This window comes from Streptomyces sp. NBC_01471 (genome assembly GCF_041438865.1).
Lineage (GTDB): Bacteria > Actinomycetota > Actinomycetes > Streptomycetales > Streptomycetaceae > Streptomyces.
In genome coordinates this window covers 3,272,501-3,385,292 of sequence record NZ_CP109450.1, presented here as the reverse complement: position 1 = coordinate 3,385,292, position 112,792 = coordinate 3,272,501, and the positions used below count along the sequence as shown (strand labels likewise).

108 protein-coding genes and 1 pseudogene (1 of these 109 only partly in view) are annotated in these 112,792 nt (G+C 71.0%); 59 read left to right on the top strand and 50 right to left on the bottom strand.

Annotated elements, in window-relative coordinates:
• The 3 genes from OG285_RS14810 to OG285_RS14800 all read right to left on the bottom strand — a co-directional run.
• On the bottom strand, window positions 1-155 hold the start of the coding sequence (locus OG285_RS14810; RefSeq protein WP_371791186.1) for a hypothetical protein. It extends 1,129 nt beyond the left edge of the window; 155 of the gene's 1,284 nt are visible here — the first part of the coding sequence; its start codon is at window positions 153-155; its stop codon lies off the left edge, out of view.
• Window positions 152-1,345, bottom strand: a complete 1,194-nt coding sequence (locus OG285_RS14805; protein WP_371791185.1) for a phage tail protein — start codon at window positions 1,343-1,345, stop codon at window positions 152-154. Before OG285_RS14805 ends, OG285_RS14810 begins: the two co-directional genes overlap by 4 nt.
• 77 nt (window positions 1,346-1,422) lie before the next feature.
• The gene (locus OG285_RS14800) at window positions 1,423-1,929 is read right to left on the bottom strand and encodes a hypothetical protein (protein ID WP_356826101.1); all 507 of its coding nucleotides are present in this window, start codon (window positions 1,927-1,929) and stop codon (window positions 1,423-1,425) included.
• Window positions 1,930-2,068: 139 nt separating this feature from the next.
• Between OG285_RS14800 and OG285_RS14795 the strand changes: the two genes are divergently transcribed.
• The 3 genes from OG285_RS14795 (at window position 2,069) to OG285_RS14785 (ending at window position 3,881) form a co-directional block, all read left to right on the top strand.
• The gene (locus tag OG285_RS14795; RefSeq protein ID WP_356826099.1) at window positions 2,069-2,458 is read left to right on the top strand and encodes a DUF3592 domain-containing protein; all 390 of its coding nucleotides are present in this window, start codon (window positions 2,069-2,071) and stop codon (window positions 2,456-2,458) included.
• Window positions 2,459-2,793: 335 nt separating this feature from the next.
• Window positions 2,794-3,189 (top strand): hypothetical protein, encoded by a 396-nt coding sequence (locus tag OG285_RS14790; protein ID WP_371791184.1) that lies wholly within the window; start codon window positions 2,794-2,796, stop codon window positions 3,187-3,189.
• 299 nt (window positions 3,190-3,488) lie between these two features.
• Window positions 3,489-3,881, top strand: a complete 393-nt coding sequence (locus OG285_RS14785) for a hypothetical protein (RefSeq protein WP_371791183.1) — start codon at window positions 3,489-3,491, stop codon at window positions 3,879-3,881.
• A gap of 253 nt (window positions 3,882-4,134) precedes the next feature.
• Here the strand turns inward: OG285_RS14785 and OG285_RS14780 are convergent, their stop codons facing one another.
• From OG285_RS14780 to OG285_RS14765, 4 genes are all read right to left on the bottom strand, one after another.
• The gene (locus tag OG285_RS14780) at window positions 4,135-4,482 is read right to left on the bottom strand and encodes a hypothetical protein (RefSeq protein ID WP_371791182.1); all 348 of its coding nucleotides are present in this window, start codon (window positions 4,480-4,482) and stop codon (window positions 4,135-4,137) included.
• Window positions 4,483-4,547: 65 nt separating this feature from the next.
• Entirely contained in the window at window positions 4,548-4,838 is a 291-nt protein-coding gene (locus tag OG285_RS14775) for a hypothetical protein (RefSeq protein WP_371791181.1), read from the bottom strand.
• 221 nt (window positions 4,839-5,059) lie between these two features.
• Window positions 5,060-5,656 carry a phage tail protein gene (locus OG285_RS14770; protein WP_356826089.1) on the bottom strand — a complete coding sequence of 199 codons (597 nt, stop codon included), beginning with the start codon at window positions 5,654-5,656 and terminating at the stop codon, window positions 5,060-5,062.
• 347 nt (window positions 5,657-6,003) lie between these two features.
• The gene (locus OG285_RS14765; RefSeq protein ID WP_356826087.1) at window positions 6,004-6,414 is read right to left on the bottom strand and encodes a hypothetical protein; all 411 of its coding nucleotides are present in this window, start codon (window positions 6,412-6,414) and stop codon (window positions 6,004-6,006) included.
• Between the two features lie 376 nt (window positions 6,415-6,790).
• On the opposite strand from OG285_RS14765, the gene OG285_RS14760 reads away from it, so the two are divergent.
• Window positions 6,791-7,039, top strand: a complete 249-nt coding sequence (locus OG285_RS14760) for a hypothetical protein (RefSeq protein WP_356826085.1) — start codon at window positions 6,791-6,793, stop codon at window positions 7,037-7,039.
• A gap of 260 nt (window positions 7,040-7,299) precedes the next feature.
• Here OG285_RS14760 and OG285_RS14755 read toward each other — a convergent pair whose 3' ends face one another.
• The 3 genes from OG285_RS14755 to OG285_RS14745 all read right to left on the bottom strand — a co-directional run bounded on the left by OG285_RS14755 (window position 7,300) and on the right by OG285_RS14745 (window position 8,767).
• Window positions 7,300-7,569 carry a hypothetical protein gene (locus OG285_RS14755; protein WP_371791180.1) on the bottom strand — a complete coding sequence of 90 codons (270 nt, stop codon included), beginning with the start codon at window positions 7,567-7,569 and terminating at the stop codon, window positions 7,300-7,302.
• A complete protein-coding gene (locus tag OG285_RS14750) occupies window positions 7,566-8,375 on the bottom strand; it encodes a hypothetical protein (protein ID WP_356826081.1) in 810 nt (269 codons plus the stop codon). Before OG285_RS14750 ends, OG285_RS14755 begins: the two co-directional genes overlap by 4 nt.
• A gap of 122 nt (window positions 8,376-8,497) precedes the next feature.
• The gene (locus tag OG285_RS14745; protein ID WP_356826079.1) at window positions 8,498-8,767 is read right to left on the bottom strand and encodes a WhiB family transcriptional regulator; all 270 of its coding nucleotides are present in this window, start codon (window positions 8,765-8,767) and stop codon (window positions 8,498-8,500) included.
• A 280-nt stretch (window positions 8,768-9,047) separates the two neighbouring features.
• Here OG285_RS14745 and OG285_RS14740 point away from each other — a divergent pair, with 280 nt between their 5' ends.
• Window positions 9,048-9,500 carry a helix-turn-helix transcriptional regulator gene (locus OG285_RS14740; RefSeq protein WP_356826077.1) on the top strand — a complete coding sequence of 151 codons (453 nt, stop codon included), beginning with the start codon at window positions 9,048-9,050 and terminating at the stop codon, window positions 9,498-9,500.
• Window positions 9,501-9,850: 350 nt separating this feature from the next.
• On the top strand, window positions 9,851-10,756 hold the full coding sequence (locus tag OG285_RS14735; protein ID WP_371791179.1) for a hypothetical protein: 906 nt from the start codon (window positions 9,851-9,853) through the stop codon (window positions 10,754-10,756).
• Between the two features lie 139 nt (window positions 10,757-10,895).
• On the opposite strand, the gene OG285_RS14730 is transcribed toward OG285_RS14735, so the two are convergent.
• Entirely contained in the window at window positions 10,896-11,522 is a 627-nt protein-coding gene (locus OG285_RS14730) for a TetR/AcrR family transcriptional regulator (RefSeq protein ID WP_371791178.1), read from the bottom strand.
• Between the two features lie 82 nt (window positions 11,523-11,604).
• Here OG285_RS14730 and OG285_RS14725 point away from each other — a divergent pair, with 82 nt between their 5' ends.
• Entirely contained in the window at window positions 11,605-12,579 is a 975-nt protein-coding gene (locus OG285_RS14725) for an aldo/keto reductase (RefSeq protein ID WP_371791177.1), read from the top strand.
• A 116-nt stretch (window positions 12,580-12,695) separates the two neighbouring features.
• Here the strand turns inward: OG285_RS14725 and OG285_RS14720 are convergent, their stop codons facing one another.
• The 4 genes from OG285_RS14720 to OG285_RS14705 form a co-directional block, all read right to left on the bottom strand.
• Entirely contained in the window at window positions 12,696-13,586 is an 891-nt protein-coding gene (locus OG285_RS14720; protein WP_371791176.1) for a carbohydrate ABC transporter permease, read from the bottom strand.
• 12 nt (window positions 13,587-13,598) lie between these two features.
• On the bottom strand, window positions 13,599-14,558 hold the full coding sequence (locus OG285_RS14715; protein ID WP_371791175.1) for a carbohydrate ABC transporter permease: 960 nt from the start codon (window positions 14,556-14,558) through the stop codon (window positions 13,599-13,601).
• An 11-nt stretch (window positions 14,559-14,569) separates the two neighbouring features.
• Complete coding sequence (locus OG285_RS14710; protein WP_356826065.1) at window positions 14,570-15,910, bottom strand: extracellular solute-binding protein; 1,341 nt, start codon at window positions 15,908-15,910, stop codon at window positions 14,570-14,572.
• A gap of 119 nt (window positions 15,911-16,029) precedes the next feature.
• Window positions 16,030-17,049: a LacI family DNA-binding transcriptional regulator gene (locus tag OG285_RS14705; protein WP_371793532.1), complete on the bottom strand. Its 1,020-nt coding sequence runs from the start codon at window positions 17,047-17,049 to the stop codon at window positions 16,030-16,032.
• Between the two features lie 265 nt (window positions 17,050-17,314).
• On the opposite strand from OG285_RS14705, the gene OG285_RS14700 reads away from it, so the two are divergent.
• The 3 genes from OG285_RS14700 to OG285_RS14690 all read left to right on the top strand — a co-directional run bounded on the left by OG285_RS14700 (window position 17,315) and on the right by OG285_RS14690 (window position 21,154).
• Window positions 17,315-19,153, top strand: a complete 1,839-nt coding sequence (locus OG285_RS14700) for a glycoside hydrolase family 2 protein (RefSeq protein ID WP_371791174.1) — start codon at window positions 17,315-17,317, stop codon at window positions 19,151-19,153.
• Between the two features lie 130 nt (window positions 19,154-19,283).
• Window positions 19,284-20,540 (top strand): hypothetical protein, encoded by a 1,257-nt coding sequence (locus OG285_RS14695; RefSeq protein WP_371791173.1) that lies wholly within the window; start codon window positions 19,284-19,286, stop codon window positions 20,538-20,540.
• A 149-nt stretch (window positions 20,541-20,689) separates the two neighbouring features.
• Window positions 20,690-21,154 carry a hypothetical protein gene (locus OG285_RS14690; RefSeq protein ID WP_356826059.1) on the top strand — a complete coding sequence of 155 codons (465 nt, stop codon included), beginning with the start codon at window positions 20,690-20,692 and terminating at the stop codon, window positions 21,152-21,154.
• A gap of 82 nt (window positions 21,155-21,236) precedes the next feature.
• On the opposite strand, the gene OG285_RS14685 is transcribed toward OG285_RS14690, so the two are convergent.
• Window positions 21,237-23,753, bottom strand: coding sequence for a tetratricopeptide repeat protein (locus tag OG285_RS14685; RefSeq protein WP_371791172.1), 2,517 nt, complete (start codon window positions 23,751-23,753; stop codon window positions 21,237-21,239).
• A 249-nt stretch (window positions 23,754-24,002) separates the two neighbouring features.
• Here OG285_RS14685 and OG285_RS14680 point away from each other — a divergent pair, with 249 nt between their 5' ends.
• Entirely contained in the window at window positions 24,003-27,146 is a 3,144-nt protein-coding gene (locus OG285_RS14680) for a tetratricopeptide repeat protein (RefSeq protein WP_356826055.1), read from the top strand.
• 467 nt (window positions 27,147-27,613) lie between these two features.
• On the opposite strand, the gene OG285_RS14675 is transcribed toward OG285_RS14680, so the two are convergent.
• Together OG285_RS14675 and OG285_RS14670 are read right to left on the bottom strand one after the other, a co-directional pair.
• A complete protein-coding gene (locus OG285_RS14675; protein ID WP_371793691.1) occupies window positions 27,614-27,799 on the bottom strand; it encodes a hypothetical protein in 186 nt (61 codons plus the stop codon).
• Window positions 27,800-27,899: 100 nt separating this feature from the next.
• Window positions 27,900-28,145, bottom strand: a pseudogene (locus tag OG285_RS14670) (hypothetical protein); the annotation flags it as partial.
• A gap of 92 nt (window positions 28,146-28,237) precedes the next feature.
• Here OG285_RS14670 and OG285_RS14665 point away from each other — a divergent pair.
• On the top strand, window positions 28,238-29,953 hold the full coding sequence (locus OG285_RS14665; protein WP_371791171.1) for a SpoIIE family protein phosphatase: 1,716 nt from the start codon (window positions 28,238-28,240) through the stop codon (window positions 29,951-29,953).
• A 173-nt stretch (window positions 29,954-30,126) separates the two neighbouring features.
• Here OG285_RS14665 and OG285_RS14660 read toward each other — a convergent pair whose 3' ends face one another.
• Both OG285_RS14660 and OG285_RS14655 read right to left on the bottom strand, forming a co-directional pair.
• Window positions 30,127-30,600 (bottom strand): DNA starvation/stationary phase protection protein, encoded by a 474-nt coding sequence (locus OG285_RS14660; protein ID WP_371791170.1) that lies wholly within the window; start codon window positions 30,598-30,600, stop codon window positions 30,127-30,129.
• 165 nt (window positions 30,601-30,765) lie between these two features.
• The gene (locus OG285_RS14655; RefSeq protein ID WP_371791169.1) at window positions 30,766-32,460 is read right to left on the bottom strand and encodes a bifunctional 3'-5' exonuclease/DNA polymerase; all 1,695 of its coding nucleotides are present in this window, start codon (window positions 32,458-32,460) and stop codon (window positions 30,766-30,768) included.
• 297 nt (window positions 32,461-32,757) lie between these two features.
• On the opposite strand from OG285_RS14655, the gene OG285_RS14650 reads away from it, so the two are divergent.
• Complete coding sequence (locus OG285_RS14650; RefSeq protein WP_356826047.1) at window positions 32,758-33,669, top strand: NADP-dependent oxidoreductase; 912 nt, start codon at window positions 32,758-32,760, stop codon at window positions 33,667-33,669.
• Window positions 33,670-33,809: 140 nt separating this feature from the next.
• On the opposite strand, the gene OG285_RS14645 is transcribed toward OG285_RS14650, so the two are convergent.
• Window positions 33,810-34,610, bottom strand: coding sequence for a hypothetical protein (locus OG285_RS14645; protein ID WP_371791168.1), 801 nt, complete (start codon window positions 34,608-34,610; stop codon window positions 33,810-33,812).
• A 176-nt stretch (window positions 34,611-34,786) separates the two neighbouring features.
• Here OG285_RS14645 and OG285_RS14640 point away from each other — a divergent pair, with 176 nt between their 5' ends.
• Both OG285_RS14640 and OG285_RS14635 read left to right on the top strand, forming a co-directional pair.
• The gene (locus OG285_RS14640) at window positions 34,787-35,899 is read left to right on the top strand and encodes a DUF2786 domain-containing protein (protein ID WP_356826041.1); all 1,113 of its coding nucleotides are present in this window, start codon (window positions 34,787-34,789) and stop codon (window positions 35,897-35,899) included.
• Between the two features lie 155 nt (window positions 35,900-36,054).
• Entirely contained in the window at window positions 36,055-38,139 is a 2,085-nt protein-coding gene (locus tag OG285_RS14635; RefSeq protein WP_371791167.1) for an FUSC family protein, read from the top strand.
• On the opposite strand, the gene OG285_RS14630 is transcribed toward OG285_RS14635, so the two are convergent.
• Window positions 38,136-38,621, bottom strand: coding sequence for a hypothetical protein (locus OG285_RS14630; protein ID WP_371791166.1), 486 nt, complete (start codon window positions 38,619-38,621; stop codon window positions 38,136-38,138). The two genes, OG285_RS14635 and OG285_RS14630, sit on opposite strands and share 4 nt — an antisense overlap.
• Window positions 38,622-38,878: 257 nt before the next feature.
• Between OG285_RS14630 and OG285_RS14625 the strand changes: the two genes are divergently transcribed.
• Window positions 38,879-39,124: a DUF397 domain-containing protein gene (locus OG285_RS14625; RefSeq protein WP_371791165.1), complete on the top strand. Its 246-nt coding sequence runs from the start codon at window positions 38,879-38,881 to the stop codon at window positions 39,122-39,124.
• 181 nt (window positions 39,125-39,305) lie between these two features.
• On the opposite strand, the gene OG285_RS14620 is transcribed toward OG285_RS14625, so the two are convergent.
• Entirely contained in the window at window positions 39,306-39,794 is a 489-nt protein-coding gene (locus OG285_RS14620) for an ATP-binding protein (protein WP_356826033.1), read from the bottom strand.
• A 301-nt stretch (window positions 39,795-40,095) separates the two neighbouring features.
• Here OG285_RS14620 and OG285_RS14615 point away from each other — a divergent pair, with 301 nt between their 5' ends.
• From OG285_RS14615 to OG285_RS14605, 3 genes are all read left to right on the top strand, one after another.
• Window positions 40,096-40,989: a helix-turn-helix transcriptional regulator gene (locus OG285_RS14615; protein WP_356826031.1), complete on the top strand. Its 894-nt coding sequence runs from the start codon at window positions 40,096-40,098 to the stop codon at window positions 40,987-40,989.
• A 79-nt stretch (window positions 40,990-41,068) separates the two neighbouring features.
• Window positions 41,069-42,526 (top strand): aldehyde dehydrogenase family protein, encoded by a 1,458-nt coding sequence (locus OG285_RS14610; RefSeq protein WP_371791164.1) that lies wholly within the window; start codon window positions 41,069-41,071, stop codon window positions 42,524-42,526.
• 75 nt (window positions 42,527-42,601) lie between these two features.
• Window positions 42,602-43,243 carry a PadR family transcriptional regulator gene (locus OG285_RS14605; RefSeq protein WP_356826027.1) on the top strand — a complete coding sequence of 214 codons (642 nt, stop codon included), beginning with the start codon at window positions 42,602-42,604 and terminating at the stop codon, window positions 43,241-43,243.
• A 27-nt stretch (window positions 43,244-43,270) separates the two neighbouring features.
• Here OG285_RS14605 and OG285_RS14600 read toward each other — a convergent pair whose 3' ends face one another.
• Both OG285_RS14600 and OG285_RS14595 read right to left on the bottom strand, forming a co-directional pair.
• Entirely contained in the window at window positions 43,271-44,692 is a 1,422-nt protein-coding gene (locus OG285_RS14600; RefSeq protein WP_371791163.1) for a glutamate decarboxylase, read from the bottom strand.
• Between the two features lie 197 nt (window positions 44,693-44,889).
• Complete coding sequence (locus OG285_RS14595) at window positions 44,890-45,255, bottom strand: YbjQ family protein (RefSeq protein WP_371791162.1); 366 nt, start codon at window positions 45,253-45,255, stop codon at window positions 44,890-44,892.
• A gap of 156 nt (window positions 45,256-45,411) precedes the next feature.
• On the opposite strand from OG285_RS14595, the gene OG285_RS14590 reads away from it, so the two are divergent.
• Entirely contained in the window at window positions 45,412-46,104 is a 693-nt protein-coding gene (locus OG285_RS14590) for a DedA family protein (protein ID WP_371791161.1), read from the top strand.
• A 55-nt stretch (window positions 46,105-46,159) separates the two neighbouring features.
• Here OG285_RS14590 and OG285_RS14585 read toward each other — a convergent pair whose 3' ends face one another.
• Window positions 46,160-47,812: a threonine/serine exporter family protein gene (locus OG285_RS14585; RefSeq protein ID WP_356835511.1), complete on the bottom strand. Its 1,653-nt coding sequence runs from the start codon at window positions 47,810-47,812 to the stop codon at window positions 46,160-46,162.
• A gap of 170 nt (window positions 47,813-47,982) precedes the next feature.
• Window positions 47,983-48,477 (bottom strand): inorganic diphosphatase, encoded by a 495-nt coding sequence (locus OG285_RS14580; RefSeq protein ID WP_356835618.1) that lies wholly within the window; start codon window positions 48,475-48,477, stop codon window positions 47,983-47,985.
• A gap of 108 nt (window positions 48,478-48,585) precedes the next feature.
• Here OG285_RS14580 and dacB point away from each other — a divergent pair, with 108 nt between their 5' ends.
• The 6 genes from dacB (at window position 48,586) to folE (ending at window position 56,201) form a co-directional block, all read left to right on the top strand.
• Window positions 48,586-50,064, top strand: a complete 1,479-nt coding sequence (dacB, locus tag OG285_RS14575; RefSeq protein WP_371791160.1) for a D-alanyl-D-alanine carboxypeptidase/D-alanyl-D-alanine-endopeptidase — start codon at window positions 48,586-48,588, stop codon at window positions 50,062-50,064.
• 123 nt (window positions 50,065-50,187) lie between these two features.
• Entirely contained in the window at window positions 50,188-51,333 is a 1,146-nt protein-coding gene (locus OG285_RS14570) for a zinc-dependent metalloprotease (RefSeq protein WP_356835515.1), read from the top strand.
• A gap of 172 nt (window positions 51,334-51,505) precedes the next feature.
• Complete coding sequence (gene tilS / locus OG285_RS14565) at window positions 51,506-52,618, top strand: tRNA lysidine(34) synthetase TilS (protein ID WP_356835517.1); 1,113 nt, start codon at window positions 51,506-51,508, stop codon at window positions 52,616-52,618.
• 64 nt (window positions 52,619-52,682) lie between these two features.
• Entirely contained in the window at window positions 52,683-53,222 is a 540-nt protein-coding gene (gene hpt, locus OG285_RS14560) for a hypoxanthine phosphoribosyltransferase (RefSeq protein WP_328322017.1), read from the top strand.
• A gap of 219 nt (window positions 53,223-53,441) precedes the next feature.
• Complete coding sequence (ftsH, locus tag OG285_RS14555; RefSeq protein WP_356835519.1) at window positions 53,442-55,484, top strand: ATP-dependent zinc metalloprotease FtsH; 2,043 nt, start codon at window positions 53,442-53,444, stop codon at window positions 55,482-55,484.
• A gap of 111 nt (window positions 55,485-55,595) precedes the next feature.
• Window positions 55,596-56,201 carry a GTP cyclohydrolase I FolE gene (folE, locus tag OG285_RS14550; RefSeq protein WP_356835521.1) on the top strand — a complete coding sequence of 202 codons (606 nt, stop codon included), beginning with the start codon at window positions 55,596-55,598 and terminating at the stop codon, window positions 56,199-56,201.
• A 100-nt stretch (window positions 56,202-56,301) separates the two neighbouring features.
• On the opposite strand, the gene OG285_RS14545 is transcribed toward folE, so the two are convergent.
• From OG285_RS14545 to OG285_RS14520, 6 genes are all read right to left on the bottom strand, one after another.
• On the bottom strand, window positions 56,302-56,784 hold the full coding sequence (locus tag OG285_RS14545) for a DUF3180 domain-containing protein (protein ID WP_356835523.1): 483 nt from the start codon (window positions 56,782-56,784) through the stop codon (window positions 56,302-56,304).
• 44 nt (window positions 56,785-56,828) lie between these two features.
• Window positions 56,829-57,440 (bottom strand): 2-amino-4-hydroxy-6-hydroxymethyldihydropteridine diphosphokinase, encoded by a 612-nt coding sequence (folK, locus tag OG285_RS14540; protein ID WP_266854702.1) that lies wholly within the window; start codon window positions 57,438-57,440, stop codon window positions 56,829-56,831.
• The gene (gene folB / locus OG285_RS14535) at window positions 57,437-57,796 is read right to left on the bottom strand and encodes a dihydroneopterin aldolase (RefSeq protein ID WP_164264883.1); all 360 of its coding nucleotides are present in this window, start codon (window positions 57,794-57,796) and stop codon (window positions 57,437-57,439) included. The genes folK and folB overlap by 4 nt, the downstream gene beginning before the upstream one ends.
• Window positions 57,797-57,998: 202 nt before the next feature.
• Window positions 57,999-58,469, bottom strand: coding sequence for a nuclear transport factor 2 family protein (locus tag OG285_RS14530; protein WP_356835528.1), 471 nt, complete (start codon window positions 58,467-58,469; stop codon window positions 57,999-58,001).
• Window positions 58,466-59,326 carry a dihydropteroate synthase gene (folP, locus tag OG285_RS14525; RefSeq protein WP_371791159.1) on the bottom strand — a complete coding sequence of 287 codons (861 nt, stop codon included), beginning with the start codon at window positions 59,324-59,326 and terminating at the stop codon, window positions 58,466-58,468. Before folP ends, OG285_RS14530 begins: the two co-directional genes overlap by 4 nt.
• A 125-nt stretch (window positions 59,327-59,451) precedes the next feature.
• Entirely contained in the window at window positions 59,452-61,284 is a 1,833-nt protein-coding gene (locus tag OG285_RS14520; protein ID WP_371791158.1) for a phosphatidylglycerol lysyltransferase domain-containing protein, read from the bottom strand.
• Between the two features lie 150 nt (window positions 61,285-61,434).
• On the opposite strand from OG285_RS14520, the gene OG285_RS14515 reads away from it, so the two are divergent.
• On the top strand, window positions 61,435-62,547 hold the full coding sequence (locus tag OG285_RS14515) for an alpha/beta hydrolase (RefSeq protein WP_371791157.1): 1,113 nt from the start codon (window positions 61,435-61,437) through the stop codon (window positions 62,545-62,547).
• Here OG285_RS14515 and OG285_RS14510 read toward each other — a convergent pair.
• Complete coding sequence (locus OG285_RS14510; protein WP_371791156.1) at window positions 62,534-63,679, bottom strand: ABC transporter ATP-binding protein; 1,146 nt, start codon at window positions 63,677-63,679, stop codon at window positions 62,534-62,536. The two genes, OG285_RS14515 and OG285_RS14510, sit on opposite strands and share 14 nt — an antisense overlap.
• 194 nt (window positions 63,680-63,873) lie before the next feature.
• Here OG285_RS14510 and OG285_RS14505 point away from each other — a divergent pair, with 194 nt between their 5' ends.
• The 4 genes from OG285_RS14505 to OG285_RS14490 all read left to right on the top strand — a co-directional run bounded on the left by OG285_RS14505 (window position 63,874) and on the right by OG285_RS14490 (window position 67,499).
• The gene (locus OG285_RS14505; protein WP_356835538.1) at window positions 63,874-64,575 is read left to right on the top strand and encodes an ABC transporter permease; all 702 of its coding nucleotides are present in this window, start codon (window positions 63,874-63,876) and stop codon (window positions 64,573-64,575) included.
• 2 nt (window positions 64,576-64,577) lie between these two features.
• Entirely contained in the window at window positions 64,578-65,246 is a 669-nt protein-coding gene (locus tag OG285_RS14500) for an ABC transporter permease (RefSeq protein ID WP_356835540.1), read from the top strand.
• 58 nt (window positions 65,247-65,304) lie between these two features.
• Entirely contained in the window at window positions 65,305-66,285 is a 981-nt protein-coding gene (locus OG285_RS14495) for an ABC transporter substrate-binding protein (RefSeq protein WP_356835542.1), read from the top strand.
• 125 nt (window positions 66,286-66,410) lie between these two features.
• Window positions 66,411-67,499 (top strand): hypothetical protein, encoded by a 1,089-nt coding sequence (locus tag OG285_RS14490; RefSeq protein ID WP_356835544.1) that lies wholly within the window; start codon window positions 66,411-66,413, stop codon window positions 67,497-67,499.
• A 119-nt stretch (window positions 67,500-67,618) separates the two neighbouring features.
• Here the strand turns inward: OG285_RS14490 and OG285_RS14485 are convergent, their stop codons facing one another.
• Together OG285_RS14485 and OG285_RS14480 are read right to left on the bottom strand one after the other, a co-directional pair.
• Entirely contained in the window at window positions 67,619-68,761 is a 1,143-nt protein-coding gene (locus tag OG285_RS14485) for an NADH-quinone oxidoreductase subunit D (protein WP_356835546.1), read from the bottom strand.
• 154 nt (window positions 68,762-68,915) lie between these two features.
• On the bottom strand, window positions 68,916-69,878 hold the full coding sequence (locus tag OG285_RS14480; protein ID WP_356835548.1) for an SAM-dependent methyltransferase: 963 nt from the start codon (window positions 69,876-69,878) through the stop codon (window positions 68,916-68,918).
• 96 nt (window positions 69,879-69,974) lie between these two features.
• Between OG285_RS14480 and OG285_RS14475 the strand changes: the two genes are divergently transcribed.
• Entirely contained in the window at window positions 69,975-71,174 is a 1,200-nt protein-coding gene (locus tag OG285_RS14475) for a sensor histidine kinase (protein WP_356835550.1), read from the top strand.
• Between the two features lie 60 nt (window positions 71,175-71,234).
• A complete protein-coding gene (locus tag OG285_RS14470; RefSeq protein WP_356835552.1) occupies window positions 71,235-71,912 on the top strand; it encodes a response regulator transcription factor in 678 nt (225 codons plus the stop codon).
• Window positions 71,913-71,940: 28 nt separating this feature from the next.
• Here the strand turns inward: OG285_RS14470 and OG285_RS14465 are convergent, their stop codons facing one another.
• Entirely contained in the window at window positions 71,941-73,053 is a 1,113-nt protein-coding gene (locus OG285_RS14465; protein WP_371793531.1) for a DUF5937 family protein, read from the bottom strand.
• A 105-nt stretch (window positions 73,054-73,158) separates the two neighbouring features.
• Between OG285_RS14465 and OG285_RS14460 the strand changes: the two genes are divergently transcribed.
• A complete protein-coding gene (locus OG285_RS14460) occupies window positions 73,159-73,359 on the top strand; it encodes a hypothetical protein (protein ID WP_371791155.1) in 201 nt (66 codons plus the stop codon).
• A gap of 63 nt (window positions 73,360-73,422) precedes the next feature.
• Here OG285_RS14460 and OG285_RS14455 read toward each other — a convergent pair whose 3' ends face one another.
• Entirely contained in the window at window positions 73,423-74,691 is a 1,269-nt protein-coding gene (locus OG285_RS14455; protein WP_371791154.1) for a low specificity L-threonine aldolase, read from the bottom strand.
• A 118-nt stretch (window positions 74,692-74,809) separates the two neighbouring features.
• Between OG285_RS14455 and OG285_RS14450 the strand changes: the two genes are divergently transcribed.
• From OG285_RS14450 to OG285_RS14405, 10 genes are all read left to right on the top strand, one after another.
• Window positions 74,810-75,709: a DUF2520 domain-containing protein gene (locus tag OG285_RS14450; protein WP_356835556.1), complete on the top strand. Its 900-nt coding sequence runs from the start codon at window positions 74,810-74,812 to the stop codon at window positions 75,707-75,709.
• On the top strand, window positions 75,706-76,593 hold the full coding sequence (gene panC, locus OG285_RS14445) for a pantoate--beta-alanine ligase (RefSeq protein WP_371791153.1): 888 nt from the start codon (window positions 75,706-75,708) through the stop codon (window positions 76,591-76,593). The genes OG285_RS14450 and panC overlap by 4 nt, the downstream gene beginning before the upstream one ends.
• Window positions 76,590-78,374: an L-aspartate oxidase gene (locus OG285_RS14440; protein ID WP_371791152.1), complete on the top strand. Its 1,785-nt coding sequence runs from the start codon at window positions 76,590-76,592 to the stop codon at window positions 78,372-78,374. The genes panC and OG285_RS14440 overlap by 4 nt, the downstream gene beginning before the upstream one ends.
• On the top strand, window positions 78,371-79,381 hold the full coding sequence (gene nadC, locus OG285_RS14435) for a carboxylating nicotinate-nucleotide diphosphorylase (RefSeq protein WP_371791151.1): 1,011 nt from the start codon (window positions 78,371-78,373) through the stop codon (window positions 79,379-79,381). The genes OG285_RS14440 and nadC overlap by 4 nt, the downstream gene beginning before the upstream one ends.
• Window positions 79,382-79,384: 3 nt before the next feature.
• A complete protein-coding gene (locus tag OG285_RS14430) occupies window positions 79,385-80,182 on the top strand; it encodes a type III pantothenate kinase (protein ID WP_164267894.1) in 798 nt (265 codons plus the stop codon).
• Window positions 80,183-80,362: 180 nt separating this feature from the next.
• Window positions 80,363-80,929 (top strand): hypothetical protein, encoded by a 567-nt coding sequence (locus tag OG285_RS14425; RefSeq protein ID WP_356835624.1) that lies wholly within the window; start codon window positions 80,363-80,365, stop codon window positions 80,927-80,929.
• A 13-nt stretch (window positions 80,930-80,942) separates the two neighbouring features.
• Window positions 80,943-81,122 (top strand): hypothetical protein, encoded by a 180-nt coding sequence (locus tag OG285_RS14420; RefSeq protein WP_356835565.1) that lies wholly within the window; start codon window positions 80,943-80,945, stop codon window positions 81,120-81,122.
• Window positions 81,123-81,229: 107 nt separating this feature from the next.
• The gene (locus tag OG285_RS14415) at window positions 81,230-81,628 is read left to right on the top strand and encodes a BlaI/MecI/CopY family transcriptional regulator (protein ID WP_356835567.1); all 399 of its coding nucleotides are present in this window, start codon (window positions 81,230-81,232) and stop codon (window positions 81,626-81,628) included.
• Window positions 81,629-81,638: 10 nt separating this feature from the next.
• The gene (locus OG285_RS14410) at window positions 81,639-82,160 is read left to right on the top strand and encodes an amino-acid N-acetyltransferase (protein ID WP_327296071.1); all 522 of its coding nucleotides are present in this window, start codon (window positions 81,639-81,641) and stop codon (window positions 82,158-82,160) included.
• 145 nt (window positions 82,161-82,305) lie between these two features.
• Window positions 82,306-82,641 carry an Lsr2 family protein gene (locus OG285_RS14405; protein ID WP_164264099.1) on the top strand — a complete coding sequence of 112 codons (336 nt, stop codon included), beginning with the start codon at window positions 82,306-82,308 and terminating at the stop codon, window positions 82,639-82,641.
• On the opposite strand, the gene OG285_RS14400 is transcribed toward OG285_RS14405, so the two are convergent.
• Window positions 82,620-83,273, bottom strand: a complete 654-nt coding sequence (locus tag OG285_RS14400) for an SCO3374 family protein (RefSeq protein ID WP_356835569.1) — start codon at window positions 83,271-83,273, stop codon at window positions 82,620-82,622. The genes OG285_RS14405 and OG285_RS14400 overlap by 22 nt on opposite strands.
• A gap of 429 nt (window positions 83,274-83,702) precedes the next feature.
• On the opposite strand from OG285_RS14400, the gene OG285_RS14395 reads away from it, so the two are divergent.
• The gene (locus OG285_RS14395) at window positions 83,703-86,228 is read left to right on the top strand and encodes an ATP-dependent Clp protease ATP-binding subunit (protein WP_356835627.1); all 2,526 of its coding nucleotides are present in this window, start codon (window positions 83,703-83,705) and stop codon (window positions 86,226-86,228) included.
• Between the two features lie 599 nt (window positions 86,229-86,827).
• On the top strand, window positions 86,828-87,520 hold the full coding sequence (locus tag OG285_RS14390) for a M23 family metallopeptidase (RefSeq protein ID WP_356835571.1): 693 nt from the start codon (window positions 86,828-86,830) through the stop codon (window positions 87,518-87,520).
• Between the two features lie 16 nt (window positions 87,521-87,536).
• On the opposite strand, the gene OG285_RS14385 is transcribed toward OG285_RS14390, so the two are convergent.
• Complete coding sequence (locus OG285_RS14385) at window positions 87,537-88,109, bottom strand: TetR/AcrR family transcriptional regulator (RefSeq protein ID WP_371791150.1); 573 nt, start codon at window positions 88,107-88,109, stop codon at window positions 87,537-87,539.
• A gap of 129 nt (window positions 88,110-88,238) precedes the next feature.
• Here OG285_RS14385 and OG285_RS14380 point away from each other — a divergent pair, with 129 nt between their 5' ends.
• Complete coding sequence (locus tag OG285_RS14380) at window positions 88,239-89,789, top strand: MDR family MFS transporter (RefSeq protein WP_356835575.1); 1,551 nt, start codon at window positions 88,239-88,241, stop codon at window positions 89,787-89,789.
• Window positions 89,790-89,870: 81 nt separating this feature from the next.
• Here the strand turns inward: OG285_RS14380 and cseC are convergent, their stop codons facing one another.
• From cseC to OG285_RS14350, 6 genes are all read right to left on the bottom strand, one after another.
• Window positions 89,871-91,184: a two-component system sensor histidine kinase CseC gene (cseC, locus tag OG285_RS14375; RefSeq protein WP_356835577.1), complete on the bottom strand. Its 1,314-nt coding sequence runs from the start codon at window positions 91,182-91,184 to the stop codon at window positions 89,871-89,873.
• 112 nt (window positions 91,185-91,296) lie between these two features.
• Complete coding sequence (cseB, locus tag OG285_RS14370; protein ID WP_356835579.1) at window positions 91,297-91,995, bottom strand: two-component system response regulator CseB; 699 nt, start codon at window positions 91,993-91,995, stop codon at window positions 91,297-91,299.
• Window positions 91,996-92,007: 12 nt separating this feature from the next.
• Complete coding sequence (locus tag OG285_RS14365; RefSeq protein ID WP_356835581.1) at window positions 92,008-92,763, bottom strand: hypothetical protein; 756 nt, start codon at window positions 92,761-92,763, stop codon at window positions 92,008-92,010.
• Window positions 92,751-93,302: a SigE family RNA polymerase sigma factor gene (locus OG285_RS14360; protein ID WP_266854649.1), complete on the bottom strand. Its 552-nt coding sequence runs from the start codon at window positions 93,300-93,302 to the stop codon at window positions 92,751-92,753. The genes OG285_RS14365 and OG285_RS14360 overlap by 13 nt, the downstream gene beginning before the upstream one ends.
• 186 nt (window positions 93,303-93,488) lie before the next feature.
• Complete coding sequence (locus OG285_RS14355; RefSeq protein WP_356835583.1) at window positions 93,489-94,478, bottom strand: A/G-specific adenine glycosylase; 990 nt, start codon at window positions 94,476-94,478, stop codon at window positions 93,489-93,491.
• A gap of 16 nt (window positions 94,479-94,494) precedes the next feature.
• Entirely contained in the window at window positions 94,495-95,103 is a 609-nt protein-coding gene (locus tag OG285_RS14350; protein WP_356835585.1) for a phosphatase PAP2 family protein, read from the bottom strand.
• Between the two features lie 183 nt (window positions 95,104-95,286).
• Here OG285_RS14350 and OG285_RS14345 point away from each other — a divergent pair, with 183 nt between their 5' ends.
• Window positions 95,287-96,126, top strand: a complete 840-nt coding sequence (locus OG285_RS14345) for a hypothetical protein (RefSeq protein WP_371793530.1) — start codon at window positions 95,287-95,289, stop codon at window positions 96,124-96,126.
• A 129-nt stretch (window positions 96,127-96,255) separates the two neighbouring features.
• Here OG285_RS14345 and disA read toward each other — a convergent pair whose 3' ends face one another.
• Together disA and radA are read right to left on the bottom strand one after the other, a co-directional pair.
• Entirely contained in the window at window positions 96,256-97,380 is a 1,125-nt protein-coding gene (gene disA, locus OG285_RS14340; protein WP_356835589.1) for a DNA integrity scanning diadenylate cyclase DisA, read from the bottom strand.
• Between the two features lie 56 nt (window positions 97,381-97,436).
• A complete protein-coding gene (radA, locus tag OG285_RS14335; RefSeq protein WP_356835591.1) occupies window positions 97,437-98,834 on the bottom strand; it encodes a DNA repair protein RadA in 1,398 nt (465 codons plus the stop codon).
• 184 nt (window positions 98,835-99,018) lie between these two features.
• Between radA and OG285_RS14330 the strand changes: the two genes are divergently transcribed.
• The gene (locus OG285_RS14330; RefSeq protein ID WP_371791149.1) at window positions 99,019-100,737 is read left to right on the top strand and encodes a hypothetical protein; all 1,719 of its coding nucleotides are present in this window, start codon (window positions 99,019-99,021) and stop codon (window positions 100,735-100,737) included.
• A gap of 207 nt (window positions 100,738-100,944) precedes the next feature.
• Here OG285_RS14330 and OG285_RS14325 read toward each other — a convergent pair whose 3' ends face one another.
• Window positions 100,945-101,745 carry a hypothetical protein gene (locus OG285_RS14325; protein ID WP_371791148.1) on the bottom strand — a complete coding sequence of 267 codons (801 nt, stop codon included), beginning with the start codon at window positions 101,743-101,745 and terminating at the stop codon, window positions 100,945-100,947.
• A gap of 77 nt (window positions 101,746-101,822) precedes the next feature.
• Between OG285_RS14325 and OG285_RS14320 the strand changes: the two genes are divergently transcribed.
• From OG285_RS14320 to proC, 10 genes are all read left to right on the top strand, one after another.
• On the top strand, window positions 101,823-102,755 hold the full coding sequence (locus tag OG285_RS14320; RefSeq protein ID WP_356835598.1) for a Ppx/GppA phosphatase family protein: 933 nt from the start codon (window positions 101,823-101,825) through the stop codon (window positions 102,753-102,755).
• A gap of 88 nt (window positions 102,756-102,843) precedes the next feature.
• Window positions 102,844-103,662: a sugar phosphate isomerase/epimerase family protein gene (locus OG285_RS14315; RefSeq protein ID WP_371791147.1), complete on the top strand. Its 819-nt coding sequence runs from the start codon at window positions 102,844-102,846 to the stop codon at window positions 103,660-103,662.
• Window positions 103,659-104,348: a TetR family transcriptional regulator gene (locus tag OG285_RS14310; protein WP_356835602.1), complete on the top strand. Its 690-nt coding sequence runs from the start codon at window positions 103,659-103,661 to the stop codon at window positions 104,346-104,348. The genes OG285_RS14315 and OG285_RS14310 overlap by 4 nt, the downstream gene beginning before the upstream one ends.
• Window positions 104,349-104,465: 117 nt before the next feature.
• The gene (gene ilvD / locus OG285_RS14305) at window positions 104,466-106,316 is read left to right on the top strand and encodes a dihydroxy-acid dehydratase (RefSeq protein ID WP_371791146.1); all 1,851 of its coding nucleotides are present in this window, start codon (window positions 104,466-104,468) and stop codon (window positions 106,314-106,316) included.
• Window positions 106,317-106,428: 112 nt separating this feature from the next.
• Window positions 106,429-106,968 carry a hypothetical protein gene (locus OG285_RS14300; RefSeq protein WP_371791145.1) on the top strand — a complete coding sequence of 180 codons (540 nt, stop codon included), beginning with the start codon at window positions 106,429-106,431 and terminating at the stop codon, window positions 106,966-106,968.
• A 98-nt stretch (window positions 106,969-107,066) separates the two neighbouring features.
• A complete protein-coding gene (locus OG285_RS14295) occupies window positions 107,067-107,642 on the top strand; it encodes a hypothetical protein (protein WP_371791144.1) in 576 nt (191 codons plus the stop codon).
• Between the two features lie 320 nt (window positions 107,643-107,962).
• The gene (locus OG285_RS14290) at window positions 107,963-108,715 is read left to right on the top strand and encodes a class I SAM-dependent methyltransferase (RefSeq protein WP_356835608.1); all 753 of its coding nucleotides are present in this window, start codon (window positions 107,963-107,965) and stop codon (window positions 108,713-108,715) included.
• A gap of 79 nt (window positions 108,716-108,794) precedes the next feature.
• Window positions 108,795-109,661 carry an ABC transporter ATP-binding protein gene (locus tag OG285_RS14285; RefSeq protein WP_371791143.1) on the top strand — a complete coding sequence of 289 codons (867 nt, stop codon included), beginning with the start codon at window positions 108,795-108,797 and terminating at the stop codon, window positions 109,659-109,661.
• The gene (locus OG285_RS14280; protein ID WP_356835612.1) at window positions 109,658-110,395 is read left to right on the top strand and encodes an ABC transporter permease; all 738 of its coding nucleotides are present in this window, start codon (window positions 109,658-109,660) and stop codon (window positions 110,393-110,395) included. The genes OG285_RS14285 and OG285_RS14280 overlap by 4 nt, the downstream gene beginning before the upstream one ends.
• A gap of 213 nt (window positions 110,396-110,608) precedes the next feature.
• On the top strand, window positions 110,609-111,418 hold the full coding sequence (gene proC, locus OG285_RS14275) for a pyrroline-5-carboxylate reductase (protein ID WP_371791142.1): 810 nt from the start codon (window positions 110,609-110,611) through the stop codon (window positions 111,416-111,418).
• A gap of 27 nt (window positions 111,419-111,445) precedes the next feature.
• On the opposite strand, the gene trpS is transcribed toward proC, so the two are convergent.
• Entirely contained in the window at window positions 111,446-112,441 is a 996-nt protein-coding gene (trpS, locus tag OG285_RS14270; protein WP_371791141.1) for a tryptophan--tRNA ligase, read from the bottom strand.
• Window positions 112,442-112,792: the final 351 nt, after the last annotated feature.

The window sequence follows — 112,792 nt, the reverse complement described above, 5'->3', positions numbered from 1 at the left end:
GTGGCCATCGTGCGGACGGGGGCCTGGACCCCGACGAGCCCGCGCCGCATGGTCTGGACGGCGGTGCCTGTCTGGAGGGCCACGGTCCTGAAGGTGTTCAGGGAGGCGGCGGGGCGGGCCCCGCCGGACGTGGGGTCCCGCCGGGAACGGGTCATCCCCGGGCCTTGGACAGGAACAGCAGGGCGGAGGCGGTGTCCTGGAGGTTGCTGCTGGTCGCCTCGTAGTACTGCTCGATGTAGAAACCGCCGTCGGTGGCGGTGGCCCCGGTGCCGGTCTGGCCGGCGCGCGTGGTGTGACCGAGCAGTCGGCTCAGCTTGGAGAGCGGCAGGACGGCTTCGGCCTCACCGGCCTCGGCGACGATGGTGTGCACCCCGCCGTTCCGCGGCTGAACGATGCCGCCCTGGGCGAGCCGGGGGATGGTCGGCAGATGGATGCCGAAGGATTTTCCGCCGACGAGCGGCACCCAGCCCGGTACGGAGACCCGGATGCCGTTGAGTTTGCCGATCGCCGAGTTGATCAGACCGATGACGGCGTTGATCGGGCCGGTGACGGCTCCCTTGATGGCGCCGAACGCGTTGCCGGCGATGGACTTCAGGCCGTTCCAGGCGCTGGACAGCTTGCTCCTGACGGTGGTGAAGGCTGCCGGCACGACGCCCTTGATCCAGTTGACCACCGGCGAGATGACGGACTTGATGCCGTTCCAAACGGTGGTGACGACCTTCTTCACGGCGTTCATGGCCGTGGTGATGATGGACTTCCAGAGGTTGAAATAGGTCTTGATGACCGTTGCGACGGCCTTGACGACCACGGAGACGGCCGTCTTGATCCCGTTCCACACCTTCTTCATCAGCGCACCGGCGGCCTGCATGATCGGGCCGACGGCCTTCATTACGCTGGTGATGACGCTTTTGATGACGCTGAAGGCGGTGTTGAGGATCTTCTGCATGGTCTTGGACTGCATCGCCATGTCCACGACCTTGGCGATGAGCGGCGCCAGCAGCGCCATGAGGACGCCGATGAGGTTTCCCTTCATCGACTTGTTGAGCCCCTGCATGCCCTTGTCGGCCTTGGCCGCGCCGGTCTGGAACTTGCCGATGCCGGTCCCGCCGGTCTGCCCGGACTTGCCGGCCTTGGTGACGGACTTCTCCGCCTTGTCGGCGGCCAGTTGAAGCGACTTCAGCTCCTTGGCGGACTGCTGGGATGAGGACTTGATGCTGGTGATACCGCTGTTGCTGCTCTGCGCGCTCTGCTTCAGGCCGCTTGCCGACCGGCTGGCCTGATCGAGGTTGGTCTTGAAGCCGCGGAGACTGTCGGATGCCTTCTTGAGTGTGGCTGTGAACGCCATTCCATGTCCGATCGTTCATCGGCCTGTTCAGCCGACCGGCTGGCGGCCGGAGGGTGGAGGAGGGGTGTACGGAACGGTCAGGCGAACTCGGCGAGAAGCCCGTCGACCTTGGTGTGCAGGCTGCCGATCGCGGTGTCGAGCTTCCGGGTTGCCGTTTCGATTTTCGAAATTGATGAACGAGCTGCGTCGGCGTTGATCTGTTCGGTCAACTGAGCGCGAGCCGCCGGATTGTTGTTGACCTGCGACAGAGACACGAACGGAGGGTCCGGGTCCTGCTTTTTAACGATCTTGGAAAATCCCATTTTATTTTTCTTGACTTCGAGATTCGCCTTGTCCAGCAACCCCGCGATGAATGACTTGAAGTCGAAGATTTGCAGCCCCAATAGTCCTGCGGCGGCAATGATAAATCCGGTCGTCCCCTTTATGGAGATAGCGGAGGGCTTCATTTCTTTGAGAGCGTCCGTGAAGTCCTTGCTCGTGAATTGCGTCACCAGGGACTTCAGGGTCTCTACTACGTCCTCAGCGCCCCCGCGTGACGAAGAGGATCCTTCGGTTCCTCCGCTGGAGGAGGGGTCTGCGCCCATGTTGAGACTTCCTTTCGGCTGATATGAGGCCTTTGCCCTCTTTGAAATGTGAACTTACTGTGCTGCCACTGGAGGCGGTGTGTTGCTACAGTTGGTGTTTTGTGCGCGCCTCATCGCGCGAGGCGAAAATGGAGGCCCCGTGTTTATTGTTGTCGGCGTAATATTCTTCATTTCTCTTGTGGTGCTTCTGGGTTCTGGAATTCCTTTTCTTGCGCAGGCTCCTCTGCGGAAAAGAGGAGTGGTTGTTGATTCGACGGTGGTACGCCGATCCGTTCCACGAGACGGAAAGATCGACGTGGAATACATGTACATCACCCAGGAGCGGGAGCGGCACACTATTTGGCAGCGCGGCTGCTCTCAGTACCCGCAGGGGGGTGAGCGAGTCATTTACGATCCGCAGAATCCCAAGCGAGCCGATTTTGCGATCTTCATGTCCCGGAACCCCAGGAAAAAGATTGTTTTCCTGGCGATTATGGCGTCGGTGACGGTTGTCGCGCTCGTGCTGCTCTGTATTGGCTTGGTGATCTGACCGGCTTCAGTTGGGGTGAGGGCGGGTGTGACGGCATGGAGCCGGAACGCAAGTACTGCGAGGCGTGGACGTGTTTTTCATGGTTCTCGCGGCAGCGGTAACGGCTGTGGTGTGGGCGGCGGCGCTTCTGACGGCGGACTCGTTCGCCGACGATCACGATCGCCCTCAGCACCGCAGGGACGCCCGCCCGGCGTCTGTGGGGTGTTGTCGGCATTTCTGGGGCCGGCGGTAGCGCACGGGTGAAGTAAGTGCGGGTAACTTATTTCCCTGCGGTGGTATTTTCAGTCCTCGGTAGAATTTCTCTTCCCTGGCGGGAGCACTGGGAGGGAATTGTTGTGTTTATTTTCTTGCTTTATGTACTGCCGCTGGTGTTTTTAGGGCTAGGGCTTTACGGTGTGCGCGACCGGTGGATCCTCAGGAGAAGAGGAGTCCGGACCGAGGGCAGCTGTGGCGGTACGAGCTGGAACGCGAATATCATGTCGATTGATGTCTTTTATCGCGATGAAAAGCGAGAAAAGCACTATTTCACGATAGCGCCGGAGGATCTCGGACCTACGAGCGACAAGTCCGTAGTGGGCGTCGTGTACGACCCGCATCACCCAAGCAGGGCGACGACGGAAACGGCCTTGAGCAAACCGCTATGGAGCGTTGCTGAGGGGCCCTTGGTTATTGTCGGTGTGTCTCTGGCGGTGATGTTTACCGGGGTGATCTGGTGGGCTTTCCATTCCTGACGCACCGGATTCCGACGGTGTTGTTGATGGCGATAATCGCCAGTGAGCCGGCGCGTCGCGGATGCCGTCTGGGGAACTGCGATGTGCGCCCGTTGGAGCTTCACGAGAAGAGCATTCCGGATCGAGGGCCAGGCGCGGAGTGCGCATTCATGCGGATCTGATGCGCATTCATGCGGATCAGACCGGGGCGAGCCTGGTGGTAGTACCGTCTGGCGAGGCGGCTTCGGGATGTGGCGGGCCCGGGGGAGAGTGCGGGCATATGCGGCGGTACTCGCCTGAATACAAATAACCCGTGAGGGGTGGGCGTGTTTTTCCTAGTTCTTGCCGCAGCGGTAATGGCTGTGGTGGGGGCGGTCGCGTTGCTGATAGCGGATTCGTCCGGATGGCGTCGGCGGGTGCAGCTGGAAGTGCCGTGTTCGGGTTATGGGATGGGCCGGTTCTCCAAGGGCGAGACGCGCTACGACCTGGGTCCTGTCGTGTACGAAGGCAGGGTCCTGCGGGGTGCGTTGTATGGGCGGGGTTTGGGGATATCGGTGGGTCAGATGGTCGAAGTCGATCTCGATCCGATCGCACCGGCCCGTATGTATCCGCGTGGCGGGATGCCGCGCTTTCCGCACTGGGTCGCATCTCTCGTGTACGGCGGCTGCGGGGTACTGCTGGCGGGGCTGGGGCTGGCCATTGCGGCGGTATGAAATCCAGCACCCACCGACGTGTTGGGCTTGTCGCGCACAGCTCCGAGGATTGCGGAATTTCTCTTCACCGACAAAGCGACGTTGAAGTTCCCATGTCAGTGCTCGGCGGAGCCTGGTGCCCTGATCTTGGCGATGGCGGCCCGCGCGATCTTCCGTGTCCGGCGCCACCTTGACGTCTCGTTGGCAGAACTCGCCCTGATCCGCCGGCTGTTCCCCCTGCTTCAGAGGAACGGCCAGCGGGATCCCTGTTCCGTCAGCTGAAGAAGTGCGCCAGTTCCGACGGGCTCGGTTGGGCCGGTGGTGGGATGGCGCCGGACGCGGTCTCGTCCATCGGTTCCCGCTCGGCCGGGTCGCCCGGGCGTGGTACCGGTACTGGCTGTTCCGGCGGATCGGACTCCCCGTCGCCGTTGACGACGGAGAACATCCAGTTGGCCGCGGCGAGATGGTCCACGACCGCGGCCAGCAGGTAGTCGGTGACTCCCCAGTCCGCTGTCTCGCCGTCCGTGTCGCGGATGGTGGCGCTGTCCCGCGGCAGATGCTTGATCAGGATCGCCAGCCGGCGGGAGGAGAGCCCGCCGCGGTGCCAGTCGAGCAGGTCCACCCCGTAGTGACGGAGCAGGTCGGCTTCCAGAGCCTCGGCGTGTTCTTCGGCGAACGCGACGAGGCTCAGTCTTCCCCCAGGCCGAGCCCGGTCTCCTTGCCGTACGCCTCCAGGATGGCGGCGATGTCCTGCATGGTGACGTCGAGCTGGGCGAAGCGGGCGAACTGCTTCTTGCCGAGGAGGAGTTCGAGCAGGCCGTCGACGTCGTTGTCGTCCAGGCCGCGCAGCGCCCCGGCCGTGGCGCGGGTCAGCTCGGTCGGCAGCTCGTAGGTGTCGCCGTCGAGTTCGAACGACCAGGTACGGCCGAGCGCCTCCATCCGCTGGGCGCGGGCGGTGTTCACGTCGAAGGGGGCCATGGGGTCTCCGTTTCGGAAAGGGGCCGCGCCCGCCCGTCCCGGCGGGACGGGCGGGCGCCGCGGTGAAGTCTGAGCGGGTGGAGCGAGCCGTACGTACCGCGCGATCCGGTCACGTACGGAGAAACTGAGTTATGGAGTTACGGAGTGGAGCCGGGGTGCCGGGGCCGGGCGGACCGGTTCCGGCACCCCGTGGAGCGCCCCCGGAGCCCGGGGGAGCGGGGTCACACCAGGGCGTACGACGGGTCCTTCATGACGAAGGTCGCCAGCGGCTGGGTCTCGCCGGAGGACAGCGCCGTGAAGGTCACGCCGAGGGAGGCCGCGGCCTTGCGGGCCAGCTTGATGTCGTCCGACGCGGTGACCTGGCCACGCGGGATGACGAAGCGGTAGGTGACGTCCGCGCCGTCGTGGAACTCCAGGCCGAGTGCGCGCTCGTCGAACTGCGGGCCGTCCGGCACGTTGTACGTGTAGACGCCCGGGTTGGTGGTGGCGTTCACCGCGGTCACGGTGTCACCGCCCATGAAGAACGGCAGGGTGTCCTCGTTGAACTGGAGCATGGCGAACTTCAGCGTCAGATCACGGTCCGCGTAGATGAAACGGGCCGGGCTGACCGCCTGCCACGTCTCCACCGGGTCGAGCTTGTCCTTCTTGGAGAAGGTCACGCCGTCGGTGGAGGTGTATCCGAGGTCCCGCCACACCGCGCTGTCCCAGTCGGCCGACGGGTCGGCCGAGAACGCGGTCGGCGCGGGAGTGCCGGCCGGGGCCACGAGGATGCGGCCCGTACCGGCGATGCGGATCTCGGACGAGTTGTTACCAGCCATGAAGGTGGCTTCCTTTCCAGGGAGTTGCCCCGTGTGGGGCCGCCGTGTCCGGGGCGGATACGGCGAAGGCCCCGCCGTTCGGTTCGGCGGGGCCCGGTTCAGGGGGAGGCGTGACGCGGCCCGGTGGGCCTGTGCGTACGCGGGATGGGGTCCGTACGGCGGAGGCGGTCCGTATCGCGGAGCGACCGGCCCGGCTGGTGCGACCAGCTGGTGTTGGTGCTGCCGGACGGACGGTGGGCTGTGGTGCCGTGCCGTGCCGTATGGGCGGCGAGCTGTAGTGCCGTGCCGTGCGGGGGGTGGCGCTGCGACGTGTCAGCCGGGCGGACGCTGAGGCGCGCGGTGTCGTGTCAGTCCGTGCGGACGGTGAAGCGGAGGATGCAGACGTAGCGGTTGGCGCCCGCGTAGATGTAGTCGGGCAGCCAGCGCGGCCCGTCCTCCTCGGTCACATCGCTGACGAACGAGGTGCCGAAGACGGTCCCGGTCGCGGCCAGCAGGGTGGCGCGGGCGGCGTTGGCCAGAGTGTGGGCCACCGACTTCTGCGGCCCGTAGACCTCCAGTTGAATCAGCGGCTGGTCCACGTGCAGGTCGTCGATCCAGGCCCCGCCCATCCGGGAGATCAGCACGGCCTGCTGCGTCCCGTCGAAGCCGGCCGGCGGCGCGTCGTCGACGTACGCGCCGGCCAGCTCCGGACGGGTCTTGAGCAGGTCCCGGACGATGGCCTGTACGTCCGGGAACGTGCCCGGCGCGGATGAGGGCATGGTGGTCACTCCTTTGTACGGGTCGGGGTGGACGTCCGTACGTACGACCCGTACGCACGCCGGACACGAGAGCGGCGGAGCCGTGCCACCCGGAGGGAAGGGGGCACAGCTCCGCCGCTGCAGCCATAGTGATCGATAGATTGCGTGCGCGCAACCAACTGGGGTTCGGTGGGCCGGGTCTGAGGGTGTGGGGCCCGAGGGTGGGGGGCGGAGTGTCGGGCTGTCATATCCGGGGCGCCCGGGTGGGCGCTGCGTTACCCTGAGGCCCGATTCGAACGCTAATTCGAGCAAGGCCGAACGTGGCTATGCGTAAGGACGGTGGGTTCGTGACGACGAACAGCGAATGGAGGCCGGTCTCCGGCGGTGAGCAGTCGTGGTGACCGGAGGGCCGAAGGAGCGGCTGGCCGATGTGATGGCTGCCGCGGTCGAGGTGGCCGTGGATTCGGCGCAGGCCGGCCGCTACACCGGAGAGGTGGGCCGCACCCTGGCTGCGGTCGTGGGTGAGGTGGGGGCCCGGATTGCCCGGGACGCCGAACTCCGCGGCTTCTCCAGCGGCTGGCAGGAAGCGATGGCGGCGGGGCCCGCCGCGGTACGACCTCGCCGACCCGTCGAAGCTCCCGTCTGACGGACGACGGCGCCCTCTCGCCCTCTCGCCCTCCCGCCTTCTCGCGGTCCGCGCATCGAGGCCTCTGCGGTATGCCGCGCGCCCCGCGGTGCGCCCGGGACGCCCTGTGCGTGCGCCGTGCGGCGGGCTGTCGACCTCTGCCCGGGTGGCCGGCGCCCACCGGCGGCGGGTACGCGAACGCCCCCGGTTCCCTGCGCGGGACCGGGGGCGGTGCTCTGTGCTCTGTGCTCTGTGCGGAGGGGCTTCGTCCGTCTCGGCTGTCAGCCCCGTCGCGCGGGCTCGGGCTGCGGGGCGGGGGAGGTGGTCGCCGAACGGCGTCCGGGCGGGCGCCGGGTGGCGCGTTCGGCGGCGAACACGTGCTCAAGACGGTAGAGATGGCGCCTGCCCTGCTGCCCCGATGGCCGCAGATGGCCGAGCTGCACCCACTTCCTGATGGTCGCCGGCACCACCCCGGCCTCCTGGGCGGCAAGGGTGCTGGTCACCAGGGTGACGTCGGCGAGAGAGGCGCACGGGCGCGGTCGCGGGCTCATCGGTGACCGCCTCCCGCCGGAACGGCGGAGTCCTCGACGCCGGTACGGGCTGCCTCGACGGCCGCCCAGGCGTCCCGCTCCCAGAGGTGGCGGAAGGCCGGGTCGGTGGCGCAGTCGCACTCCGCGTCGCCGCAACGGCAGCCCGGGTTCACGCACAGCACGGCGTCCCGGTCGGGGAAGGCGCGCAGCGAGACGGAGTCGCACCACGGGCAGCGCCCGGACAGCCGGGCCATCGTCTCGGTCTCGCCCAGCGCCCGGGAGCAGCGCCGGGCCATGCGGCGCAGCTCGTCGCGGGCGTGTCCGGCCAGGCTGGGGTCGGTGGCGGTGCGGCCGAGGAGCGCGGCGACCCGGGCGAGACGTTCGGGTACGGGGGCGCGGCGCGGGCGGCCCATTCCGAGCCGGTCGAACAGCGCTTCCTCCAGTTCGACCACGCCGTCGGTGATGTCCCGCAGAGCGTCCGAGATGTGCAGCCGTACGGGGGCGGCGGTGTGGCCGGGGACGGTGAGTCCGTGCTGCTGCTCGTTGCGCAGGGCCTCGGCGCGTTCGGCGGCCGTTGCCGCGGCCCGTGCCGCGCGTTCGGCGGGCCCGGGGACGTGTCGTACGGCGGTCGGCCGGCTGCCTGCCGAGGGTGCCAACTCGTCCAGCAGATCGGGGAACTGGCGGATCAGCAGGTCGGCCCAGAGCCCGGCGTCGCGGGCGGCGTCCTCGCCGTTGCCGCTGGTCCGCCCGCCGCCGGACTCCCCGCCCCGGGTTCGCGGGGGGTCGGCGTGCGGTGCGGCGGCTCCGGAAGCCTTCTTCTCACTCATCGCGGGCCTTTCTGCTCCGTGTTTCTGGGGTCTGGGGTTCTGCGGGCGTGGTGGGTTCTGCGAGTGCGGTGGGTTCTGCGGGTGGTGCGGACGGCACGGTCCGTACACGGCCGGGTGCCGGTTCAGGCGGGGGCGCGTCGTCGCGGGCGGGGTGTCAGGGCGACGGTCCGGCCGTTGCGCCAGAGGCGCCCCGCGCACACCCCGTCGAACCAGCTGGACGCCGGTGCCACCGTCTCCTCACACTGCTGGGCGACCGGGCAGCGGGCACAGGCCGTGAGGGCGGCCGCCGCCTCGACCGGACGCCGGGCGAAGACCGCCTCCGGGGGTAGCCCCAGGCAGGCGGCCGATCTGGTCCAGGTGTCCGAGGGGAGGGTGAGCAGGGACGGATCCATGAATGCTCCTGATGCGCGAACGGTGGTACGGGACAGAGGCGGTGGGGACGTACGGGAGGGAACCGGCGTCGCCGCAGACTGGCAGATTGCGCGCGAGCGCGCAACGAAGAAATGCGGAGAGATGCCTCCCGGGTGACTGCGGAGGGTGGATCCAAGATCGCTGAGCGTGTGAAAGGTGCTCCATCTCGACAGAACATCCACATTGCGCACGCAAAAGCTCATAATTCCGCGCGCGCAAGCGCGGTAACGTGGGACTCGCTTCGGAGGGAGGCGAGGGCCCGTGACCGCCAATGAACTGGACCAGTTCACGGCCTGGATCGAGGATGTGATCCGTCGGCGTGGATACGACATCGACAGTCCGCGTGGCGGTGGTAAATCACGCCTGGCCGACGAGGCGGGCGTGCACCGTGCCGCCATCACACGGCTGTTGCAACGGCAGAGCATGCCTGATCTGGAGACGATGCGCCGGCTCGCGCACGCTCTGGACATTCCTGTGCGGGAGATGCTGATCCGCTCCGGGCGGCTCACGGAGGACGAGTTGCCGCTGCCGCCGGTCCACGACGATCTGGAGCGCCGGTCCGCCGGCGCCAAGCGGCTCACCCTGGAGGAAGCCGCAGCCGCTCTCGGGGTTCCGCCCGAGCAGCGCGAGATGTTCCTGCGGGTGGCGGGGCAGTTCCTGCCCGGCGAACCGGTGGAGCGGGACCTTCCCGCCCGGCGGGCCCGGAGGGGCTGAGGCGCCGCCGCGCCCTGCCCCCGCTCGATCCCGCGCCGGCCCGCTCAACCCCGCCCGGCCCGGCCCCGTCCAGCCCTACCGCCTGCTCCGTCCCGTACGCGGGCCGCGACTTCGTGCCGCGCCGGTACGGTCCGACGCACCGCAGCCGTCGCCGTGCCCCCTCATGCCTCCGGACGATGGGGGTGCAGGGGCGGAGGGCTAAGCTGTCTCCGGTCCGCTCCTTGGGGGAGTTGCCGGTAATCATCGGAAGTAAGCGCCGGTGGTGGGCGTGGCGGTCGCCGGAAGGGGGCGGGGCGTCGGGCCGCCGTTCATGGGGGCGGTAACGAAGGGGACGTCAGGAAGAGCCACGCATGGTCGAGGGCGAGAAGGGCTCCCGGCAGGCGAACGGCTCATCCGGGGGTGCGCCGCGTCAGCGGCGACCGGCAGCACCGGACGCGGGAGGGGGCACGGGCCAGCCTCCCGGCGATCTTGCGCAACTGCTCGCCACCGTCGGCGCGCTGCTGGAGGGTCACGCGGCGGACGACCTGGTGGTCATGGTGCGCGAGGAGCTGGAGCGGCGCGAGTTCACCGCGTACGGGCGGGGATGGCGCGATGCGGCAGCCCAGTACCACCAGCTCGCCGAGTGGGTCGGCTTCGTCCAGGCGGGCGAGACCGGCGACCGTGTCCCAGGGCAGGCCGCTGTCATCCCCTTTCGCCGCAGGGAGCGGTACGACCGGCCGGATTATCCCCAACTGCGGCCACGCGCCGGGGGTTCGGTCCCTGCCGACCCGTATCGCGACACCTACGGTGACCACGCCGGAACCCGGCGCGACGACCACGTCCCCGAAGCGCGGACGACCCCGACCGCGATGGACCAACCGAGACAGGACCAACCGAGACAGGACCAGGCGAGACCGGACCAACTGAGACCGGACCAGGCGAGACCGGACCAACTGGGTCCGGATCAAGCGAGACCTGACCACCCGAGACCGGACGCCCCGCGACCGGAGCCCCAGCGCGCGGGCGTGCACCGTACGCCGTCGCCTCCCGCCGACCCGGTGGAGGCGGGCCCGGCGGTCCCGCTCGGGACGGTGCGGGCAACGCCGCCCGACCCCCGGCCGCCCCGCGGCTCCCGGTTCCGGCCGCCGGTGCCGGACACCGCCGTCACCCCGCCGCCCCGTCCTGCTTTCGCCCCCAAGAACCGCCGTTCCAAGGTTCCCACCATCCCGCGGCTGTCCCGCCCGCGACGCAGGGACCTCCCCGACGCGGAGGGGTGACCGGGGTCGGCTCCGGGTGCCGACCGTCAGCTGTACTGGCCGTCAGCTGGACCGACGTCAGGCGTATTGACCGTCAGGCGCAATGACCGTCAGGTGTACTGGGCGCGTCAGGTGTACTGGGCGTCAGGCGTGCCGGTTGTCAGGCGGGCCGGGCGTCGAGTGGGCGCAGTGCGTCGACGATGAGGTCGAGGAGCCGCCCGATCTGTTCCGGGCTGTTGCTGGCCGTCGTGGAGAGGAAGACGCCGAGGAGCAGGGCGGTGACGTCCTCGGGGTCGACATCCGCGCGGAACGCACCTGTCTGAGCCCCTCCCGCGAGGATCGCCGCGAGGGCGGCCGTGATGCGCTCCCGCGTGGTCGGTGTCGCCATGCTTCCCGACGCCCAGCCGGCGCGGAGCGTGTCGATCATTCCGCGCTTCGTCGCGACGAACGCCGCGTACCGGTCCATCCACGCACGGAGAGCCGCCTCGGGCGGGAGTTCGGTGAGCAGGGCGGCGGCGTCGTCCGTGACGTGGTCGAGTTCGGCGGCGTAAACGGCCTCGACGAGCGCCTCGCGGGTGGGGAAGTGGCGGTAGAGCGTGCCGATGCCGACCCCGGCCTCGCGGGCGATGGCTTCGAGCGCGACCGTGTCGTCGGCGGCCGTGAAGGCGGCCCGTGCGGCCGCGAGGAGTTTTTCACGGTTCCGCCGCGCGTCGGCGCGGGCCGGGCGTGCCGCCCCGGCGGGCGGGGTTGCCTGGGTGCCGGGCGGGGCCGGTTCGGAGGAAGACAAAACGGAGGGACCTCCGGTAGTGCTACAGTGGATTAACGGAGACTCCTCCGCTTTCTCCATCATCGCATGAGGACGGGATTCCATGACCTCCACAGGCAGCTCTTCTCCCAGCACCCCCTCTCCCGGCACCACGGCCACCGGCACCACGGCCACCGGCGTCCCGCGCCCCGGAGGCCCCGGCCTGCTCGCCGGCCGCACCGTCTCACGCATCGGCTATGGCGCGATGCAACTGGAGCGTCTGCGGGGCGATCGCGCCGCAGCTGCCGCCATCCTGCGGCGCGCGGTCGAACTCGGCACCGACCACATCGACACGGCCCAGTTCTACGGAGACGGTTTCGCCAATGAAGCCATCCGTGAGGCGATCCGCCCCGAGGACGGGGTCCTCGTCGTCAGCAAGGTCGGCGCCACCCCTGACTCCGGAGGGCCCGTGCCGCTCCGTCTCGCGCAGCGGCCCGAAGAACTGCGGGCGAGCGTCGAGGACAACCTCACGAGCCTCGGCCTCGACCAGATCCCGCTGGTGAATCTCCGCCGCACCGACTCCGGACCCGGTCTGCGGGCCGAGGGCGACCAGGTGGTCGACCTCGACGACCAGATGGCGGTCATGGTCGCGATGCGCGACGAGGGAAAGATCGGCGCGATCGGACTCAGCAGCGTGAGCCTGGACGTCCTGTGCCGGGGCATCCCGGCGGGCATCGCCTGTGTGCAGAACGCCTACAGCCTGGTGGCACGCGACAACGAGGACATGCTTGACCTCTGTGTCGCCGAGGGCATCGCCTGGGTGCCGTACTTCCCGCTCGGCAGCGCGTTTCCCGGTATGCCGAAGGTGGCCGAGGAGCCGGCTGTCGTGGCCGCGGCGCAGGCCCTGGGCAGTACCCCTTCGCAGGTCGGTCTCTCCTGGCTGCTCCACCACGCCCCGAACGTCCTCCTCATCCCGGGCACCGCGAACGCGGGGCACCTTCAGGCGAACGCCGCCGCAGGGGCGATCGTGCTCGACGAGGCGACGCTCGCCGCCCTGGACGCCGTCCCGCACCGGCCGGGAGACATCGCGCTCGGGTGACGGTGACCCCGGCCGTCACGTGGCCGCCCCTCATACGGCCCCGGCCGTCACGTGGCCCCGCCCCTCATATCTCCCCGCCCCTCAAGTGACCGTGCCCGTGCCCGTGACCGTGCCCGTCACTTGATCCCGGTGGTCGCCACGCCCTGCACGATCCGCCGCTGGAAGACCAGGAACACCGCGATCAGCGGCAGGAATCCGAGCACCGAGGACGCCATGACCTCCGCGTACTGGATGTTGCTGTTGTTCACCAGGGACGCCAGACCCACCGGGATCGTCTGCGACGTGGTCTGGTTCAGCACCAGCAGCGGCCACAGGAACGCGTTCCACGAGTTGATGAACGTCAGGATCGACACCGTCGAGACCGCCGGGCGGCAGATCGGCATGCAGATGGTCCAGTAGACCCGCCACCAGCTCGCCCCGTCGATGCGTGCCGCCTCGATCAGCGGTACCGGAATGCCCTTGAAGAACGCCTGGAAGATGAAGACCGACACCGGCGCGGCCACCGACGGCAGGACCAGCGCCCAGTACGTGCCGAGCAGATGCAGCGACCGGTACTCGATGAACTGCGGCAGGATCAGCGCCTCGGTGGGCAGCATCAGCCCCGCCGTGACCAGCGCCAGGACGGCATTGCGGCCGGGAAAGCGGAGGAAGGCCAGGGCGAAGCCCGCCATCGAGCAGAAGGCCACGGTGAAGACCACCGCGAGGACCCCGATGACCAGGCTGTTGAGGTACCAGGAGCCGATCGGATAGGTGTCCCAGGCGTACGCGTACGCGTGCAGGGACCAGCCGCCGGCGAAGGGCGACGTCGGCTTCGCGGTGATCGAGCCGTCCGGGCGGAGCGAGGTGATGAGCGCCCACGCGAACGGGACCAGCCAGATCAGTGCGAACAGGGTGAGACAGACGGCGCAGAGCCGGTTGAAGAGTTGCGCCCCGTTGACAGTGGGCGCCGCGGACGAGCCCCGCGTGCCGCCCGGCCGCGGCCGGATGATGCTGGTGATGCTGCTCAAGGTGTCCTCCGCTCAGGCCGCGGTGCGGGGCGCGGCCGGGGTCGCGGACCGGCGGCGCAGCGCGTACCAGGCTGTCGAGATCGCGACGATGATGACGAAATAGACCATGGTGGCGGCGGCGCCGTAGCCGCCCCGGTAGGAGGTGAATCCGGTGTCGTAGATGTACTCGATGACCGGCCGAGTCGACTGCGCCGGACCACCGCCGAGCAACAGGTAGATCTGGTCGAACACCTTCAGCGAGGCCAGGATCTGGAGGATCAGGACCAGCCCGGTGGTCGGCCGCAGCAGCGGCACGGTGATCAGCCGGATCTGCTGCCAGGGGCTCGCCCCGTCGATGGCGGCGGCCTCGTACACATCCGGCGGGACGTCCTGGATCGCGGCCGTGTAGAGGACGAAGTTGAAGCCGAACGTCCACCACAGCGTCATCAGGATCACCGCGGTCCAGCCGCCCGACGTGCTGCCGATGAAATCGGGCACCGGCAGGCCGACCGCACCGAACAGCTTGGGAAACAGCCCGACTTCGGGTGTGTACATCCACAGGAAGATCAGGGCGACCACGGACGACGGCACCACGTACGGTGCGAAGAACGCCAGCCGGTAGAAGACCCGGCCGCGCCGTACCCGGGACGCGAGGATGGCGAAGAGCAGCGCGAGGACCACCAGCAGCGGGGTGGTGATCAGGGTGAACAGCACCGAGTGCCACATCGCGTCCCAGAAGAGCGGGTCCCGCAGCACCTTGGTGTAGTTGGACACCCCCACCCAGTCGCCGAGGCCGTCCTTGACCGTGGTCGTGTTGAAGAAGCTCAGCACGATGCCCATCAGCAGCGGACCGGCCAGGAACAGCAGGTAGACGACCAGGAACGGGGTGCTGAGCAGCAGGCCCGCCCGCCGGTCGGAGCGGGGCGACCGGCCGCGCGCCGTCCGTACGGGTGCGGGGCGCCGGGCCGGCCGTGTCGAGGCGACGGTCGTCATGGAACTGCCTCCTACTTCATCGTGACCGGTGGTCGGGCCGTCGTGTACCGCTTCAGATCCGCCCGCATGGCGGAGACGGCCTCCTTCGGCCCGAGCCGCCCCGCCAGGACCTCGATGACGGTCGCGCCCACGGTGTTCTGGAAGTCGGAACCGGCGCCGGTGTACCAGGCGACCGGGTCGTACCGCGCGTTGAACGCCGCCTGTACGTAGTTGCGTTGCGGAGACTGGCCGAGGAACGCCTTGCTGCGCTGACTGGGCAGCCAGGCCGGCACGTGGCCGCCGTGCGCCCAGGTGGCACTGTGGTCGAGCAGGCTCTTGATGAACTGCGCCGCGTGCGCGGTCCGTGCGGAGGAGCGCTTCGGGTTGCGCGGGACGACGAGCGCGTGCGAGTCCGCGTACGCCACCGGCTCGGGGCCGAGCAGCGCGGGGAACGGCACCACGTTGAAGCGGAGGCCCTTGACGAGCCGGTACGAGGGGATCTGCCACTCGCCGTCGAACAGGAAGCCCGCCTTGCCCGTGCTGAACAGGGCGTTCGCCCCCGACCCGTTGAGGCTCCTCGGCATCAGGCCGGGCCCGGTCAGGCTCTGCATGAAGTCGAACGTCTCCTGCATCGCCCCGGCGTCGATGTCGATCGTGGTGCCGGAGCCGGTGACGACGGGGCCCGCGAGCCCGGAGTAGATCATGCTGAACCAGCGCCAGGCGGTGGACGGGTCGGCGGTGATGGACATCGCGGCCCCGTACCGTGCGCCCGCCTCCTTCATCGCCTTCACGGCGTCGGTGAAGGCGGCCCGGCCCTTCATCGGCTTCAGCCCGTCACCGGCGGCGTTGAGCAGGCCGGCCTTCTTCGCCAGGTCGACGTTGTAGAAGAGGACGAACGGGTGGGTGTCCAGCGGCACCGCGTACGCCGTGCCGTTCACGGTCGCCTTCTTCCAGGCCGCCGGAGTGAACCGGTCCGGGGTGACGCCCAGTTCGGTGACGCCCGTCTCGGCCACCGGCTCCAGCAGGCCCGAGGCCGCGAGCAGCGGGAGCCGGGACAGATGGGAGATGCCGACGTCGGGCGGGGTGCCGCTCGCCGTCGCCAGGGCGAGCTTCGTGTAGTACGGGTTCCCCCAGCCCAGGATGGTCGCCTCGACCGTCGTCCCGGGATGCTCCGTGCGGAAGGCGTTCTCCATCAGCGCCATGTTGGCGCCGTCGCCGCCGGTGAACAGGTTCCAGAAGACGACGTCGGCGGGGTCGGGCTGAGAACCCGTCAGGCCGGAGGCCAGCGGGGATGAGCACGCGGACAGCCCGCCGGCCAGGGTCAGGCCGCCGCCGAGAGCCAGGAAGCGCCGGCGCGCCATCGCTCCGCTCATGGGGACATTCACCTCGTCCATTCGATGTGAACTCGATGGCGGAGACCTTGGCACACGATTTGCATCGATGTAAATAGTTCGGTGCGAGGGAGGCGGCCGAGAGGGGGTGGCGGCCCGGGTCAGCCGGTGTGCGGGCGCTGCGAGGACGCGCGGACGACCAGCCGGAAGGGGGTCGACTCGCGCCTGGCCGCTCGCGAACCGGCGTCCTCGCCGCCCGGCTTCCGGTTGGTCTGCTCGTCGAGCAGGGTGAGGGCGCGCTCGGCGATCACGTCCAGGTCGGGGGCGACCGAGGTGAGCGGCGGGTGGGTGTACACCGCCTCCGGGACGTTGTCGATGCTCGCCAGGGCGACGTCGTCGGGCACCCGCACGCCGGAGCTGTTCAGCGCGTGCAGGGCGCCGACGGCCAGAGCGTCGTTGAAGGCGAAGATCCCGTCCGGCAGCGGGCCGCTGCCTTCCAGGAGCTGCCGCACGGCCTCGTACCCCTGGGCCCTGTTCCAGTCCTTCACCGGAGCGACCAGCCAGTTCACCCGGCGCACCCCGGCCGCCGACAGGGCCTGCTGGTAACCCTCGGCGCGCTGGCGGCCGTTCTCGCTGCCGTTGCGGCCGAGCGCGACGATACGGCGGCAGCCCTGCTCCACGAGGTGCTCCACGGCGGTGCGGGCGGCGGCCACGTTGTCGATCCCGACGCGCGGGAAGCGGTCGCCGACATCGTGCTCACCCAGCATGACCAGCGGAAAGTCCGGAGGGCTGGCCGCGACGTCGGCGGCCGGCACGGTCAGGGCGCTGAACAGGACGCCGTCGGCCACATTGGTCAGGCCGCCCGCGAGGATGCGCCGTTCCGTCTCGCTGTCGCCCTCCGTCGACTCGACCAGCACCGTGATCCCCCGCCGGGCCGCGGCCCGGATGACGGCCTGGGCCAGCTCGGCGAAGTAGGGCTCGGCGAGGAAGGGCACGGCCAGCGCGACGAACCCGGTGCGGCCCGAACGCAGGCCGCGGGCCAGGTAGTCCATCTTGTAGCCCAGCGCGTCCAGCGAGTGCTGCACGCGGGCGCGCATCTCCGGGCTGACGTGTGTGTAGCCGCTGACCACATTGGACACGGTCCGCACCGATACACCGGCGTGCTCGGCCACGTCCCGCATCCGTACCCTGCCCACCGGCGTGCCCCTCTCGGTCGGTTCCCGCCGGTGGCGTCCGGCGTCCGTGCATGCGTTTCCGTCGGTCCGTGCACCGGCCCGGGCGCGGGTCCACGCAGGATCCCTACGGCGATCCCTGTAGTGATCCGTGCGTCGATCCGTGCTTCGATCCGAGCTTCGATCATTCCTTGCATCGATGCAAAGCTTCACTCATGATGAGCGGAATTCGATTGTACGAAACCCGATGGCCGGTCAGGCAGAAGGAGGAGCCGTGAGGGCGAGCGAGCAGGAGGGCACGTATCCGAGGCCGCTCATGTGCCGTGAGCAGTGGAACAGCCTGGACGGCACCTGGGACTTCGGATACGACGACGCCGACGCGGGCGAGCGCGAGGCGTGGTTCTCCGGACCCGCCGCCGGCGGATTCGACCGGGAGATCACGGTCCCCTTCCCGCCCGAGGCGCCCGCTTCCGGCGTCGGCGAGACCGCGCCGCACCCGATCGTCTGGTACCGGCGCCGCATCGCGCACGAGACGCTGGTCCCGGACGCTTCATCCGGCGGCCGGACGCTGATCCACTTCGGTGCGGTCGACCACCGCGCCCGGGTCTGGCTGGACGGCCGGCTCGTGGCCGAACACGTCGGCGGGCAGACGCCGTTCACCGCCGACGTGACCGACGCGATGCGGCCGGGCGCCACCGAACACGTACTCGTCGTGCGCGCCGAGGACGACCCGGCCGACCTCTCCGTCCCGCGCGGCAAGCAGGACTGGCAGGAGCGGCCGCACGCCGTCTGGTACGAGCGGACCACCGGCATCTGGCAGCCCGTGTGGACCGAGACCGTCCCTGACCAGCACATCACCGACCTCGCCTGGATCCCCGACCCCCAGCACGGAGTCGTGGCCGAGATCGCGCTCGCCCGGCCGGTGCCCCGGCCCCTCACGGTCGACATCGTGCTCCGGGCCGGTGACCGGGTGCTGGCCGAGACCTCCACCGTGACCACCGGACGCCGCGCCCGGATCGACATCTCGATCGACGCCCTGCGCAACGGCATCGACCGCGAAGCCCTGTGGTGGAGCCCCGAGTCGCCCACGCTGCTGGACGCCCGGGTCACGGTGCGCGACCCGGGGGCGCCCGGATCCGCCGACACCGTGGACAGCTATCTGGGCCTGCGCAGCGCGGGCGTCGGGGGCGGCGCCTTCCTGCTCAACGACCGTCCCTGCTATGTGCGTTCCGTACTCAACCAGGGCTACCGCCCCCGCACCCTGCTCGCCTCCGGCGGCACCGGCGAACTGCGCCGCGAGGTCGAGCTGATCAAGGAGATGGGCTTCAACGCGGTCCGCGTCCACCAGAAGGCCGAGGATCCGAGGTTCCTGTACTGGGCCGACCGGCTCGGCCTGCTCGTCTGGGGCGAGACCGGCGCGGCGTACGAGTTCGGCACGGAGGCCGTCGAGCTGCTCACCCGGGAGTGGCTGGACCTGGTCCGGCGCGACCGCAGCCACCCGTCGGTCGTCACCTGGGTGCCCGTCAACGAGAGCTGGGGCCTCTCGGACATCGCGCGTGACCCGGCGCAGCAGCAGTACTCGGTGGCCCTGGCCGCCCTGACCCGGGCGCTGGACCCGACGCGTCCGGTGATGTCGAACGAGGGCTGGGAGCACACCGACAGCGACATCCTGGGGGTGCACGACTACACCAGCGACGCGGGCCGGCTGAGGGAGCGCTACGGGGACGCGGCCGGCTTCGCGGCGGTGCTGGCGGGCGGGGGCCCGCAGGGCCGCAGGGTCTCCCTCTCCGAGCGGCAGACCGAGCGCTTCGAGGCGGGCGAAGCACCCCTGATGATCACGGAGTTCGGCGGTCTCTCCCTGGCCGGCGGCGAGGACGACTTCTTCTACACGCAGACCAGCTCCGACACGCAGTACGCGGAACTGCTCGGCGCGCTCTTCGGCGAGCTGCGCAGGAGCCCGCTGGTCGCGGGCTTCTGCTACACGCAGTTCATGGACACCGCGCAGGAGACGAACGGCCTCCTCTTCCCGGACGGCACGCCCAAACTTCCGCTGGAGACGATCCGGGGGATCGTCACGGGGGTCGTGGACGGGGGAGGGGACCGGGGGGTCTGAATCAGGGGGTCTGAATCACGGGGGGTGGGGGCGGGGCGGTGTCCGGGCAAGGTTGCTGCAAGGCCGCTGCAAGGAAAGTGTCGTGCGGGGCGGGAACCCCTCTGTCGACTGCTGGACGCAGCCGACGAACATGGGGGGACCGATTGTGTCTGTCAACACCACGAAAACAGCGCTGATCGAGCAAGGCCGGTGGCTGACCGTACAGGACTGCAAACGGGTGCTGGTCGTCGTGCACACCGTGACGTTCGCTCAGCGACTGCAGGAGGTCTTCGGCCTGCTGGAGGCCGACTTCCGTATCCAGGTGGTCTTCACCGCGGCGCCGCACGCCTTCGGCGGCGGCGTCGCGCAGTACCTGCAGAGCCTGGGCATCACCACCGTGCCCTGGGAGGAGGCGCTGCGGACCGAGTTCGACCTGGCGCTGGCCGCCGGGTCACGCGGTGTGCACGCGTTACGGGCGCCGGTCGTGCGGATCTCGCACGGGGCCGGCCACATCAAGCTGCTCACCGACACCTCCGAGCTGGCGCCGGGGGAGAAGCGGGCGCCGGGGATGCTGAGCCGTCAGCATCTGCTGCACGAGGGACGGGTGGGCCCGGCCGCGATCGTCTACGCGCACGAGCGTGACCTGGCGGAGCTGGCGGATTCCTGCCCCGAGGCGCTGCCCGTGGCTCATGTGGTGGGCGACCCCTGCGTGGACCGGATCACGGCCGGGATGTCCCGGCGCGAGCACTATCGCAGGGCGCTCGGCATCGAAGCCCGGCAGCGGCTCGTGATTGTCACCTCGACCTGGGGGCCGACCTCCACCTTCGGGCGGTTCGACACCCTGCTGCCGCAGTTGCTGAGCCAACTCCCCGGCCGCCGCTACCGGGTGGCGCTGCTGCTTCATCCCAATGTGTTCGCCGGGCACGGTGCCTGGCAGGTGCGGAGCTGGCTGGCGGGCTGCCGCAGCCGGGGCATCGCGGTGGTGCCGCCGGAGGCGGACTGGCAGGCGCCGCTGATCGCGGCCGACTGGATCATCGGCGACCATGGTTCCCTTACGGCGTACGGGACTCTGACCGAGGCCGCCATGCTCCTCACCCCAGGACCGAGGCGGGAGATCTCCGCCTCGTCACCGGCAGCGCTGCTGGCCGCTCTCGCACCCGTCGTCTCCCCGGCGCATCCACTCGCCGCACAGCTGCGGTACGCCGCGGAGCAGCACGTTCCGGGTCAGTACGAGCAGGTGGCCCGGCTGCTGTCGTCGGCGCCCGGCCAGTTCCACCGGCGGATGCGGGCGCTCGTCTACCGGCTGCTGCGGCTGGGCGAACCGGCCTGCGCACCGGCCGTCCCACCGCTGCCCACTCCGCCGCCGCTGCACCGCTGGGAGCGTGCCGACTTGGGGATGGCGCTGTGACGGCCCCGTCCGCGGCGGCCGCCCGGGCCGGAGGGGGGACGGCGTACGGGGCGGCCTTGCCGGACGTCTCGTGGTGCGGGGTACGCCTCGGCGCTCCACGTGCCGGTGGAGCGGGTGCCCGGCCCGGGCCGGGGGGCGCTCGGATCACGGTGCCCGTCTCCGTCGGCTGGCGGTCCGCGGCCGGGTACGGCCGGGCCGCCGTGCTGCTCTCCGTGGCCGGAATCTCCGGGAGCCGGCCGCGCCTCTTCGGTCCCGGCGCGGCCGACGTCCACCTGCGGGTGAATCCGGATGCACCGTGCGAAGCGGGGTGCGCCGAGTACGCCGACGTGCTCGTGACGAGGACGCCGCTGCCGTCCGCGCTCGCCCGTCGCCGGGCGGACGTGCTGATGGCGCGGCACCCGGGCTGCCTCGTCGTTGCTGTGCCCGTCGCGGGGAACGCCCTCGTGCTCGGGGTACGCGGGGCCCGGGGCGGTGTGCTGTCGGCCGGGACGGCTCCCGGCCCCGGGGTGGAGCCGCACGTCGTCGCGTCGGTGCTGCACGCCTGGCTTGCGGCCGGGGGCACGCCGGAAGCCCTCCGGTCCGTTCGCCCCGCCGCACCGGGCGGCCGCCGCTGACGCGGACGGCGGCCGGTCCGGGCCGGGGAACACCCGGGCGCCCTTGACGGCCGGGCGGGCATCGCGCCGGCTGCGGCACCTCTCACACGTGACGCAGCCGGTCGTCCATGCGCTGTGCGTCGGCCGGGCTGACCCGGAGGAAGAGATTCCGGGCGGCCTCGTAGCGGCGGACCGCCTCCGCCGGGTCGTCCTGCCGTGCGGCTGCCTCGCCGAGCCACTCCAGGGAGTACCCCTCCCAGTGCTCGGACCGGACGTCGGACGACCGGAAGGTTTCCAGCGCCTCACGCAGCCGCCGGGTGCCGCCCTCATGGTCCCCGCCGCAGGCCAGCGCGCGGCCGAGCAGGGCGAGGGCGCGAGCCGCCTCGTACCCCTCGCCCTGCGACTCCAGTTGCGTGAACGCATCGGTCAGATACCGGGCGGCGGTCCCGTGGTCACCGGCTGCCAGGGCGGTCTCGCCCAGCCGCCGCCGGGAGAGTGCGGCGCCCCGTGCGTACCCCGCCGACTCCCGCAGCCGCAGGGCCTGTTCGAAGTGTGTGCGGGCCTCGTCGTACTGGTGGGTCAGCAGACTGATGTGGCCGAGCCCGTTGATGGCCTGGGCCTGCTGCCGTACGTCGCCGTCAGCCGTGGCGTGTTCCAGTGCCCGGGCGTACCAGTCGGCTGCCTCCGGGTACCGGCCCGCGTCACGCAGCCCGATCGCGCCGGAGGTCAGCATGCGGCCCTCGCCCTCCCTGGAGCCGTCGGACCGTGCGGCGGCGAGGCCGGTGCGGTGCATCTCGATCCACAGCTCCCGGGGGCGCAACCGGACGAAGAGCGGCCAGGCGGCATCGGTCAACTGCCAGCAGGCGGTGTGCCATCCGGCGCGGGCGCTGTGCTGTACCGCTCCCAGCAGGATGGTGCGGTGCGTGTCCAGCCAGGCCAGTGCCTCGGCCGGGGTTTCGAGGGCGGCGGGTGCGACGTCCGGCACCGCGCTGTCACGTGCGGCCATCCGGTGGCCGGGGGTGAGGATGCTCTCCGCGGCGGTCGCGGTGGCCAGGCACCAGTCAACGAAACGGCGGAGGGTCCCTTCGCGCTGTGCGGGGCTCTCCCGCGTCTCACCGAGGCTTCGGGCGTGAGGGCGTACGAGGTCGTGGAAGCGGTAGGTCCCCGGGCCCGTCTCCTCCAGGAGGTTCGCCTCCAGCAGGGCGCCGACGGCCAGGTCGGCGTCGCCCGAGCCGTCCGGGTCGCCCGGCCCGTCCGGGGAGGCGGGACGGCCCTCGTGGGGTGAACCGGGCGGGCCGTCGGTCCGCCCGGGCGTGACGTCACCACTGATAGCGGTCAGCAGGGAGAGGTCGAAGCGGTCCGCGGGCAGCAGTCCCATCCGCCGGTAGAGCGCGGCGCTGCCGGCGGGCAGCAGACGGTAGGACAGGTCCAGAGCCGTGCGTACCACCGCCTCCCCCTCCACGCGGAGCGCGTCCAGCGGGCCCTGCCCGCGGGAGAGGCTGCGGGCCAGGGCCGACAGGGTGTGGTGCGGACGGGCGGCGAGTTGGGCGGACGCGAGGCAGACGGCCAGGGGCAGACAGCCGCAGAGGGTGACCACTTCGCGTGCGGTCTCCGGGTCCTGGGCGACCCGCTGCCCGCCACCGCCCGCCGCGAGGAGCTCGACGGCCGACTCCGGGGCGAGGGTACCGAGCCGGTGCACGGAGGCCCCGTCGACCAGCAGTCCCGTGAGGTGGTTCCTGCTGGTGACGACGGTGATACCGGCCGGCGAACCCAGGAGCAGCGGACGCACCTGAGCGGATGTGTACGCGTCGTCGAGCAGCACCGCGAGTCGCAGCCGCGAGGTCAACGAACGCCAGAGCGCGACGCGTTGTGCGGTGTCCGCCGGTACGGAGTGCGCTCCGAGCGCGAACAGGAACCCTTCGAGTACCGCGGAGGCCCTGACCGGCCCGCCGCCGTCCTCCGTGGCGGCGCTCCGCCCGCCCAGATCGGCGTACAGCTGCCCGTCCGGGAAGCTGCTTGCCAGCTCGTGCAGCCAGTGGGAGACGAGCGTGGTCTTTCCGACCCCCGCGAAGCCGCTGACCACCAGCAGCTGGGGCGACTCGGCGGGGTGGCCGGACCGGAGGCGGTCCAGGGCGCGCACATCGCTCTCCCGGGCGACCAGCGGCCTCCGTTGGGGCGGAAGCTGTCGGGGTACCGGGGGCCGGGGTTTCTCCGGTCCGCTCCGCTGGTGGACGTGGACACTGCCGTGGATGTCGCGGGCCTGCACGCTGGGGCCGTGCAGGACCGCTGCCCCGCCGATGCTGTTCGTGTGCTCCGGGCGGTCCGGCCCGGGCGCGTACCGCCGCAACCAGCCGTCCACCGTGCTCGCTGTGCGCGCGTCGGCACCGGCCGAAGCGGCGAGGGTGGTGGCCAGCCGCGCCAGGTCCTGGAGCGAGCGCGCCGTCGCCGCGTCCGGCTGTGCGTCCGGCGGGGACCACAGCCGCGCCACTGAGGGGTCCTGCCCCGCCGCGGTCCGCACGACCTCGCCCAGCTCTCGCCAGGCGGGAGAACCCCGTTCGGTTCCGCGCGCGACCATGGCGGACAGCAGCGCCGCCGCTCTGCCCGATTCCGGAATGGGCACGTCTCCAAGCCTCCCTGAACACGGTACCCAACTGTGAAGTTGCCAGAAGAATATGCCAATTGAGGCAGCGTCAACAGTCGGCCGCAGGAGGCATTCCCGCTCCGCGGTGCGGATGAACAGAATCGTTCAGTCAGAAGTCGGTTTCGGACTTCAACAGGTCGTATGCCGGGCTCATATAGCCACGGGCGCCGCTCCATGTCACCCTCGAATGCCCGGCCCATAGCGGGCCGGACCGGCGGAAGGACGCTGGTGGAGTTTGAGATTCGACTCTCAGGATCGGTGGAGGTACGGGCCGCCGGCCGGCGCAATGATCTCGGTTCCACCAAAACGCGGCTCGCATTCGCCGCTCTGGCCTGGGACGCGAGCCGTACCGTGAGTGTGGATACGCTGGTCCACCGGATCTGGGACGAGAATCCGCCTGCCAAGGCCAGAGAAGCGCTGCATGTACATATCTCGCGCATCCGGCGGGCCCTGAAGTCCGCCGGGGACGCCGCACCCCAGGTCGTCAGCCGTACGAACGCGTACGTGCTGAACGTCGACCCGGACCGGGTGGACCTGCGCCGTTACACGAGCTGCGTCGACCAGGCGCGCTCCCTGAAGGACAGCGGCGACGGGGACGAGGCACTCCGGCTGCTGGACGTGGCGGCGGGCCTCTGGCGCGGCGAGCCGCTCGCCGGAATAACCGCGGACTGGGCGGCCGGACTGCGCGCCGCAGTCGGTGAGAGCGGTCTCGCGGGCGCCCGGATACGGGCCGAAATCCTGATGGAGGCCGGGAAGTTCGCCGAGGCCGTACCCGTACTGCTGCCCCTGGCCGGGGAGCATCCGGTCGACGAGGCGCTGGTCGAGCAACTCGCCCTCGCCCTCTACGGCAGCAGCCGTGCGGCCGAGGCGACCAGACTGCTGCAGAGGACACGGCAGCGCGTCGTCCGCGACATCGGCCTGGACGCGGGCCGCAGGCTGCGCCGGGTGCACCAGGGCATCCTCTCGGGCGCACCGGCGGCGGCGCTGCTCGTGCGGGCCGGCACCGCCCCGCAGGTGTCCGCCCGTCCCGTGCGCGCAGTCCCGGACAACCTGCCGCGGGACATCCCGTGGGTGGGGCGGCGGGACGAGCTGAGGCAGCTCACCGCCGCGCTCTGTGAGGGCACCGGCACCTCCGCCCCGGTCGTGCGGATCGAGGCGATCGACGGGATGGGCGGTGTGGGGAAGACCTCGATGGCGGTGCACCTCGGACATCACCTGCGGGAACGGTTCCCGGATGGGCGCCTTTACCTCCATTTACGCGGACACGTATCCGGCCGTGCCCCGCTGACAGCGGCCCGCGCGCTCACCGAACTGCTGCGGCTGCTCGACATTCCGGCCGCGGAACTCCCGCACGCGGAGGCGGAATTGATCTCGCTCTGGCGTGCCACCGTGCGGGACCGCCGCATGGTGGTGATCCTGGACGACGCCGCAGGGCCCGGCCAGGTCCGGCCCCTGCTCCCCGGCGCCTCTCCGACAGCGGTCATCGTGACCAGCAGGCAGCGGCTCCCCGGTCTGCCCGGGGTCAGGCCCGTCTCGCTCGACGTTCTGCCGCGTGCGGACGCGATAGCGCTCTTCGAGCAGCGGCTCGGCGGGCGCTGCGGAGCCACCCGGGGGGCGGATATCGAGCAGATTGTCCGCATCTGTGGTCACCTTCCGCTCGCCATCGAGCTGGTGGCGAGCCGGCTGCTGTCCCGGCCGTCGTGGACCACGGCGGACCTTCTGGAGCAGTTGACCGGTGGAAACGGGGAACTCTCCGAAATGCGCGACGGGGAGCGAACGATGTCCCATGTGTTCGCTCTCTCCTACGCTGCGCTGACCCCGGTCCAGCAGTTGGTCTTCCGCCGCATCGGCCTGCACTTCGGGCTGGAATTCGATGCGCATGCGGTGGCTGCGCTTGCCGGACTTCCCGTCGATGCGGCGGCACGCGCCATGGAGGAACTCCTCGCCCACCACCTCATTTCCGAGCCGTCACCGCACCGGTTCACCATTCATGATCTTCTGCGCGCGTACGCCCGTACGCTGGTCGATGACGGGTCCGGTTCTCGTGCCGAACTCGACGGCGGACCCCCCGGCGATTCGGATTCCGGCACGGATTCCGGCACTCGTGCGGTGGGTGTCGACAGTCGGAAAGAATCCCGGCAGGCACTTCACCGGCTGGTCGATCATTACCTGCGTCTTGCGGACCGGGCGGACCGGCTCGCCTATCCATTCCGCTCGCGTATCTCCGTCGCGAGTGGGCTTTCGGGAACGCCCGGACCTGAGATGCCCGACGCGCATGCGGCCGAGCAGTGGCTGATCGCCGAGGGCGCCAATGTGCTGGCAGTGCTGGACCGGATCCGGAGCCAGGGATCGGAGCACCAACTCGCCCTGTGTACGAACATGCTGGCCGGATTTCTGGACGTGGAGGGCCACCTCGGTACGGCCGAACCGCTGCTGCGCCGGGCCGTGGACCACTGGCGCGCCACGGGGGACGACGCGGCGCGGGCGCGGGCCCTGCTCGACCTGAGCGTGGTCTGTGTCCACCGCGGCGAGTACGGGGAGGGGCACGCAACGGCGTCCGAGGCTCTGGGTGTCGCGCGGGCTCTCGGAGACTCGGATCTGGAGAGTGAGTCGATCCATCAGCTGTCGATTCCGCTGTGGCACACCGGGCAGTACGTACTCGCACAGACGCTCCAGGAGCGCTCTCTCGGGCTGCGGATGAAATCCAATGACGCGGTGCAGGTGGGGCGCAGCTGTAACCTGCTCGGAATTACCCACCTTCACCTCGACCGTGACGAGACGGCTCTTGATTACTTCCTGCGCGCCCTTTCCCTGTTCACTGAGGCGGGGGACGACAGAGGGAGATTCCGGACTCTCAACAATGTTGCCGAACTGAGGCAGAAAATTGGCGACCTGGAAGCCTCGGAACGTGCGTACAGAGAAGCCATAGATCTTTCCAGGATGATGGTGGGACGAGGGGACCGTGCCACACTCCAGATGAATCTCGCGAGTGTTCTGACCACCCTCGGAAAGACCGATGAAGCCCTTGTTCTCTATGGAAAGGCATTGCCGGCGCTGCGTGGCGTGGGAGATCTCCGCGGAGAGGGCGTCGCGCTCAACGGCACCGGTCGGGCCTACCGTGCGGCAGGCCTCGCCGAGCAGGCCCTGCCCCAGCACATCGCCGCCCTCGCGGTGATGCGGCGCATCCGTGCCGCAGGTGAAGAGGTCGGTGTCCTCTACGACTTGGCCCAGGTCGAGCAGGACACCGGACGCCTCGGTCAGGCTGCGGCGCATCTGGAGGAGAGCCTGTCGATCAGCCGCCGGATCGGAGCCCGCTCCGACGAGGCCCGCGCTCTGAGGGCGCTGGGCCGACTGGGCCGCCGCAGAGGCTGAACCGGCGCGGCGGCGGATGCCGGGGCGACCCTTCCGGCGCGCTCCCCGTTGAATTCCTGAGGCAATCGGCGCCCATTTGAGCGGTGTGCGGGGTTTGACGTCATTCGGCTGAGTCCGTGCGGGTCATGCGTGCGTCGGCAGAGCGTTAGCATTGGCGTGCGAGGTGGCGAAGACGCCCTGTGCGGAAATTCGTCGCGCCCTCGTACCCCTCTGGATTGATTCGATAAGTCAGGAGCATTCTCGGTGCCGCTCGACCCGCCAAAAGACTCCAATGCTGCTTCCCGTGCCAAGTACCGGTGTGCAAAAGCAGTATTTTTCGGCGCGACCTTTGTCTGCATGACTTACTTCCTTGCGGGGATATCGCAGATGCATCCGTCGGCTGTTTCCTGAAACGCAGGACCGATCCGGGGCCCGGAGCGGGCCGCGCCCTCTCCGGGCCCCGGCGTGCAGGCTCCGGGCCCTGCCCCTCAGAGGACCTCGCCGGTGGAGCGCCGGTAGGTCGAGCGGCGGTCGTCGATCTCCGCCCACCGGCTCTCCTTGGTGGCCGCGACGATGGGGATGACGTTGCCGGGCCTGCTGCGCAGCCAGGCCGGAGCCACCTGGGCCGGGGTCCAGCCGCCCTGTTCGGCCACTTCGAGGACCGCGGTGATCACCGCGGTCCTCGTTCTCGTCCCGGTCGTCCCGGCCGGTGCTGTCCAGACGTCCCGTCTCGCCCCTGCGGTACTTGCCGGTGAGCTTGCCCGCCGCAAGCGGCGCCCAGGCCAGTACGGCCAGGCCGAACGCGCGCGCCTGCGGCAGGGGTTCGCGTTCCGGGGTGCGCTCCAGCAGGTTGTAGCGCAGCCGGGAGCCCGCGAAGGAGGTCCAGCCGCGCAGCTCTGCCAGGCGCACGGTGTTCCCCTTGGCTCGGTTCGGTCGGGCGGTGCGTACGACGCCAGGCGCTGGAGCGCGCTCCAGCGCAAGCCCCGATGCGCTCCGACCGGCAGCCGGCCCGGCGCGCATCCGCCGGGCCCCATGCCCCGGGCGGATGCGCCCGGGGCCGGGGCGGCCGACCATGGAGGTCAGGGCGACCGCCGCCCCGCCCAGGAGGTCCCGTGTGCGCCGAGGCGCCGGATGTTCCGCCCCCCGTGGGCCTGGAATGGCTGGAATCGCTGTTCAGGGGCACCCCGGCGGGCATCTGCGTGCTCGATACGGAGCTGCGCCATCTGTATGTCAACCCGGCGCTCGAACGGATGAACGGCATTCCGGCCGCCGAACATCTCGGCCGTACCGTGGCGGACATCCTTCCGGAGCTGAACGTACCGACGGACATCCTGCGCGGCGTGCTCGCCGACGGCCGGGCCCGCGAAGTGGCGGCCAGCGGCCGCACGCGCTCGTCCGACGATCCCGGGCTGCGGTTCTGGCAGTGTGCATGCCACCGCGTCGAACAGGACGGCCAGGTCCGGGGGCTCGTCGTCGTCATACTGGAGGTCACGGCTCCGCGTCGCAGGAACCTGGAGTACGAACGGGTCAGCCGGCATCTGTCGATGCTGGACACGGCGGCCACCCTGATCGGCACCACGCTGGACATGAACACGACCTGCGGCGAGCTGGCGGAGTTCGTGGTTCCCGAACTCGCCGACGTGGCGAGCGTCGAGGTGTTCGCACCGGAGATCGGCCAGTCGGTGCGCCCGCCGCCCGCCGGGGTGGTGCGGCTGCGCAGAGCGGGCATGGCGGCCGTGCCCGCTCTCGCGGAGGCGGTCCGGCAGTTCGGGGAGCCGGGGCAGTACGCCGACTACCAGGACGGCGGTACGATTCCGCGCTGCCTGGAGACGAACCAGCCGGTCCTGCAGAACCTCTCGACCGACGCGGAGCTGAGCGCGTCCGCCCCCAGCTCCGAGCGGGTCGCCGTCTACCGCGCCCTCGGCTTCCACTCCACGTGCGTCGTGCCGCTCACCTCGCGGGGGCGCCCGCTGGGCTGTCTGGCACTCGTACGGGCCGGTGACTCACCCGCCTTCACCGAGCAGGACGTGGTGGTCGCCCGGGAGCTGGCGGTCCGGGCCGCCGTCGACCTCGACCACGCCCGCCGCTACACGCGTGAGCACGGCATCGCCCTGGAACTCCAGCGCGCCCTGCTCTCCGAGCCGCGCAAACCGCACCCGCACATCGAGGTCGCCACCCGCTATCTGCCGGTCGGCCAGGGGGCGGAGGTCGGCGGCGACTGGTTCGATGTCGTCCCGCTGTCGGACGCCCGCCACCTGAAGGTCATGGGCGATGTGATGGGCCACGGGGTCGACGCCGCCGTGGCGATGAGCCACTACCGCTCGATGGTGCGGCTCCTCGCCCAGGACGACGAACCGCCGCACCGCATCCTGGAGCGGCTCGACCTGATGGTCGAGAAGGCGGGCATCGACCGGGCCGCCACCTGTCTGCTGGCGGTCGTGGACCGCTTCCGGGGGGAGTGTCTGGTGGCCAGCGCCGGTCATCTGCCGCCGGTGTTCATCGACCGCGGAGCGGGCGCCGTCATCGCTGATATCCCGGTCGGGCCCCCGCTCGGCACGGGGCTCGGCGGCTACGAGACCGTGTCGCTGCCCTGCGGTCCGGGAACCGTCCTGTTCATGTACACCGACGGGCTGGTGGAGCGCAGGGGCGAGGACATCGATGTGTCCGTCGGCCGACTGGCAAGCCTGCGGCTGCCGGTCGGCGGGACCCTGGAGGGCCTGCTCGACGAGGTGCTCGACAGGTTCGGCCGGGACGCCACGGACGACATCGCGGTCCTCGCCTCCCGGATCCGCTCGGGGCGGAAGGGGGAGACGGAGACGGGGGAGTAGGCGGTGTTCCCCGTGCTCTCGGTGTCCCCCGGCGCTCTCGGTGTGCGCGGTGCGCGCTGTGTGCCTGATGTGCGCGGTATGCCCGGTATGCCGAGCGTCCGCCCCGGCCGACGAGCACGGCTGGGCGGACGAACCCGGCTGGCGGACGAACGCGGCTGAGCCGACGACCCGGGTCAGACGTTCTCCGCCTGGAACATCCAGCGCTGCTTCTCCAGTTCGGCGGTCAGCCCGATCAGCAGATCCTGGGACACCGGGTCCGCCTGGTCGGTCGCCGCGATCGCGGCGCGCAGCCGGGTGATCACCCCGCCCAGCGCGTCCACCAGCAGCGCTACGACGTCGTCGTCGGGCATCCAGCCGGTGGCGGGCTCCGGCAGCTCACTCGTCTTGGCCAGCGCGGTGATACGTCCGTCGGGCGGTACGCCGATGGCGGAGGACCGTTCGGCGACCGTGTCCGCGTAGTCCCGGGACGTGGTGACCACCTCGTCGAGCTGGAGGTGGATGGAGCGGAAGCGCGGCCCCACCACATTCCAGTGCGCCTGCTTCGCGAGGAGCGAGAGGCCGAGCAGATCGACCAGGGTGCCCTGGAGCGCGTTGCCGGTGGTCTCGCGTGCGGCGTCGGGCAGGGTGCTCTTCACGGTGGCAGTCATGGTGCGTGCACTCCTTTACGTCTTGCGTGCTGTTACGTCTTGCGTGCTGTCATGTCGTGCGGCTTGCATCGGGTCACTTCGGTTCGCTGTGCCGTGTGCCCGTCCCTCCGCGTACCCGAGCATCCGGCGGACAGTCTTCGTGGTGCGAACCGGTCATTTCTCCGGTCACTTCGCGTCGGCGTAGCACTCCACCACCGCCGTCGTGAACGGGAACCGCACCGGTGTCTCCCCGAAGGCGATCCGCCCGGCCAGCTCACCGGCCGCGCGGATCGCCCCGACCACCTGCGGCGCCTCGTCCCGCGGGCAGTGCACGATCACCTCGTCGTGCTGGAAGAAGACCAACTCGGCGCGGAGCCCGGCCGTATGGAGGGCGCGGCGCAGCGCGGCCAGCATCAGCAGCGCCCAGTCGGCCGCGCTGCCCTGGACCACGAAGTTCCGCGTGAAGCGGCCCCAGGCGCGCGCGTCCGACGAGCGGGGTCCGCCCGGCGGCCCGGCCTCCGGAAACTGGCCGCGGGGCGGGTCCTCCTGCGGGATGCCCGCCTCGTCGCCGTCCTCTGCGCCGGCCGCCGGTGGGCTGGTCCGCCCCAGCCAGGTCCGCACGAGGCGTCCTTCCTCGCCCGCCTTCGCCGCGTCGTCGACGTAGGCCACGGCTGCCGGGAACCGGCGCCGCAGCGCCGCCAGGTTCTTCAGGCCGTCCCCTGACGTCTGGCCGTAGACCGCGCCGAGGAGTGCGAGCTTGGCGTGGGCGCGGTCGCCGCTGAACGCCCGGTCCGAGAGGGCCGAGTACAGATCCCCGTCGTGTCCCGCCACCTCCATCAGCCCCCGGTCGCGGGAGACCGCCGCCAGCACTCTGGGCTCCATCTGGTCGGCGTCGGCCACCACCAGACGCCAGCCGTCGTCCGCGACGACCGCCCGCCGGATCACCTTCGGGATCTGAAGCGCCCCGCCGCCATTGGTGGTCCACCGCCCGGAGACCGTCCCGCCCGGCTGGTACTCCGGGCGGAAGCGCCCGTCCCGCACCCAGTCCTGGAGCCATCCCCAGCCGTTGGCCGTCCAGATCCGGTACAGCTTCTTGTACTGGAGGAGGGGCCGCACCGCCGGATGCGTGATCGACTCCAGCTCCCAGCGGCGGGTCGACTTCACCCGGATCCCGGCCTGGCCGAACGCCTTGATGACATCGGCGGGCAGCTCCGGTCTGACCCGGCGTCCGAAGGCCGCCGACACCTCGTCCGCCAGCTCCGCCATCCGGCGCGGCTCACCGCCGCCCGCGTACCGCTCGCCGAGCAGCTCGTCCAGGACGGCCCGGTGCACATCGGACCGCCAGGGCAGCCCGTCCCGGTGCATCTCGGCCGCCACCAGCATCCCCGCCGACTCGGACGCGGTGAGCAGCCGCATCCGGTCCGGGTGGACGGTGGTCCCGTGCCGGACGAGCTGGTCCGCGTACACCTCCAGGAGCGCGCCGAGCTCCATGGGGACGGGGGCGGGCTCGAAGAGGGACGACTGTGCGCCGGGCTCGGCCGACCGGGGACGCGGATCGGGCGGCACGGGCGCCCGGTGCAGCCGGGCCCAGGCCGCCGCGGCCGAGCGGGGCTCGCCGTACCGCCCGTCGTGGCCGAGCAGCAGCAGCTCCGCGTCCTCGATGTCGTAACACCGCTCGACCCGCACTCCGGCGGCGAGCAGCCGCGGATAGATCTCGGCGGTCGAGCGCCACACCCACCGCCCGACCTCAGGGCGGGACCGCACCGCCTCGACCAGATCCGGCTCGTGCACCACGTCCCCGGCGGGCAGCCCGTCGCCGCCGAGTGGCGCGAGGTGCGCCCCGCCGCCCTCCGCCGTCGCCAGAGCCCACCGTTCGGTCATGCGATCGAGTCTTGCAGCCACCACTGACAATCCGCCGGAGGCGGCCCTGTCCGTCCGGACCGGCGGAACCGTACGAAAGGCGGGCGGGGCCGGGAGGGGTCACGATCGATTCTGGGACTCGTCCGGGACGTCGATGCCGGGACATCGGTTCCGGGACATCGATGCCGGGACGGGGAAGCGGTGGCGGTTCCCCCGCGTTCCACCCAGTGGTGGGCTGCTTCCGACTGCGCTGTGCGACCGGCTGTGCCGTGCGGCAGGGGCTCTGCGACTGATTGTGCGACTGATGGAGGAGAAACCATGGAAGCGATCGTGTTCGAGGAGTTCGGCGGCCCCGAGGTGCTCCGGCTCAAGGAGACCCCCGAGCCGCACGCCGGCCCCGGCCAGGTCCGTCTGAAGGTGGCCGCCGCCGGGGTGAACGCGCTGGACCACAAGATCCGCAGTGGCTGGGCGGAGGACATGTTCCCGACCCCGCTGCCCGCGATCCCTGGTGTGGAGGTCGCCGGGACCGTGGACGAGATCGGTGAGGGCGTCACCGGGGTCGCGCTCGGCGACGAGGTGGTGGGCTGGAGCGTCACGGGTGCGTACGCGCCGTACGCCCTCGCCGAGTCCGTCGCGCCCAAGCCCGACGCGCTCCCCTGGGAGTCGGCGGTCGCGCTGCCGGTCGCCGGTGAGACCTCGGAGCGCGTCCTGAAACTGCTGGAGCTGAAGAACGGGGAGACGCTGCTGGTGAACGGCGGCGCGGGTGCGGTCGGTTCGATCGCCGTCCAGCTCGCCGCGGCCCGTGGCGCGACCGTCATCGCCACCGCGTCCGAGGCCAACCACGACTTCCTGCGGGTGCTCGGCGCGACGCCCGTGACGTACGGCGAAGGGCTCGTGGAGCGGGTCCGCGCGGTCGCCCCGCAGGGCGTGGACGCGGTCTTCGACGTTGCGGGGAAGGGGGCGCTCCGGGACTCGATCGAGCTGCGCGGAGGTACGACGGACCGCGTCGTCACGATCGCCGACCCGGCGGCGCCGGAGCTGGGCGTGGTCTTCAGCGGCGGCGCCATGTCCGCCGACGCGGTGACGATCCTGGCGGAGCAGGCCCTGCTGGCGGCGGACGGCACGCTGCGCGTCGAGGTGGCGAAGGTGCTTCCGCTGGAGCAGGCGGAGCAGGCGCAGAGGCTGAGCGAGGAGGGGCATGTACGGGGGAAGCTGGTGCTGAAGGTGTGAGGCGGCGGGGCGCTTCGGCCGCCGGGCAGAGGCAGGAGGGCCAGGCATCCCCCTGGCTCCGGCCCGCCCTTCACGCCCCCGGGACGCCCCTGGTCCCCGCCCCTTCACGCCCCCGCCCGTGCCGTGGGCGCCCCCCGCCATCACCGCGCAGCACCCCAGGCGCCCCCGCCAGTGCCACCCACGGCACCGTCGCTCCCACCGTGTGCTGCTCGTACGAAGACCGCGGTGCTCGCCGATGGGGTGAGCCGGGCGCCGTCGATCCGGCCGGGAACCCTCAAGTGGGCCCCGGTGGCGACCAGTTGGCTCCCCCGGACCTGGGCGCGGGCTTCCGCGTCCCTGGCCTCGGTCACCATCCCCGCCGAGCCGGGCAGCGAACCCGCCGGCCCGACGGTGACCAGGGCCGGGGCCGCCACGGCCGCGGTGCGGCGTACGGACGCGGCCGTGTTCTCCCGTACGAGCATCCCGGTCGGCGACGACGAACACCGAGACGAAGGCGGCCCCCCGCCCGCCGTGCCGGGCAGCGTGTTCACGGTCACCAGCGCCTCGTGGTCCGCGCCGGCGGCCGGGTCGGCGCGGCGCCGGGCGTCCCCGGTCAGGACCTGGGCACGATGGCCGACCACCGCGCGCACCGCGCCGGCCGGGGCGTCCACGCCCAACGCGGTCCCGGACCCGGTCACCGGGCCGAGCACGCGCAGTTCGCACAGCAGTTCTCTGTCCACAGGCTGTGGATAAAGAATCCGCCGAGTCACCGGGCCCGAGGTGATCGTGGACCGGCCCGCCACCACGACCGGCGTCGCGGCGAACCGCGTCGGCGCCCGGTCCTGCGCGCCGGCCATGGACGCGAGCCCGAGCTCCACGACCGTCAGCAGCGCGACTCCGCGTGCCACCGCCGCGAGACTCCCGGCGAACGAGGCCCGCCGGGTGCGGAGCCCGCCCAGCACGATGGTCAGCGCGCCGTCACCCGCCCGTCGGCCACGCGCCCATCGGTCAACCGCTCCGTGCGGCCCGGAGCACGACCACTGGCGGGCGGACGGGGGTGGGGCCAGACCTACCCTGGGCGCATGGAGACTGGGTGCCCGGAGACCGGGCGCATGGAGACCGGGCGCATGGAGAACGTATGGAATCGGTGACCGACCGGGCCTTCGCCGCAGCCCTCTACAGCGAGGGCGACGCTGGCCTGGACACGGGAGCCTCCCTGCTGGCCGCCGACCCGGCGGCCGACGCGGAGCTGGGCCGGCGCGGCGAGGAGTTCCTGCGCCGGGCCTGGCAGCGGGGCTGGCAGCCGGCCGACGTCGTACGGCTCGTCCGGCGCGAGCTGGCCGACCGGCACGTCCGGCTGCTGGCGTCGCTGATCACGGCGGAGGTCCGGGCGTACAAGCGGCTGCCGCCCCGCTGGCGTGCCCAGCTGGACGAGCTGGCCGCACCGCCCTGGGAGGCCGACCGCTTCTCGTACGCGACCGCGCTCCTGGAGCTGTACCGGCTGCTGCTGCGTCTCCCGGCCATCGAACCGGTGGGTCCGGCGCCGGGCACCGATTCGCTCCTGCCGCCGCACCACCACGCCGAGCCGCGGGCGCTCGGCCGGATCCGGGCGCTGCTCGCCAAGGCCGAGGCGACGGACTACGCGGCGGAGGCCGAGGCGCTCAGCGGGAAGGCGCAGGAGCTGATGGCCCGGCACAGCATCGACGAGGCGCGGCTCGCGGCCGACGGGCAGCGCACGGACACCCCGGCGGCCTGCCGTATCGGTGTCGACGCCCCGTACGAGACGGCGAAGGCGGTCCTGCTCGACGCGGTCGCCACCGCGAACCGCTGCCGCGCGGTCTGGAACAGCGCCTTCGGTTTCTCCACGGTCGTCGGCTTCGAACCCGACCTGGAGGTGGCCGAACTGCTCCACACCTCGCTCCTGGTGCAGGGGATGGCCGCGATGACCCGCGCGGAGGCGGCGCAGCGCGCGGGCGGACGGAAGCGGACGAAGACCTTCCGGCAGTCGTTCCTGACCGCGTACGCCAGCAGGCTCGGCCAGCGGCTCGCCCGGACCACGGAAGAGGTGACGGCGGAAGCGGCCGGCTCGCTCCTGCCGGTGCTCGCGGAGCGGGACGTGGCGGTGGTGTCGGAGGCGGACCGGATGTTCCCCGAGACGACCGTGAGCCGGGTGCGGGGCGTCACGGACGAGGCGGGCTGGCTGGACGGCACGGCGGCGGCGGACGCGGCGGGACTGGGGACGGGTGCCTGAACGCGGCGCTCGGCCGGGCGCCGCCGAGGGCTGCACGGGCGCGGTGCCCCCGGCGTGACTCCCTGACTCCCTGCTCCCTCTGACCCCCTGACTCCGGCGGGTGCCGCTGCCTCCATACGCCGGAAATGCCCCGATATCCCGCTACGCTCAGACCCATGAGCTGGCTCCGGGCCCTGAACGCGACCGCCCGCTCCGGGCTGACGATCCAACGGCGGCGCCTGGAACCGCTCATCGCCTTCCGCGGTGCCGCGGGCCTCGCCCTGGTCGTCCTGCTCAGCCTCGACATCTTCGGCCCGGCCGTCGCGGCGAGCTCCGCCTTCGGCGCCTTCCAGGCCGCCATCGCCAGTTTCCAGCGCAGCTGGCGCGCCCGGCCCGTCCTGGCGCTGCTCTCGGGCGGGACGCTGGCCGTCTCGACCTTCCTCGGCTACCTCTCCGGCGCACACATCACGCTCTTCATGGCACTGATCGCGCTCTGGGCGTTCCTGGCAGGGCTGGCCTGGGCCGCCGGGCCCACCGCGGGCGTCATCGCCGCCTCCAACGTCGCGATGATGCTGGTGACCGTCACCCTCCCCACTTCCGTGCCGGCCGCGGCGGGCCACGCCGCGATGATCGCCACCGGCGCGGTCGTCCAGGCCGGGCTGATCGTCCTCTTCCCCATCCGCAGATGGGGAGCCCAGCGCGACGCCCTGGCCGACGCGCTGGCCGCCGAGGCCGACTACGCCCGCCGGCTGCGCCAGGACCCGGTCGCGCACTTCGACCCGGAGCCGTTCGTGACGGCCCGCAGCGCCGCCACCGTCACCCGCCGCGAAGCCCGCAGGCGTCCCGCCGCACTGCACGGCACCCGCGGGATCGCCGAGCGGGTCAGGCCCGTGCTCGCCTCGCTCGCCGACCCGGCCATCGGCGCCGCGGCCGAGGGGCCCGAACGCGACCGGGTGCGGGAACTCCTGGCCGCCGCGGGCTCCGTACTGGACACCGCCGCCCACGCCGTCCGGCACGGCCAACCGGTCGTCATCGCCGCCCCGGCCCTCGCGGTGCTGGAAGCCCCCGACAACTCCGACGTGCTCACCGGACCCGCCCGCCGCGCCGCGGCCCGGCTGGCCACCCTGCTCCGCGACGTCGTCGAGACGGCTCAGGGCGAGGGCACCACGACCGACACCGAACCGCTGGTACGGCCCACGCTGGTGCGGATGGCCCCGGTCGTGCTGCGGGCCGTGGGCAAGGAGCTGCACAGCCACGACTCACCGGTCCTGCGCCACGCGATCCGCATCGCCGTGGTCGCGGCGGTCGGCTACCTCATCGGCTTCGCCCTGCCGTTCGGACACGGCTACTGGGTACCGCTGGCCTCCGTGATGGTGATGCGCCCGGACTTCTCCCAGACGTACGGCCGCGCCGTCGCCCGCTTCGGCGGCACGCTCGTCGGGGTGGCTGTCGCCACCACCGTCGTCCAGCTGGCGCATCCGGGGCCGTACCCGTCCGGCGCGCTCGCGGTGGTCTGCGCGGGGCTGATGTTCCTTCTGATGCGCACGGGTTACGCGGCCGGTTCGGCCTGCGTCTCCGCCTACGTCGTCTTCCTCCTCGGCATGAGCGGACTCGCCGTCGACCAGACCGTCCGGGACCGGGTGCTGCTCACGCTGATCGGCGGCCTGCTCGCGATGGTCGCGTACGCCGTCTACCCGGCCTGGGAGACGCCCAGGCTGCGCAACAGGCTCGCCGACTGGCTGCTCGCCGACGGCCGTTACGCGGCGGCGGTCGTCGCGCACTACGCCGATCCGGCCGGCGCCCGCAGGGACGATGTCCGCGACGCGGTGCTGGCCTCGCGCACCGCCCGGATCGCCTGGCAGGAAGCCCTGGAGCGGGCCGCCCACGAACCGGTGCGCCACCGCGGCCTCTCCAGGTCGGCGGCTGCCGACGCGGAGGAGGCGATGGGGCAGCTGGGTCGGGCCGCCATGCTGATGGAGGCCCATCTGCCCAGTCGCTCAACCACCCCCGTACCGGCGGCGCGCGACGTCGCGGACGCGCTGCTCCACGCGGTCGAGCGGGGCGCCAAGGACATCCGGCAGCGGCGCGTCCCGCACTGGGACGAGGTGCGCGAGAACCTCGCGGCGTGGGACGGCGAAGGCGTACCCGACCAGGTCGTACGCAGCGGGGCCGGGCTGCTCCTCAACACCCTCGACCAGCTCACCGCGGCCCTTGAGGAGGAGGCGCCGCGGCCCCGGCCCCAGCCGGCCGAAAGACCTTAGGACTTCGGCATCTTCAGACCGTCCGGGAGCTTCGCACCGTCGGTCTTCTTGAACGTGTCCTTGATCCCGGCCTCCCACGACACCGTCATGGTCCTACCGTCGGCGGACTCGATCGACCCCATGGTGCGGTCGTTGTTGCCGTCGGGGCACTTGAGGGACAGCATCGGCTTGCCCATGGCGGCGACCGTTCCGGTGCAGACGTGCTGACCCGCGATGGCGGCCTGCTTGCCCTGGATCACCAGCGCGGTGGACTTGCCGCCGGTGACGGCGAGCCAGCTGCCCTCGATGTCCGCGGCCTTCGCACCGGCACCGTCGGCGCCGCTGCCGCCGTCGGACGTGGAGGGCGCCGGGGCCGCGGTGTGCGCGCCCTTGTCCTGGGACGCGTCGGAGCTCCCGCTGTCACTGCTGGAACACCCGCTCACCACGAGCGCCGCCGCGAGCCCGGTGACCGCGAGGCCGGTGGTGCGTAGGAACCTGTTCACTTCTTTCCCCCTGGCGTGGATGACGGAACGCGCCAAGCTACCAGGGAGCCGGATCCGGGCACGGCGCGTCCCCGTGCATGAGGGACGTCTCACCGGCAAAGCTGTAGTGGAGCGACCACCCCGCGTGCACGTGCATATGCTCATGCATCCGCACGTGAACACAGCTATGATCCAGCACAGTTGAGACCTGTAATCCCGTACGTCCGTACTCCTGTGCTGCGTACTTCTGCACTATCTGCACTACCCGGGAGTGACCTGTGCACCACGCGTACAACGGCATGGCGGCAACAGAGCTTCCCGGAGTCACCTGGCAGAAGAGCGAGCTGAGCAACTCGCAGGGATCCTGCGTGGAGTTCGCCAGGCTCCCCGGCGGGGACGTCGCGGTACGCAACTCACGCCACCCCGACGGGCCCGCTCTCGTCTACACCCGGGCCGAGATCGCGGCGATGCTGCACGGCGCGAAGGCGGGGGAGTTCGACCATCTGGGCGCCGAACAGGTCTGATCGGCGGCGTACTTGAGGGCGTGGCGCCCAGGAGCGCCATGGCCGGCCGGCGGGCCGAAGGGGAGGCGGCCCGTCCCCGTATGTCTCCCGTGAGAACGTCCAGGCAGGCGTGCGCGCCCCGGGGTGCGGGGGTCCGCGCCGCCCGCACGCTCCGGGTCGGCTTCGTGGCCGCCGGCGCTCCCTAGTCCCCCTGCAACCGGAACAGCGCCCAGACCACCTTGCCGCGCAGTGTTCCCGCCAGCGGGTGCCAGCCCCAGCTGTCGGCGAAGGAGTCGACCAGGAAGAGGCCCCGCCCCGACTCGGCCGCGAAGTCGTCCGTCGGGCGCGCGGCCGGGGCGCCGTCGCTCGGGTCGCGCACCGCGCACACCAGGCGGGAGGTCCACCGCATCAGGTGCAGCCGCACCGGGGCGTCCTCGTCGCGCGGGGCGTCGGTCGGCAGGGCGTGGCGCAGGGCGTTGGTGACGAGTTCCGAGACGACCAGCGCCACATCGTCGAACCGCTCGCAGAGCCCCCACGACGTGAGCGTGGACTTGGTGAAGTGCCGTGCGCCCCGCACCGCTTCGAACTTCGGCGGCAGTGCGCAGGAGGCCGAACTGGACACGGCCGAGGGGTCGATGGGAGGAAGCCCCTGCCTTAACGGCTCGAGCATGGTCGATCCATTCGTCCCCATGCGAGGCACTCCCCGGTTTCGCGGCCGTAGCCAGCGTGCGGTGGTACGAGAACGCAGGTGCGCGGGGCCCATGGTTCCGAATGCGCACAGCAGATGCAAGGGCAGATGCACGTGCACGCGCCGGACTTGAGCAACCCCGTGCCGGTTCTGATGCATTTCTTCTTGCTCTCTTCTTGCGCTCTCCTGCCGGCCACGTGCCGGGCTTTGCTCTTTCTGTAATCGATCGAGTACAGATCGAGTACAGGGAGACAGGTTTTAGTGGCAGACTGCGCCCCACATCACGACCGGGGAGGGTTGGAAAGTGTCAGCAGGCGAGTCCTGGGGGTCTTCCCAGACGCTGAGCACCGGAGGTGGGTCCGTCGTGCGGCGCATCCTCCTGGGCTCACAGCTCAGACGGCTGCGCGATTCACTCGGGATCACCCGGGAGGCCGCCGGATACTCGATCCGGGCCTCGGAATCCAAGATCAGCCGCATGGAGTTGGGACGGGTGAGCTTCAAGTCCAGGGACGTCGAGGATCTGCTCACGCTCTACGGAGTGCTCGACCCGACCGAGCGCGAGGCGCTGCTCGGCCTCGCCAAGGAGGCCAACCTCGCGGGCTGGTGGCACAGTTACGGCGATGTGCTGCCGGGCTGGTTCCAGACGTACATCGGCCTCGAAGGCGCCGCATCGCTGATCCGCGCGTACGAAGTGCAGTTCGTGCACGGCCTGTTGCAGACGGAGGCGTACGCCCACGCGGTCGTCACCCGGGGCAACCCCGACGCGTCGGCATCCGACATCGACCGCCGGGTCGCCCTGCGGCTGGAGCGCCAGAAGGTGCTGGTCGCCGAGCACGCTCCGCAGTTCCACGCCGTGCTCGACGAGTCCGCCCTGCGCCGACCGTACGGCAAACGGGACGTGATGCGGGGCCAGTTGGAGCACCTCATCGAGATCTCCGAGATGCAGAACGTCACGCTCCAGGTGATGCCGTTCAGCTTCGGCGGCCACGCCGGCGAGAGCGGATCGTTCGCGATGCTGCGGTTCCCCGAGTCCGACCTGTCGGACCTCGTCTACCTGGAGCAGCTGACCGGCTCCCTCTACCTCGACAAGAGGGAGGAAGTCGCCCAGTACGAAAGGGCGATGGGCCAGCTGCAGCAGGACAGCCCGCCGCCGGAAGACACCCGCTCCATCATCAGGGACATCCTCCGCACCACCTGAAACGCACGTACGATGAGATGCCATCAGGCCTTTGGCGTCATGAGCATCTGCGCGCGCGGCAGCGGCAGTTAGGGATTCCATGTCCTTCTTCAGCGAGCTGGCTCTTCAGTACATAGACGGTGAGTGGAAGCCCGGCAGCGGTTCCTGGGACATCATCGACTTCAACCCGTACGACGGGACGAAGCTCGCCTCGGTCACGGTGGCCACGGCCGCCGAGGTCGACCAGGCCTACCGCGCCGCCGAACGTGCCCAGGAGGCCTGGGCCGGGACGAACCCCTACACCCGCCGCGGGGTCTTCGAGCGCGCGCTGCGCATCATCGAGGAGCGCGAGGAGGACATAGCCGAGGCCATCGTCGCCGAACTGGGCGGCACCCGGGTGAAGGCGGCCTTCGAGCTCCACCTCACCAAGGAATTCCTGCGCGAGGCCGTCCAGCTGGCGCTGCGCCCCGAGGGCCGCATCATCGCCTCGCCGGCCGACGGCAAGGAGAACCGCGTCTACCGGGTCCCGGTCGGCGTCGTGGGTGTCATCAGCCCGTTCAACTTCCCCTTCCTGCTCTCCATGAAGTCGGTCGCCCCGGCGCTGGCGCTCGGCAACGCCGTGGTCCTCAAGCCGCACCAGAACACCCCGGTCTGCGGCGGCACCCTGGTGGCGAAGGTCTTCGAGGAGGCGGGACTGCCCGGCGGCCTGCTGAACGTGGTGGTCACCGACATCGCCGAGATCGGCGACGCGCTGCTCACCCACCCGGTGCCCAAGGTCATCTCCTTCACCGGCTCCGACAAGGTCGGCCAGCACGTCGCCACGGTCTGCGCGGCGCACTTCAAGCACTCCGTCCTGGAACTCGGCGGCAACAGCGCGCTGATCGTGCTGGACGACGCCGACATCGACTACGCCGTCGACGCGGCGGTCTTCAGCCGGTACGTGCACCAGGGCCAGGTCTGTATGGCCGCCAACCGCATCCTGGTGGACCGCGGTGTGGAGCAGGAGTTCACCGAGAAGTTCGTCGCCAAGGTCAGGACGCTCAGGACCGGCGACCCGGCCGACCCGGCCACCCACATCGGCCCGCTCATCAACGCCTCCCAGGCCGAGGCCGTGACCTCGGTCGTGGAGCAGGCGGTGGCCGCCGGGGCGACGGCCCTGGTGCACGGGCGGACCGAGGGCAGCCTGGTCGCCCCTTCGGTCCTGACCGGTCTGGCCCCCGACTCGCCGCTGCTCCAGCAGGAGATCTTCGGCCCGGTGGCACTGCTCGTCCCGTTCGACGGGGAGGACGAGGCGGTCCGTATCGCCAACGACACCCCGTACGGCCTGAGCGGCGCGGTGCACACCGGGGACGTGGAGCGCGGTGTCCGCCTCGCCCGGCGGGTGCGTACCGGAATGATCCACATCAACGACGGAACCGTGCACGACGAGCCGATCGTCCCCTTCGGCGGCGAGAAGCGCTCCGGGCTCGGGCGGCTGAACGGCGATTCCATGGTCGACGTGTTCACCACTCAGCAGTGGATCTCGATCCAGCACGGCCGCAGCGGCTTCCCGTTCTGAGGTTCCGGCCGCTGACCGGGCGGGGCCGTCCCGCGAGGACACGCCCTGCGGGACAGCCCCTCTAGGCTGGCTCCCATGTCAGCGATCCGTCTGCTCGTCCTCGGAGCGGTCCGTCAGCACGGGCGCGCCCACGGCTACCAGGTCCGCAACGACCTGGAGTACTGGGGCGCCCACGAGTGGTCCAACGCCAAGCCGGGGTCGATCTACCACGCCCTGAAGCAGCTGGCGAAGCAGGGCATGCTGCTGGCTCACGAGACCGCCCCGAGCACCGCGGGCGGCCCGCCCCGTACCGAGTACGAGATGACGGCGGCGGGCCGGGAGGAGTACCTCAGGCTGCTCCGCGAGGCGCTGGTCACGTACGACCAGAAGACGGACGTCCTGTCGGCCGCGCTCGGCTGCATCGTCGACCTGGAGCGGGCCGAGGCCGTCGAGCTGCTGAAGCGGCGCGTGCAGGCGATGGAGGCCTGGCGGGCCTCGGTCACCGAGCACTACATCCCCGAGGACGGCCCGCAGCAGCTCGGCCACATCGGGGAGATCATGAACCTCTGGGTCCACACGGCGGACGGCGGGGCCGAGTGGACGCGGGGGCTGATCGCGCGCATCGAGGGCGGCGCGTACGTCTTCGCGGGCGAGGGCGAGCCGTTCACGGGCGTCCTCGCCGAGGGGCAGGAGAACCCGTACGCGAGCGGCGAACCGCACCCGGGGGACGACACCTGACGGATGCGGCCCGCTGCGGCGCGCGGTTCAGTGGTGGAACGCCGTGGCCTCCGCCTTGCTCCGCTCCAACGGCCCCGACTGCCGCCGCAGTTCGGGCAGCAGCGACCGCAGGTCGTCCATCAGCAGATCGGACAGGTCCTCGGAGAACCCGTTGCGGCAGACCACCCGCAGCACCGACAGGTCCTGCCGGTTCTCGGGGAAGGTGTACGCGGGCACCAGCCAGCCCCGCTCGCGCAGCCGCCGCGACACGTCGAACACGTCGAAGCTCGTGATGTCCCGCGCGGTCGTGAAGGCGAAGACCGGCAGCTCATTGCCCCGGGTGAGCAGCCGGAAGTCGCCCAGCGCCTCGATCCGGCCGGCAAGTCCCTGTGCCACGTCCCGTGTTGCCTGCTGGACGGCGCGGTACCCCTCCTTGCCCAGCCGCAGGAACGTGTAGTACTGCGCCACCACCTGTGCGCCGGGCCGGGAGAAGTTGAGGGCGAAGGTCGGCATGTCGCCGCCCAGGTAGTTGACCCGGAAGACCAGTTCCTCGGGCAGTTCCTCGGCGGAGCGCCACAGCGCCCAGCCGACGCCCGGGTAGACCAGGCCGTACTTGTGGCCCGACGTGTTGATGGACGAGACCCGGGGCAGCCGGAAGTCCCAGACCAGCTCCTCGTCGAGGAAGGGGGCGACCATCGCGCCCGACGCCCCGTCGACATGGACGGGGATGTCCAGACCGGTGCGCTCCTGGAGGGCGTCCAGGGCCGCGCAGAGCTCGGCGACCGGCTCGTACGACCCGTCGAAGGTGGAGCCGAGCACGGCCACCACCCCGATGGTGTTCTCGTCGCAGAGGTCCGCGGCGGCCTGCGGATCCAGGTGGTAGCGGTCCCCCTCCATGGGGACCTGCCGCGCCTCGACCTCCCAGAAGTTGCAGAACTTCTCCCAGCAGACCTGGACGTTGACCCCCATGACGAGGTTCGGCCGCGCGGTGGCCGGATAGCGGTCCGCGTTCCGCTTCGCCCAGCGCCGCTTGAACGCCATGCCCGCGAGCATGCACGCCTCGCTGGAACCGGTCGTCGAGCAGCCCACGGCGGTCGAGGGGTCCGGCGCGTTCCACAGGTCCGCGAGCATCGCCACGCAGCGCCGCTCCAGCTCGGCGGTGCGCGGGTACTCGTCCTTGTCGATCATGTTCTTGTCACGGCACTCCGCGAGGAGCACCCCCGCCTGCGGCTCCATCCACGTCGTGACGAACGTGGCCAGATTGAGCCGGGAGTTGCCGTCCAGCATCAGCTCGTCGTGGACCAGCTGGTACGCGCTCATCGGCGGCATCGCGCTGTCCGGGAGCCGGTGCTTGGGCGGGGCCGTGTCCATGCCACCGACGGGGTTCGCCTCGCCGAAGAACGGGTTGACGGCGATGGTGGACTGTTTCCCGGAGTCGTCGGACCCGTTCGCGCCTCGGTGCAGTGGCATGGTTCGCGTTCGCCTTCCCTCTCGCCGTGTGGCCGCCGGCCGTGCTCTCCCGCGGCGACGGTCCTGTCGCGACGATACGGACAAATGGTGCGGGCGGCTCGCCGAGCCGTGTCCGTAGGGGCGAGGGAGCGAGGGAGGGGGACGGTACGGGGAGGGGCGGTACGGGTCCGGGCGCCCGGACCCGTACCGCCCCTCCGTCACAGCTTGGCGATCACGACCGCCGTGCCGTACGCGCACACCTCGGTACCGATGTCGGCCGCCTCGGTGACGTCGAACCGCATCGCCAGCACACCGTTGGCCCCCCGCGCGCGGGCCTGCTCGATCAGCCGCTCCATCGCCTGGTTGCGGGTCTCCACCAGGGTCTTGGTCAGCCCCTTGAGCTCGCCGCCGATCATCGACTTCAGACCGGCGCCGATCTGGCTGCCCAGATGGCGGGAGCGGACTGTGAGGCCGAACACCTCGCCGATCACCTGCTGGACCGCGTACCCGGGGACGTCGTTCGTCGTGACGACCAGGACATCGGCCTGGGGCGACTGGCCGCCGCCGTAATCCTCGATGCTCATCCGGCACCACCTCCTGGTGATCACCTTGCCCGAAAATTCGTATATCGCACCCGAGCGGAGGCGATGGAACCAGGAACCCCGCGCGGGCGTTGATAACTTTGGCCAGCCATTACCCGCATGGCACCCATGCCGACTGACCCCAGGAGCCCGGAACCCGTGACTACTCTCGCGCTCGGACCGAGCTGGATGGACCCGGACTATCTGATCAGCACCTTCGGGGTGGCCGGTCTGCTGGTGATCGTCTTCGCCGAGTCCGGGCTGCTGATCGGCTTCTTCCTGCCGGGCGACTCGCTGCTGTTCACCAGCGGTCTGCTCGTCACCACCGGCAAGCTCGGCACACCGCTCTGGCTGCTCTGCGTGCTGGTCGCCGTGGCCGCCGTCGCGGGTGACCAGGTCGGCTATCTGTTCGGCCGCAAGGTCGGGCCCTCGCTCTTCCGGCGCCCGGACTCCAAGCTCTTCAAGCAGGAGAACGTCGAGAAGGCACACGACTTCTTCGAGAAGTACGGCCCGAAGTCGCTGGTGCTGGCCCGCTTCGTGCCCATCGTGCGGACGTTCACGCCGATCATCGCGGGCGTGAGCCGGATGAACTACCGCTCGTTCGTGATCTTCAACGTCATCGGCGGCACGCTCTGGGGCGTGGGCGTGACCCTGCTCGGTGCGGGCCTCGGCAAGATCGCGTTCGTCAACGCGCACATCGAGCTGATCCTCGTAGCGATCGTGCTGGTGTCGGTGGTGCCGATCGCGATCGAGTACCTGCGCTCGCGCGGCAGGGCCGGCCGGGAGGGTGCACAGACCCCCGACGCCCCGGAGGGCCAGGGACCCCGGCGCCGCCGGCACGCCAAGCGGTAGGCGGGCCGGAAGAGCACAGAGAGCCGAAGACCCCCAGGACCCGCGCGTCCGCCTCTCAGAACCCGCGCGTCCGCTTCGCCGCCCGGCGCTGGCCGCCGACCACGCCGGGCGCCCGCATGAAGAGCCGGGAGATCTCGCCCCCGAGGTTCACCCCGACCGCGATGGCCAGTGCCAGCGCGGCGGCCTTGGTCAGCGAGGCCAGCCCCTTGTTCACGTCGCTGTGCGCGATGTACAGCATCCCGAAGTACGTGGCCGAACCGGGCAGCAGCGGCCCGATCGCCGCCGTGACGTACGGCAGCGCCGAGGCGTACCGGTAGCGCGAGAACAACTGCCCGAACAGGCCCACGAGTCCGGCCGCGACGGCGGTGGACGGCACCGGTGAGATGTTTCCCGCGTAGTGCAGCGCCCCGTAGACGATCCAGGCCACCCCGCCGTTCAGCGTCACCATCAGCACCGTCGAGCGGTCCTGCTGGAGCAGGATCGCGAACGCGAAGGTCAGCAGCATCGCGGCGAGGATCTGGATGACGGGCCTGTTGACGCTCGTCAGCGCCGCCTCCGCGTCGAGCTGGTTGGCGCCGAACTGAAGCCCCAGCCAGATCACGATCAGCACACCGATCACGATCGAGATGAAGAAGTAGACGACTTCGAGCAGCCGCGCGGACGCGGTGATGTAGTAGCCGGTCAGACCGTCCTGGACGCCCGCGACCAGCGCCCGTCCCGGCAGCAGGGCGAAGAGCCCACCGGTGATCACCGCTGAGGCCCGCAGATCGGGCACGTGCGCGAGGGTGAGCGCCACCCCCACCGCGGCGGGTGGCATCGCGGCCACCGAGAACTGGTAGAACTCCGGCAGCCCGCGCCCGGCGAGGTACCAGGCCAGCCGGTCGCCCAGCATCGCGCCCACCATCGCCGCGATGAAGACCAGCGCGCCACCGCCGACGAGCACGGATGCCGCCCCGGCGAGCAGCCCGTTCGCGGTCGTCAGCGCCCAGCCCGGATAGGGGTGCCGGTTACGGCGGATCCCGGCGAGGCCGCGGTACGCCTCCTCCAGCGAGACGTCGACGTCCTCGGACGTGATGTCGTCGATGAGGTGGTAGACGGCCGCCAGACGGGTGTAGTCGGTGCCCCGGCGGCGTACGGTACGGCTCGCGGTCACCGGGTCGTCCACCAGTGACGGCTGGTGCGAGATCGACAGCAGGGTGAAGGTGACGGTCGGCTCGCAGCGTTCGAGCCCGTACGCCTGGGTGACGGCGAACATCGCCGCCTCCACGTCCTCGGCGCCCTCGCCGCCCGCGAGCAGCAGCTCGCCGATACGGAGCGTCAGGTCGAGCACGCGAGGTACGGCGGGACCCGACTCGTCGTCCTGCTTCTGCGCCGGTTCCAGCGCCGGCCGCTCGTGGACCGGCATCCGCAGCATGGTGCGCATCCGGTCCTGCCAGGGCGCCTCCTTGGCCAGCTTGATCATGGGGAAGCCATGGGCCGGGGTGAAGGCGGGCGGCGAGTTCTGGGCGCTGTACGTCTGCGGGGTGGTGAAGGCGGAACCCTCGGGTTCGGCGGGCGTCTCCGAGGCGAGTCCGTGCGGCACGGCGAACTCCGACGTGGTGGAGGAGTCCTCGGGGGCCGGGGTCCCCGTGCCCGTCGGCGGTACGAACGCGCTCCGTACCTCGTCCGACTGCGGCTTGCGGTCCTCGGGACCGTCCGTCTCAGCCACTCGCTCCGCTCCCGCCTCGCCCGTACTTGATCAGCGCCTGCCCAGTATGCGCACGGATACCGGCTGTGCCGCCTCCGGACGCATTGCGGGCGGTGCGCCCGGCAGGGACGCACCGCCCGCAGGAGCAGTCGCGGCGGGCGGTCCAGCGGACCGCACCGCTCAGTTCTCGCTCAGTGCGACCCGCCCTGCGCCTGGAGGCGCTTGTACGAGTTCTCGACCTCGGCCTCGGCGTCGGCACGGCCGACCCAGTCGGCGCCCTCGACGGACTTGCCGGGCTCCAGGTCCTTGTAGACCTCGAAGAAGTGCTGGATCTCCAGGCGGTCGAACTCCGACACGTGGTGGATGTCGCGCAGGTGCTCCACCCGGGGGTCGGAGGCCGGGACGCAGAGCAGCTTGTCGTCGCCGCCCGCCTCGTCGGTCATCCGGAACATGCCGATCGTGCGGCACTTGATGACACAGCCGGGGAAGGTCGGCTCGTCCAGCAGGACGAGGGCGTCCAGCGGGTCGCCGTCCTCGCCGAGGGTGTTCTCGACGAATCCGTAGTCCGCGGGGTAGCTGGTCGAGGTGAAGAGGCGACGGTCCAGACGGATCCGGCCGGTCTCGTGGTCCACCTCGTACTTGTTCCGCGAACCCTTCGGAATCTCGATGGTGACGTCGAACTCCACGGGTGGCTCCTCCATGATCAACACGAACTTCGGGTGGTACTGCGTCCTGCCGGACCGGCCGGGTGCCGCGCGCACGGCAAACGCAGTGGTTAAGTGTCCCCCACGACGATGTGTGATCGCGAAAGGGGCTGCTCCGAGGTGCCGGTGCCGAAGGTGACGACATGGCAACTCTCGGCGGGCTCCGCCGTGATCGGTCTCGCGCTCGCGGCCGGGCTGATCGCGGCGTCCGGACCCTGGGACTCAGGCCAGCGTAAGGCCGAGCGGGACTGGGCCGCCGCCAGGGACCGGACAGGTGGCGCAGATCACGGGAGCGCCGCGCACTCCGCCGGCCCGGCGCCCGCGCCCAGCGCGCCCGGCGTACTGGCCGCACTCGGCGGCAGCAGCGCCGTACCGACCGGCACGGGACTCGGGAAGACGCTCGGCCACCTGATGGACGACCCGGCGCTCGGCCGCACCGCGGGCGGAGTGGTGATCGACGCGGCCACCGGCCGAACGCTGTACGGATCGGAGGCCGACCGGCCCCTGACCCCCGCCTCCACGGTGAAGCTCGCGACGATGGCCGCCGGGCTCTCCGCGCTCGGGCCCGACCACCGCATCGCCACCACCGTCACCGCGACCCCGGACGGGAAGCGGCTGACCCTCAGGGGCGGCGGCGACCCGACCCTGGACCGGGACGGCCTGCGCGCGCTCGCCGACGCCACGGTCAAGGTGGAGCGCGACCGGGGCGTCAGCTCCGTCCGTATCGCGTACGACACCTCGCTCTACTCGGGACCCGTGCTGCACCCCATCGGCCCCAACGACAACATCGCCCCGGTCAGCGCCCTCATGACGGACGAGGGGCGGCTGGGCGGCGGCTCCGGAGGATCTGATTCCGAAGCTTCGGCGGAGGAAGGGGACCACGGACCGGCCCCGCGCACCGGTGACCCGGCGGGCGACACCGCCCGTACGTTCGCCTCGATGCTGGCCGACCGGTCCGTGCACAGCACGGGCGCGCCGGCACCCGGGAAGTCCCCCGCGGACGCGAAGCCGGTGGCCAGGACGTACTCCGCGCCGCTCTCGGCGCTGGTCGAGCGGGCACTGACCAACAGCGACAACGACATCGCGGAGGCCGTCGCCCGGCAGACCGCGCTCGCCGCGCACGAACCCGCGAGCTTCGCGGGCGCGGGCCGGGCGGTCCGGGCCCAGTTGAAGAAGCTCGGCCTGCCGCTGGACGGGGCCCGCTTCGCGGACGGCAGCGGGCTGAACCGGCAGGACAAGGTCTCGCCCACCCTGCTCGCCACCCTCCTCACCCGGGCGGGCGACCCGGCCCACCCCGAGCTGCGCCCGATCCTCACCGGACTGCCGATCGCCGGATTCACCGGCACGCTCGACGGGCGCTACACCGACCCGTCCGGCGCGGGCGGTCTGATCCACGCCAAGACGGGCACCCTGACCGGGGTGAACACCCTGGCCGGGACGGTGGTGGACGCCCGGGGCAGGCTGCTGGCCTTCGCGTTCATGGCGTCCGACACCGTGTCCCCGACAGCTGCCCAGTCGGCGCTCGACCGGCTGGGCACGGCCGTGGCGTCCTGCGGCTGCGCGGGCTGACACCTTTCGCGGGGGCCCGGCAGCCCGCCCGCTCGCAGGGGCGCCGCCCGGAACCGCCCGTCAGCCGGGAGCAGCCGGTGCAACACCTCACCGTCCGCCGATCCGAGAACGTACGGTTGACGCATGACGCGCATCGGTGGTCCCGAGATGGTCGACTGGAACCTCGCCACGGCGACTGCGACCCGCTTCGCGAAGCAGGGTCCGGACGTCAGCAGGGACGAGGCCCGGGCGGTGGTGGCGGAGCTGCGCAGGCACGCCAAGTCCGCCGAGGAACATGTCCGTGCCTTCACCCGGATGATTCCCGAGGGCACGGACCTGGAGGACACCCCGGTCCTCGTGGTGGACCGGGCGGGGTGGGTCAAGGCCAACGTCGCCGGGTTCCGCGAAGTCCTCAAGCCGCTGCTGGGGAAGATGCAGGACCGGCGCGGCAGTTCGCCGGGCGGGGCCGTGCTCGGCGCGGTGGGCGGCAAGGTCACCGGCGTCGAGCTGGGCATGCTGCTGTCGTTCCTCTCCTCGCGGGTGCTCGGGCAGTACGAGACGTTCGCCCCCGCGGGACGTGACCTGCCCGCGGCGTCCGGCAGCGGCGGCCGGCTGCTCCTCGTCGCGCCGAACATCGTCCACGTGGAGCGGGAACTGGAGGTCGACCCGCACGACTTCCGGCTCTGGGTCTGTCTGCACGAGGAGACCCACCGCACCCAGTTCACCGCTGTGCCCTGGCTGCGCGACCATCTGGAGGGCGAAATCCAGTCGTTCCTGGAGGAGACCGAAGTCGACCCGATGACCGTCCTGGAGCGGCTGCGCGAGGCCGCCCAGTCGTTCGCGGGAAACCGGCCGGCCGACGGCGACGGTGAGGACGGCGACGGCGGCAGTTCGCTGGTGGAACTGGTGCAGACCCCCGCCCAGCGCGAGATCCTGGGCCGGCTCACCGCGGTGATGTCGCTCCTCGAAGGACACGCGGACTTCGTCATGGACGGCGTCGGGCCGCAGGTGGTGCCGTCGGTCAACGACATCCGCGAGAAGTTCCAGAAGCGCAGGGCACAGGGTGCGGGCCGCCTCGACCAGGCACTTCGCAAGCTGCTCGGCCTGGACGCCAAGCTCCGCCAGTACCGCGACGGCGAGCGCTTCGTGCGGGCCGTGGTCGAGGAGGTCGGCATGGACGGCTTCAACCGCGTCTGGACCTCCCCGAACACGCTGCCCACCAAGGCGGAGATCGCCAAACCGGCGGACTGGATCGCGCGGGTGCACGGTAAGGGCGACACGGCGCTCTGACCCGGCCCACGGCAGAAGTACGCCGTCGTAATCACCCATCCGAGGGACCGTGGGCGAGGAGTTGGCGTGCGATGCTCGGGTATCGGCCCGGTTCTGTCACCATCTATGCACTCTGTGTGACGTAGCCGTCCCCCCGAGGCACCCCCCCCAACTCCACCGAAGGGCACCGGATATGGGTCCCCATCCTGCGGTCGCAGCGATACGCCTGGCGGTCCGCCGCGTACTCCACGACGTACTCAACGAACAGACGGCCATCGACGGAACCCCGGCCCCCGCACCCGGGGAGGGCGGAGCCACCGGCGAACGGCCCGGACACCCGGCGGCTCCGCACTCCCCGGGTGCGCACCCCGGAGGCACCCCGTCCGAGCAGCACCGGCCACTGGTGCTGGTCGCGTGCTCCGGTGGCGCCGACTCCATGGCGCTCGCCTCGGCCCTGGCCTTCGAGGCCCGCAAACTCGACATCCGCGCAGGCGGCGTCACCATCGACCACGGTCTGCAGGACGGCTCGGACTCCCGCGCCGCCGAAGTCGTCGCCCGGCTCACCGGCCTCGGCCTCGGCCCCGTGGACTCCGTGGCCGTGACGGTCGGCAGGGACGGTGGACCCGAGGCCGCGGCCAGGGACGCCCGGTACGCCGCGCTCGACGCCGTGGCGGAGCGCCGCGGCGCCACGGCCGTCCTCCTCGGCCACACCCGGGACGACCAGGCGGAGACCGTCCTCCTCGGCCTCGCCCGCGGCTCCGGCATCCGCTCCCTGTCCGGTATGGCGGCCGTCTCGGGGGCGGCCGGCCGGTACCGCAGGCCCTTCCTCCAGCTCGACCGCCAGACGGCCCGCAAGGCCTGTCTCGTCCAGCACCTCCCGGTCTGGGACGACCCGCACAACGCGGACCCCTCGTACACCCGCTCCCGGCTGCGCCACGAAGGGCTGCCCGCCCTGGAGAAGTCGCTCGGCAAAGGCGTCGTCGAGGCCCTGGCCCGCACGGCCCGCCTCTCCCGCGACGACGCCGACGCGCTGGACGCCTGGGCCGCGAACGCCGAGGAGGCGTCCAGGGACGAGGCCGGGCAGCTGGAGTGCGCCAAGCTCTACGCCCTGCCGCCCGCCGTCCGCAGCCGTGTGCTGCGCCGCTCCGCCATCGCCGCGGGCTCGCCCGCCGGTTCCCTCTTCGCCCGCCACATCGAGGAGATCGACCGGCTGATCACCGGCTGGCGCGGGCAGGGTGCCATCAACCTCCCCGGCCGGGTCGAGGCTCAGCGGCAGGGTGGCAGACTGGTTATCCGGCAAGGCTGACGCAGAGCTGCGCCGCAAGCCGAAGCACAAGCAACTGAAAGTGGCCCGGGTGAACGAGAAAGACATGGGCACCGACCTCGCGTCGGTGCTCATCACCAAGGAAGAGATCGACGCCAAGCTCGCAGAGCTGGCCGCGAAGATCGACGCGGAGTACGCGGGCAAGGATCTGCTGCTCGTCGGTGTTCTCAAGGGCGCCGTGATGGTGATGGCCGACCTGGCCCGTGCGCTGTCCTCGTCGGTCACGATGGACTGGATGGCGGTGTCGTCCTACGGCGCGGGCACCCAGTCCTCGGGTGTCGTCCGGATCCTCAAGGACCTGGACACCGACATCAAGGGCAAGCACGTCCTGATCGTCGAGGACATCATCGACTCGGGTCTGACTCTCTCCTGGCTGCTGTCGAACCTCGGATCCCGCGAGCCCGCCTCGCTGGAGGTCTGCACGCTGCTCCGTAAGCCGGATGCGGCAAAGGTCTCACTCGATGTGAAGTGGGCCGGGTTCGATATTCCGAATGAGTTCGTCGTCGGATACGGACTCGACTACGCGGAGAAGTACCGCAATCTCCCCTTTGTCGGCACACTGGCTCCGCACGTGTACGGCGGCTGACACCCCGTCCGGCTCTGCCGGGCGGGACCGGCATTCAGCCGTGAGCCGAACGGGAACCCTCACCTATTTCCCGCCGTTGGAGCAGGGGAAGGCAGGTTCGTCGGCACTCCCGTGAGGTCGCGGGCGGCAATGCTGGGGTACCGTCCGAAGAACACTCTTTACTCACAGCAGCATTTACCTACGGGCAGGAGGGACGGGGCGTAGTTCCGCCCCGTATGGATGGACGTGAAGCGATACTTCCGTGGGCCGGTCATGTGGATCGTGCTGGCCGTCCTCGCCGTGGTCGTGTTGATGCAGGTCGTCGGCTCGTCGGGCGGCTACAAGTCAGTGGACACCTCCAAGGTCGTCCAGGCGATCGACAAGAACCAGGTCGAGCAGGCCAAGGTCACGACTGGTGACGAGAACGTCATCAAGATCGAGCTGAAGAACGGCCAGAAGCTGGGCGGCGAGTCGGGCGGCAAGTTCCAGGCGAACTACATCGGCGACGCACAGGGCACTGCCCTCGCCGCCAAGCTGCAGAGCAAGGTCGACAGCGGCGACATCGCGAAGGGCTACACGGTCTCGCCGTCGAAGCAGAACCCCTTCGTCGGGATCCTGCTCTCGCTGCTGCCCTTCGTACTCATCGTCGTTGTCTTCCTGTTTCTGATGAATCAGATGCAGGGCGGCGGCTCCAAGGTCATGCAGTTCGGCAAGTCAAAGGCCAAGCTGATCACCAAGGACACCCCCAAGACGACCTTCTCCGATGTGGCGGGGTCCGACGAGGCTGTCGAAGAGCTCCATGAGATCAAGGAGTTCCTGCAGGAGCCGGCGAAGTTCCAGGCCGTCGGCGCCAAGATCCCCAAGGGCGTCCTGCTGTACGGGCCGCCCGGAACGGGCAAGACGCTGCTCGCGCGCGCCGTCGCGGGCGAAGCGGGTGTTCCGTTCTACTCGATCTCCGGTTCCGACTTCGTCGAGATGTTCGTCGGTGTCGGTGCCTCCCGAGTGCGTGACCTCTTCGAGCAGGCCAAGGCGAACGCTCCGGCGATCGTCTTCGTCGACGAGATCGACGCTGTCGGCCGGCACCGCGGTGCGGGCCTCGGCGGTGGCCACGACGAGCGCGAGCAGACGCTGAACCAGCTGCTCGTCGAGATGGACGGCTTCGACGTGAAGGGCGGGGTCATCCTGATCGCCGCCACGAACCGTCCGGACATCCTGGACCCGGCGCTGCTGCGTCCCGGCCGTTTCGACCGGCAGATCGCGGTCGACCGTCCGGACATGCTGGGCCGGCTGGCGATCCTCAAGGTTCACCAGAAGGGCAAGCCGGTCGCCCCGGACGTCGATCTGGGTGCTGTCGCCCGTCGTACGCCGGGCTTCACCGGTGCCGACCTGGCCAACGTGCTGAACGAAGCGGCGCTCCTCACGGCGCGCGGCAACCACAAGCTCGTGGACAACGACGCGCTGGACGAGGCGATCGACCGTGTCGTGGCGGGCCCGCAGAAGCGGACCCGGATCATGTCCGACAAGGAGAAGAAGATCACCGCGTACCACGAGGGCGGACACGCCCTGGTCGCGGCGGCTTCTCCCAACTCGGACCCGGTCCACAAGATCACGATCCTCTCCAGAGGCCGTGCTCTCGGCTACACGATGGTCCTGCCCGACGAGGACAAGTACTCGACCACGCGCAACGAGATGCTCGACCAGCTGGCGTACATGCTGGGCGGGCGCGCGGCCGAGGAGCTCGTTTTCCACGACCCGACCACGGGCGCGGCGAACGACATCGAGAAGGCCACGGCCACCGCTCGCGCGATGGTCACGCAGTACGGCATGACCGAGCGCCTGGGCGCGATCAAGTTCGGTGGCGACAACACCGAGCCGTTCGTCGGCCGGGAGATGGGTCATCAGCGCGACTACTCGGAAGAGGTCGCGGCGCTGGTCGACGAAGAGGTCAAGAAGCTCATCGAGACCGCGCACAACGAGGCCTGGGAGATCCTCGTCGAGAACCGCGACGTTCTCGACAACCTGGTCCTCCAGCTCCTCGAGAAGGAGACGCTGAACAAGGAGCAGATCGCCGAGGTCTTCTCCGGCATTGTGAAGCGTCCGGCCCGTCCGGCGTGGACCGGCTCCAACCGGCGTACGCCTTCGACGCGCCCGCCGGTGCTCTCCCCGAGGGAGCTGGCGCTCACCAACGGCGCCGTCGGTGCGGTCACCGCGGGCACCAATGGCACGACCCCCCCGGAGGGCGGCGGCATCGAAGCCGTTCCCGAGGACCGGCCGGAGAGCTGACCCGAGAGCCGGCCCGGGAGCCCTTCCGTGCCGGCAGCCCCGGAATGCATGCCGCGTCCCCCAGGTTCTAGCCTGGGGGACGCGGCATTTTCTTTGAGGAGCGAGGAACAGATGACCGACCCGATAACGCTGGACGGCGCGAGCCAGATCCGCGAGTTCGACGAGAAGCGGGCCGAGAATGCCGTACGGGAGCTGCTCATCGCCGTGGGGGAGGACCCGGACCGCGAAGGGCTGCTGGAGACGCCGGCCCGGGTGGCCCGCGCGTACAGGGAGATCTTCGCCGGTCTGCGGCAGAAGCCCGAGGACGTGCTGACGACGACGTTCGACCTCGGCCACGACGAGATGGTCCTGGTCAAGGACATCGAGGTGCAGAGCCACTGTGAGCACCACCTGGTGCCGTTCACCGGGGTCGCCCACGTCGGCTACATCCCGTCCTCCGACGGGAAGATCACCGGCCTGTCGAAACTCGCCCGGCTCGTCGACGTCTTCGCCCGGCGCCCCCAGGTCCAGGAGCGGCTGACCACGCAGGTGGCGGAGTCGCTGATGAAGATACTGGAGCCGCGCGGGGTGATCGTGGTCATCGAGTGCGAGCACATGTGCATGACGATGCGCGGTGTCCGGAAGCCGGGGGCCAAGACGATCACGTCGGCGGTCCGCGGCCAGCTGCGCGACCCGGCGACCCGGGCCGAGGCCATGAGCCTGATCATGGCGCGCTGAGCCGGCGCCCGGCCGAGTGGTTCACGGGGTCCCGCCGGAGCGCGGGATCCCGGCCCGGCTGCGCGGGTGCGTCAACCGGACAGCCCGGCAGGGGCGTCCCTCAGACGGACGCTCCCTGGCCGTTGTGGTCCTCGTCGTCCGGGAGCTTGCACACCCGCTCCAGGAAGAACGCGGCCGCGACCACCGCGACCCCCGCCACCAGCGAGAAGCCCGCATAGATCGCCTGGTCCCGGCGGGCCGGGTCGTCGAGGTGGCTGAGCAGATACACGCCGGTGCCGCCGTACATCCCGCAGACCAGCGCCGCCACCAGCGCACTGGCCTGCGCGAAGACCACCGCGCGGGCCGCCATCAGCGGGTCCACGCCCTTCGCGCCGGGGCGACGCTCCCGCTGGGCCCGCAGCCGGGCACGGAGCGAGAGCGCCGTGGCGAGCAGCACGACCGCGATGGCGGCCAGCACGATGGGTGCGGCGAGCGGCACGCTCGGCAGGGTGCCCACCGCGTTCCAGAGCCGGGCGCCCGCCCAGGAGAGCACTCCGGCGACGACGAACAGGCCGGCCAGTACACCGAGCCGTAGTTGCTTCACGTGACCCTGCTCTTCACTCGGCGCTCTTCCTTAGAGCCTAACGGCTACTCGGGCAGGCAGAGTTCCAGATCGGCGCGGGGCAGCACACCTTCGCTGCCGACCGCGGCCAGCAGCTCGGCGACCGGGCCGCGGCCCGGCACCTCGGCCGCCGGGTCCACGTCGTGCCACGGCACCAGGACGAAGGCCCGCTGGTGCGCGCGGGGGTGCGGGAGTGTCAGCACCGGGTCGTCGGAGACGACGTCCGCGTACGACAGGATGTCCACGTCGATGGTGCGCGGGCCCCAGCGCTCGTCGCGCACCCGGTCGAAGGCCTCCTCGATGGCCTGGCCGCGTTCGAGGAGAGAGTCGGGGGGCAGCGTCGTCTTCACGACGACCACCGCGTTGAAGTACGAGGGCTGCGAGCCGGGGTCGACGCCCCAGGGCTCCGTCTCGTACACCGGGGAGACGGCCTTGACCCGCAGGCCGGGGGTGTCCTCCAGGGCGTCGATGGCGCCCTGGAGAGTCTCCAGGCGGTTGCCGAGGTTGGCGCCGAGGGAGATCACGGCCCGTTTCGGATTGGACAGCGTCACGTCGGCCGCGTCGACCTGGGCGACCACGGAGGCCGGTACCGGCTGTACGGTCGGGTCGCTCTGCGGCTCGCTGGGATACACGGTCATACTCGGCTCCGGATGATGGTGATGGTCACGTCGTCGAAGGGGACGGTGATCGGGGCATCCGGCTTGTGCACGACCACCTCGACCTCCTCGACGCCTTCGTGCTTGAGGCACTGCTGGGCGATCCGCTCCGCCAGGGTCTCGATCAGATCGACCGGTTCGCCCCGGACGACGTCGACGACCTCCTCCGCGACCACGCCGTAGTGCACGGTCTTCGTCAGGTCGTCGTCGGCCGCCGCCGGGCGGGTGTCGAGGCCGAGCACCAGATCCACGATGAAGGTCTGGCCCTCCGCGCGTTCCCTCGGGAAGACGCCATGGTTCCCACGGGCCTTGAGGCCGCGCAGCGCGACACGATCCACGCGAATCACTCCTGCTGTTCGTCGGTAGGCGGGCCGGCGCCGAATGCGGTCGGCGTGGCCCACACACATCCGAATCTACCTGCGGCTACCGACAGCACCCGGTCACGGGGGCCGTCGTCATGGTTCTTGGCGGGTGATACTCGCCCCTACCCGTGGCCACCGAAATGAACCCTGTGGACGGTACGGGATGGGGACGACTCACTCAGGCGGGTGCCTCGTCGCCCTCGGCCGCACCTTCGCCGCCTTCGCCCTCGCCCGTCTCGGCGAGCACCGGCGAACCGTGGTGGGACCAGAGCTTCCAGCCGTCGGGCGTCCTGCGGAACGTGTTGGTGGCGACCACGAGCTGCCCGACCAGCGGGCCCAGCTCACCGGCCTCCTCGGCGGGGCCCCCGCTGAGGATGTTCTCGGTGCAGGTGACCAGGGCGGTGTCGTCGGCGATGTTGACCACCACATCGGTCAGGAAGAACTGGATGTACTCGGTGTTCGCCATGATCAGCGCGTACGACCTGAGGACGTCACCGCGCCCGGTGAGCACCGGCCAGCCGGGGTGGACGCAGGAGATCTCGTCGTCCAGCCAGAGCGTGGACAGCACATCGAAGTCGCCCCGCTCCATCGTCTCGTAGAAGGCCGTGTTGGCGAGCTCGACCTCTTCCACGTCGGTGGCCGCCGTCATGCGGCGCCCTCGACGGCGCGGGCCACCCGGACCGCGTCGGCCGTGGCCCGTACCTCGTGGACCCGGACGGCCCAGGCTCCCGCGTGAGCGGCGAGCGCGGACACGGCGGCGGTGGCGGCGTCCCGCTCGCGGGCGGGCGGCGGGGTGGCGCCCTCGCGGGCCAGTACCCGGCCGAGGAAACGTTTGCGGGAGGCGGCGACCAGCAGCGGGTGGCCGAGCGCGCGCAGCTCCGGCAGATGGGCCACGAGCGCCAGGTCGTGCTCGGCGTCCTTGGCGAAGCCGAGGCCGGGGTCGACGACGATCCGCCCGGGCGCGATCCCTCCGGCGACCGCCGCGTCCACCCGGGCGCGCAGCTCGGCGACGACCTCGGCGACCACGTCCCCGTAGACCGCGCGTCCGGCCATCGACTCGCTGAACCCGCGCCAGTGCATCACCACGAACGGGACCCCGGCGGCGGCGACCACCGGGACCATGGCGGGGTCGGCGAGTCCGCCGCTGACGTCGTTGACCAGGACGGCACCGGCCTCGACCGACTGCTCGGCGACGGTGGCGCGCATGGTGTCGACGGAGACGGTGACGCCTTCGGAGACCAGCCCCCGGACGACCGGTACGACCCGGCGCAGCTCCTCGTCGGCGTCGACACGGCTGGCGCCGGGGCGGGTGGACTCACCGCCCACGTCGACCAGGTCGGCGCCCTGCGCCACCAGGTCGAGGCCGTGCTTCACGGCCGCGTTGGTGTCGAACCAGCGACCGCCGTCGGAGAAGGAGTCGGGCGTGACGTTGACGACGCCCATGACCGCGCAGCGGTCCCATTCCGGCAGCCCTGCCACCCGGCCCCGCCCGTGCAACGTACTCATACCCCCAGCCTAGAGCCTTTTTTTCGCCGCAGGCCGGGCCCGGAGGCCGGATGCCGCGCGGGGGCAGCGGCATCCGGCAGGGCGGGGAAGGGGGCCCCGGGCCGCCGCCGGTACCCGGGGGCGCGTTACGCCGCCCGTGCCCCGCTCTCGCTGCTCGCGCCCTTGAGGTGGCTGCACGGGCGCTCCGCCCTCCGCTCGGGCCGAGAGAACGGCCACGGCAGGCCCAGATTGACGAAGCCCTCGGCCTGCATGGCCGCGAAGCCGATGCGCGGCAGGTCGCCGGTGTTGCGGAAGACCACGAAGCGCGGTTCCCAGCGTGGCTGGAACTTCGCGTTGAACTTGTACAGCGACTCGATCTGGAACCAGCGGGAGAGGAAGACCAGCAGCCCCCGCCAGCCCCGCAGGACCGGACCCGCACCGATCTTCTCGCCGCGGGCCAGCGCCGAGCGGAACATCGCGAAGTTGAGGGAGACCCGCTCGACGCCGAGCCCGGGGGACGCCTCCAGCGCGGCCACGATCAGCAGCTCGTTCATGCCGGGGTCGGCGGCGCGGTCGCGGCGCATCAGCTCCAGCGACATGCCGTCCTTGCCCCACGGGACGAAGTGGATGATCGCCTTCAGGTCGCCGAACGGGGACTCGGGTCCTTCGGCCTTGTGGGCGGTGGCGATGACGCAGTCCCCGTCACCCGGGTCGCCGATCCGGCCGAGCGCCATCGAGAAGCCGCGCTCGGTGTCCGTACCGCGCCAGGCCGCCGCGGCCGCTCTGATCCGCTCCAGCTCGGCGTCGCCCACGTCACGGACGCGCCGGACCCGCGTCACGTAGCCACCGCGCTCGATGCGCTTCACCATCTGGCGTACGTTGCGCATCGCCCGTCCGGCGAGGGAGAAATCCACGACGTCCACCACCGCCTCGTCCCCGAGTTCCAGCGCGTCGAGGCCGGTCTCCCGGGTCCAGACCTCACCGCCGGTCTCGCTGCACCCCATGACCGCCGGGGTCCAGGAGTGCAGCTTGGCCTCGTCCATGAAGCGTTCGATCGCACCGGGCCACGCCTCGACGTCACCGATGGGGTCACCGCTGGCGAGCATCACCCCGGACACGACCCGGTAGCAGACGGCCGCCTTGCCGCTCGGCGAGAAGACGACGCCCTTGTCGCGGCGGAGCGCGAAGTGGCCGAGCGAGTCGCGCCCGCCGTGTTTCACCAGCAGGGCCCGCAGCTGCTTCTCGTCCTCGTCGGTGAGGCGCGCCGCCGGGTGTTCGGGCCGGAAGGCCAGATAGATGGTGGTGACGGCGGTGAGCAGCCCCAGGGAACCGAGCGAGTAGGCCACGGTCCAGGAGGTGCTGCCCTGGTACTCGACCGGGCCCTCGAAGCCGAAGAGCCCGAACAGCACGTGCTGGAGGCGGTCGGCGATGCTGGGGCTGCCGACGACCCGGCCGGGGTGGACGCTGACGATGACCAGGCCGAGGCCCAGCGATCCCGCGCCGAGCAGCACGAAGTTGGCGAGCGCCTTCCACCGGCTGCGCGGGTCGGGCAGCGCCTCGAACTCGGTGCGGTGGCGTACGACCAGGGTCAGCAGCACCAGCGAGATCAGCACCCCGACGATCGAGTGCCGGTAGCCGAACTGCGCCACGGCGCCGATGGGAAGCAGGACGACGGCGGCCCGCCAGGCCCTGCGTTTACGGCGTTTGAGGCCATGGGCCAGGAGCAGCAGGAGCACCCCCACACAGAGCGCGAGAGCCGCGGTGAACGGTCCGAGCGCGCCTGGCAGCACCTCGGCGACCGTATGCATCCGGCTGTGCCGGAACCGGGGGAAGGCCCCGCCGGCGATGTCGAGCAGGCCGACGACGGTGCAGGCCGTCCCGACCAGGGAGGGGACGGACTCGGGGCGGGGGCCCCGGAAGATCCGCCGGACACTCTTCGGAACCATTACCGACTTTTCCCCATCTACCGGCACAGACATCGCTTCCCACGGCTCCACAAGAGGTTCTGTGTCCGCCGATCGCCGAAACCGGCGCAGCATCCGGACATTTTGTGTCCTCTAGGACGGCAATTACGGGGGGCGGGTTCATCCGTCACCCGGAAAATCTCTCCGCAGAAAGCTCGGCTTCCCATGGGTCTCACCAGTCACAAGGTTCTGGCGCTCGCCGCGCTGCTGGCCATCGTCCTGTTCGCCGCGACGATCTGGTGCTGGCCGCGGCTCGCACGGCGCAGTGGCCGTGCGGTGGCCGGCCGGATCGGCCTGTTCCTCGCGACCCAGGTGGCGGTCTTCGCCACGGTCGGGCTCATGGCCAACAACTCCTTCCTCTTCTACGGTTCGTGGGCCGACCTGTTCGGCCAGGAGCAGACGCCGGGTGTGGTCGTCGACCACGACGCGGGCAGCCGTGACGTCCGGGTCGTGGCGAGGAAGGGCCTGGACGTCCCCGGCGGCACCAAGCCGGAGGTCGCGGGACAGATCCAGAAGGTCGTGATCCAGGGCCCTTCGTCGAAGATAGCCAGCTCCGCGTACGTCTATCTGCCGCCGCAGTATTTCCAGCGGGCGTACATGAAGCGAACTTTCCCGGCGGCAGTGGTGCTCACCGGTTATCCGGGCACCGCGGAGAACCTGATTCACGGTCTGCACTACCCGAGGACGGAGCTCGACCAGCTGAAGGCCGGGAAGATGCGACCGATGGTGCTGGTGATGCTCCGGCCGACGGTGGCCCCGCCGCGGGACACCGAGTGCGTGGACATACAGGACGGACCCCAGAGCGAGACGTTCTTCGCGAAGGACCTGCCGGGGGCGGTCCGTACCGCGTACCGCGTCGGCCCGGGTCCCGGGAACTGGGGCTCCATAGGTGACTCGACGGGTGGCTACTGCGCGCTGAAACTGGCGGTCCATCACCCGGGCGTGTACGGGGCGGGGGCCGGGCTCTCCGCGTACTACCGCGCGGCCGAGGACCCGACGACGGGCGACCTCTTCCACGGCAACGGGCTGGAGCGGCGGCGCGCGGACCTGATGTGGAGCCTGGACCACCGGCCCGCCCCGGCCACCTCGCTCCTGGTCACCACCAGCAAGAAGGGCGAGGGGAACTACCGCAGCACGAAGCGGTTCATGGACAAGGTGAAGCCGCCCACCCGGCTGTCGTCGATCACGCTGACGAGCGGTGGGCACAACTTCAACACCTGGCGCCGCGAGATCCCCGCGGGCATGGTCTGGCTGAGCCAGCGGCTCACCGGCCGCTGACGGTCTCCAGCTCCACTTCGTCGCGCGGGATGTCCCGGGCGTCGGCAGCCGTGGAACGGCGCAGCGCCTCGTGCAGCCGGGCCGGGGTGAGTACGCCCAGGAAGCGGCCGGCGCTGTCCTCGTCGATCACCGCGATCCACCCCGCGTCGTGCTGGAGCATGGTGGCGAACGCCTGCTTGAGCGAGGCCCCGACGGGCAGCCAGGCCTCCATGCGGCGGGCGTGCTCGCGCACCGTCCCCTTGGCCAGGGCGGCGTGCTCGGCGGAGATCCAGCCGTGCAGATTCTCCTCCCGGTCCAGGACGACCGCCCAGCCCGGCAGCGTGGCGGGCAGCGGGTCGTCGAGGTGCACCACCGGGGGCTGCTCCAGGTCACCGGGCTCGATCGGGGTGACGGAGAGCCGCTTGAGGCCGCGGTCGGCGCCGACGAAGTCCGCCACATAGGGCGTTGCGGGGGCGCCGAGCACCGCGGCCGGGGCGTCGAACTGCTCGATCGTGCCCTGCCCGTAGACCGCGATGCGGTCGCCCAGCCGTACCGCCTCCTCGATGTCGTGGGTGACGAAGAGGACGGTCTTGCGGACGGACTTCTGGAGCGCGAGGAACTCGTTCTGCAGGCGTTCACGTACGACGGGGTCGACCGCGCCGAACGGTTCGTCCATCAGCAGTACGGGCGGGTCGGCCGCCAACGCCCGTGCCACGCCCACCCGCTGGCGCTGCCCGCCGGAGAGCTGCTCGGGGTAGCGGGCGCCGTGCACGGTCGGGTCGAGCCCCACCAGTTCGAGGAGTTCGGCGGCCCTGGCGCGGGCGATGGAGCGCTTGACGCCCAGCAGGTGCGGGACCGTCGCCGTGTTCTCCAGCACCGTCTTGTGCGGGAAGAGGCCGACCTGCTGGATCACATAGCCGATACGGCGCCGGAGCTCGACGGGGTTGGTGGCGGATATGTCGTCCCCGTCGACATATATCCGGCCGCCGGTCGGCTCGATGAGCCGGTTGACCATCTTCATCGTGGTGGTCTTGCCGCAGCCGGACGGGCCGACGAGCGTGACCAGTTCACCTTCGGCGACCTCGAAGGAGAGGTTGTCGACGGCGGTCGTGCCGTCGTCGTACCGCTTGGTGACGTTTTCGAATCGGATCATGATTCCCCATTGTGACGGGCCGGTTGTGAAGGCCATGTTGCTGCAGTGCGACGGATCCCGGCATTGTCAGTGGCCGGGGATAGGGTCGCCACTGAGTTGAGGAAACCGATGGGGACCGGGAAGACCAGAAGGACCGAAGGAACCAGAAGGACCGGAGAGACCGGAGCACGGCGGGGGCCGGGAGGCGGGGTGCGATGAGCGGGCAGAACTGCATGGCGAGGAACGACTGGCTCTGCTGGGACTACGTCACGTCCCGCAGCCAGGAGCTGACCGACGCGACCGTGCAGCACATCTGGATCACCGTGGTGTCGGTGGTGATCGGTCTTGTGGTGGCCTTCCCGCTGGCGCTGCTCGCCCGTCGGGGGCGGGTGTTCGCGGGCCCGGTGCTCGGGCTGACGACCGTGCTCTACACGGTGCCGTCGCTGGCCATGTTCTCGCTGCTGCTGCCGTGGTTCGGCCTGTCGGCCGCCCTGGTGGTCACCGGCCTGGTGCTCTACTCGCTGACCATCCTCGTACGGAACATCATGGCCGGTCTCGCTGCCGTCCCCGAGGACGCCCGGGAGGCGGCGCGGGGCATGGGGTACGGACCGGCCAGGCTGCTCTGGGAGGTCGAGCTGCCGCTCGCGCTGCCCGCGCTGTTCGCCGGGGTGCGGATCGCCACGGTCTCCACGGTCGCGCTGACGACGGTCGGTTCGATCGTCGGCAAGGGCGGGCTCGGCAATCTCATCTCGGACGCGCTGCCGACCCTCTTCAAGGCGCAGGTGCTGACCGCGTCCGTGCTCTGTGTGCTGCTGGCCGTCCTGGCCGATCTGATGCTGCTCGGCGTGCAGCGGCTGCTCACGCCCTGGACCCGGATACGGACGCCGCGAGCGGTCCGGACGGCTGAGGCGGGCTGACCATGGGCGAGTTGACCGATGCCTGGACCTGGCTGACGACGGGGTCCAACTGGTCGGGGGAGAGCGGTGCGGAGCACCGGCTCGCCGAGCATCTGACGGTCAGCGGGATCGCGTTCGCGCTGGCGTGCCTCATCGCGCTGCCGGTCGCGCTCCGGCTGGGCCACATCGGCCGTGGCGGCGCGCTGGCCGTGAACATCTCCAACGCCGGGCGCGCGATACCGACGTTCGCGGTGCTCGCGCTGCTGCTGCTGACCCCGCTGCGTTCGCACGGCGATCTGCCGACCGTGATCGCCCTGGTGCTGTTCGCCGTGCCGCCGCTGCTGACCAACGCGTACACGGGGATGCGCGAGGTCGACCGGTCGGTGGTGGAGGCGGCCCGGGGGATGGGGATGTCGGGGCGTCAGGTGTTCCTGCGGGTCGAGCTTCCGCTCGCCTATCCGCTGATCATGACCGGGCTCAGGTCGGCCGCGGTCCAGGTGATCGCTACGGCGACACTGGCCGCGATGACCGGCGGCGGGGGCCTCGGGCGGATCATCACCGCCGGGTTCAACACGTACGACACCGCGCAGGTGGTGGCGGGCGCGCTGCTCGTCGCCGCGCTGGCTCTCGTCGTGGAGGGCCTGCTGGTGGCGGCGGACCGGTTGCTCGACCCGCGGCGCAAGGCGGCCTGAGGGACGGCCGCGTCTGCCTCGTTCTCATCTCAATCACCTGTCACTTGGAGTGGACCTCATGATCAAAACCTCGCGAATAGCGGGCGCGGTGCTCGGCGTGGTGGCTCTGACGGGCTCCCTCGCGGCGTGCGGCGGCGACAGCCTGGAGAAGGGCAAGGACGGCGGCGGGTCGAGCGCCGCCGCCGGTTCGGGCAAGAAGGGCTCGCTCGTCATCGGCGCGGCCGGCTTCACCGAGTCGAAGGTGCTCGCCGCGCTGTACAGCCAGGTGCTGGCCAACGCCGGATACAAGACCTCGGTCACCTCGGTCAACAACCGCGAACTGTACGAACCCTCGCTGGAGAAGGGCCAGATCGACGTCGTACCGGAATACGCGGCCACCCTCGCCGAATTCCTCAACGCCAAGACGAACGGCGCCAAGGCGGCCGAGAAGAAGCCCGTCGCCTCCGGTGATGTCGGGGCGACCGTGGCGGCGCTGCGGAAGCTCGCCGGGCCGCGCGGGCTGAAGGTGCTTCCGGCGGGCCGGGCGGTCGACCAGAACGCCTTCGCCGTCACCAAGGAATTCGCCGCGAAGAACAAGCTCAAGACCCTTTCGGATCTGGGGAAGTCGAAGGCGAAGGTCAAGATCGCCGCGGGTGACGAATGCACGGTCCGGCCGTTCTGCGCACCGGGCCTGAAGTCGAAGTACGGCATTGACGTCACCGGCATCGACCCCAAGGGCGTCGGCACCCCGCAGGCCAAGCAGGCGGTCAAGGACGGCACCGACCAGCTGGTGCTGACCACCACGACCGACGCGACGCTGGACACCTACGGGCTGGTCCTGCTCCAGGACGACAAGAAGCTCCAGAACGCGGACAATCTGCTGCCGGTCGTGAATGCCAAGGATGCGGGCAGCCCCGAGATCGCGGCCGCTCTCGCCAAGCTCACGTCGGCGCTGACGACCGCCGATCTGGTCCAGCTGAACCGCAAGGTCGACTCCGAGCGCGCGAAGCCCGACGATGTCGCGAAGGACTATCTGAAGTCGAAGAGCTTGATCAACTAGCCGGTTCGCGGGGGAATGGCGGGAAGCGCCGGGGTATCCGACGGGTTACCGTTCGAGGTAACCGCTGGGGAACAAATCCCGGTGCGGTCATCCATTCGGCTCACGCGCACGGTAAATTTCGAGCCATGCCACGTGGACGCCACCGCCATTCCCCACCCCTGCACCGGCTTCTCCAGCCTTCGGCCGTAGCCGGTGCTTCGCTCCTTCTCGCCGCCGGCGCCTGGCTGTTCGCGGATCCCCTGGTGCTCCGCTGCCTGGTCGCGGCCGCGGCGGTCACCGCGGTGACCGGTGCGGTCCTGATGCGCAACTGGGACCGGGTGGCGGGCCGCAGGGTGGCCGAACTGACCCGGTCACGCGCCGCCGAGGAGTGGCGGGCCGAGGAGCGCACCGCCGAGCTGGAAGGCGATCTGGAGGAGTCGCGCGCCCTGCGCGTCAAGCTGGAGACGAAGCTGCGCGCCAAGCGGGCCGAGCTGGCCGGGCTGCGCGGGGAGCACGCCGCGTTGCTGCGCCGGTACGCGACCGCCGAGACCGAGCGGGCCGGCGCCCTGGAGGGCCGCAGGCTCCTGGCGATCGAGGCCGCGGCCCCGGCCGCGGCACGGGCCGCGCTGCCGGCCGCACGCTCCACCCCCACTCCGGCCGCGTACGCGAAGGCCGCCCAGGCGCTCGGTGCGCTGAGCCGTAACGCGGCGGCCCAGCGCGGCCGCCACGAACAGCGCGAGCACCGGGGGCCCCGGCAGCAGCGCGGACAGCGGGAGGCGGCGAAGCCGGAGGGGAAGCCGGAGGCGGCCGCCGCCGAGCACACGCGCCCGCCGTCGGCTCTCCCCGCTCCGCGTCGCGTTCCGGCGTCCGCCGTCGCCCCGTACACCCCGCAGCAGGGCCGCGCGCCCCGGCCTGTGGGCGGTTTCGACTTCTTCGGCATGCAGAGCGCGCAGCACACGCAGAGTGCGCGGCAGGGGAGCGCCGCATCGGCTCTTGAGCCCGCACAGCTGGCCTCGGTGCAGAACGAGGACCTGGCGGACGTGGTCGGTGCGGAGGCCATCGCGGCGCACCGCGCCGAGGCGGCGGTCTCCGCAGTCGGTACTGGACCTGAGGACGGCGTGGACGACAGCCTCGGGAGTGACGCCGAGCGCGGGGTCGGCCAGGTCATCGACCTGACCGAGCACGACGAGACGGAGCAGATCGACGTGGGCGTGCTGCGCACCGCGATCTCGTAGCGGCCGACCGCCCGACCGCTCGACTGCCTGCGGCCCGGACCCCGCCGGGGTCCGGGCCGCCGTGCGTATGGTGCCGTGCGTCCGGAGCCGTGCGACGCGTACCGGCCGGCTGCCGCGGGCTACTTGTCGATGTCGCCGACCACGAAGAAGAGCGAGCCCAGGATCGCCACCATGTCGGCGACCAGGGTGCCGGGCAGCAGCTCGGTCAGCGCCTGGATGTTGTTGAACGACGCCGAGCGGAGTTTCAGGCGGTACGGGGTCTTCTCGCCCTTCGACACCAGGTAGTAGCCGTTGATGCCGAGCGGGTTCTCGGTCCAGGCGTACGTCTCGCCCTCCGGGGCCTTCAGCACCTTGGGGAGCCGCTGGTTCACCGGCCCGGGAGCCAGCCCGGCCAGCCGGTCCAGACAGGCGTCCGCCAGGTCCAGCGCGTTGTGCGTCTGGCCGAGCAGCACCTCGAAGCGCGCCAGGCAGTCTCCCTCCTCGCGGGTGACGACCTTCAGGGTGTCCTGGAGATCGCCGTACGCGAGATACGGCTCGTCGCGGCGCAGATCGAAGTCGACGCCCGAGCCGCGCGCGATCGGGCCGCTCACCCCGTACGCGTGCACGGCGGCGGCGGAGAGGACCCCCACGCCCCGGGTGCGGCCCCGGAAGATCTCGTTGCCGAGTACGAGGTCGTCGTACACGTCCATGCGTGAGCGGACATCGGCCACGGCGTCCCGCGCCCGGCCGAGCCAGCCCGCCGGGAGGTCCTCCTTGAGGCCGCCGACCCGGTTGAACATGTAGTGCATCCGGCCGCCGGAGACCTCCTCCATGACCGCCTGGATCACCTCGCGCTCACGGAAGGCGTGGAACACCGGGGTGATACCGCCCAGTTCGAGCGGGTACGACCCGAGGAACATCAGGTGGTTGAGCACCCGGTTCAGCTCGGCGAGGAGCGTACGGGTCCAGACCGCGCGCTCGGGGACCTCCATGCCGAGCATCCGCTCGACGGCCATCACCACGCCCAGCTCGTTGGAGAAGGCGGAGAGCCAGTCGTGGCGGTTGGCGAGCATGATGATCTGGCGGTAGTCGCGGGCCTCGAAGAGTTTCTCGGCGCCCCGGTGCATATAGCCGATGACCGGCTCCGCCTGCTGGATGCGTTCGCCGTCCAGGACCAGACGGAGGCGGAGCACTCCGTGGGTGGAAGGGTGCTGGGGGCCGATGTTGAGCACCATGTCGGTGCTCTCCGCGGCGCCGCCGATGCCGACCGTCGTCTCCGTCATACGGGCCAGTATCCCCGCCGGTTGACGGTGGCCCCATCCGGGCTCGGCCCCCGGGGCCCGGTCACCTGCCCCGTACTCCATGCCCCGTACCCCATGACCCGTACCCCATGACCAGTCGCCCGGCCCCGTGGCGCAGCCCCCGGCACCCTGCCCCTCACCCCGCCGTGGCCCCCGGCCCCGTGCCCACCCGCTGCGTCAGCCACCCGAAGTCCCCCAGCCCGCCCCGTGCCACCAGCTCCGCCGCCTCGCCCGCCGCGGCCAGGCCCCTGACGTACGCCGCGGGGTCCGCCGAGGCCAGCGCCAGGGGCGGGCGTTCGCCACTGACGCCCAGGGCGCGCAGTGCCTCCCGCTGGGTCCGCAGCTCCGCCCCCGGCAGCGCGCACGCGTCCAGCGCCACATGGGAGGTGATGTCGCAGCTCCCGTCCGGTACCGGCCGCACCTCACGGCCCTCCCGGAAGCCGGTGAGTGTGCCGAAGGGCGGCCGGGCCGTGCGCGGGTGCGCGTAGTCGACGGCCACCGCGATGCCCGCCTCCAGTGTTCCGGCCGCCGCCGCCCACGCCTCGTCGCGCGGGCGGCCGATCTCGGCGCGGGTGCCCGGCCCGGCCGCCGGCCACCAGCGGTCCAGCCACTCCGCGTCCGCCCCGGCCACCGGCCCGCCCAGCCGCTCGGCGCCGTCCTCCGTCCTGACCTGCACATAGCGCCGCGTCCCGGCCGGGTCCGTCTCCGCGACGTCGACCGGAACGTTGTCCAGCCACTCGTTCGCGAAGAGCAGCCCGCGCACCCCGGCCGGCGGCTCGGCGCACCAGACGACGCGCTCGTCGAGCCCGGCCGGACGGGGCGCACGCTCGACGGCGTACGCCCGTACCGGGAAGTCCGCGGGCAGCGCGGCCAGGACACCCGTCACCAGCTCACCGCGGCCCGCCCCCATGTCGACCAGGGCCGGTTCCGCGATGTCCAGCTCCGTCAGCAGCCGGGCCACGGCCGACGCGAACAAGGGGGAGGCGTGCACCGAGGTGCGGAAGTGGCCCGACGGCCCCTCCGGCCGCAGATAGAAGCCGTCCGCCCCGTACAGAGCGGCCTCCGTCGCCTCACGCCACCCGCGCCACTCATCAGTCACGGCGTCAAGTCTCCACCTTGGGGAGTACGCCCGGGGCGACCGGATCGGTCCTTCGGCTGACCCTTACACCTGTTCGGCTTCCCTACGCTGGGTTACGTGCAGCGTCTCTACGCCTTCATCCGCAGACACCCGACTCTGGTCGACGTCTTCTGGGCCGTCATCCTCCTCGGGTTCTCCGCGGTGCAGTGGGAGTCGACCCGGATGGGACACGGGTACGACTACCAGGCCGTCCCGGTCTTCCTGGGCCTCTGCGCGGCCGTGGCCCTGCGCCGCCGGGCGCCCGAGAAGATGCTGCTGCTCGTGACGCTGCTGGGGGTGGCGCAGCTGGTCTTCGACATCAGCCCGGTGCCCGCGGACTTCGCCATGCTGGTGCTGATCTACACCGTCGCGGCCGACGGGGCGCGCTGGGCCTCCCGGTTCGGCCTGGTCGGCGGCCTGTGCGCGGGGGCGCTCGCGGAGCTGCGCTGGCACGAGGAGACGGCCACCAGCTGGGTGCAGGAGGCAGTGCTCACGATGGTGGCGACGGTGCCGTTCATCCTGGCCTGGGTGATGGGCGACTCGGTGCGGACCCGCCGGGCCTACTTCGCGCAGCTGGAGGAGCGGGCCGCCCGGCTGGAGCGGGAGCGCGAGGCGCAGTCGAAGGTGGCGGTCGCCGGGGAACGCGCCCGGATCGCCCGTGAGCTGCACGATGTCGTCGCGCACAACGTGTCGGTGATGGTGGTCCAGGCGGACGGCGCCGCCTATGTCCTGGACGCCTCGCCCGACCAGGCCAGGCAGGCGCTGGAGACGATCTCGTCCACCGGCCGTCAGGCGCTCGCCGAGATGCGCCGGCTGCTGGGGGTGCTGCGGACCGGTGACGCACCGGAGAGCGGTGAGTACGTCCCGCAGCCGGACGTGCAGCAGATCGAGGACCTGGTCGAGCAGGTCAGGGTCGCCGGCCTGACCGTGGACTTCCGTGTCGAGGGGACTCCGAGGCCGCTGCCCAGTGGCGTGGAGCTCACCGCGTACCGCATTGTGCAGGAAGCACTCACCAACACCCGCAAGCACGGCGGGCCGGACGTGGGCGCCAGTGTGCGTCTCGTCTACTTCGACGACGGACTCGGCCTGCTGGTCGAGGACGACGGCCGGGGCGCGGCGCACGAGCTGTACCAGGACGGCGGGGCGGACGGTCAGGGACACGGCCTGATCGGAATGCGGGAGCGCATCGGCATGGTCGGGGGCACGCTGGACGCGGGCCCGCGGCCGGGCGGCGGCTTCCGGATCAGCGCGCTGCTGCCGCTCAAGCCCGCCCACTAGCGCCTCGGGACCAGGTTCTTCCGGCCGGTCCCCGGCCCCATGAGAAGGGATTCTTACGAGATGGCGATCCGCGTGATGCTCGTCGACGACCAGGTGCTGCTGCGCACCGGCTTCCGGATGGTGCTCGCCGCCCAGCCGGACATGGAGGTCGTCGCGGAGGCGGGCGACGGCGCGGAGGCGATCAGTGTTCTCCGGTCGACGGCGGTCGACGTGGTGCTGATGGACGTCCGTATGCCGAAGATGGACGGTGTCGAGGCGACCGGGCAGATCTGTGCGCGGCCCGATGCGCCGAAGGTGCTGATCCTGACCACCTTCGACCTGGACGAGTACGCCTTCTCCGGGCTGAAGGCGGGCGCCAGCGGATTCATGCTCAAGGACGTGCCCCCGGCCGAGCTGCTCGGGGCGATCCGGTCCGTGCACAGCGGCGACGCGGTCGTCGCGCCGTCGACCACGCGGCGGCTGCTCGACCGCTTCTCACCGATGCTGCCCAGCACGGTCGCGGATCCGCAGCACAAGGAGATCGAGCGGCTCACGGACCGGGAGCGCGAGGTGATGCTGCTGGTCGCGCAGGGCCTGTCGAACGGCGAGATCGCGGCGCGGCTGGTGCTGTCGGAGGCCACGGTGAAGACGCATGTGGGCCGCATCCTCACCAAGCTGGGGCTGCGGGACCGGGTGCAGGTGGTCGTGATGGCGTACGAAACGGGTCTGGTACGGGCCGGGGGCTCCGGGGCGCGCTGAGGCCCGCCCCCTCGGCGCAGCACCCCCGTCAGCGCAGCACCCCCTCCAGGAAGTCGCTGCCGAGTCTGGCCACCACGGTCAGGTCCAGCTGGTGCAGGACGTACCGTCCGCGCCGCTTGGTGGTGATCAGGCCGGCCCGCTTCAGGACCGCCAGATGGCGGGAGGCCTCCGGCGCGGATATGCCGTGGGTGTCGGCCAGTTCGCCCGTGGTGTGCGGGGAGCGGGCCAGCCCCCGGCACATCCGCATCCGCATCGGGTGGGCCAGCGCCTCAAGACGCAGCTTCAGCAGATCGACCGAGGCGGGGGACGGCAGCTCGGGGGCGGCCACCGGGTACTGGATCGCCGGGCGCCAGTCCGGGCGGTGCAGCACCAGCAGATGGGGCCAGCCGAAGCTGGTCGGTACGAAGGTGAGCCCGTCCCCGGCGGGTGCGCCCACCGCGGCCGAACGCCCTTCCGCGAGCTTGTCGGCGCTGATCCTGGTGCCCGTACTGTCCAGCGACAGGGCGGCGGAGACCGCGGTCATCGCATCGGCGAGGCCCTTGTGTCGCAGGATCTCGGTCTTGTGCCGGGCGTCGGCGGCCAGCTGGATCCGTACGCGGCGCCAGGTGTCGCCGAAGAACGCCTGCTCGCAGTCCTCGAAGAGCCGCCGGATCCAGGCCCGCACGGTGACCGGGTCGTTCAGCAGATGTCCGGCGAAGTCGAGCTGCCGGGGCCCGCGCGCCGCCGCGAGATCCAGTGCGCGGCTGCGGACCCCCGCGTCGGTGAGCGGTGACGGGCCGCCCAGGTCGTAGGTGACGGAGCAGGTGAACTCCAGGGCGACCGTCACGAACTCGTCGTCGGACAGCAGGTCGAGCAGATCCAGGTCCTCGGCGAGGGTCGCCCCGGGCCTGCCGCCGCCGTGCCGGGCCCCCGCGAACGGCATGAAGATGTCCGAGAACGTGGTGCGCCACAGGAAGTCCGCCTCGTGCAGCCGGTCGGCGAGGTCCGGCTCCAGCGCGGCGGCCGTCGCCGTGGCCCAGCCGTGCAGCCCAGGATGGTGGCCCGGTTCGGACAGCACATGCAGCGCATTGCCGAGCTCCGCCAGGGGTGACGGCTCGAAAGTGATCGCCCCGGGCGGCAGTCCCGTGATGTCGATGTCCACGCTCATGGACCCATCGTGCCTCCCCCCACCGACAGTCCTGCCGTCGATTGACCGCGCTCGTCAAATGGCGGGCCCGGGGCCCCGGCGGGTGCCCAGGCTGGGGCCATGAACACGAACCAGCAGCACCTGTTCGACGCCTACCGTGCGGCCCAGCGGGGCGAGTTGGCGCCGCCCCAGCCGGGCCGGCACGACTGGGAGGCACTCGGCGAGATACGCGACCACCTGCGCACGGGACGGCCGGACGCGAGACGGAGGCGGAAGGGGTGGCTGCGCAGGCTGCTCAGCGCGTCGTGGCCGACGCCTTGACCCCATCCGCCCTCACCCCGTCCGCCGTCACCCCACCCGGCGTTCGAAGGCCCCCGTCCGCCGTCACCCCACCCGGCGTACGAAGTCCTCCACCGCGGCCACCACATCCGCCGCACTCCACGACAGCCCCGGCGCCGCCACCGTCACCTCGGTCAGCGACACCCCCGGTACGGCGCCCGGCGCGGGGTAGAACTGGTGGAACAGCGCCACCCCGGTCTCCTCCGCCTGTCCGACCGCCGCCTCCGACAGCACCTCCGCCCCGTACGGCAGCCACACCTGGAACTGGTGGGTGTGCGGCACCTCGGGGCTGACCCGGAACCAGGGCACACCCGCCGCCCGGAACCCGTCCGCCAGCCCGGCGGCGACCACCTTCGCGTGCTCGACGTACGAGGCCAGCCGGGGAAGCTCCCGCTCCAGGCCCAGCAGGGCCGACAGCGCGGCCGGGTACTGCTGGAAGAGCTGGCCCCCGTACCGGTGGCGCCAGGTCCTGGCCTCCTCGATCAGGGACACCGGCCCCGCGAGCACGGCGCCCGACAGGCCGTCGAGGGACTTGTAGAAGGAGACGTACACACTGTCCGCGAGCCCCGCGATCTCCTCCAGGCCGCGGCCGAAGTGGGGGGCGCACTCCCAGAGCCGCGCGCCGTCGAGGTGCACCACCGCATCCCGTTCCCTGGCGGCCGCGACGACCGCGACCAGCTCGTCCCACGTCGGGAGGACGAAACCGGCATCGCGCAGCGGCAGTTCCAGCATCAGCGTGCCGAAGGGCTCCTCGAAGTCGCGTACCTCCGCGGCGGTGGGGAGCCGGGGCGCCGACGTCGGATGGACGGTACGCAGTCCGCTCACCGCCCCGAAGGCGCCCCGCTCGTGCAGCTCGGGGTGGGCCATGGGGTGCAGCGCGACCACCGGATCGCCGGTACGGCCCGCCCAGCACCGCAGCGCGACCTGCTGCGCCATCGTGCCGGTGGGGAAGAAGGCGGCAGCCGGGAGCCCGAGCAGCCCGGCCACCCGCTGCTCCAGCTCGGCGACTACTCCGCCGCCGTAGATGTCCACCTGCTCGTCCAGGTCGTACACCGCGCCCGCGTCCGCCGCCAGCGCGGTCAGCCGCTCGCCCAGCGTGGCGAGGGCGGACGGGCGCGACAGCACCCGCTTCGCACCGCGCATCGCCGCGGTCCTGCGGCGCGCTCGGTCCTGTCCGGAGGGCTCGGACTGTTCGGGCTGCTTGGCCTGCTCGCGGTGCCCGCCCCCGTCGGCCTGCTCTTTTCCGCTGTCGTGCCCGGTCCCGCTGTCCTGTCCGTCGCCATCGGCCCCGGTCGTGTCTGCCTCGTTCGTCATGCGCCGATCCTCGCCCGCGGCCTGTGGACAGTCCAACGAGTTCCCCCGAATCCTGGGCGTAGCATGACGGGGAAATCGTCCGGTACCCCTCGCGGACTGGAACGGAAGGCCGTCCCACGTGAACGCATCAGCAGAATCCCGCCCCGCGCGGCTCACCGTCGGCGTGGTCGGAGCGGGCCGGGTGGGCCCCGCCCTCGCCGCCGCGCTCCAGCTCGCCGGGCACCGCCCGGTCGCCGCGTCCGGCGTCTCCGACGCATCCGTCCGCAGGGCCGCCGTCCTGCTCCCCGACGTCCCCCTGGTCACCCCGGCCGAGGTGCTGGCCCGCGCCGAGCTGGTCCTGCTGACCGTGCCCGACGACGCGCTGCCCGCGCTGGTGGAGGGCCTGGCCGAGACCGGTGCGGTCCGGCCGGGCCAGCTCCTGGTCCATACGTCGGGCCGGTTCGGCACCGGGGTGCTCGACCCCGCGCTGCGCGCCGGAGCCCTGCCGCTCGCACTGCACCCGGCGATGACCTTCACCGGCACCTCCGTGGACGTCCAGCGGCTGGCCGGCTGCTCCTTCGGCGTGACCGCCCCCGACGAGCTGCGGCTCGCCGCGGAGGCGCTGGTCATCGAGATGGGCGGCGAGCCGGAGTGGATCGCGGAGGAGTCCCGTCCGCTCTACCACGCGGCACTCGCCCTCGGTGCGAACCACCTGGTCACCCTGGTCGCCCAGTCGATGGAGCTGCTGAGCACGGCGGGGGTGGCCGCCCCCGACCGGATGCTGGGACCGCTCCTCGGCGCCGCCCTCGACAACGCCCTCAGGTCCGGCGACGCCGCGCTGACCGGGCCGGTCGCCCGCGGTGACGCGGGCACGGTCGCGGCGCACGTCGAGGAGTTGCGCAAGCACGCACCGCAGGCCGTCGCCGGTTATCTGGCGATGGCCCGTACGACGGCGGACCGCGCCCTCGCCCACGGACTGCTCAAGCCGGAACTGGCCGAGGACCTGCTCGGAGTCCTCGCGGACGGAGAGTCGCGATGACCACCACCGCGCTGCTGCACACGGCCGCCGAACTGCACGCCCTGCCGCCCGCGGGCGGACGGACCGGGACCCGCGCCGTCGTCATGACCATGGGCGCCCTGCACGACGGCCACGCCACCCTCGTACGGGCCGCCAGGGAGCAGGCGGGCGAGGCAGGACAGGTCGTCGTGACCGTCTTCGTCAACCCGTTGCAGTTCGGGGCGGGTGAAGACCTCGACCGCTACCCGCGCACCCTCGAAGCGGACCTCGCCGTCGCCGAACTGGCCGGCGCCGACGCCGTCTTCGCCCCCTCGGCCGACGAGGTCTACCCGGGCGGCGAGCCCCAGGTCCGGATCGCCGGGGGCCCGATGGGGGAGCGTTTCGAGGGCGCGGCGCGGCCCGGCCACTTCGACGGCATGCTCACCGTCGTCGCCAAACTCCTGCACCTCACCCGCCCCGACGTCGCGCTGTTCGGGCAGAAGGACGCCCAACAGCTCGCCCTGGTACGGCGGATGGCGCGCGACCTCAACTTCCCGGTCGGGATCGTCGGCGTACCGACCGTCCGGGAACCGGACGGGCTGGCGATGTCCAGCCGCAACCGCTTCCTCTCCACCGGTGACCGCACCACCGCACTGGCCCTGTCCCGTGCCCTGTTCGCGGGCCGGGACACCCTCGCGGCCGCCACGCCGACCGCCCCCGCCACCCCCGCGGCCGTGCGCGCCGCCGCGCGGGCCGTTCTCGACGGGGCGGCGCTCTCCCTGGACTACCTGTCCCTGATCGACCCGTCCGACTTCACCGAGGCCACCGACGACCACCGGGGCGAAGCCGTCCTCGCGGTCGCCGCCCGGGTCGGTACGACGCGTCTGATCGACAACATCCCGCTGACCTTCGGGGAACCACAGTGACCGGAACCGGAATACGCCTGCACGCCCCCGCCCCCGGCTGGGAGATCGACGCCGACGTCGTGATCGTCGGATCCGGAGTGGCCGGCCTGACCGCCGCGCTGCGCTGCACCTCGGCGGGGCTGCGCACCGTCGTCGTGACCAAGGCCCGCCTCGACGACGGCTCGACCCGCTGGGCCCAGGGCGGCATCGCGGCGGCGCTCGGCGAGGGCGACACCCCCGGGCAGCACCTCGACGACACGCTGGTCGCGGGGGCCGGGCTCTGCGACGAGGAGGCGGTCCGCACCCTGGTCACCGAGGGGCCCGACGCCGTACGCAGGCTCATCGCGACGGGCGCGCGGTTCGACACCGACGAGACCGGCGGCATCGCCCTCACCCGGGAGGGCGGCCACCACCGCCGCCGTATCGCGCACGCGGGCGGCGACGCCACCGGAGCCGAGATCTCCCGCGCCCTGGTCGACGCGGTCCGCGGGGCCGCGCTGCGCACCGTGGAGAACGCCCTGGTCCTCGACCTCCTCACCGACGCCGAAGGCCGTACGGCGGGCGTCACCCTGCACGTCATGGGGGAGGGCCAGCACGACGGCGTCGGCGCGGTCCGCGCGCCGGCGGTCGTGCTCGCCACCGGCGGCATGGGCCAGATCTTCTCGGCGACCACCAACCCCGCCGTCTCCACGGGCGACGGCGTGGCCCTGGCGCTCCGGGCCGGCGCCGAGATCTCCGACCTGGAATTCGTCCAGTTCCATCCCACGGTGCTCTTCCTCGGCGCGGGCGCCGAGGGCCAGCAGCCGCTGGTCTCCGAAGCGGTACGGGGCGAGGGCGCCCACCTCGTCGACGCCGACGGGGTCCGCTTCATGACCGGGCAGCACGAGCTGGCCGAGCTGGCACCCCGCGACATCGTGGCCAAGGCCATCACCCGCCGGATGCAGGAGCACGGCACCGAGCACATGTATCTCGACGCCCGCCACTTCGGCGCCGAGATGTGGGAGCAGCGCTTCCCGACGATCCTCGCCGCCTGTCGCAGCCACGGCATCGACCCGGTGACCGAGCCGGTCCCGGTCGCCCCGGCCGCGCACTACGCGTCGGGCGGTGTCCGCACCGACCTGCACGGCCGCACCACCGTCCCCGGTCTGTACGCCTGCGGTGAGGTCGCCTGCACCGGTGTGCACGGCGCGAACCGGCTCGCGTCCAACTCCCTCCTGGAAGGCCTGGTCTTCGCCGAGCGCATCGCCGACGACATCGTCGCGGCGGGCACCGGCGGGCGCACCGCGGCGGCCGTTCCCCCGGCCGAGCCCGGCACGCTCCCGCTCCTCGCGCCCGAGGCCCGGCTCCGTATCCAGCGCATCATGACGGCGGGCGCCGGAGTGCTCCGCTCCGCGGAGAGCCTCGCCGGGGCGGCGGACGGGCTGGAGGCGATCCGTGCCGAGGCGGAGGCGCAGGCCGCAGCCGAGGCCGTGGCGGAAGCGGCGGCCGGGGCCGCCATGGACGCGGCGGCGGCCGGAGCCCCGGAAGCGCTGCCCGCCGTCGCCCTGAAGCCCGCCGAACCGGGCGTCGAGGCCTGGGAGGCGACCAACCTCCTCTGCGTCGCCCGCGTCCTCACCGCCGCCGCGCAGCGCCGCGAGGAGACCCGCGGCTGCCACTGGCGCGAGGACCGTGCGGACCGCGACGACACCGGCTGGCGCCGCCACCTCGTCGTACGGCTGCGCCCCGACCGTTCGCTCGCCGTGCACACCACGGACAGTGCCGACTTCCCCCCGACCCTCCCTCAGCGCCCTCAGGAGCAGTGACCGTGACCGACCTCCCCCTCCACCAGATCGGCGACGACGCCGTGAGCGCCGAGTCAGCGGGTGGCTGCGGCGACGCGTGCGCCTGCGGCGGCGACGCCTACGACGCCGACCCCATGGAGTGCGGTCTCGACCCCGCTCTCGCCGAGCTCCTGGCCGCGTCGGGGCTCGACCCGGTGCTGGTCGAGGACATCGCGCACCTCGCCATCGACGAGGACCTCGACGGGGGCGTGGACGTGACGAGTGTCGCGACCGTCCCCGCCGACGCCGTCGCCACCGGCGACTTCACCGCGCGCGAGGCCGGTACGGTCGCGGGCCTGCGCGTCGCCGAAGCGGTGCTCTCCCTCGTCTGTACCGAGGCCTTCGAGGTCGAGCGGCACGTCGAGGACGGCGAGCGCGTCGCCGCCGGGCAGAAGCTGCTCTCGGTCACCACCCGCACCCGCGACCTGCTGACCGCCGAGCGCAGCGCGCTCAACCTGCTGTGCCGCCTCTCCGGCATCGCGACCGCCACCCGCGCCTGGGCCGACGTACTCGAAGGCACCGGCGCCAAGGTCCGCGACACCCGCAAGACCACGCCGGGGCTGCGCGCCCTGGAGAAGTACGCGGTGCGCTGCGGGGGCGGCGTCAACCACCGGATGTCGCTCTCCGACGCGGCTCTGGTCAAGGACAACCACGTGGTCGCGGCCGGCGGGGTCGCCGAGGCGTTCAAGCTCGTCCGCGCCGAGTTCCCCGACCTCGCCATCGAGGTCGAGGTGGACACCCTCGCCCAGGTCACCGAGGTCCTGGACGCGGGCGCCGACCTGATCCTGCTGGACAACTTCACCCCGGCGCAGACCGCCGAGGCCGTCGCGCTCGTCGGCGGCCGCGCCCTCCTGGAGTCCTCGGGCCGGCTCACCCTGGACACGGCCCGGGCCTACGCCGAGACGGGCGTCGACCACCTGGCGGTCGGCGGGCTCACGCACTCGTCGCCGATCCTCGACATCGGCCTCGACCTGCGCGAGGCGGAGTAATCCATGCTGCTCACCATCGACGTCGGCAACACCCACACCGTCCTCGGCCTGTTCGACGGCGACGAGATCGTGGAGCACTGGCGCATCTCCACCGACGCCCGCCGCACGGCCGACGAACTCGCCGTACTGCTCCAGGGCCTGATGGGCATGCACCCGCTGCTCGGCCGCGGACTCGGCGACGGCATCGAGGGGATCGCGGTCTGCTCGACCGTCCCCTCCGTCCTGCACGAACTGCGCGAGGTGACCCGCCGCTACTACGGCGACGTCCCCGCCGTCCTGGTCGAGCCCGGCATCAGGACGGGCGTCCCGATCCTGGTGGACAACCCGAAGGAGGTCGGCGCCGACCGCATCATCAACGCGGTCGCCGCGGTCGAGCTGTACGGCGGCCCCGCCGTCGTCGTCGACTTCGGTACGGCGACGACCTTCGACGCGGTGTCGGCGCGCGGCGAGTACACCGGTGGTGTCATCGCCCCCGGCATCGAGATCTCGGTCGAGGCGCTCGGTGTGAAGGGTGCCCAGCTCCGCAAGATCGAACTGGCCCGCCCGCGCAGCGTGATCGGCAAGAACACCGTCGAGGCCATGCAGTCCGGCATCATCTACGGCTTCGCGGGACAGGTCGACGGGGTGGTGAACCGGATGGCCCGCGAGCTCGCCGACGACCCGGCGGACGTCACGGTCATCGCCACCGGCGGTCTCGCCCCGATGGTGCTCAGCGAGGCCACGGTCATCGACGAGCACGAGCCGTGGCTGACGCTGATCGGGCTGCGCCTGGTGTACGAGCGGAACGTGGCCCGGCTGTGAACCGGCCGGGCAGGGCTCAGGCGTATTGACCCGCTGTGCTGTTCACGCGTCTGACGGGCGGGTGCGGCCCGGCGGGGTGGACTCCGTACCCCGCCGCGCCACACCAGTCCATTAAGCGGATATTGTCCCTTTAGTACGTATCGTCGTTCCATGCCCACGCCCTACGGATCCCGAGGCGGCATGGCCTTCAGCGCGGATGAGCTGCGTGTGCTCCGACGCGCCCTTGCCATCGCCCTCAACCCGACCCCCGTCGCAGAAGAGGACGTCCAGGACTGTCTGCGTCTCGCCGAGTCCGTGGACGAGACCATCGCGGAGGCGGGCAGACTGCGTGCCTTCCTCCTCGCCGACCTCGCCCGCTACCGCGACGCCCTCCCCGGCACGTCCGGCAGCTACACGGAACTGCTCCAGGACGCTCTGGCCGCCGGTTACGACCCCCGCCCCGAGGACCTCGCCGCTCTGCGCACCCTCCGCGGCGCGCCGTCCGGCGACGCCCTGCTGAGGCGCTGCCGGGCCCTGGCCGAGCAGTCGGTACGCGCCCGGCTCGCGGGCCGCGCCGTGACCCCGGGCCCGCGCACCCGGCTGCTCGCGCTGCCCGGCGGCCGCACGTCCGGCGACCCGGACCGGCCGAAGCGTCCGGCCCCGGTCAAGGAGCCGGTCCGACCCCGCCCGGCCCCCAAGCCGTCCGAGGTCTTCCCGCCACGCCGAAAGCCTGCGGCGCCCCCCGCTCAGCACTCGCTGACAGGCTAGCTACTCTGTCCGTATGGACTACGTTTCCGCGCTTGTGCCCCCCGTGGTAATGGCCGTGTTCTTCACGATCGTCGTCAGGACGATCGTGAAGACCCAGGGCGGCCCGAACAAGGCCAAGGAAGATGCGGCCGTGGACGCGGCGCTCGCCCGCGCCGAGGCCGCCGTTCAGCCGACGGGTGGCAGCGCGAGCTGACCGCGGCTGTGCCCGGAGGGCGTACGGCATTTCACGCTGTACGCCCTCTTCTGTGTTTTCTGCGCTAATAACCAGCTATTCGTGACATCTCGCACTATGGTTCAGATGTGCCCCGTCAATTGGGAGAGCTGGAAGACGCCGTCATGTCACGCGTCTGGGAGTGGAACCGTCCGGTCACTGTCAGAGAAGTACTGGAAGACCTCGAACGCGACCGGACCATCGCCTACACCACCGTGATGACCGTATTGGACAATCTCCATCAGAAGGGCTGGGTGCGGCGGGAAGTCGACGGCCGCGCCTATCGATATACGGCGGTCTCCACCCGCGCCGCCTACTCGGCCGCACTGATGAACGAAGCCTGGTCCACGAGTGACAACTCCGCGGCCGCCCTTGTCGCCTTCTTCGGCATGATGTCCTCCGAGCAACGCGATGCACTCCGTGATGCTTTGCGCATCGTTCAGGGGGACGCGGACCGCGATGACCGGGACGGGGACGCAGGGCGATAACGTCTTGCGCATGCCAGGTACGCGAGCAAAAGCCCTCACCGTCCGCAGAGCCAGGACCAGCGATGTGCCGGCGGTGCGCGGACTCCTGGACGCGTACGTGCGTGAGCGGATCCTGCTCGACAAAGCGACGGTGACGCTTTACGAGTCCATCCAGGAGTTCTGGGTCGCGGAACGCGACGACGACGCGAAGGTCGTCGGCTGCGGGGCCCTCCATGTGATGTGGGAAGACCTCGCAGAAGTACGCACTCTCGCGGTGGACCGTGAGTTCAAGGGCGCCGGAGTGGGCCACCAGGTCCTCGACAAGCTGTTGCAGACGGCGCGGTGGATCGGGGTGCGCCGGGTATTCTGCCTGACCTTCGAAGTCGACTTCTTCGCGAAGCACGGCTTCACCGAGATCGGTGAGACTCCTGTCGACGGAGATGTCTACAGCGAGCTGCTGCGTTCCTATGACGAGGGAGTCGCCGAGTTCCTCGGTCTCGAACGGGTGAAGCCGAACACCTTGGGCAACAGTCGGATGCTTCTGCACCTGTGACGGCCACTTCGCCCCGGAACCCTATGTCCGAATCGCGCATGTTTCCCGTGTTCTTGCACTCCTGAACCTCTGCCGGGGGTTTGTGTTTTCCAGAGAAAAGCGGTTTCCTTTCCGCGTACTGAATTTTTCGATGAAAGGAAATCCAGTGGCACAGAAGGTTCAGGTCCTTCTTGTCGATGACCTCGACGGCGGCGAGGCGGACGAGACCGTGACGTTCGCTCTGGATGGCAAGACGTACGAGATCGACCTCACCACCGCGAACGCGGACAAGCTCCGCACGCTGCTGGAGCCGTACGCCAAGGGCGGTCGTCGCACCGGTGGCCGTGGCACCAGTGGCCGCGGCAAGGCCCGTATCGCCGTCGGCGGCAACAAGGACACCGCCGAGATTCGCAAGTGGGCCAAGGAGAACGGTTACAACGTGAATGACCGCGGCCGTGTGCCCGCGGACATCCGTGAGGCCTACGAGAAGGCCAACGGCTGATTCCCGGGAGGTCCGGGGTTCGCACCCCGGACAGTCGCAGTCCGGGCTCCGGGGGGCGCCCCCCGGAAAGCCGCAGCGATACGCACCATCCGGGCCCGGTGGCATTCCGTCGCCGCCGCGTCCACGAGCCGCACCAGGTCGGGAGCGCTGCCCCGCTCCCCGAACCGGCTGAACACGGGCAGGGCCGGCTCCACATCGCGCCCCGGCTCGGGGGGTCGCAACCAGCGGGCGGCCCCCTGTGCGCCGCGCGGCCCGGGAGGCTCGGGAGCCCTGATCAGGCCGCCCGTACCGATGGCGGTCAGATCCAGTGCGATCCCGCCCCACTCCAGCCAGTCGAGCAGCCCCGGCACCTCATCGGCGCTGCCCGCCGCCACCAGCAGCCGCATCCGGGAGCCGTCCAGTGCCGCCGGCCCCGTGACGGGCATCCTGCGCAGCAGTGCGAACCCGGCATCGGACGGCAGGTCGAGTACGTCGAAACGCAGCCCGGTCAACAGCCGGACCGGGGGGCCCGCCAGCGCGGCCCAGCCCAGCCGGGACTCGTACCAGCGGAGCGTGCTGTCGGTGCTGCCGCTTCCGGTGCTGCTGCGCGTGCTGTCGGCCGGTTCGCGGGGGGACGGAACGGTGAAGGCCATGACTGAGCAACTCCCGGAATGTGCCGGAGTTACGCAGAGCTTCCGCTTGATTGCTTTCTGTTGATGAACAAGAGGCGTGCGGACGTGTTCGGGGGCGCCAGGATGTTCGCCCGTAGCTGAGGGGAACCGTCGCACGCCGCATGGACTGTCAGTCTCTGCGGGTAAGACATACCTAGTGGGGAGGGGCGACACGCGGTTCAGGCGGTCTCACGTTCGCCATCGGCGTACTGGAGACAGGGGTATCTGCCTGGCCTGCGGGAACATCGTCTCGCACCATCGGGTTGGAGCAGTTGTCGGCTGTTCGGGCCGGAGGCCATGGACGGGTGTCGGCAGTTGGAATGAGCTGTCCCGCCCCGCGGGACTAGCATGCGGAAGGACTGGGAGGGGACCGACCCCTCGCTGCCCGACCGCTCTGAGGAGCGATTAACGATGTTCGAGAGGTTCACCGACCGCGCGCGGCGGGTTGTCGTCCTGGCTCAGGAAGAAGCCCGGATGCTCAACCACAACTACATCGGCACCGAGCACATTCTCCTGGGCCTTATCCATGAGGGTGAGGGTGTCGCCGCTAAGGCCCTGGAGAGCCTCGGGATTTCGCTCGAGGCGGTCCGCCAGCAGGTGGAGGAGATCATCGGTCAGGGGCAGCAGGCCCCGTCCGGCCACATCCCCTTCACCCCTCGTGCCAAGAAGGTCCTGGAGCTGTCGCTCCGGGAGGCTCTTCAGCTCGGCCACAACTACATCGGTACGGAGCACATCCTGCTCGGCCTGATCCGCGAGGGCGAGGGCGTCGCAGCCCAGGTCCTCGTGAAGCTGGGCGCCGATCTGAACCGGGTCCGGCAGCAGGTCATCCAGCTGCTCTCCGGTTACCAGGGCAAGGAGACGGCCGCCGCGGGCGGTCCCGCCGAGGGCACGCCCTCGACCTCGCTCGTCCTGGACCAGTTCGGCCGCAACCTCACCCAGGCGGCCCGCGAATCCAAGCTCGACCCGGTCATCGGGCGCGAGAAGGAGATCGAGCGGGTCATGCAGGTGCTGTCGCGCCGTACCAAGAACAACCCGGTCCTCATCGGCGAGCCCGGCGTCGGAAAGACGGCGGTCGTCGAAGGACTGGCGCAGGCCATCGTCAAGGGCGAGGTGCCCGAGACCCTCAAGGACAAGCACCTCTACACCCTCGACCTCGGCGCGCTCGTCGCCGGATCCCGCTACCGCGGTGACTTCGAGGAGCGCCTGAAGAAGGTCCTCAAGGAGATCCGCACCCGCGGCGACATCATCCTGTTCATCGACGAGCTCCACACCCTGGTGGGTGCGGGCGCCGCCGAGGGCGCGATCGACGCGGCTTCGATCCTGAAGCCGATGCTCGCCCGTGGAGAGCTCCAGACCATCGGTGCCACCACGCTCGACGAGTACCGCAAGCACCTTGAGAAGGACGCGGCCCTCGAGCGCCGCTTCCAGCCGATCCAGGTGGCGGAGCCTTCCCTTCCGCACACCATCGAGATCCTCAAGGGCCTGCGCGACCGGTACGAGGCCCACCACCGTGTCTCCATCACGGACGAGGCCCTGGTGCAGGCCGCCACCCTGGCGGACCGGTACATCTCGGACCGCTTCCTGCCGGACAAGGCGATCGACCTGATCGACGAGGCCGGCTCACGGATGCGCATCCGCCGGATGACCGCGCCGCCGGACCTCCGCGAGTTCGACGAGAAGATCGCGAACGTCCGCCGCGACAAGGAGTCGGCCATCGACTCCCAGGACTTCGAGAAGGCAGCTTCGCTCCGCGACAAGGAGAAGCAGCTGCTGGCCGCGAAGACCAAGCGGGAGAAGGAGTGGAAGGCCGGCGACATGGACGTCGTCGCCGAGGTCGACGGCGAGCTGATCGCCGAGGTGCTGGCCACGGCCACGGGCATCCCGGTCTTCAAGCTCACCGAGGAGGAGTCCTCGCGGCTGCTCCGCATGGAGGACGAGCTGCACAAGCGCGTCATCGGGCAGAAGGACGCCATCAAGGCCCTGTCGCAGGCGATCCGCCGTACGCGAGCGGGCCTGAAGGACCCGAAGCGCCCCGGTGGCTCGTTCATCTTCGCCGGCCCGTCCGGTGTCGGTAAGACCGAGCTCTCCAAGACGCTCGCCGAATTCCTCTTCGGCGACGAGGACGCACTGATCTCCCTCGACATGTCGGAGTTCAGCGAGAAGCACACGGTTTCCCGTCTCTTCGGTTCTCCCCCCGGATACGTGGGTTACGAAGAGGGCGGCCAGCTCACCGAGAAGGTGCGCAGGAAGCCGTTCTCGGTCGTTCTCTTCGACGAGGTCGAGAAGGCCCACCCCGATATCTTCAATTCCCTGCTCCAGATTCTGGAAGACGGTCGTCTGACCGACTCCCAGGGCCGGGTGGTGGACTTCAAGAACACGGTCATCATCATGACGACCAACCTCGGGACCCGGGACATCTCCAAGGGCTTCAACCTGGGCTTCGCCGCCCAGGGCGACGTCAAGACCGGATACGACCGGATGAAGGCCAAGGTCAACGAGGAGCTGAAGCAGCACTTCCGCCCCGAGTTCCTCAACCGTGTCGATGACACGGTGGTCTTCCACCAGCTGACCGAGGAAGACATCATCCAGATCGTCGACCTCATGGTCGAGAAGGTCGACGAGCGGCTGCGCGACCGGGACATGGGCCTTGAGCTCAGCCCGGACGCCAAGTCCCTGCTCGCCAAGCACGGCTACGACCCGGTGATGGGCGCGCGTCCGCTGCGGCGCACGATCCAGCGCGAGATCGAGGACATCCTCTCCGAGAAGATCCTCTTCGGTGAGCTGCGCCCCGGTCACATCGTGGTCGTCGGCGTCGAGGGCGAGGGTGACGACAAGAAGTTCACCTTCCGCGGCGAGGAGAAGTCGGCTCTGCCGGACGCCCCGCCGATCGAGCAGGCGGCCGGTGGCTCCGGCCCGAACATGACGAAGGACGTCTGACGCTGACGCGTCGAGCGGCCTGAGCGACAAGAGGGCGGCCCCGGAACCGGTCATCGGTTCCGGGGCCGCCCTTTGCTGTGCCCCCGCTGCCTGATGCGCGCTCGCCCACCCCTCTCCCCGGCCCCTCCCACCCCTTGCCTGCCCCCTCCCGGCCCTCTTTCCGGTCCCTCTTCGGGGGGCGTCCTGCTGGGAACGGCCGTCCGGGCCGGCCGCCGAAGGTCCCGGAACGGGCAGGCGTTGGTCCCTCGCGGGTGACAAGCGCCACAGGGGGGTTTTGGCCTACTACCCGGAATAGGGGAGGCGGCGCCGGCGGCCGCCGGGCCTTCCGGACCGGGAGGCCCGGGACTTTCGGCCCCCGGGGGGCGCCGCCCGCGCGATGCCGATCCCTGCCCGGGTGGACTGGGCTCAAACGCACCGATTCGGGGCGATCCGGTGGCGCCGGGCGCGCTGTGACCCCGCGATCCGGGGGGACTTTTCCTGCGGTTTCCCTACGACGCAATGTCGTAGATGGGCGTTTTGGGCGCTTCGCGTCATGGGTTACCAATGAGTGGTCCGCCCGACCTGAATGGTTGGGTCCACCGATGTACGGAGTCCCACGTATGCAGAAGCACACCACGTCCCCCGTGTCCCGCCGGTCCCCGCTTCGCACCCGCGCTGCGGTCGTAGCCGCCGGGCTCGGAGTGTCGGTCGCGCTGGGAGCCGGGGTCGCGGTCGCTGCCGACGCACACCCGGCCACCGCACCCGCAGGCACCTCGAACGCCGCGACCGCGCTCGCCCACCAGGCCAGCGCCCAGTCCAAGGCCGCGGAGCACACCGCCAAGACGGCCAAGGCCACGAAGGCCGCCAAGGCCGCCAAGGCGAAGAAGACCGCCGACGCGTGGGTCTCGCCCGTCACGCACCCCGTGATCGGTGAGCCCTTCGGCGAGGCCGGCCACATGTGGTCCCACAAGCACTCGGGCCAGGACTTCGTCGTCCCGACCGGCACGTCGGTCATGGCCGTGCACGGCGGCACCGTCGTGAAGGCCGGCCCCAACGGCGGCGGCGACGGTCCGGCGTACGGCAACGCGATCGAGATCAAGCACAGCGACAACACGTACTCGCAGTACGCGCACCTGTCGCAGATCGACGTCCACATAGGCCAGACCGTGAAGACCGGCCAGGTCATCGCCAAGTCCGGTGCGACCGGCAACGTGACCGGCCCGCACCTGCACTTCGAGATCCGCACGGGCCCGAACTACGGCTCGGGCTACAACCCGATGCCGTTCCTGAAGGCCCACGGCATCAAGTTCTGACCGGCCCGGGCGGAAGCTAACGCCCCACGCCCGCGTCCAGATGGGCCTGGGTCATGAGTTCGATGGCGACCTCGAGGACAGCCTTGCGCTTCTCCTCGGGGTCGCCATCGGCGTCCTTCAGGGCGAACGATCCCGCGTGCATGGTGAAGAGCGCGCTGTAGCAGCGCACCTGGTCGGCCAGTGAGGCGTCGGGTGCTCTGACCAGGTCGAGCAGGAGCAGCATCCGGTCCTTGAAGTTCTCGCCGACACTCAGCTCCCGTACCGTCCCCTGGTTCTCCTGCATGAAGCGGAAGAGCGGGGCCGCGCCGCTGAGCGCTTCGCTGTAGCGGCGCAGGACCTCCTTCTTCGTCTCCAGGCTGCGGGGCTGGGTCTGGCCCCAGGCGATGACCTCGTCGATGGGTGCCGACAGGTCGTGGAAGAGACTGACGAGGATGTCTTCCTTGGTCTTGAAGTGGTAATAGAGCGCCGCCTTGGTGACGTCGAGCTTCTCGGCGATCTCCCGCAGCGAGGTCTTCTCGTACCCCTGCTCGACGAAGAGCCCCAGCGCGACATCCTGGATCCGCTGGCGGGTGTTGCCTCTGCTGCCCATGGTGCTCTCCCGCGATACTTACTTGACGCCCGGCTAGTAGCCGACTACCTTCTCCCAGTGTAGTCAACTAGCCGGGCGTCAAGTAAGTATCGGATCGGGCCCGGCAGGTTCAGGGGAGTGGTGGGGTACGTGTCGGAAACCGCAGAACTGGCGAGACCGGAAGCGGAAGGCAAAGCCGAGCCGCAGCCGCGCAGCGTCCGGGTGGTGCTGTTCGCGCTGATGATCGCGATGTTGCTCGCGATGCTCGACAACATGATCGTGAACACGGCGATGCCGACCATCGTCGGCGAGCTGGGCGGGCTGGCACATCTGTCCTGGGTGGTGACGGCGTACACGCTGGCGACGGCGGCGTCCACGCCCATCTGGGGCAAGGTCGGCGACATGTACGGGCGCAAGGGCGCCTTCCTCGCCTCCATCGTGATCTTCCTGATCGGCTCCGCGGCGAGCGGTATGGCGCAGGACATGAGCCAGCTCATCGGGTTCCGGGCGATCCAGGGCCTCGGGGCCGGCGGTCTGATGGTCGGCGTCATGGCGATCATCGGCGACCTGATTCCGCCGCGTGAGCGCGGCAAGTACCAGGGCATGATGGCCGGCGTCATGGCGGTCGCGATGATCGGCGGGCCGCTCGTCGGCGGTGCCATCACCGACCACCTCGGCTGGCGCTGGACCTTCTACATCAACCTCCCGCTGGGCGCGGTCGCGCTCGCCATGGTCACGACCGTGCTGCACCTGCCCAAGAAGCGGGCCCGGGGCCGGATCGACTACCTGGGTACGGCGCTGCTGACCATCGGCATCGTCTCGATCGTGCTGGTCACCACCTGGGGCGGTTCGGAGTACGCCTGGGGTTCGGCCGTCATCATGGAGCTCATCTTCATCGGCGTCGCCGCACTGATCGGGTTCGTCTTCTGGGAGACCAGGGCCGCCGAGCCGATCGTGCCGCTGCACATCTTCCGCAACCGCAACTTCTCGCTGATGTCGATCATCGGCTTCCTGACCGGTTTCGTGATGTTCGGCGCGATGCTCTTCCTGCCGCTGTTCCAGCAGTCGGTGCAGGGCGCATCCGCGACCAACTCCGGGCTGCTGCTGATGCCCATGCTGCTGGCGATGATGGCGGTCTCGCTCATCGCGGGGCGGGTCACCACCAATACCGGCAAGTACAAGGCCTTCCCGATCGCGGGCGGCGTCCTGATGGTCGCCGGGCTGTACCTGCTGTCCACGATGGACGTCCACACCACCCGCCTGACGACCGGCATCTACATGGCCGTGGTCGGCGCCGGCATGGGCTTCCTGATGCAGATCACCATGCTGGTCGCGCAGAACAGCGTGGAGATGAAGGACATGGGCGTCGCCTCGTCCTCGACCACCCTCTTCCGTACGCTCGGCTCGTCCTTCGGCGTCTCGATCATGGGCGCGCTCTTCACCAACAAGGTGCAGGACGAGATGACCGCGCGGATGGGCAAGGGCGCCTCGCTCCCCTCGGCGCAGCTGGACGCGGCGAGCCTGGCGAAGCTGCCGGACAAGGCCCGGGACGCGTACCAGTTCGCGGTCGCCGCGGGAACCCACGGCGGATTCCTGCTGGGTGCCGTCGCCGGACTCGCGGTCATCGTGGCCGCCGTCTTCGTCAGGGAAGTGGCCCTGCGCGGCGGCCCGGACGCCCCGGCGCCGGTGCAGGAGCTGTAGTTCCCGCACCGCTTTCGCAGCAGGTGTACGAGTGGGCCCCGGACGCGCGACGCGTCCGGGGCCCACTCGGCTGGGTACGCGTTACGAGGGCCGGGTCAGCGTGCGGAAGCTCCCGGTGACGGTCGGCGCGTGTTCCGGGAGCCAGAGCACGGCGATGGCGCCGCCCGTCTCCTTCGCGCCCTCCGGTGCCGCGTTGCGGAACGTCAGCCGTGCCCCGAGCACCTTGGCCTGCCCGGCCGCGATCGTCAGCCCCAGACCGTGCCCGACGCCCGCCCGGTCACTGCTGCCCGTACGGAACCGGCTCGGTCCCTCCCGCAGCAGCGTGTCCGGGAACCCGGGCCCGTGGTCGCGCACCCGCACCACGCGCCCCTCGACCGTGACCTCCACCGGTGTCCCGCCGTGCTTGGCCGCGTTGCCCAGCAGATTGCCGAGGATCCGCTCCAGGCGCCGCGGATCGGTGTTGACCCACGACTCGTGCACCACCCGCACCTGCGCGTCCGGCGCCATGATCGTGACCCGGCGGCTGACGAACTCGCCCAGCGCGATCTCCTGGAGCTCGGCCCGCTCGGACGCGCTGTCCAGCCTGGCCACTTCCAGTACGTCCTCGACCAGGGTCCGCAGCGCCTGCGCCCGGTTGCGTACCAGCTCCGTCGGCCGGCCGGGCGGCAGCAGTTCCGCGGCCGTCAGCAGCCCGGTCACCGGCGTCCGCAGCTCGTGCGCGATGTCGGCGGTGACCCGGCGCTCGGCCTCCACCCGCTCCTGGAGGGTGTCGGTCATCGCGTCCACGGCGCGGGCCAGCTCGTCCGTCTCGTCCCGTACGAAACCGCCGATGGCGGCCCGCACCCGGACGTCGGTGCCGCCGTGCGCGACCTTGGTCGCGGCCGCGGCGGCCTTGCGCAGCCGCCGCGAGAGCTGGCCGCCGATCAGCACGCCCAGCGCGCTGCCCCCGAGCACCACCGAGACCGAGCCGATGATCAGCGCCCGGTCGAGGTCCTGCAGAACGGACGCGCTGCTCCCGTACCGGCTGTGCAGCGAGAGCACATCGCCGTCGGAGAGCGGGGCCGCCGCCCAGACATCGGGGATCCCGTTGGGGTGCTCGACGACCAGGGTGGAGATCCGGTTCTCGGCGGCCCGGCGCCGCAGTTCCCTGGGCAGGCTCGGGTCGTTGACCTTGGAGCCGAGCTGCGGCTGCTGCTGCTGTTGCTTCTTCGACTCGAAGAGCCGCAGGGCGAACTGGAGCCGGACCACCTGGGTGTCTCGCGCGTTGTCGAGCATGGAGACCCGGGCCGCGTTGTGCACCACGAGGCTGAGCGCGACGGCGATGAGCGCGCCGACCCCCGCGATGGCGATACTGATCTTCCACCGGACGCCGGTGCGCAGGGCGAGATGCTTCATGTCGGCGTTCCTGTTCGGCGCGGGCCGAGCGCGGGGCTTGTCCGGCCGGGGGTCCGGGGGTGGCCCCCCGGGGAACACAGCCACCGGACGCCGGTGCGCAGGGCGAGATGCTTCATGCCTTCAGCTTGTATCCGAAGCCGCGGACCGTCTCGATCCTGTCCTGTCCGATCTTTGTCCGCAGCCGCTGCACATGGACGTCGACGACCCGGGTGTCACCGCCCCAGCCGTAGTCCCAGACCCGCTCCAGGAGCTTGTCGCGCGAGAGCACCGTGCCCGGGGCCGAGGAGAACTCGAGAAGCAGCCGCATCTCGGTCGGGGTCAGCGCCACATGGGTGCCGCTCTTGCGCACCTCCATGCCCTCCGTGTCGACCTCGATGTCACCGAAGGCCAGCACTCCGCGCTCGTCCGGCTCGGCTCCACCGTCCGTACCGGCGCCGCTCGCATGCCCGAACCGGCGGAGAACGGCACGGATCCGGGCCACCAGGACCGCACCGTCGAAGGGCTTCGTCACATAGTCGTCGGCCCCGGCCTCAAGCCCCAGCACCACGTCGATCGAGTCGGCGCGCGCCGACAGCATGATCACGGGGACGGTCGACTGGTCACGGATCCGGCGGCACAGGGAGACCCCGTCCAGGCCCGGCAGCATGACGTCGAGCAGGGCGATGTCCGGCTGGTTCGTCCGGAACGCCTCAAGACCGGAGAGCCCGTCGGGCATCGCGGTGACGCGGAAGCCGTCCCGTTCCAGTGCGAGCTGTGTCGCCTCGCGGATCACATCGTCGTCCTCGACGAAGAGGACATGGGTCTCGGCCATCCCGCTGCTTTCTCAGTTGCCCGTGGGGCTGGTGGCGGCGGGGTCCCCGTCGGCGTCCCCGTCGCCGACCGCCCGGCTGAAGTCGGTGTGCACAGCGTCGGTCTGCGCGAACTTGTTGTTCGTCCAGTGGTACGTGATGACGTCCTCGCTCGACGCGTACGACATCGAGTCGCCCTTCGCGTACTGCTGCTTCGTCACGACGAGATCGCCCCGGTCGATCTCGGAGTAGACGGGCGCGGCCTCCGACCCGAAGACGTTCTTGTACGAGCTGCCCTTCGCACGGTAGACGTACGTGGCGACCCCGACCGCACTGCGGCACGTCATCACGTTCACCACGACGTCCGCGACGTCACCGCCGGTCAGCCGCGCGTACGAGACGTCGACCGGGTAGTCGCTGCCCGAGCACGGTTTCAGGTCGCGTTTGACGGACGTGCTGACCGCCGGGTCCTGCTTCAGCAGCTCCACCGCGTTCACGCGCTCGCCGGGCCGGGTGGCCGCGGCCGACCCCGGGTCCTTCGTGGGCGCGACCGCGGGGACCGAGTGGGCCGCTCCCTCGTCGCGGGTCCCCGTACCGCCCGAGTCGCAGCCCGCCACGAACAGGCCGACGACGGCGAGCCCGGCCACCGCCGTGACACTCGCCGTCAGGGTGCCCCTCCGGGTTCTGGCCGCTCTGGTTCCGGCCAGTGAGTCGCTGGCCACCGCGTCCCGGCCGTCGCCGTCCCCGGGGCCGCCCGGACCGTCCTCCGGGCCCTGTGTCAGGCCGCGCACCGCTCCCGCCCCATCTCTTGTTCCCCACGGATCAGCGCACGTGCGTCGATGTCACGACTCTCCAGCTCCTGCCGGAGCCGCGCAAGGGCCCGGTGCAGGGTGCTCTTCACCGTACCGGCAGACATACCGAGTGCGGCAGCCGTCTCCTCGGTGCTCATCTGCTCCCAGTGTCGCAGGACGACGACACTGCGCTGCTTGGGAGCGAGCACCTTCAGGATGTCCATCAGCAGCGCCCGGTCGGCGTGCTGCTCCGTGCCGTCCTCGACGCTCGCGTCGGGCAGCTGCTCGGTGGGGACCTCCTCCAGCCGGCGGGCGCGCCACCACTCCGTACGGGTGTTGATCATGACGCGGCGCAGGTAGGCGTCGGCCAGCGACTTGTCGGCGATGCCCTCCCAGCGGCGGTAGGTGCGCGCCAGGGCGGTCTGCAGCAGATCCTGGGCGTCGACGGGGTCGGGCACCAGCCGGCGGGCGCTCCGCAGCAGGGCGTCCTGCCTGGTGCGTACGTACTCCTCGAATTCGAGCACCTCACCGTGCGCCATACCCAACCGCCTCCGTCGTTCCCCGTGTTCAAGCTGTTGCTCTGTGGTCTGTCCACGAAGCTACGGAGGGGTTGTCACGGAGTCGTGCGTACCAGCCGTCGGCAGGCGCACGGCTGTCCATCGGTTGTGTAACGGCGATCAGGTTTAAAACGGCGACGACCGAATTGCGCTGTTCCGGATGAGGGGTCAGGTCAGCGGGAGCCGGTAGACCCCGTCCGCCAGCGGCTCGACCAACCCGTCGGCGACCAGCCCGTCCAGCGCCCTGGCCCGCTGTACGGGCTCGTGCCACACCGCGTCGAGCTGCGACTGCGGTACGGCACCGGACGCGTCCCGCAGCACCGCGAGCAGCTTGCCGCGCACCTGGCGGTCCGTACCGGCGTACGTCTGTCCGCGCCGCGGCGCCCCCACGTGTGCCGGTTTGCCGGCCAGCCGCCAGGCGCACTGCGCGGCGATGGGGCAGCGCCCGCACTCGGGGCTCTTGGCGGTGCAGACCAGGGCGCCCAGCTCCATGGAGGCCGCGGCCCAGCGGGCCGCCGTGGTCTCGTCGTCGGGGAGCAGGGTGCGGGCCAGCCTGCGTTCGGCGGCCGTGGTGGCGTTCGGCGGGTACTCGACACCGGTGACCGCGCGGGCGAAGACCCGCCGCACGTTGGTGTCCAGGACGGCATGGCGCCGGCCGTACGCGAAGGAGGCGACGGCCGCCGCCGTGTACTCGCCGATACCGGGCAGCGAGATCAGCTGCCCGTGCTCGGACGGCACCTCGCCGCCGTGCCGTTCCGTGATGGCATGGGCCGCTCCGTGCAGGCGCAGCGCGCGGCGCGGATAACCGAGCCTGCCCCAGGCGCGGACCGCCTCACCGGGAGCCTCGGCCGCCAGGTCGGCCGGGCGCGGCCAGCGGGCCAGCCACTGCTCGTACACCGGCAGCACCCGCGCGACGGGGGTCTGCTGGAGCATGAACTCGCTGACCATGACCCCCCAGGCGCCCGCCTCGGGGCGGCGCCAGGGCAGATCACGGGCGTGCGCTCCGAACCAGGTGATGACGGACGAGTGCAGGGCTGCGGCGGCACCGGAGTCCGGCAGACCGGTGGCGTCGGCGTGCGGGGCACTGGCGGGTGCCGGGGAGCCGGAGAAGGAGGCGGCGGAGGTGGCGGGTGTCGAGGTTTCAGTGGTTGCAGTCATGGCACATCCAATCCTCTCAGCTCGGGGCACCCGGCCCCACGAACCAGGCCGCCACGCGGATGTCGCTCGACCGCACCGTCTCCACCAGCGACCGTACGGGCCGGGTCAGGCCCTCGATCACGAGCAGCCCGATCAGCGCGCCGAGGAGCAGTCCGACGATCACGTCGTGCGGATAGTGCACCCCGACGAAGACCCGCGAGAAGGCCATCAGCACCGCGACCGGCACGGTCAGCCAGACCAGCCGCACCATGGCGACGGAGAGACCGACCGCGGCGGCGGCGGCGATGATCGAGTGATTGCTGGGGAAGGACCAGTCGCCGGGTGCCGGACAGTCGATCAGCGGCTTCATCGCCCCGGCGACGGCCCGGCACGGGCGCTCCTCGTGGATCACCGACTTGAGCACTTCGCTGAGGACGTACGCGATGGCGGTCCCCAGCGGGGCGATCAGCGCCAGCGCCATCGCCTGCGTGGACGCCGTACGCGCCCGCCACCACACGACGACGAACAGCACGGCGAAGAGCAGCAGCCCGCCCTCGGTCCACAGCTCCATGAGCTGCTGCACCCAGGAGGGGGTGGAGTGAGCGAATTCGACGATGTTTCGGTAGAGCTCGGAAGAACTGTCCATGGTGACGGACAGTATGGATCATCCCGGAGCGGTGACCGCGAGCGATCTTGACCGCCCCCTGCGGCCCGGGACAGGGGCGCCGGACGCGGTCTGCGGAATGATGATCCGTAAAAGTTGTACGGACGGCGGCGGGTGGGGCCTGAGTTGGGTCTGATCTCTCGTACAGTTTGGGCCGTGGGATCTATGCGCAATCCGGTCGGGCCGCTTCCCTCCTCCATCTACTGGCGACGGAGGGCAGTAGCGGCGACTCTGGTTGCGCTGCTCGCCCTTCTCGTCGTGTGGATGGTCACATCGGGCAGTGGCGGAAAGCACGGCAGTCCGGGCGCCAAGGGGGCCGGTCCCGCGCCCTCCATCACCCCGGGCCCCTCCGGATCGGGTCCCGCGATCAGCCAAGCGCCGGGCGGAAGTGGTGGTTCGGGCGATTCCGGCGGATCGGGTTCGTCCTCCGGTTCGGATGCGGGGCAGGGGTCCGGCTCGGGCGGTTCCGACGGCGACGGCAGTGGATCCGGCGGTACGGGCTCGGGCGGTGGCGGCGCCAACGGCTCGGGCGGAAGCGGTGGTTCGGCCTCCGGTGCCGGAGGGGTCACCGGCGGCCAACGGGTCCCTGCGGGCTCCAAACTCCCCAACTGCACTGCGGGAGCTGTTCAGTTGACGCTGCACAACCCCAAGAACAGCTATCCCCCCGGCGAGAAGCTGAAGTTCGACCTGATCGCCAAGAACACCTCGGGGACGGCCTGCAAGGTCGACTTCGGCCCCAAGGCCACTGTGCTCACGGTCACATCGACCACGGACGACCATGTCGTCTGGTCGTCCAAGGACTGCCCCAAGGACGGCGCTTCCCTGCTGCTCCAGGTCCCGGCCAACAGCACCATCAAGCACACGGTGGAGTGGGACCGCGAGAAGTCGGCACCGAAGTGCACGAAGCCCGGCCCGCAGAAGGCGGGGTCCGGCACCTACCTGGTCGAGGCGAAGGCGCCCGGGATGCCCCTGAAGCAGACATCAGTGGTCCTGACGAAGGACTGACGAACCAGCCGAACCGAGCCGCTCCTCAAGCCCCCTGGGGGCACCTCCCAGCGGCAGCCGGGGGAGACCGAGGAGCGGGGTCCGGGGCGGAGCCCCGAAAGGGGCGGGCCCCACCCGACAGGCCACCGCCTAGACGTACCGCTCCAGGATCGACGACTCCGCGAGCCGCGAAAGCCCTTCCCGGACGCTCCGCGCCCGCGCCTCGCCGACCCCGTCCACCGCCTGCAGATCGTCCACGCTCGCGGCGAGCAGCTTCTGCAGCCCGCCGAAGTGCTCGACCAGCCGCTCGATGATCGCCCCGGGCAGCCGCGGCACCTTGGCCAGCAGCCGGAACCCGCGCGGCGACACCGCCGAGTCGAGCGTCTCCGGAGAGCCGCTGTATCCCAGCGCCCTTGCCACCACGGGCAGTTCGAGCAGCTCCGTGTGGCTGAGCGTGTTCAGGTCGACCAGCGCCTCGGTGACCGTACGCGAACGTTTCGCCGTCGGCTCCGGGACGTAGTCCCTGACCACCAGCTCCCGCTCCGGCTCGACGCCCGCGATCAGCTCGTCCAGCTGGAGGGAGAGCAGCCGGCCGTCGGTGCCCAGCTCCACCACGTACTCGGCGATCTCGGTGGCGATCCGCCGGACCATCTCCAGGCGCTGCGCGACCGCCGTCACGTCCCGGACCGTCACCAGGTCCTCGATCTCCAGTGCGGAGAGCGTGCCCGCGACCTCGTCCAGACGGAGCTTGTACCGCTCCAGCGTGGCCAGGGCCTGGTTGGCGCGGGACAGGATCGCCGCCGACTCCTCCAGGACCCGGCGCTCCCCGTCCACGTACAGCGCGATCAGGTGCATCGACTGGGATACGGAGACGACGGGGAAGCCGCACTGCTTGGACACCCGGTCCGCCGTGCGGTGACGGGTGCCGGTCTCCTCGGTCGGGATCGACGCGTCCGGGACGAGCTGGACACCCGCCCGGAGAATCTTGGTCAGATCCTTGTCGAGGATGAGCGCGCCGTCGAGCTTGCACAGCTCCCGCAGGCGGGTCGCGGCGAACTCGACGTCCATGACGAAACCGCCGGTGCACATCGCTTCGACGCTCTTGTCCATGCCCAGGACGATCAGGCCGCCGGTGTTCCCGCGGAGGATCCGCTCCAGGCCGTCGCGCAGCGCGGTACCGGGCGCGACGGCGCTCAGCGTGGCACGCATCAGCGCTTCATTGCCGGACGAGCTCCCGCCGGATCTCCCGGGTGCTGCTCGGTCATTGGCTGCCACTGCACTCCTCCGGCTCGTACGGACAGGCGAGACCAGGGCAAAGTCTACCGGCGCACTCACTCGTCCTGAGGCGCGCGGGCCCTTGAACGGCGCGGGAGGACCCGCAGCGCGTCCCCCATGTCCGCCACTTCGATGACCTTCATGCCCGCGGGGACCTTCCCGGGATCGGTCGGGACGAGGGCGTGGGTGAAGCCGAGACGGTGCGCCTCGGCGAGCCTGCGCTGGACGCCGGTGACCCTTCTGACCTCGCCCGCGAGGCCCACTTCACCGATGGCCACCAGGTTCTTCGGGAGCGGGACATCGCTGGCGGCGGAGGCCAGGGCCAGCGCGACGGCCAGGTCGGCGGCCGGTTCGGTGAGCTTCACCCCGCCGACCGTCGCCGTGTAGATGTCGCGTTTGCCGAGCGCGCTGATCCTGCCGCGCTGTTCGAGGACGGCGAGCATCATCGAGACCCGGGAGGTCTCCAGGCCGGAAGTGGTGCGCCGGGGAGAAGGAATCTGCGAGTCGACCGTGAGCGCCTGGACCTCGGCGACCAGGGGGCGCTTGCCCTCCAGGGTGACCGTCAGACAGGTCCCGGGCACCGGTTCGTCACGGCGTGTCAGGAACAGCCCACTCGGATCGGCGAGACCGGTGATGCCCTCGTCGTGCAGCTCGAAGCAGCCGACCTCGTCGGTCGCCCCGTATCTGTTCTTGACGCCGCGGACCAGCCGCAGCCGGGCGTGCCGGTCGCCCTCGAAGGACAGCACGACGTCCACCAGGTGCTCCAGGAGCCGGGGCCCGGCAATGGCACCGTCCTTCGTGACGTGCCCGACAAGGAGGGTGGACATCCCGCGCTCCTTGGAGGCGCGGATCAGCGCGCCCGCCACCTCGCGCACCTGCGCCATGCCGCCCGGCGCGCCGTCCAGTTCGGGAGAGGCCACCGTCTGTACGGAGTCCAGCACCAGCAGGGACGGCTTCACCGCGTCGAGATGGCCGAGCACCGCGGCGAGATCCGTCTCGGCGGCCAGGTAGAGGTTGTCGTTGATCGCGTGGATCCGGTCGGCGCGCAGCCTGACCTGGCTCGCGGACTCCTCGGCCGTCACATAGAGCGTGCGGTGGTCGGAGCCCGCCGCCTTCGCCGCGACGTCGAGCAGCAGCGTGGACTTGCCGACGCCCGGCTCACCTGCGAGGAGCACCACAGCGCCGGGCACCAGACCGCCGCCCAGCACCCGGTCCAGCTCGGCGACCCCGGTCGAACGCGCCGTCGCCGTCCGGCTGTCGACCTGGCCGATGGGGACGGCGGCGCTGCTGACCGGCCCGGCGGCGGTCGTCCGCACGGCGGGCCCGCCGCCCTGCTCCTCGACCGTCCCCCACGTCTGGCACTCGGGGCAGCGGCCCAGCCACTTGGCCGTCGTGTACCCGCATTCGGTGCAGCGGTAGGACGGCCGTTCTCTGGTCTTCGCACGGGTGGCCATGGCGCCACCGTAACCGGCCGCACCGACAGCGGACGTACCCCTCATGGGCAGCGGGCCCGCTGCCACTGGGCCACGGCCGGAATGCTGGATTCCTGTCCCCTTTTGAGGGATACGTTCACCCGTAAGGATTAAATGCCCTCAAGAGGTGCTAGGAGGCGGCTATTACCGGCCTACCGTCGGCCGGGTGACGAGCAGCAGGCTGGAGAACCCCACACACACCACCGGCGCACACCGGGCGCACCGGCGCGCCCCCCACCCGGCGGAGCAGCGGCCGCCGGTCCGTTACGAGGCATATCTGGACGGTCTTTTCACCTACTGCCTCTCCGTCCTGTGCGACCACGCGGAGGCCACCGCCGTCCTCGGCGAGGTGCTCGCCGTGTCGGAACGCCAGTTCAGCCGCTGCCCCTCGGGTGAACAGAGCCGCCGGGCCTGGCTCTACGCCCTCGCGCGCTGGGCCTGTCTGCGCACGCTCGCCGAGCGGAAGCGGTTGCGGCCCGGCGCGCACACCGGGCGCACGCCCGAGCCCGAGCCCGCGCCTGCGCCTGCGCCGGTGCAGCCAGGCGCTGCCGAGGCAGCGGAACGGCAGCGCCGCGATCTCGCCACCCTCGCCTGGCCCGAGGCCGCCGGCACCACCCCCGAGCAGCGCGAGGCGCTGGAGCTCGCCGTACGCCACGGGCTCGGTCCGCGCGAAGTCGCCGCCGTACTCGGCCTGGAGCACGCCGCCGCCCGTGAACTGCTGGCCGCCGGAGCCTGTGAGGTCGAGCGGACCCGGGCGGCCCTCGCCGTCGTCGAGACCGGCAACTGCCCGAGCGTCGCCCGGCTCACCGGCGACCACCGGGTCCTGCTCTCCACCGCGCTCCGCCGCGAACTCGTCCGGCACGTGGACGACTGCCCGCGCTGCCGCCGGGTCGCCGAGCGGGCCGGAGCCACGGGGCCCTGGCCCGGCTCCAGCGTCACCCCGGTCACCCCCGCGGCCCTGCCGCTCGTAGTGGCGGAACGATCCGCCGCGTACACGGCGATGCTGCACGCCCCCCGCGGCCACACCCCGCGCTTCGGCCGCACGGGCTTCCCGCTGGACCCGAAGGACCGGGCCGCCCGCCGCGACCGGTTGCGCTCGCGCGCCGTCACGACCACCGTCGTCGCGACGGTCGTCGCCGCTCCGGTGCTGGCCCTGTGGGCGGCGTACCGCCACGCGCCCTCCACCGGCGAGGGGCACGGCGGTTCGGTGACGTCGAGCGAGGCCGACGGGCCGGGCGACAACAGCGCGAACCCGTACGACCACTACGAGAACGCGGGCAACGCCCGCACCCAGCACACCCCGTTCGCCGACGACGGCAGTTCGCCGGACGTGTCCGTCGAGGTCATCAGCCCGGACGCGGGGAACAAGAAGGCGGGCGGCGGCTCGGTGGCCCCCGGCGGCCTCGCCGTCGCGGCCCGTGCGTCCGGCGGCCGCACCTCGATCACCCTGACCAACGGCGGAGACCGCCCGCTCGCCTGGTCGGCCGCCCGGAGCGCGCCTTGGCTCTACCTCAGCAGCGCGTCGGGCGTCCTGTCGCCGGGCGGCTCGATCACGGTCCAGGTGTATGTGGACCACCGCAGCGAACCATCGGGCGCCTGGTCGGCCCGGATCGCCTTCGACCCGTCGGGCGCCGTGGTCTCGATGCACGGGTACGGCCGGGGCGACGGCTCCCACGGACCTGGGCGCGGCCATGGTCATGGCCACGGTCACCACGGCCACGGCAGCCCGACCCCGTCGAACGGCCCGACCACGGGACCGGCCCCGTCGGGCCGCCCGACCCCGACGCCGACCCGGTCGGACCCGACGCCCAGCCCCACCCCGACCCGGTCGGACCCGCCGACGACACCACCGGCGTCGTCCCCGGGCACGCCGTCACCGTCGTAACGAGAGGGCAGTGGCCCCGGCGGCCGGACACGGACAATCCGGCCGTTCAGGGAAGCGAACCGGCTGCTCAGGAAGGCGAACCGGCCGCCCGGGGAAGCGAACCAGCCGCGGAACCAGCCACGACCGGCCGCCGAACCAGCCCCCTGCCGGGCCGGGGGCTCCAGCCCCTGCCGGGCCGGAGGCTCCAGCCCCTGCCGGGCCGGAGCCCTACCGCGGGTCGGCCGGGTGCGGAGCCATCGGCAGCAGCGCGGCGACCCGCTCCTCGCACAGTTCCACCAGCCGCTCGTACGCCGGTGCGCCCATCAGCTCGACCAGCTCGGGCCGGTACGTCACATAGACCGGATCGCCCGCGCCGTGCGCGGACGTCGCCGACGTGCACCACCAGTGCAGGTCGTGGCCGCCGGGACCCCAGCCGCGCCGGTCGTACTCGCCGATCGAGATCTGGAGCACCCGCGACTCGTCCGGCCGCTCGATCCAGTCGTACGTGCGGCGGACCGGCAGCTGCCAGCAGACGTCCGGCTTCGTCTCCAGCGGCTCCTTGCCCTCCCGCAGCGCCAGGATGTGCAGCGAGCACCCGGCGCCGCCCGCGAACCCGGGCCGGTTCTGGAAGATGCAGGAACCCTCCCAGCGGCGGGTCTGGCGCTCCCCGTCCTCGTCGAGCTGGACCCAACCGGTCTCCGTACCGACATCGTGGAACTGCCAGAGGTCCGGCGTGAGCCGTTCCACATGGCCCGCCACCCGCTGCTCGTCGTCCTCGTCCGAGAAGTGCGCCCCCAGCGTGCAGCACCCGTCGTCGGCTCGGCCCGCCTCGATTCCCTGGCAGCCGCTGCCGAAGATGCAGGTCCACCGCGAGGTGAGCCACGTCAGGTCGCAGCGGAAGACCTGTTCGTCGTCGGCGGGATCCGGGAACTCGACCCAGGCGCGGGCGAAATCCAGGCCCTGCTCATCGTCCTTCGGCTTCGGCTGCTTGGCAGCTTTGCCCGGCTTCGCCTTTTTCGTCTTTGGCACGCCCCCAGCGTACGGGGACACCACCCCCATCAGCCCGGACAGCCACCCGCTTGCCCCCGCCCAGTAGCGTTCCGTCCATGAGACTCGGAGTCCTCGACGTCGGTTCGAACACGGTTCACCTGCTGGTGGTCGACGCCCACCCCGGGGCCCGCCCGCTGCCGGCGCACTCGCACAAGGTGGGGCTGCGCCTGGCCGAACTGCTCGACGGCGACGGTGCGATCGGCCCCGAGGGCATAGACCGGCTGGTCGCCACCGTCAACGACGCCCTCCGGGCCGCCGAGGACAAGGGAGCCGAGAGCGTCCTGTCGTTCGCCACCTCCGCCGTACGGGAGGCCACCAACGCCGACCACGTCCTCGCCCGGGTGCGCACCGAGACCGGCGTCGACCTCCAGGTCCTCACCGGCCCCGACGAGGCCCGGCTCACGTTCCTCGCCGCCCGCCGCTGGTTCGGCTGGTCCGCGGGCCGGCTGCTGCTGCTCGACATCGGCGGCGGCTCGCTGGAGATCGCGTACGGCATCGACGAGGACCCGGACGCCGCCGTGTCGCTGCCGCTCGGCGCCGGCCGGCTGACCCACGCCTGGCTGCCGGGCGATCCGCCCGACCCGCAGGACGTCAGGGCGCTGCGCCGTCACGTCCGTGCGGAGATCGCCAGGACCGTCGGGGAGTTCACCCGCTTCGGCAGGCCGGACCGGGTGGTCGCGACCTCCAAGACCTTCAAGCAGCTGTCGCGCATGGCGGGCGCCGCGCGCTCCGGCGACGGCCCGTACGTGCCCCGCGCACTGAGTCGTAAGTCACTTGAGGACTGGGTCCCCAGGCTCGCCGCGATGACCTCGGCGGAGCGCGCCCGGCTCCCCGGGGTCTCCGCCGACCGCGCACCCCAGCTCCTCGCGGGAGCGCTGGTCGCGGAGGGTGCGATGGACCTGCTCGGGGTCGAGGAGCTGGAGGTCTGCCCCTGGGCGCTGCGCGAGGGCGTCATCCTGCGCCGCCTCGACCACCTGCCGGTCAGATAGGGCCTCCCGTCTCCGGACCGGGCCGGGGCGGCGGGGGCCGGCCCGATCCGGACGAGAGAGCCCGGGCGGGGCCCGTACCCTGTCTTCCGTGGCAGAACCAGTGGTGCGCATCCCGGATGCGAAGGTCGCGCTGTCCACGGCGTCCGTGTATCCGGAGTCGACGGCGACGGCCTTCGAGATCGCCGCACGCCTCGGCTACGACGGCGTCGAGGTCATGGTGTGGACGGATCCCGTCAGCCAGGACATCGAGGCGCTGCGCAGACTCTCCGACCACTACCGGATGCCGGTCCTCGCCGTGCATGCCCCGTGTCTGCTCATCACCCAGCGGGTCTGGTCCACCGACCCGTGGACCAAGCTCCAGCGCGCGCGGTCGGCCGCCGAGCGGCTCGGCGCCTCCACCGTCGTCGTCCACCCGCCCTTCCGCTGGCAGCGCACGTACGCGCGTGACTTCGTCGAGGGGATCTGGCGGATGGCGGACGAGACCGATGTGCGGTTCGCCGTGGAGAACATGTACCCGTGGCGCTACCGGGACCGCGAGATGCTCGCGTACGCCCCCGACTGGGACGTCACGAACGACGACTACCGCCACTTCACGGCCGACCTCTCGCACACCGCGACCGCCCGCACCGACGCGATGGCGATGATCGGCCGGATGGGCCCGCGCCTCGCCCACGTGCACCTCGCGGACGGCCGCGGCTCCGGCAAGGACGAGCACCTGGTGCCCGGCCGCGGCACGCAGCCCTGTGCGGAGCTGCTCGAAGGGCTCGCGGGCAGCGGCTTCGACGGCCATGTCGTCATCGAGGTCAACACCCGCCGTGCGATGTCCACGGCGGAACGCGAAGCCGACCTGGCGGAGGCCCTCGCCTTCACCCGCCTCCACCTGGCGACCCGGGTGCGCCACCCATGACCGGCCAGGCCGGCGACGACCGCAGCGGCCCCGCGTCCGGCCCCACAGCCCCCGCGTCCGGTCCCAACGCCCCCGGTACCGGCCCCGCCCCCGTGCGCCGCAGGGGCCGCCCGCCGCGCGACCGGGCGGTCGAGGGCGGCGGTGCGCGGAGCCGCATCCTGGAGTCGGCCCGCAGGGAGTTCTCCGAGCGCGGGTACGACAAGACCTCCGTGCGCGGCATCGCGAAGGCGGCCGGGGTCGACGCGGCGCTCGTCCACCACTACTTCGGTACCAAGGACGAGGTGTTCGAGGCCGCGATCGAGGTCACGATGGAGCCCGCCCAGCTCCTCGCCTCGCTGCTCGACGCGGGCCCCGAGCGCATCGGCGAGCGGCTGGCCCGCCACTTCCTCGGCGTCTGGGAGAACCCGGCGACCCGCACCCCGCTGCTGGCGATCATCCGCTCGGCACTGACGCACGAGGCGGCGGCGAAGGTGCTGCGCGGCTTCGTGTTCCAGCGCGTACTCGAACGGGTGGCGGCGGACCTCGACGTGCCGGACCCGGAGTTCCGGGCGGAGCTGGCGGCCTCGCAGATGATCGGGATCGCGATGATGCGGTACGTGATCAAGGTGGAGCCGGTGGCTTCCGCCGAAGTGGACGACATCGTGGCGATGGTCGCCCCGACGCTGCAGAGGTACCTCACGGAGTGAGGGCGCGGGCGGCCCGTGGCGGGCTCCCCTCATCCCGTCATCCGGACCACGTGTCCGGATCTTGGAGCACAGGCGTACGCTCGACGGCAGTCATATCTGCCTAAGGAGCGAGCCACGATGCCCGAGCTGAGGTCCCGCACAGTCACCCACGGCCGCAACATGGCGGGCGCCCGTGCCCTCATGCGAGCCTCGGGCGTAGCGAGCGAGGACATCGGCAAGCCGATCATCGCGGTCGCCAACTCGTTCACCGAGTTCGTGCCGGGCCACACCCACCTCCAGCCGGTCGGCCGGATCGTCTCCGAGGCGATCAAGGCCGCGGGCGCGGTGCCCCGCGAGTTCAACACCATCGCCGTGGACGACGGCATCGCGATGGGCCACGGCGGGATGCTCTACAGCCTCCCCTCGCGCGACCTGATCGCGGACAGTGTCGAGTACATGGTCGAGGCGCACTGCGCGGACGCCCTGATCTGCATCTCCAACTGCGACAAGATCACCCCGGGCATGCTGATGGCCGCGTTGCGCCTCAACATCCCCACGGTCTTCGTCTCCGGCGGCCCGATGGAGGCCGGCAAGGCGACCCTGGTCGACGGCACGGTCCGCAAGCTCGACCTGGTCAACGCCATCAGCGACGCGGTCGACGAGAGCGTCTCGGACGAGGACATCCTCCGTATCGAGGAGAACGCCTGCCCCACGTGCGGCAGCTGTTCGGGCATGTTCACCGCCAACTCGATGAACTGCCTGACCGAGGCCCTCGGCCTGGCGCTCCCCGGCAACGGCTCGGTGCTCGCCACCCACACCGCCCGCAAGGCGCTGTACGAGAACGCGGGCCGCACGGTCGTCGAGATCACCAAGCGCCACTACGAGCAGGACGACGAGACCGTCCTGCCGCGCGCCATCGCCACCCGGGCCGCGTTCGACAACGCGATGGCGCTGGACATCTCGATGGGTGGCTCGACCAACACGATCCTGCACCTGCTGGCCGCCGCTCAGGAGGCCGAACTGCCCTACGGACTGGCCGACATGGACGAGGTCTCGCGCCGCGTCCCGTGCCTGTCCAAGGTCGCGCCGAACGTCGCACCCGGCGGCACGTACTACATGGAGGACGTGCACCGCGCGGGCGGCATCCCCGCCATCCTCGGTGAGCTGTACCGGGGCGGCATGCTCAACGAGGACGTGCACTCGGTCCACTCGCCGTCGCTCGCCGACTGGCTGAAGACCTGGGACGTGCGCGGCGGCTCCCCGTCGGCCGAGGCGGTCGAGCTGTGGCACGCGGCCCCCGGCTGTGTCCGCTCCGCGGAAGCGTTCTCGCAGTCCGAGCGGTGGGACACCCTCGACACGGACGCGGCGGGCGGCTGCATCCGCGACGTCGAGCACGCGTACTCCGCGGACGGCGGCCTCGCGGTCCTCAAGGGGAACCTGGCGGTGGACGGCTGTGTCGTGAAGACGGCCGGTGTCGACGAGTCGATCTGGACCTTCGAGGGCCCGGCCGTGGTCTGCGAGTCCCAGGAGGAGGCCGTCGACAAGATCCTCCGCAAGGAGATCGCCGCGGGCGACGTCGTCGTGATCCGCTACGAGGGCCCCAAGGGCGGCCCGGGTATGCAGGAGATGCTCTACCCGACGTCCTTCCTCAAGGGCCGCGGCCTCGGCAAGGTCTGCGCCCTGGTCACCGACGGCCGCTTCTCCGGCGGCACATCGGGCCTGTCGATCGGGCACGCCTCGCCCGAGGCGGCGGCGGGCGGCACCATCGCGCTCGTCGAGGACGGCGACCGTATCCGCATCGCCATCCCGGACCGCTCGATCGAGCTCCTGGTCTCCGACGAGGAGCTGGCGACGCGCCGGGCCGCGCTGAACGGCGTGTACGCCCCGAAGAACCGTGAGCGCAAGGTCTCGCAGGCGCTGAAGGCTTACGCGGCCATGGCGACCAGCGCCGACCGCGGCGCGGTCAGGGACATCTCGAAGCTCGGCTGACCCCCGCACCCACGCGCCCGACCGGCCCGGACCCACACCTTTCCTCACTGTGTGTGTCCGGGCCGGTGCGTTACGCTGCCCCCTTCCTGCCATGGTCACATCTGGGGGCACCATGCGTCAGTTCATCCAGCGGCCGGCCGTCGTCGCGGCAGCCGTCGCGGCCTTCGCGGCGATCGGCGTCGTCCCGGCGACCGCCACACCGGCACCGACCGCCACACCGGAACCGACCGCCACACCGGCACCGACCGCCACACCGGCACCGGCTGCGACACCGGCAGCGGCGCCCGCTGCGTCCGCGGCCGCCACACCGGCGGGCATCTGCGGCTCCGGCTACCGGGAGATCGACTCCCACACCTTCACCAACGGGCGGGTCGAATTCGCCCGCGTCCACCTCCTCTACAACGCGGCGACCGGCTACAACTGCGTCGTCACCGACCACAGCCGCGCCACCGCGGGCACGACCCTGACCACCGGGGCCTGGATCGACGTCCAGGACGACGGCAAGGGCCAGGCCAGGAACCAGGGCGCGTTCTCCTCGTACGCGGGCCCGGTGCGGCTCAAGGCCGCCCACTCCTGCGTGCGGTGGGGCGGCATGATCGAGGCCGGTGTCGGCACGTACACGTACACCAGCCCGTGGACCCACTGCGGCTGAACCGCACGACCAGCGCGCCCGCTGAAATCCGCCCGCTGGAATCCACCTGCGGAACCCGGCGGCCGTCCGCCACCCGGCAGCGGGGGATAATCGGGCCCGTGAGCGACAACGGCGAGAACGGCGACAACGGCGACGGCACCGCGAAGACCGCCGTCCCGGGCGGCAGGGCCGACGGGGCCGGCAAGGACCGTACGCCCGGCGGGCCGCAGCCCGAGACCATCCGTTTCTTCGGTACGACCTGGGTCGGCCACGACAGCGGATACGGGGTGCGGCGCGCCGCGGTCGCGGCCGGCGCCCTGGTCACGACGGTCGCCGCCTGCTTCGTGATGCGCCTCGCCTACCAGGGCGTGCAGACCGCCGACATCGGCAGCTTCGCGTCCTTCCTCTTCGTGGCCGTCTTCGCCATCTGCAGCGCGGTCGCCTTCGCCCGCACCTGGGACGGCTTCCGCCGCCGCCCCGCCGACCCGGCCCGCGAGGAATCCCTGCGCAGCCTCAAGGCGATCGGCTTCATCGGCTCGCTCCTGGCGTACTTCATCCGCTCCCTCACCGAGGCGCCCGGCGAGCAACTGCGCCGTACCGAGTACGAGACGGCGGCCGCGGCGTACGAGAAGCGCCGGGGCGCCCGCGCCGGAAACCCGGCAGCCCGCAGGAAGCCGAGGCCCAGGCGCGGCTGAGCGGCGCACGTCTGTCGTCCGGTCGCTCCGCGGAGCACGCCGTCACCCCCGCCGTCCCCCGAACCTTCCGACCGGCCCCATCACGCCACCGAAGACAACCCCGCGCCACACGGTGTCCCCCGAACTGCTGAAAAAGCGCTCCGATCCGAGCAGTTGACGCACCACGAGGTAACTGACAGCCATCAGAGCCGCGGGCACGGCCGCGACCCGCCAGGGGTGCGCTGCGGTCCGCCGCCGACCGGCCGATGGCTATGGGGGGCGCCCCTGGGACACCCCCGAACGGAGGGCGAAAAGCCTGAGACATGGGCAGGATTGCCGGTATGACAACCACCTCACGCGCCCACTCCTTCAACGCCGCCGCAGCCGCCTACGCGGCGAACCGCCCGTCCTATCCGTCCGCCCTTCTCGACGCCGTGGAAGAACTCGCGGGGCGCCCGCTGGCCGGTGCCCGGGTCGCCGACATCGGCGCGGGCACCGGGATAGCCACGGCCCTCCTCCAGGAGCGCGGCGCCCGGATCGTCGCGGTCGAGCCCGGCGACGGCATGACGGAACAGTTCCGCCGGACACTGCCCCGCGTACCGGTCGTACGCGGCGACGGGAACAGCCTCCCGCTCGCCGACGCGTCGGCCGACTTCATCACGTACGCCCAGTCCTGGCACTGGACGGACCCGGCCCGTTCGGCGCCCGAGGCGATGCGCGTCCTGCGCCCCGGCGGCGCGCTGGCCCTCTGGTGGAACGTCTCGGACCAGGAGGTGGAGTGGGTCGCCGAGCAGCAGGCCAGGATCGGGAGCTTCTTCGGCGGCTCCGACATCGTGCTCGGCGCACACGGCACGGCCCAGCGGACGCTGGAGACCGGCGGCCTGGACTTCACCGACCGCACGGTCCACTGGACCCGCGAGGTCTCCACCGACACCCACCTCGCCAATCTGGCCAGCCACTCCGTCTTCCTGGTCGCGGGGGAGGAGGCCACAGCGGAGTTCGTCGCCCAGGAGCGCGCCGTCCTCGCGGACGTCTTCCCGCAGGGCGTGGTCCGTGAGGCGTACGCGGTCGACCTCTGCGTGGCGATCCGCTGACGGCGACAGCGACAGCGGCACTGCACCCGGCAGGTGGCCTTCCTTGACGGAACTGCCTGCCGGGACAATTATTCATCGCGTGATGAATTTTACGAAACGCGCGACGGCACCACCACCCCGCCCTTCGGCCCGCTCCGACGGCACCGCATCCGGAAGGGGCGCGACCCCAGCCGAACAGACCGAACAGACGGCACAGCCCCAACCGCCCGCACAGACCCGCGCCTCCCTCCCGGCAGCCATCCAGGCCCGGAACCTGTCCGTGGTCAGAGGCGCCCGACCCGTCCTGCGCGGCCTGGACTTCACCGTCCCCCGCGGCCGGATCACCGGTCTGCTCGGCCCGTCCGGCTGCGGGAAATCCACCCTGATGCGGGCGGTCGTCGGCACCCAGGCCAAGGTCACCGGTGCCCTCACGGTGCTGGACCACCCGGCGGGCGACGCCCCGCTGCGCCGCCGTATCGGCTACGTGACCCAGGCACCGTCCGTCTACGACGACCTCACCGTCCACCAGAACCTGGACTACTTCGCCTCGATCCTCGCCGCCCCCGCCAACGTCCCGCGCGTCATCGAACAGGTCGGCCTGACCGCGCACGCGACCGCCCTGGCGGGCAACCTCTCCGGCGGACAGCGCAGCCGCGTGTCGCTGGCCGTGGCCCTGCTCGGCACCCCGGAACTCCTGGTCCTGGACGAGCCGACCGTAGGACTGGACCCGGTGCTGCGCAGAGACCTGTGGACCCTGTTCCACACCCTGGCCGACGCCGGCACCACGCTGCTGGTGTCCTCCCACGTCATGGACGAGGCGGAACGCTGCCACCGCCTCCTCCTCATGCGCGAGGGCGAGATCCTGGCCGAAGGCACCCCGGACGAACTGCGCACCCGCACCCAGGCCCCGACCGTCGAGGCGGCCTTCCTCCACCTGGTGGACGCGGCACGGGAGACGGCCCGATGAACCTCACCCACACCCTCGCCACCACCAACCGGGTCCTGCGCCAACTGCGCCACGACCCGCGCACGATCGCGCTCCTGCTACTGATCCCCGCCGTCATGATCACGCTGCTGCGGTACGTGTTCGACGCGTCGCCCCAGACGTTCGACTCGATCGGCGCGTCACTCCTGGGCGTCTTCCCGCTGATCACGATGTTCCTGGTGACCTCGATCGCGACCCTGCGCGAACGCACCTCGGGCACCCTGGAACGTCTGCTGTCCCTCCCCATCGGCAAGGCCGACATCATCGCCGGGTACGCACTGGCCTTCGGCCTCCTGGCGATCGTCCAGTCCGCCCTGGCCACGGCCCTCTCGGTCTGGCTCCTGGACCTGAACGTCACGGGCTCCCCCTGGCTCCTCCTCCTGGTCGCGCTCCTCGACGCCCTGCTGGGCACCGCCCTCGGCCTGTTCGTCTCGGCGTTCGCGGCCTCGGAGTTCCAGGCTGTCCAGTTCATGCCGGCGGTGATCTTCCCCCAGCTGCTGCTCTGCGGCCTGTTCACCCCACGAGGCCGGATGCAGCCCGTCCTGGAGGGCCTCTCCAACGTGCTGCCGATGTCGTACGCGGTGGACGCGATGAACCAGGTGCTGCACCACGACGCCATGACGACCGCCTTCGTACGCGACGCCGGGATCGTCGGAGGCTGCGCGCTCCTGGTCCTGACCCTGGGCGCGGCAACGCTGCGCCGCCGCACGACGTAAGCGGAATCCGGGACGGGGCCACGGTCCGGAGCCCCCGGTTACGGGAAGGGGCGGGGAGGGGAACAGACCCGCCCCCGGGCGCCACCCGCCCGTACCCACCCCGTACCACCCGTCGGACACCCACCCACGCCCCCACCACCCCGATGCGAGGATGACCCCGGGAGCAGAACAGCGGCCCGACAGACAGCCCCGACCGGCGAGGTGAACCAAGCCATGGCCCAGACAGTCGCAGTCCTCGGCACAGGCAAGATCGGCGAAGCCCTCCTGAGCGGAATGCTCCGCGCGGGCTGGCCCCCCGCCAACCTCCTCGTCACCACCCGCCGCCCCGACCGGGCGGAGGAACTCCGCACCCGCTACGGCGTGGAACCGGTCACCAACCAGGATGCGGCCGAGCGCGCCGACATCCTCATCCTCACGGTGAAGCCGCAGGACATGGGCACGCTCCTCGACGAGCTGGCCCCCCACGTCCCCGCGGACCGCCTGATCATCAGCGGCGCCGCCGGTATCCCCACCTCCTTCTTCGAGGAGCGCCTCGCGGCGGGCACACCGGTCGTCCGGGTCATGACGAACACCCCGGCCCTGGTGGACGAGGCGATGTCCGTCATCTCGCCCGGCAGCCACGCCACGGAAGCGCACCTGGTCCACGCCGACGAGATCTTCGGCGGGGTGGGCAAGACCCTCCGTGTCCCGGAGACCCAGCAGGACGCGGCCACCGCACTCTCCGGCTCCGGCCCGGCGTACTTCTACTACCTGGTCGAGGCGATGACCGACGCCGGCATCCTCCTCGGCCTGCCGCGCGCCCAGGCGCACGACCTGATCGTGCAGGCGGCGATCGGCGCGGCCGTGATGCTCAGGGACAGCGGCGAACACCCGGTGAAACTGCGCGAGGCGGTCACCAGCCCTGCGGGCACCACGATCAACGCGATCCGCGAGCTGGAGAGCCACGGCGTACGGGCCGCTCTCATCGCCGCACTGGAGGCAGCCCGCGACCGCAGCCGCGAACTGGCCTCCGGCAACGGCTGACCTACCACGCCCACGGGCGGGCCGCCGCTACGGCTCCAGCAGCCCGACGGCCCGGTACGCGGCATCGACCGTGGGCCGGGCCATCGCCCGTGCCCGCCCGGCGCCCCGCCTGAGGACCTCCTCCACATGACCGGGATCGGCGACCAGCGCCGCATGCCGCTCCTGGACCGGCCGCAGCAACTCCACCACCGCATCGGCCGCGTCCTTCTTCAGCGCCCCGTACGAGGTGTACGTCCCGGCGAGCGCGCCGGGCTCCTGTCCCGTACAGGCCCCGAGAACCTCCAGGAGATTGGCGACCCCGGGACTCGCGGCCCGGTCGTGGACGACCTCCCGACCGCTGTCGGTCACGGCCCGCATGACCTTCTTGTGCACCACACCGGGCTCGTCCAGGAGATAGACGATCCCCGCACCCGACGCGTGCGACTTCCCCATCTTCGACGTGGGGTCCTGAAGGTCCATGACCCGCGCGGCCACCACGGGCTCGGTCGCCTTCGGAACCACAAAGGTGTGCCCGTACCGCTGGTTGAACCGCACGGCCAGATCCCGGGTCAGCTCGACATGCTGGGTCTGGTCCTCACCCACCGGTACCTCGTCGGCCGAGTACGCCAGGATGTCCGCGGCCATGAGCGCCGGATAGGTGAGCAGGGAGAGCCGCACACCGTCCCCGGACGCTTTCGCCTGTGCGCTCTTCTCCTTGTACTGGATCATGCGCCGCATCTCGCCGTCCGTGGCGGTGCACTCCATCAGGTACGAGAGCCGGGCGTGCTCGTCGACATGGCTCTGCACGAACACGGTGCACCGCTCCGGGTCGAGCCCGGCGGCCAGCAACAGCGTCGCCGCCTGCCGGCTCAGTCTCCGTACCCGCGCAGGATCGTGCTCCATGGTCAGCGCGTGCAGGTCCACCACACAGAAGAGCGCCTCGGCCCGGTACTGGTCGTCCTCGGCCCACCGCCGTACGGCACCCAGGTAGTTCCCGAGCGTCAGGTGCCCGGTCGGCTTGACCCCACTGAAGATCCGCGTCATTTCTCCACCTCTCGACAGGGACCGCCGTCACCGACAGCCGGCTCCTGGAGGGAGAAACACGAACGGCCGCCGGATAGGCGGCCGTTGAACGCATACGTACATGCAGGCCGCCGTCAGGCGGCCCGCCACCGAAGGGTGTACGCACGCGTCATCATGGCCCCCACTGTAGCTCCGGGGCTGCCGGAAGCGGGAGAGGCCAGGGACCGGCTTGACACGGGGTTGACAGCTCCGTAATGTTCTCCGAGCTGTCCGACGTGAGCCCCGGCCCCGGTCGGTCCCCGGACAGCCATTCCGCACCAACCATTCGAACGACCGACGACTAGTCGTGTCATTCCCATGCGCTTTTGCTGA

What these genes read in the sequence shown, in the direction of transcription:
- OG285_RS14430 (WP_164267894.1), top strand. Translation starts at nt 79,385, where the DNA reads ATGCTGCTCACCATCGACGTCGGCAACACCCACACCGTCCTCGGCCTG.
- OG285_RS14460 (WP_371791155.1), top strand. Translation starts at nt 73,159, where the DNA reads ATGAACACGAACCAGCAGCACCTGTTCGACGCCTACCGTGCGGCCCAG.
- OG285_RS14470 (WP_356835552.1), top strand. Translation starts at nt 71,235, where the DNA reads ATGGCGATCCGCGTGATGCTCGTCGACGACCAGGTGCTGCTGCGCACC.
- OG285_RS14420 (WP_356835565.1), top strand. Translation starts at nt 80,943, where the DNA reads ATGGACTACGTTTCCGCGCTTGTGCCCCCCGTGGTAATGGCCGTGTTC.
- OG285_RS14755 (WP_371791180.1), bottom strand. Translation starts at nt 7,569, where the DNA reads ATGAGCCCGCGACCGCGCCCGTGCGCCTCTCTCGCCGACGTCACCCTG.
- OG285_RS14390 (WP_356835571.1), top strand. Translation starts at nt 86,828, where the DNA reads ATGCAGAAGCACACCACGTCCCCCGTGTCCCGCCGGTCCCCGCTTCGC.
- OG285_RS14400 (WP_356835569.1), bottom strand. Translation starts at nt 83,273, where the DNA reads ATGGCCTTCACCGTTCCGTCCCCCCGCGAACCGGCCGACAGCACGCGC.
- OG285_RS14725 (WP_371791177.1), top strand. Translation starts at nt 11,605, where the DNA reads ATGACCTCCACAGGCAGCTCTTCTCCCAGCACCCCCTCTCCCGGCACC.
- OG285_RS14495 (WP_356835542.1), top strand. Translation starts at nt 65,305, where the DNA reads ATGATCAAAACCTCGCGAATAGCGGGCGCGGTGCTCGGCGTGGTGGCT.
- dacB (WP_371791160.1), top strand. Translation starts at nt 48,586, where the DNA reads ATGTGTGATCGCGAAAGGGGCTGCTCCGAGGTGCCGGTGCCGAAGGTG.
- OG285_RS14490 (WP_356835544.1), top strand. Translation starts at nt 66,411, where the DNA reads ATGCCACGTGGACGCCACCGCCATTCCCCACCCCTGCACCGGCTTCTC.
- OG285_RS14320 (WP_356835598.1), top strand. Translation starts at nt 101,823, where the DNA reads ATGAGACTCGGAGTCCTCGACGTCGGTTCGAACACGGTTCACCTGCTG.
- folP (WP_371791159.1), bottom strand. Translation starts at nt 59,326, where the DNA reads ATGAGTACGTTGCACGGGCGGGGCCGGGTGGCAGGGCTGCCGGAATGG.
- OG285_RS14660 (WP_371791170.1), bottom strand. Translation starts at nt 30,600, where the DNA reads ATGACTGCCACCGTGAAGAGCACCCTGCCCGACGCCGCACGCGAGACC.
- OG285_RS14355 (WP_356835583.1), bottom strand. Translation starts at nt 94,478, where the DNA reads ATGACTGCAACCACTGAAACCTCGACACCCGCCACCTCCGCCGCCTCC.
- OG285_RS14425 (WP_356835624.1), top strand. Translation starts at nt 80,363, where the DNA reads ATGGCCTTCAGCGCGGATGAGCTGCGTGTGCTCCGACGCGCCCTTGCC.
- ilvD (WP_371791146.1), top strand. Translation starts at nt 104,466, where the DNA reads ATGCCCGAGCTGAGGTCCCGCACAGTCACCCACGGCCGCAACATGGCG.
- OG285_RS14300 (WP_371791145.1), top strand. Translation starts at nt 106,429, where the DNA reads ATGCGTCAGTTCATCCAGCGGCCGGCCGTCGTCGCGGCAGCCGTCGCG.
- OG285_RS14620 (WP_356826033.1), bottom strand. Translation starts at nt 39,794, where the DNA reads ATGGGGACGAATGGATCGACCATGCTCGAGCCGTTAAGGCAGGGGCTT.
- proC (WP_371791142.1), top strand. Translation starts at nt 110,609, where the DNA reads ATGGCCCAGACAGTCGCAGTCCTCGGCACAGGCAAGATCGGCGAAGCC.
- OG285_RS14775 (WP_371791181.1), bottom strand. Translation starts at nt 4,838, where the DNA reads ATGGCCCCCTTCGACGTGAACACCGCCCGCGCCCAGCGGATGGAGGCG.
- radA (WP_356835591.1), bottom strand. Translation starts at nt 98,834, where the DNA reads ATGGCCACCCGTGCGAAGACCAGAGAACGGCCGTCCTACCGCTGCACC.
- OG285_RS14485 (WP_356835546.1), bottom strand. Translation starts at nt 68,761, where the DNA reads ATGACGGAGACGACGGTCGGCATCGGCGGCGCCGCGGAGAGCACCGAC.
- OG285_RS14610 (WP_371791164.1), top strand. Translation starts at nt 41,069, where the DNA reads ATGTCCTTCTTCAGCGAGCTGGCTCTTCAGTACATAGACGGTGAGTGG.
- OG285_RS14655 (WP_371791169.1), bottom strand. Translation starts at nt 32,460, where the DNA reads ATGACCGAACGGTGGGCTCTGGCGACGGCGGAGGGCGGCGGGGCGCAC.
- OG285_RS14710 (WP_356826065.1), bottom strand. Translation starts at nt 15,910, where the DNA reads ATGAGCGGAGCGATGGCGCGCCGGCGCTTCCTGGCTCTCGGCGGCGGC.
- OG285_RS14750 (WP_356826081.1), bottom strand. Translation starts at nt 8,375, where the DNA reads ATGAGTGAGAAGAAGGCTTCCGGAGCCGCCGCACCGCACGCCGACCCC.
- folK (WP_266854702.1), bottom strand. Translation starts at nt 57,440, where the DNA reads ATGACCGTGTATCCCAGCGAGCCGCAGAGCGACCCGACCGTACAGCCG.
- OG285_RS14530 (WP_356835528.1), bottom strand. Translation starts at nt 58,469, where the DNA reads ATGACGGCGGCCACCGACGTGGAAGAGGTCGAGCTCGCCAACACGGCC.
- OG285_RS14360 (WP_266854649.1), bottom strand. Translation starts at nt 93,302, where the DNA reads ATGGCGCACGGTGAGGTGCTCGAATTCGAGGAGTACGTACGCACCAGG.
- hpt (WP_328322017.1), top strand. Translation starts at nt 52,683, where the DNA reads ATGGGCACCGACCTCGCGTCGGTGCTCATCACCAAGGAAGAGATCGAC.
- OG285_RS14350 (WP_356835585.1), bottom strand. Translation starts at nt 95,103, where the DNA reads ATGGACAGTTCTTCCGAGCTCTACCGAAACATCGTCGAATTCGCTCAC.
- folE (WP_356835521.1), top strand. Translation starts at nt 55,596, where the DNA reads ATGACCGACCCGATAACGCTGGACGGCGCGAGCCAGATCCGCGAGTTC.
- OG285_RS14695 (WP_371791173.1), top strand. Translation starts at nt 19,284, where the DNA reads ATGGGGGGACCGATTGTGTCTGTCAACACCACGAAAACAGCGCTGATC.
- panC (WP_371791153.1), top strand. Translation starts at nt 75,706, where the DNA reads ATGACCACCACCGCGCTGCTGCACACGGCCGCCGAACTGCACGCCCTG.
- OG285_RS14650 (WP_356826047.1), top strand. Translation starts at nt 32,758, where the DNA reads ATGGAAGCGATCGTGTTCGAGGAGTTCGGCGGCCCCGAGGTGCTCCGG.
- OG285_RS14745 (WP_356826079.1), bottom strand. Translation starts at nt 8,767, where the DNA reads ATGGATCCGTCCCTGCTCACCCTCCCCTCGGACACCTGGACCAGATCG.
- OG285_RS14765 (WP_356826087.1), bottom strand. Translation starts at nt 6,414, where the DNA reads ATGCCCTCATCCGCGCCGGGCACGTTCCCGGACGTACAGGCCATCGTC.
- OG285_RS14600 (WP_371791163.1), bottom strand. Translation starts at nt 44,692, where the DNA reads ATGCCACTGCACCGAGGCGCGAACGGGTCCGACGACTCCGGGAAACAG.
- tilS (WP_356835517.1), top strand. Translation starts at nt 51,506, where the DNA reads ATGGGTCCCCATCCTGCGGTCGCAGCGATACGCCTGGCGGTCCGCCGC.
- OG285_RS14640 (WP_356826041.1), top strand. Translation starts at nt 34,787, where the DNA reads ATGGAATCGGTGACCGACCGGGCCTTCGCCGCAGCCCTCTACAGCGAG.
- OG285_RS14520 (WP_371791158.1), bottom strand. Translation starts at nt 61,284, where the DNA reads ATGTCTGTGCCGGTAGATGGGGAAAAGTCGGTAATGGTTCCGAAGAGT.
- OG285_RS14455 (WP_371791154.1), bottom strand. Translation starts at nt 74,691, where the DNA reads ATGACGAACGAGGCAGACACGACCGGGGCCGATGGCGACGGACAGGAC.
- OG285_RS14510 (WP_371791156.1), bottom strand. Translation starts at nt 63,679, where the DNA reads ATGATCCGATTCGAAAACGTCACCAAGCGGTACGACGACGGCACGACC.
- OG285_RS14280 (WP_356835612.1), top strand. Translation starts at nt 109,658, where the DNA reads ATGAACCTCACCCACACCCTCGCCACCACCAACCGGGTCCTGCGCCAA.
- OG285_RS14715 (WP_371791175.1), bottom strand. Translation starts at nt 14,558, where the DNA reads ATGACGACCGTCGCCTCGACACGGCCGGCCCGGCGCCCCGCACCCGTA.
- OG285_RS14705 (WP_371793532.1), bottom strand. Translation starts at nt 17,049, where the DNA reads ATGCGGGACGTGGCCGAGCACGCCGGTGTATCGGTGCGGACCGTGTCC.
- OG285_RS14800 (WP_356826101.1), bottom strand. Translation starts at nt 1,929, where the DNA reads ATGGGCGCAGACCCCTCCTCCAGCGGAGGAACCGAAGGATCCTCTTCG.
- OG285_RS14605 (WP_356826027.1), top strand. Translation starts at nt 42,602, where the DNA reads ATGTCAGCGATCCGTCTGCTCGTCCTCGGAGCGGTCCGTCAGCACGGG.
- OG285_RS14805 (WP_371791185.1), bottom strand. Translation starts at nt 1,345, where the DNA reads ATGGCGTTCACAGCCACACTCAAGAAGGCATCCGACAGTCTCCGCGGC.
- OG285_RS14505 (WP_356835538.1), top strand. Translation starts at nt 63,874, where the DNA reads ATGAGCGGGCAGAACTGCATGGCGAGGAACGACTGGCTCTGCTGGGAC.
- OG285_RS14500 (WP_356835540.1), top strand. Translation starts at nt 64,578, where the DNA reads ATGGGCGAGTTGACCGATGCCTGGACCTGGCTGACGACGGGGTCCAAC.
- OG285_RS14635 (WP_371791167.1), top strand. Translation starts at nt 36,055, where the DNA reads ATGAGCTGGCTCCGGGCCCTGAACGCGACCGCCCGCTCCGGGCTGACG.
- OG285_RS14735 (WP_371791179.1), top strand. Translation starts at nt 9,851, where the DNA reads ATGGTCGAGGGCGAGAAGGGCTCCCGGCAGGCGAACGGCTCATCCGGG.
- OG285_RS14410 (WP_327296071.1), top strand. Translation starts at nt 81,639, where the DNA reads ATGCCAGGTACGCGAGCAAAAGCCCTCACCGTCCGCAGAGCCAGGACC.
- OG285_RS14385 (WP_371791150.1), bottom strand. Translation starts at nt 88,109, where the DNA reads ATGGGCAGCAGAGGCAACACCCGCCAGCGGATCCAGGATGTCGCGCTG.
- OG285_RS14595 (WP_371791162.1), bottom strand. Translation starts at nt 45,255, where the DNA reads ATGAGCATCGAGGATTACGGCGGCGGCCAGTCGCCCCAGGCCGATGTC.
- OG285_RS14395 (WP_356835627.1), top strand. Translation starts at nt 83,703, where the DNA reads ATGTTCGAGAGGTTCACCGACCGCGCGCGGCGGGTTGTCGTCCTGGCT.
- cseC (WP_356835577.1), bottom strand. Translation starts at nt 91,184, where the DNA reads ATGAAGCATCTCGCCCTGCGCACCGGCGTCCGGTGGAAGATCAGTATC.
- OG285_RS14515 (WP_371791157.1), top strand. Translation starts at nt 61,435, where the DNA reads ATGGGTCTCACCAGTCACAAGGTTCTGGCGCTCGCCGCGCTGCTGGCC.
- cseB (WP_356835579.1), bottom strand. Translation starts at nt 91,995, where the DNA reads ATGGCCGAGACCCATGTCCTCTTCGTCGAGGACGACGATGTGATCCGC.
- OG285_RS14345 (WP_371793530.1), top strand. Translation starts at nt 95,287, where the DNA reads ATGCGCAATCCGGTCGGGCCGCTTCCCTCCTCCATCTACTGGCGACGG.
- ftsH (WP_356835519.1), top strand. Translation starts at nt 53,442, where the DNA reads ATGGACGTGAAGCGATACTTCCGTGGGCCGGTCATGTGGATCGTGCTG.
- OG285_RS14290 (WP_356835608.1), top strand. Translation starts at nt 107,963, where the DNA reads ATGACAACCACCTCACGCGCCCACTCCTTCAACGCCGCCGCAGCCGCC.
- OG285_RS14770 (WP_356826089.1), bottom strand. Translation starts at nt 5,656, where the DNA reads ATGGCTGGTAACAACTCGTCCGAGATCCGCATCGCCGGTACGGGCCGC.
- OG285_RS14570 (WP_356835515.1), top strand. Translation starts at nt 50,188, where the DNA reads ATGACGCGCATCGGTGGTCCCGAGATGGTCGACTGGAACCTCGCCACG.
- trpS (WP_371791141.1), bottom strand. Translation starts at nt 112,441, where the DNA reads ATGACGCGGATCTTCAGTGGGGTCAAGCCGACCGGGCACCTGACGCTC.
- OG285_RS14310 (WP_356835602.1), top strand. Translation starts at nt 103,659, where the DNA reads ATGACCGGCCAGGCCGGCGACGACCGCAGCGGCCCCGCGTCCGGCCCC.